Annotated in this window: 100 protein-coding genes and 1 tRNA gene (2 of these 101 cut by a window edge); 64 read left to right on the top strand and 37 right to left on the bottom strand. The window is 40.3% G+C overall.

All coding sequences use genetic code 11. The features are described 5' to 3' along the window. The 3 genes from tig to clpX all read left to right on the top strand — a co-directional run. Nucleotides 1–612, top strand: the final stretch of a protein-coding gene (tig, locus tag L4F93_RS01775) for a trigger factor (RefSeq protein ID WP_250350843.1). Its footprint begins 687 nt before the window's first position; only the last 612 of its 1299 coding nucleotides appear in the window; its start codon lies beyond the left edge, outside the window; its stop codon occupies nt 610–612. 183 nt (nt 613–795) lie between these two features. Continuing rightward, entirely contained in the window at nt 796–1386 is a 591-nt protein-coding gene (clpP, locus tag L4F93_RS01770; RefSeq protein WP_250350842.1) for an ATP-dependent Clp endopeptidase proteolytic subunit ClpP, read from the top strand. A 3-nt stretch (nt 1387–1389) separates the two neighbouring features. Beyond that, nucleotides 1390–2622: an ATP-dependent protease ATP-binding subunit ClpX gene (clpX, locus tag L4F93_RS01765; protein ID WP_250350841.1), complete on the top strand. Its 1233-nt coding sequence runs from the start codon at nt 1390–1392 to the stop codon at nt 2620–2622. Nucleotides 2623–2684: 62 nt separating this feature from the next. Here clpX and rluC read toward each other — a convergent pair whose 3' ends face one another. After that, the gene (gene rluC / locus L4F93_RS01760; protein ID WP_250350840.1) at nt 2685–3662 is read right to left on the bottom strand and encodes a 23S rRNA pseudouridine(955/2504/2580) synthase RluC; all 978 of its coding nucleotides are present in this window, start codon (nt 3660–3662) and stop codon (nt 2685–2687) included. 434 nt (nt 3663–4096) lie between these two features. On the opposite strand from rluC, the gene rne reads away from it, so the two are divergent. Next, entirely contained in the window at nt 4097–6955 is a 2859-nt protein-coding gene (gene rne, locus L4F93_RS01755; protein WP_250350839.1) for a ribonuclease E, read from the top strand. A gap of 165 nt (nt 6956–7120) precedes the next feature. Next, nucleotides 7121–7210 (top strand) — tRNA-Ser (locus L4F93_RS01750). A gap of 342 nt (nt 7211–7552) precedes the next feature. Here L4F93_RS01750 and aspA read toward each other — a convergent pair. Both aspA and L4F93_RS01740 read right to left on the bottom strand, forming a co-directional pair. Then, nucleotides 7553–8980, bottom strand: coding sequence for an aspartate ammonia-lyase (aspA, locus tag L4F93_RS01745; protein ID WP_250351599.1), 1428 nt, complete (start codon nt 8978–8980; stop codon nt 7553–7555). A 160-nt stretch (nt 8981–9140) separates the two neighbouring features. Beyond that, complete coding sequence (locus L4F93_RS01740; protein ID WP_250350838.1) at nt 9141–9932, bottom strand: Cof-type HAD-IIB family hydrolase; 792 nt, start codon at nt 9930–9932, stop codon at nt 9141–9143. 238 nt (nt 9933–10170) lie between these two features. Here L4F93_RS01740 and L4F93_RS01735 point away from each other — a divergent pair, with 238 nt between their 5' ends. The 4 genes from L4F93_RS01735 to L4F93_RS01720 all read left to right on the top strand — a co-directional run bounded on the left by L4F93_RS01735 (nt 10171) and on the right by L4F93_RS01720 (nt 13266). After that, nucleotides 10171–11145 (top strand): mannose/fructose/sorbose PTS transporter subunit IIB, encoded by a 975-nt coding sequence (locus tag L4F93_RS01735; RefSeq protein WP_250350837.1) that lies wholly within the window; start codon nt 10171–10173, stop codon nt 11143–11145. Between the two features lie 16 nt (nt 11146–11161). Beyond that, on the top strand, nt 11162–11959 hold the full coding sequence (locus tag L4F93_RS01730) for a PTS mannose/fructose/sorbose transporter subunit IIC (RefSeq protein WP_250350836.1): 798 nt from the start codon (nt 11162–11164) through the stop codon (nt 11957–11959). Nucleotides 11960–11974: 15 nt separating this feature from the next. Beyond that, nucleotides 11975–12805: a PTS mannose transporter subunit IID gene (manZ, locus tag L4F93_RS01725; protein WP_103855754.1), complete on the top strand. Its 831-nt coding sequence runs from the start codon at nt 11975–11977 to the stop codon at nt 12803–12805. Between the two features lie 86 nt (nt 12806–12891). Continuing rightward, a complete protein-coding gene (locus L4F93_RS01720) occupies nt 12892–13266 on the top strand; it encodes a hypothetical protein (protein ID WP_250350835.1) in 375 nt (124 codons plus the stop codon). A gap of 79 nt (nt 13267–13345) precedes the next feature. Here L4F93_RS01720 and gshAB read toward each other — a convergent pair whose 3' ends face one another. From gshAB to trmJ, 9 genes are all read right to left on the bottom strand, one after another. Then, complete coding sequence (gshAB, locus tag L4F93_RS01715; RefSeq protein ID WP_250350834.1) at nt 13346–15622, bottom strand: bifunctional glutamate--cysteine ligase GshA/glutathione synthetase GshB; 2277 nt, start codon at nt 15620–15622, stop codon at nt 13346–13348. A 160-nt stretch (nt 15623–15782) separates the two neighbouring features. Continuing rightward, nucleotides 15783–16121, bottom strand: a complete 339-nt coding sequence (fdx, locus tag L4F93_RS01710) for an ISC system 2Fe-2S type ferredoxin (RefSeq protein ID WP_035686183.1) — start codon at nt 16119–16121, stop codon at nt 15783–15785. 4 nt (nt 16122–16125) lie between these two features. After that, nucleotides 16126–17991, bottom strand: a complete 1866-nt coding sequence (gene hscA / locus L4F93_RS01705; RefSeq protein WP_250350833.1) for a Fe-S protein assembly chaperone HscA — start codon at nt 17989–17991, stop codon at nt 16126–16128. 11 nt (nt 17992–18002) lie between these two features. After that, nucleotides 18003–18521: a Fe-S protein assembly co-chaperone HscB gene (hscB, locus tag L4F93_RS01700; protein ID WP_250350832.1), complete on the bottom strand. Its 519-nt coding sequence runs from the start codon at nt 18519–18521 to the stop codon at nt 18003–18005. An 11-nt stretch (nt 18522–18532) separates the two neighbouring features. Then, complete coding sequence (iscA, locus tag L4F93_RS01695) at nt 18533–18856, bottom strand: iron-sulfur cluster assembly protein IscA (RefSeq protein WP_250350831.1); 324 nt, start codon at nt 18854–18856, stop codon at nt 18533–18535. A gap of 62 nt (nt 18857–18918) precedes the next feature. After that, nucleotides 18919–19302 carry a Fe-S cluster assembly scaffold IscU gene (iscU, locus tag L4F93_RS01690; RefSeq protein WP_250350830.1) on the bottom strand — a complete coding sequence of 128 codons (384 nt, stop codon included), beginning with the start codon at nt 19300–19302 and terminating at the stop codon, nt 18919–18921. Nucleotides 19303–19323: 21 nt separating this feature from the next. Further along, on the bottom strand, nt 19324–20538 hold the full coding sequence (locus L4F93_RS01685; RefSeq protein ID WP_250350829.1) for an IscS subfamily cysteine desulfurase: 1215 nt from the start codon (nt 20536–20538) through the stop codon (nt 19324–19326). 51 nt (nt 20539–20589) lie between these two features. Continuing rightward, the gene (gene iscR, locus L4F93_RS01680) at nt 20590–21060 is read right to left on the bottom strand and encodes a Fe-S cluster assembly transcriptional regulator IscR (protein WP_250350828.1); all 471 of its coding nucleotides are present in this window, start codon (nt 21058–21060) and stop codon (nt 20590–20592) included. A 55-nt stretch (nt 21061–21115) separates the two neighbouring features. Beyond that, nucleotides 21116–21856: a tRNA (cytosine(32)/uridine(32)-2'-O)-methyltransferase TrmJ gene (trmJ, locus tag L4F93_RS01675; protein WP_250350827.1), complete on the bottom strand. Its 741-nt coding sequence runs from the start codon at nt 21854–21856 to the stop codon at nt 21116–21118. 169 nt (nt 21857–22025) lie between these two features. Here trmJ and suhB point away from each other — a divergent pair, with 169 nt between their 5' ends. Beyond that, nucleotides 22026–22832 carry an inositol-1-monophosphatase gene (gene suhB / locus L4F93_RS01670; protein ID WP_250350826.1) on the top strand — a complete coding sequence of 269 codons (807 nt, stop codon included), beginning with the start codon at nt 22026–22028 and terminating at the stop codon, nt 22830–22832. Between the two features lie 240 nt (nt 22833–23072). Here the strand turns inward: suhB and sodA are convergent, their stop codons facing one another. Together sodA and L4F93_RS01660 are read right to left on the bottom strand one after the other, a co-directional pair. After that, on the bottom strand, nt 23073–23699 hold the full coding sequence (sodA, locus tag L4F93_RS01665; RefSeq protein ID WP_250350825.1) for a superoxide dismutase [Mn]: 627 nt from the start codon (nt 23697–23699) through the stop codon (nt 23073–23075). 141 nt (nt 23700–23840) lie between these two features. Then, on the bottom strand, nt 23841–26111 hold the full coding sequence (locus tag L4F93_RS01660) for an NADP-dependent malic enzyme (RefSeq protein WP_250350824.1): 2271 nt from the start codon (nt 26109–26111) through the stop codon (nt 23841–23843). A 202-nt stretch (nt 26112–26313) separates the two neighbouring features. On the opposite strand from L4F93_RS01660, the gene rsuA reads away from it, so the two are divergent. Together rsuA and L4F93_RS01650 are read left to right on the top strand one after the other, a co-directional pair. After that, complete coding sequence (gene rsuA, locus L4F93_RS01655) at nt 26314–27009, top strand: 16S rRNA pseudouridine(516) synthase RsuA (protein ID WP_250350823.1); 696 nt, start codon at nt 26314–26316, stop codon at nt 27007–27009. Nucleotides 27010–27082: 73 nt separating this feature from the next. Next, a complete protein-coding gene (locus L4F93_RS01650; RefSeq protein WP_442780716.1) occupies nt 27083–28213 on the top strand; it encodes a Bcr/CflA family multidrug efflux MFS transporter in 1131 nt (376 codons plus the stop codon). On the opposite strand, the gene cueR is transcribed toward L4F93_RS01650, so the two are convergent. Then, complete coding sequence (gene cueR / locus L4F93_RS01645) at nt 28208–28606, bottom strand: Cu(I)-responsive transcriptional regulator (RefSeq protein WP_250350822.1); 399 nt, start codon at nt 28604–28606, stop codon at nt 28208–28210. The genes L4F93_RS01650 and cueR overlap by 6 nt on opposite strands. Nucleotides 28607–28714: 108 nt before the next feature. Between cueR and L4F93_RS01640 the strand changes: the two genes are divergently transcribed. Beyond that, on the top strand, nt 28715–30361 hold the full coding sequence (locus L4F93_RS01640; RefSeq protein ID WP_250350821.1) for a phosphoethanolamine transferase: 1647 nt from the start codon (nt 28715–28717) through the stop codon (nt 30359–30361). A gap of 74 nt (nt 30362–30435) precedes the next feature. On the opposite strand, the gene bcp is transcribed toward L4F93_RS01640, so the two are convergent. Continuing rightward, nucleotides 30436–30903, bottom strand: coding sequence for a thioredoxin-dependent thiol peroxidase (gene bcp, locus L4F93_RS01635; protein ID WP_250350820.1), 468 nt, complete (start codon nt 30901–30903; stop codon nt 30436–30438). 138 nt (nt 30904–31041) lie between these two features. Between bcp and dapA the strand changes: the two genes are divergently transcribed. The 9 genes from dapA (at nt 31042) to L4F93_RS01590 (ending at nt 43706) form a co-directional block, all read left to right on the top strand. Continuing rightward, complete coding sequence (gene dapA / locus L4F93_RS01630; protein WP_250350819.1) at nt 31042–31938, top strand: 4-hydroxy-tetrahydrodipicolinate synthase; 897 nt, start codon at nt 31042–31044, stop codon at nt 31936–31938. Nucleotides 31939–32049: 111 nt separating this feature from the next. After that, a complete protein-coding gene (gene bamC, locus L4F93_RS01625) occupies nt 32050–33054 on the top strand; it encodes an outer membrane protein assembly factor BamC (protein WP_250350818.1) in 1005 nt (334 codons plus the stop codon). A gap of 121 nt (nt 33055–33175) precedes the next feature. Then, the gene (locus L4F93_RS01620) at nt 33176–34021 is read left to right on the top strand and encodes a 23S rRNA (adenine(2030)-N(6))-methyltransferase RlmJ (protein ID WP_250350817.1); all 846 of its coding nucleotides are present in this window, start codon (nt 33176–33178) and stop codon (nt 34019–34021) included. 121 nt (nt 34022–34142) lie between these two features. Further along, a complete protein-coding gene (gene gorA / locus L4F93_RS01615; RefSeq protein ID WP_250350816.1) occupies nt 34143–35498 on the top strand; it encodes a glutathione-disulfide reductase in 1356 nt (451 codons plus the stop codon). A gap of 277 nt (nt 35499–35775) precedes the next feature. Continuing rightward, nucleotides 35776–38190, top strand: a complete 2415-nt coding sequence (gene lon / locus L4F93_RS01610; protein WP_250350815.1) for an endopeptidase La — start codon at nt 35776–35778, stop codon at nt 38188–38190. 133 nt (nt 38191–38323) lie between these two features. Next, complete coding sequence (gene ppiD, locus L4F93_RS01605; RefSeq protein WP_250350814.1) at nt 38324–40180, top strand: peptidylprolyl isomerase; 1857 nt, start codon at nt 38324–38326, stop codon at nt 40178–40180. A gap of 275 nt (nt 40181–40455) precedes the next feature. Then, nucleotides 40456–41184 carry a 30S ribosomal protein S2 gene (rpsB, locus tag L4F93_RS01600; protein WP_250350813.1) on the top strand — a complete coding sequence of 243 codons (729 nt, stop codon included), beginning with the start codon at nt 40456–40458 and terminating at the stop codon, nt 41182–41184. Nucleotides 41185–41314: 130 nt separating this feature from the next. Continuing rightward, a complete protein-coding gene (gene tsf / locus L4F93_RS01595) occupies nt 41315–42160 on the top strand; it encodes a translation elongation factor Ts (protein WP_250350812.1) in 846 nt (281 codons plus the stop codon). A gap of 343 nt (nt 42161–42503) precedes the next feature. Beyond that, nucleotides 42504–43706: an aspartate aminotransferase family protein gene (locus L4F93_RS01590; protein ID WP_250350811.1), complete on the top strand. Its 1203-nt coding sequence runs from the start codon at nt 42504–42506 to the stop codon at nt 43704–43706. A gap of 53 nt (nt 43707–43759) precedes the next feature. Here the strand turns inward: L4F93_RS01590 and rho are convergent, their stop codons facing one another. From rho to rhlB, 11 genes are all read right to left on the bottom strand, one after another. Further along, nucleotides 43760–45022 carry a transcription termination factor Rho gene (gene rho, locus L4F93_RS01585; RefSeq protein WP_250350810.1) on the bottom strand — a complete coding sequence of 421 codons (1263 nt, stop codon included), beginning with the start codon at nt 45020–45022 and terminating at the stop codon, nt 43760–43762. Nucleotides 45023–45256: 234 nt separating this feature from the next. Next, nucleotides 45257–46219 (bottom strand): lipoyl synthase, encoded by a 963-nt coding sequence (lipA, locus tag L4F93_RS01580; protein ID WP_250350809.1) that lies wholly within the window; start codon nt 46217–46219, stop codon nt 45257–45259. Between the two features lie 17 nt (nt 46220–46236). Continuing rightward, nucleotides 46237–46890 carry a lipoyl(octanoyl) transferase LipB gene (gene lipB, locus L4F93_RS01575; RefSeq protein WP_250350808.1) on the bottom strand — a complete coding sequence of 218 codons (654 nt, stop codon included), beginning with the start codon at nt 46888–46890 and terminating at the stop codon, nt 46237–46239. A gap of 26 nt (nt 46891–46916) precedes the next feature. After that, nucleotides 46917–47219 (bottom strand): DUF493 family protein YbeD, encoded by a 303-nt coding sequence (gene ybeD / locus L4F93_RS01570; protein ID WP_250350807.1) that lies wholly within the window; start codon nt 47217–47219, stop codon nt 46917–46919. 94 nt (nt 47220–47313) lie between these two features. Continuing rightward, nucleotides 47314–48501, bottom strand: coding sequence for a serine hydrolase (locus L4F93_RS01565; protein ID WP_250351597.1), 1188 nt, complete (start codon nt 48499–48501; stop codon nt 47314–47316). 29 nt (nt 48502–48530) lie between these two features. Continuing rightward, entirely contained in the window at nt 48531–49367 is an 837-nt protein-coding gene (locus tag L4F93_RS01560; RefSeq protein ID WP_250350806.1) for a septal ring lytic transglycosylase RlpA family protein, read from the bottom strand. 58 nt (nt 49368–49425) lie between these two features. Further along, complete coding sequence (gene rodA, locus L4F93_RS01555) at nt 49426–50541, bottom strand: rod shape-determining protein RodA (protein WP_250350805.1); 1116 nt, start codon at nt 50539–50541, stop codon at nt 49426–49428. Continuing rightward, nucleotides 50541–52478: a penicillin-binding protein 2 gene (gene mrdA / locus L4F93_RS01550; protein WP_250350804.1), complete on the bottom strand. Its 1938-nt coding sequence runs from the start codon at nt 52476–52478 to the stop codon at nt 50541–50543. Before mrdA ends, rodA begins: the two co-directional genes overlap by 1 nt. A 3-nt stretch (nt 52479–52481) precedes the next feature. After that, complete coding sequence (rlmH, locus tag L4F93_RS01545) at nt 52482–52949, bottom strand: 23S rRNA (pseudouridine(1915)-N(3))-methyltransferase RlmH (protein ID WP_017805627.1); 468 nt, start codon at nt 52947–52949, stop codon at nt 52482–52484. Then, a complete protein-coding gene (rsfS, locus tag L4F93_RS01540; RefSeq protein ID WP_250350803.1) occupies nt 52950–53261 on the bottom strand; it encodes a ribosome silencing factor in 312 nt (103 codons plus the stop codon). A gap of 149 nt (nt 53262–53410) precedes the next feature. Then, nucleotides 53411–54658: an ATP-dependent RNA helicase RhlB gene (gene rhlB / locus L4F93_RS01535; protein ID WP_250350802.1), complete on the bottom strand. Its 1248-nt coding sequence runs from the start codon at nt 54656–54658 to the stop codon at nt 53411–53413. A 497-nt stretch (nt 54659–55155) separates the two neighbouring features. On the opposite strand from rhlB, the gene nrfA reads away from it, so the two are divergent. From nrfA to dnaE, 10 genes are all read left to right on the top strand, one after another. Beyond that, nucleotides 55156–56613: an ammonia-forming nitrite reductase cytochrome c552 subunit gene (gene nrfA, locus L4F93_RS01530; protein WP_250351596.1), complete on the top strand. Its 1458-nt coding sequence runs from the start codon at nt 55156–55158 to the stop codon at nt 56611–56613. Between the two features lie 73 nt (nt 56614–56686). Continuing rightward, on the top strand, nt 56687–57310 hold the full coding sequence (nrfB, locus tag L4F93_RS01525) for a cytochrome c nitrite reductase pentaheme subunit (RefSeq protein WP_250350801.1): 624 nt from the start codon (nt 56687–56689) through the stop codon (nt 57308–57310). Next, the gene (gene nrfC / locus L4F93_RS01520; protein ID WP_250350800.1) at nt 57307–57984 is read left to right on the top strand and encodes a cytochrome c nitrite reductase Fe-S protein; all 678 of its coding nucleotides are present in this window, start codon (nt 57307–57309) and stop codon (nt 57982–57984) included. Before nrfB ends, nrfC begins: the two co-directional genes overlap by 4 nt. Further along, entirely contained in the window at nt 57981–58943 is a 963-nt protein-coding gene (nrfD, locus tag L4F93_RS01515) for a cytochrome c nitrite reductase subunit NrfD (protein ID WP_250350799.1), read from the top strand. Before nrfC ends, nrfD begins: the two co-directional genes overlap by 4 nt. A gap of 251 nt (nt 58944–59194) precedes the next feature. Beyond that, entirely contained in the window at nt 59195–61114 is a 1920-nt protein-coding gene (gene nrfE, locus L4F93_RS01510; RefSeq protein WP_250351595.1) for a heme lyase NrfEFG subunit NrfE, read from the top strand. Next, nucleotides 61107–61688 (top strand): DsbE family thiol:disulfide interchange protein, encoded by a 582-nt coding sequence (locus L4F93_RS01505; protein WP_250350798.1) that lies wholly within the window; start codon nt 61107–61109, stop codon nt 61686–61688. Before nrfE ends, L4F93_RS01505 begins: the two co-directional genes overlap by 8 nt. After that, nucleotides 61685–62155, top strand: a complete 471-nt coding sequence (gene nrfF / locus L4F93_RS01500) for a heme lyase NrfEFG subunit NrfF (protein ID WP_250350797.1) — start codon at nt 61685–61687, stop codon at nt 62153–62155. Before L4F93_RS01505 ends, nrfF begins: the two co-directional genes overlap by 4 nt. Next, on the top strand, nt 62152–63009 hold the full coding sequence (locus L4F93_RS01495) for a tetratricopeptide repeat protein (protein ID WP_250350796.1): 858 nt from the start codon (nt 62152–62154) through the stop codon (nt 63007–63009). The genes nrfF and L4F93_RS01495 overlap by 4 nt, the downstream gene beginning before the upstream one ends. A gap of 3 nt (nt 63010–63012) precedes the next feature. Further along, a complete protein-coding gene (locus L4F93_RS01490) occupies nt 63013–64212 on the top strand; it encodes an NAD(P)/FAD-dependent oxidoreductase (protein ID WP_250350795.1) in 1200 nt (399 codons plus the stop codon). Between the two features lie 119 nt (nt 64213–64331). Then, entirely contained in the window at nt 64332–67808 is a 3477-nt protein-coding gene (dnaE, locus tag L4F93_RS01485; RefSeq protein ID WP_250350794.1) for a DNA polymerase III subunit alpha, read from the top strand. Between the two features lie 58 nt (nt 67809–67866). Here the strand turns inward: dnaE and L4F93_RS01480 are convergent, their stop codons facing one another. From L4F93_RS01480 to L4F93_RS01460, 5 genes are all read right to left on the bottom strand, one after another. Further along, entirely contained in the window at nt 67867–69231 is a 1365-nt protein-coding gene (locus L4F93_RS01480) for an L-serine ammonia-lyase (RefSeq protein WP_250350793.1), read from the bottom strand. Between the two features lie 80 nt (nt 69232–69311). Continuing rightward, nucleotides 69312–70553 carry a serine/threonine transporter gene (locus L4F93_RS01475; RefSeq protein WP_250350792.1) on the bottom strand — a complete coding sequence of 414 codons (1242 nt, stop codon included), beginning with the start codon at nt 70551–70553 and terminating at the stop codon, nt 69312–69314. Between the two features lie 384 nt (nt 70554–70937). Continuing rightward, a complete protein-coding gene (locus L4F93_RS01470) occupies nt 70938–71765 on the bottom strand; it encodes a class II glutamine amidotransferase (protein WP_250350791.1) in 828 nt (275 codons plus the stop codon). Nucleotides 71766–71885: 120 nt separating this feature from the next. Continuing rightward, nucleotides 71886–73295, bottom strand: coding sequence for a multicopper oxidase domain-containing protein (locus L4F93_RS01465; RefSeq protein ID WP_250351594.1), 1410 nt, complete (start codon nt 73293–73295; stop codon nt 71886–71888). A gap of 1 nt (nt 73296) precedes the next feature. After that, complete coding sequence (locus L4F93_RS01460; RefSeq protein WP_250350790.1) at nt 73297–74031, bottom strand: 1-acylglycerol-3-phosphate O-acyltransferase; 735 nt, start codon at nt 74029–74031, stop codon at nt 73297–73299. Nucleotides 74032–74150: 119 nt separating this feature from the next. Here L4F93_RS01460 and lpxH point away from each other — a divergent pair, with 119 nt between their 5' ends. Then, complete coding sequence (gene lpxH, locus L4F93_RS01455; RefSeq protein ID WP_250350789.1) at nt 74151–74894, top strand: UDP-2,3-diacylglucosamine diphosphatase; 744 nt, start codon at nt 74151–74153, stop codon at nt 74892–74894. Here lpxH and L4F93_RS01450 read toward each other — a convergent pair. Beyond that, complete coding sequence (locus tag L4F93_RS01450; RefSeq protein WP_250350788.1) at nt 74875–76443, bottom strand: phosphoethanolamine transferase; 1569 nt, start codon at nt 76441–76443, stop codon at nt 74875–74877. The two genes, lpxH and L4F93_RS01450, sit on opposite strands and share 20 nt — an antisense overlap. Nucleotides 76444–76588: 145 nt before the next feature. Between L4F93_RS01450 and pyrH the strand changes: the two genes are divergently transcribed. The 27 genes from pyrH to L4F93_RS01315 all read left to right on the top strand — a co-directional run bounded on the left by pyrH (nt 76589) and on the right by L4F93_RS01315 (nt 104791). Then, nucleotides 76589–77305: a UMP kinase gene (gene pyrH, locus L4F93_RS01445; protein ID WP_250350787.1), complete on the top strand. Its 717-nt coding sequence runs from the start codon at nt 76589–76591 to the stop codon at nt 77303–77305. Nucleotides 77306–77334: 29 nt separating this feature from the next. Further along, nucleotides 77335–77892 carry a ribosome recycling factor gene (gene frr / locus L4F93_RS01440; protein WP_250350786.1) on the top strand — a complete coding sequence of 186 codons (558 nt, stop codon included), beginning with the start codon at nt 77335–77337 and terminating at the stop codon, nt 77890–77892. A gap of 135 nt (nt 77893–78027) precedes the next feature. Continuing rightward, nucleotides 78028–79227 (top strand): 1-deoxy-D-xylulose-5-phosphate reductoisomerase, encoded by a 1200-nt coding sequence (ispC, locus tag L4F93_RS01435; RefSeq protein WP_250350785.1) that lies wholly within the window; start codon nt 78028–78030, stop codon nt 79225–79227. Between the two features lie 144 nt (nt 79228–79371). Next, nucleotides 79372–80100 carry a polyprenyl diphosphate synthase gene (gene uppS, locus L4F93_RS01430; RefSeq protein ID WP_250350784.1) on the top strand — a complete coding sequence of 243 codons (729 nt, stop codon included), beginning with the start codon at nt 79372–79374 and terminating at the stop codon, nt 80098–80100. Nucleotides 80101–80103: 3 nt separating this feature from the next. Further along, nucleotides 80104–80967: a phosphatidate cytidylyltransferase gene (locus tag L4F93_RS01425; protein ID WP_250350783.1), complete on the top strand. Its 864-nt coding sequence runs from the start codon at nt 80104–80106 to the stop codon at nt 80965–80967. 9 nt (nt 80968–80976) lie between these two features. After that, the gene (gene rseP, locus L4F93_RS01420; protein ID WP_250350782.1) at nt 80977–82308 is read left to right on the top strand and encodes a sigma E protease regulator RseP; all 1332 of its coding nucleotides are present in this window, start codon (nt 80977–80979) and stop codon (nt 82306–82308) included. A gap of 29 nt (nt 82309–82337) precedes the next feature. Continuing rightward, nucleotides 82338–84716 carry an outer membrane protein assembly factor BamA gene (bamA, locus tag L4F93_RS01415; protein WP_250350781.1) on the top strand — a complete coding sequence of 793 codons (2379 nt, stop codon included), beginning with the start codon at nt 82338–82340 and terminating at the stop codon, nt 84714–84716. A gap of 111 nt (nt 84717–84827) precedes the next feature. Then, the gene (locus tag L4F93_RS01410; RefSeq protein ID WP_250350780.1) at nt 84828–85412 is read left to right on the top strand and encodes an OmpH family outer membrane protein; all 585 of its coding nucleotides are present in this window, start codon (nt 84828–84830) and stop codon (nt 85410–85412) included. After that, nucleotides 85412–86443 (top strand): UDP-3-O-(3-hydroxymyristoyl)glucosamine N-acyltransferase, encoded by a 1032-nt coding sequence (gene lpxD, locus L4F93_RS01405; protein WP_250350779.1) that lies wholly within the window; start codon nt 85412–85414, stop codon nt 86441–86443. The genes L4F93_RS01410 and lpxD overlap by 1 nt, the downstream gene beginning before the upstream one ends. A 158-nt stretch (nt 86444–86601) precedes the next feature. Continuing rightward, nucleotides 86602–87006, top strand: coding sequence for a 3-hydroxyacyl-ACP dehydratase FabZ (gene fabZ, locus L4F93_RS01400; protein WP_442780715.1), 405 nt, complete (start codon nt 86602–86604; stop codon nt 87004–87006). A 26-nt stretch (nt 87007–87032) separates the two neighbouring features. Further along, entirely contained in the window at nt 87033–87821 is a 789-nt protein-coding gene (gene lpxA / locus L4F93_RS01395) for an acyl-ACP--UDP-N-acetylglucosamine O-acyltransferase (RefSeq protein ID WP_250350778.1), read from the top strand. Between the two features lie 94 nt (nt 87822–87915). Beyond that, a complete protein-coding gene (lpxB, locus tag L4F93_RS01390) occupies nt 87916–89103 on the top strand; it encodes a lipid-A-disaccharide synthase (RefSeq protein ID WP_250350777.1) in 1188 nt (395 codons plus the stop codon). Next, nucleotides 89103–89693: a ribonuclease HII gene (gene rnhB / locus L4F93_RS01385; protein WP_268738959.1), complete on the top strand. Its 591-nt coding sequence runs from the start codon at nt 89103–89105 to the stop codon at nt 89691–89693. The genes lpxB and rnhB overlap by 1 nt, the downstream gene beginning before the upstream one ends. A gap of 375 nt (nt 89694–90068) precedes the next feature. After that, a complete protein-coding gene (locus tag L4F93_RS01380) occupies nt 90069–91913 on the top strand; it encodes an SLC13 family permease (RefSeq protein ID WP_250350776.1) in 1845 nt (614 codons plus the stop codon). Nucleotides 91914–91925: 12 nt separating this feature from the next. Then, nucleotides 91926–92618, top strand: coding sequence for a CDP-alcohol phosphatidyltransferase family protein (locus tag L4F93_RS01375; protein WP_250351591.1), 693 nt, complete (start codon nt 91926–91928; stop codon nt 92616–92618). Next, nucleotides 92608–93237: a lysophospholipid acyltransferase family protein gene (locus L4F93_RS01370; protein WP_250350775.1), complete on the top strand. Its 630-nt coding sequence runs from the start codon at nt 92608–92610 to the stop codon at nt 93235–93237. Before L4F93_RS01375 ends, L4F93_RS01370 begins: the two co-directional genes overlap by 11 nt. 1 nt (nt 93238) lies before the next feature. Further along, on the top strand, nt 93239–94168 hold the full coding sequence (locus tag L4F93_RS01365) for a phosphatidate cytidylyltransferase (RefSeq protein ID WP_250350774.1): 930 nt from the start codon (nt 93239–93241) through the stop codon (nt 94166–94168). A gap of 21 nt (nt 94169–94189) precedes the next feature. Next, entirely contained in the window at nt 94190–94774 is a 585-nt protein-coding gene (gene mog, locus L4F93_RS01360; protein WP_250350773.1) for a molybdopterin adenylyltransferase, read from the top strand. 18 nt (nt 94775–94792) lie between these two features. Then, entirely contained in the window at nt 94793–95131 is a 339-nt protein-coding gene (gene glnB, locus L4F93_RS01355; protein WP_250350772.1) for a nitrogen regulatory protein P-II, read from the top strand. After that, complete coding sequence (locus tag L4F93_RS01350; RefSeq protein ID WP_250350771.1) at nt 95131–96165, top strand: AI-2E family transporter; 1035 nt, start codon at nt 95131–95133, stop codon at nt 96163–96165. Before glnB ends, L4F93_RS01350 begins: the two co-directional genes overlap by 1 nt. Nucleotides 96166–96194: 29 nt before the next feature. Further along, a complete protein-coding gene (locus L4F93_RS01345; RefSeq protein WP_250350770.1) occupies nt 96195–98423 on the top strand; it encodes a tetratricopeptide repeat protein in 2229 nt (742 codons plus the stop codon). A 297-nt stretch (nt 98424–98720) separates the two neighbouring features. Next, the gene (locus L4F93_RS01340) at nt 98721–99890 is read left to right on the top strand and encodes a bifunctional tRNA (adenosine(37)-C2)-methyltransferase TrmG/ribosomal RNA large subunit methyltransferase RlmN (RefSeq protein WP_250350769.1); all 1170 of its coding nucleotides are present in this window, start codon (nt 98721–98723) and stop codon (nt 99888–99890) included. A gap of 41 nt (nt 99891–99931) precedes the next feature. Beyond that, complete coding sequence (pilW, locus tag L4F93_RS01335) at nt 99932–100480, top strand: type IV pilus biogenesis/stability protein PilW (RefSeq protein WP_250350768.1); 549 nt, start codon at nt 99932–99934, stop codon at nt 100478–100480. 228 nt (nt 100481–100708) lie between these two features. Further along, on the top strand, nt 100709–101767 hold the full coding sequence (locus L4F93_RS01330) for a RodZ domain-containing protein (RefSeq protein ID WP_250350767.1): 1059 nt from the start codon (nt 100709–100711) through the stop codon (nt 101765–101767). A gap of 14 nt (nt 101768–101781) precedes the next feature. Then, nucleotides 101782–102888 (top strand): flavodoxin-dependent (E)-4-hydroxy-3-methylbut-2-enyl-diphosphate synthase, encoded by a 1107-nt coding sequence (gene ispG / locus L4F93_RS01325; protein WP_250350766.1) that lies wholly within the window; start codon nt 101782–101784, stop codon nt 102886–102888. 10 nt (nt 102889–102898) lie between these two features. Next, nucleotides 102899–104167, top strand: a complete 1269-nt coding sequence (gene hisS / locus L4F93_RS01320; protein ID WP_250350765.1) for a histidine--tRNA ligase — start codon at nt 102899–102901, stop codon at nt 104165–104167. Nucleotides 104168–104179: 12 nt separating this feature from the next. Further along, the gene (locus L4F93_RS01315; RefSeq protein WP_250350764.1) at nt 104180–104791 is read left to right on the top strand and encodes a YfgM family protein; all 612 of its coding nucleotides are present in this window, start codon (nt 104180–104182) and stop codon (nt 104789–104791) included. A gap of 428 nt (nt 104792–105219) precedes the next feature. Here L4F93_RS01315 and era read toward each other — a convergent pair whose 3' ends face one another. The 4 genes from era to lepA are packed head-to-tail and all read right to left on the bottom strand — an operon-like array spanning nt 105220 to nt 109684. Further along, entirely contained in the window at nt 105220–106143 is a 924-nt protein-coding gene (era, locus tag L4F93_RS01310; protein ID WP_250350763.1) for a GTPase Era, read from the bottom strand. After that, the gene (rnc, locus tag L4F93_RS01305; protein ID WP_250350762.1) at nt 106140–106826 is read right to left on the bottom strand and encodes a ribonuclease III; all 687 of its coding nucleotides are present in this window, start codon (nt 106824–106826) and stop codon (nt 106140–106142) included. Before rnc ends, era begins: the two co-directional genes overlap by 4 nt. A 20-nt stretch (nt 106827–106846) precedes the next feature. Then, on the bottom strand, nt 106847–107878 hold the full coding sequence (lepB, locus tag L4F93_RS01300; protein WP_250350761.1) for a signal peptidase I: 1032 nt from the start codon (nt 107876–107878) through the stop codon (nt 106847–106849). A gap of 12 nt (nt 107879–107890) precedes the next feature. Beyond that, nucleotides 107891–109684, bottom strand: coding sequence for a translation elongation factor 4 (gene lepA / locus L4F93_RS01295; protein ID WP_250350760.1), 1794 nt, complete (start codon nt 109682–109684; stop codon nt 107891–107893). A gap of 252 nt (nt 109685–109936) precedes the next feature. Here lepA and L4F93_RS01290 point away from each other — a divergent pair, with 252 nt between their 5' ends. The 4 genes from L4F93_RS01290 to metK form a co-directional block, all read left to right on the top strand. Further along, nucleotides 109937–111889, top strand: a complete 1953-nt coding sequence (locus L4F93_RS01290) for an LTA synthase family protein (RefSeq protein ID WP_250350759.1) — start codon at nt 109937–109939, stop codon at nt 111887–111889. A 146-nt stretch (nt 111890–112035) separates the two neighbouring features. Next, nucleotides 112036–112938 (top strand): CNNM family magnesium/cobalt transport protein CorC, encoded by a 903-nt coding sequence (gene corC, locus L4F93_RS01285; protein WP_250350758.1) that lies wholly within the window; start codon nt 112036–112038, stop codon nt 112936–112938. Continuing rightward, nucleotides 112935–114473, top strand: a complete 1539-nt coding sequence (gene lnt / locus L4F93_RS01280; protein ID WP_250350757.1) for an apolipoprotein N-acyltransferase — start codon at nt 112935–112937, stop codon at nt 114471–114473. Before corC ends, lnt begins: the two co-directional genes overlap by 4 nt. 135 nt (nt 114474–114608) lie before the next feature. Next, nucleotides 114609–115343: the 5' portion of a methionine adenosyltransferase gene (metK, locus tag L4F93_RS01275; RefSeq protein ID WP_250350756.1), read on the top strand. It continues 420 nt past the right edge of the window; only the first 735 of its 1155 coding nucleotides appear in the window; its start codon is at nt 114609–114611; the stop codon falls past the right edge of the window.

The raw sequence follows: 115343 nt of genomic DNA, 5'->3' as shown, positions 1-115343 counted from the left end.
GCGGCAAAATTTGCTATTACGTTGAAAAAAGTAGAAGTGATGGTATTACCAGAATTAACGGATGAATTTGTAGCGAAATTTGGTCCAAATACCAAAACCGTGGCAGATTTACGCACAGAAATTGCCAAAAATATGCAACGTGAGTTGAAAAACGCCTTAACAGCACGCGTGAAAAACCAAGTTATTGAAGGGTTAATTGAACAAAACCCAATTGATGTTCCTGCGGCTGCGGTTGAGCAAGAGATTGAGGTTTTACGTCAGCAAGCGGCACAACGTTTTGGTGGAAATCAGCAACAAGCGGCACAATTACCACGTGAATTATTTGAAGAGCAAGCAAAACGTCGCGTTCAAGTTGGTTTATTACTTTCTGAAGTGATTGCATCAAATGAATTAAAAGCAGACGAAGCGCGCGCTGACGCAATGATTCAAGATATTGCATCTGCTTACGAACAACCATCAGAAGTGGTGGAATATTATAAAAACAACAAAGAATTAATGAACAATATTCGTAACGTTGTTTTAGAAGATCAAGCAATTGATGCCGTATTAGCGAAAGCACAGGTAACTGAAAAACCAGCATCATTTGATGAAGTAATGAATCCACAAGCATAATTTGCTGTAACTCATTGATTTCAAAGTGCGGTCGTTTTTTTCACAAAAATGACCGCACTTTTGTTATATAATTCACCACATCAAGTGGATTGAACTTAATTCAGTGTAAGGCAATGGGTTAAATTCAATTTACTATAATTTTTATAACTCTTTGATACAAAAGGAAAACCGATGGAGAATACGATGGCTTTAATTCCTATGGTGGTTGAACAAACCGCACGTGGCGAACGTTCTTACGATATTTACTCACGTTTATTAAAAGAGCGTATTATTTTTCTAAGCGGTCAAGTTGAAGACAATATGGCCAATTTAATCGTGGCCCAACTGCTGTTTTTAGAATCAGAAAACCCAGATAAAGATATTAGTCTTTATATCAACTCACCCGGCGGCGTGGTGACGGCAGGAATGGCAATTTATGACACTATGCAATTTATTAAACCAGATGTGCGTACCCTATGTATTGGACAAGCTTGCTCAATGGGTGCATTTTTATTAGCTGGGGGCGCACCGGGTAAACGTGCCGCATTGCCAAATGCCCGTGTGATGATTCACCAACCTTTAGGCGGGTATCGTGGACAAGCTTCTGACATTCACATCCACGCACAAGAAATCTTAAAAATTAAGCGTACGTTGAATGAAAGATTAGCATTCCACACAGGACAGCCTTTTGAGAAAGTAGAACAAGATACGGATCGTGATAATTTTATGTCAGCAGAACAGGCAAAATTATACGGTTTAATTGATGAAGTACTAGTAAAAAGAGAAACGGAATAAGCGATGACAACAGAAAAACAGCCACATTGCTCAATGTGTGGCAAAGAACGCAGTGAAGTACAAAAATTGATCGCAGGAGAAGACGGCGCAATTTGTAATGAATGTATTGAGCTTTGTCATAATTTGCTTGTTGATGCAGAAAAGCAAGAGCAAGCAGAGGCGAATAAAACCACAGAATTACCAACTCCACACCAAATTCGCGCGCACTTGGACGATTATGTGATCGGGCAAGATTATGCGAAAAAAGTGCTTGCGGTAGCGGTATATAATCATTATAAACGCCAACAAGTCGGGTATAAATCTGATGAAGTTGAATTAGGTAAAAGTAACATTTTGTTGATTGGACCAACAGGAAGCGGAAAAACGTTGCTCGCGGAAACCTTAGCAAGAACCTTGAATGTGCCTTTTGCAATGGCTGATGCCACCACCTTAACTGAGGCTGGATATGTGGGAGAAGATGTCGAAAACGTGTTGCAAAAATTATTGCAAAACTGTGATTATGACATCGAAAAAGCAGAAAAAGGCATCATTTACATTGATGAGATTGATAAAATCACCCGTAAATCAGAAAATGCCTCAATCACCCGCGACGTATCTGGCGAAGGCGTGCAACAAGCCTTGCTTAAATTAATTGAAGGTACCGTTGCGTCTATTCCACCACAAGGCGGACGTAAACATCCACAGCAAGAAATGCTACGCCTTGATACCTCTAAAATCTTGTTCATTTGTGGAGGGGCATTTGCAGGCTTAGAGAAAATCGTAGAAAAACGTGTTCACGTTGGAAGTAGTATTGGTTTTGGGGCAGAAGTGAAAGGGCAGGATAACAAAGCCACCCTAACGGAATTATTCACCCAAGTTGAGCCAGATGATTTAATGAAATTTGGCTTAATTCCAGAATTTATCGGACGTTTGCCTGTCATTGCACCGCTGGCAGAATTGGATGAAGACGCCTTGATCCAAATTCTCACCGAGCCGAAAAACGCACTCACTAAGCAATATCAAGCCTTATTTGGTTTTGAAGAAGTAACCCTTGAATTCACTCACGAAGCCTTAGTCGCAATGGCGAAGAAAGCCATTGAACGTAAAACAGGCGCGCGTGGTTTACGCGCTATTGTGGAAGGGTTGTTGCTTGACACAATGTATGACTTGCCATCAATCGAAAACCTTGAAAAAGTAGTTATTGATGAAAATACAGTCGTGGCTAACGAACCCCCGAAAATGATTTATAAATCTTAAGTGAGATTAGCTTAAAACAAAGTGCGGTAGAAATTTTTCAATTTTTTCTACCGCACTTATTTTTAGCTAAATTTTTGTTGGCGTAAGCGTTTTAAGATCGCTTTGAGCGTATTCTCAAGTGGTGCGGTGATCGTTAATGTCTCTTGAGTTTTTGGGTGTTCTAGGCGGATCGAGTAGGCGTGTAAAAATAACCGCTCTAATCCTAATTCCGCCATTTGACTGTCAAACTGTTTATCCCCATATTTGCTATCCAAGGCAATAGGATGACCTGCATATTGCGTATGCACACGAATTTGATGCGTTCGCCCTGTCACAGGAGAGGCTTTCACTAACGTGGCGTTGTCATAGCGTTCTTCAATACTAAATAAGGTTTCTGAGGGCTTTCCTTGTTCGCTGACGCGCACAATTCGTTCTCCACCTGCCAATTCATTTTTCAGTAACGGGGCTTTAATGGCTTTGCAATGAGATTGCCACTGCCCACGCACTAAAGCAAGATAGTCTTTACGCACGGTTTTATTACGCAGTTGCTCGTGCAAATGACGTAGCGCAGAACGCTTTTTCGCCACTAATAAAATGCCCGAGGTATCACGATCCAAACGGTGTACTAATTCTAAAAAACGGGCTTCAGGGCGTAATGCTCTCAAGGCTTCAATCACGCCAAAATCTAATCCACTGCCACCGTGTACTGCAATGCCAGAAGGTTTATTCAGTACCAATAAAGCCTCATCTTCAAAAATAATTTGTTGCTCTAATTGGGCGACTTTATTCAGTTTTTTTGATACGGGGGCTTGGGCTTTTTCACTCACACGAACTGGCGGTACGCGCACAATATCACCACTTTGCAATTTGTATTCAGGCTTAATTCGCCCTTTATTCACCCGCACTTCACCCTTGCGTAAAATGCGATAGATTAAACTTTTTGGCACGCCTTTGAGCTTAGCTAACAGATAGTTATCAATGCGTTGCCCTGCTTCATCTTCACTAATCTGCAACATTGTTACGCGAGGATTTACAATTTTTTCATCAGTTTTGTTAAACATTGGTTTCATTTTATCGTTTGCTAAATTGGGCGGATTATAGCATAAATACGCGGATTTACCTTGCTAAAAAATCCCTATCGTTAGATAATAGGGCGAATTTTTGCCAGCTTACTGGGAAAAATGAGATAACCTTAAAAATAACGCAGCAAACGGCATAAGACGTTGTTTTATAAAATAAATTTGTCTAATTTGATTTTGTTACAGCGATAACAGAAAAATGGACAATAAGAGTGATAAAAATCATCCACGCTTGCAAAATAATATTTCAATCATTTTGTTTGTATCGAAAATTATGTTTCGATAACGCAATCAATGCACCCAGCAACTGACAGTCGAGAGAATGACATTTTGCGACAGACACGAGGTCGATTGCGAAGCCAAAGTGCGGTGGTTTTTTATGACAAATTTAAAATGAAAATATAAGAGAAAATCGAATGAAAAGAATGTTAATTAACGCAACCCAAAAAGAGGAGTTGCGTGTTGCCCTCGTTGATGGACAACGCCTATTTGACTTGGATATCGAAAATCCGGGTCACGAACAAAAAAAGGCCAATATCTATAAAGGCCGTATCACTCGCGTTGAACCTAGCTTAGAAGCTGCCTTTGTGGATTACGGTGCAGAACGCCACGGTTTCCTACCTTTAAAAGAAATTGCCCGTGAATACTTCCCTGCTGATTATGTGTATCAAGGTCGTCCAAATATTCGTGATATTTTGCACGAGGGACAAGAAGTCATCGTTCAAGTCAACAAAGAAGAACGTGGTAATAAAGGCGCAGCACTGACCACCTTCGTTTCCTTAGCGGGTAGCTATTTGGTGATTATGCCAAATAACCCAAGAGCGGGAGGGATTTCTCGCCGCATTGAAGGGGAAGAACGTTTAGAATTAAAAGAAGCCTTAAGCTCTCTTGATGTGCCTGAAGGCGTAGGGTTAATCGTACGCACGGCCGGTGTGGGCAAATCCCCTGAGGAATTACAGTGGGATTTAAAAGTGCTTTTACATCACTGGGAAGCCATTAAGCAAGCCTCTGAAAGCCGTCCTGCTCCTTTCTTAATTCACCAAGAAAGTGATGTGATTGTACGCGCGATTCGTGATTATTTACGCCGTGATATTGGCGAAATTTTGATTGATAACCAAAAAATTTACGAAAAAGCAAAAGCCCATATTAAGTTAGTCCGTCCTGATTTTATCAATCGTGTCAAACTCTATCAGGGGGAAGTGCCACTATTCAGCCACTATCAAATTGAATCGCAAATTGAATCTGCATTTCAACGAGAAGTGCGCTTACCATCGGGCGGCTCTATTGTCATTGATGTGACAGAAGCACTCACGGCGATTGATATTAACTCGGCCCGTTCAACCCGTGGTGGTGATATTGAAGAAACCGCACTCAACACCAATCTTGAAGCCGCTGATGAAATTGCACGCCAATTACGCTTGCGCGATTTAGGTGGGCTAATTGTGATTGACTTCATTGATATGACCCCAATTCGTCATCAACGTGAAGTGGAAAATCGCATACGTGATGCGGTACGCCAAGATCGTGCGCGAATCCAAATTAGCCGTATTTCTCGTTTCGGTCTATTGGAAATGAGCCGTCAGCGCTTAAGCCCATCTTTAGGGGAATCTTCTCACCACATTTGTCCACGTTGTCAAGGCACGGGGAAAATTCGTGATAATGAATCACTTTCGTTATCCATTTTGCGTTTATTGGAAGAAGAGGCAATCAAAGAAAATACCAAACAGGTACATACCATTGTGCCTGTTCAGATTGCATCTTACCTATTAAATGAAAAACGTAAAGCCATTAGTAGCATTGAAAAACGTCATAATGTAGATATTGTGGTTGCCCCAAATGAAGCAATGGAAACCCCACATTTCAGCGTGTTCCGAGTACGCGAAGGGGAGGATGTGAATGAGCTAAGTTATAATTTAGCCAAATTGCATCAAGACAAAGAGGATAGCTTTATTGCAGAAGAATCTTTAGTTACGCGTAATATTGAAACGGCAGCAGTAACCACAGAAAGTGTGTTGGAAAATGCTGCAGTCTCTCTCGCGATAGAAACGCCGGCACCAATGCCTGTGGCAAAGAAAGAAAATAAACCTTCACTTATTTCTCGCATTTTAGCAAAAATTAAAGCGCTCTTTGTGGAAGAAAAAGAAACAAAGAAAACGCCAAATCGTTCCAATAAAAATAACCGCCGCCGCAATCAAGAGCGTCGTAACACGCGTCGTAATCGTAATGAAAGCGGGCGTAATGTGGAAGATAAGCGTCAAGATAAAGCGCTAGATCAAGAGGCCCGTTCCTCTCGTAAGGCAAAAAAAGCACAGATTGATGACAACTACCAAACTAACCTTGCAGAAACGAAGGTAATTGAGGAAGTGGTTGAACAGGTTCAGCCACGTCGTCAGCGCCGTGATTTACGCAAAAAAGTGCGAGTTGCCGACGTTCAAGCACCTATTGCACCAATAACAGAAATGACAGATACGGTGGAAACACATCCAGTGGCAGTGGAAGCTGCTCCCAAAGATATGGTTGAAGTAAGCCCCGTAGAAAATGTGGTCGCCCCTGTTGTTGATATTGAGGTGAATACAGATAACGATGAAAAACAGCGTGATAATCGCCGCCGTTTACCACGCCATTTACGCGTGAATAACCCTCGTCGTCGCCGTCAATCGCAAGGTGAAGAAAAATCACCAATGCCATTATTTTCCGCCGTGGCATCGCCTGAATTAGCGAGTGGTAAAGTGTGGATTGATAGTAGTGCCTTCATCAATAATAAAGGCAACGCATTTTTGTCTGTCGATGAATTGCTTGAACAACAAAATAATAAAGCAGAATCAGAATCAGAATCAGAAGCAGAAGTGATCACGCCTGCAACGAAATTAATCGTGCAAAGCAGTGCTGACGAGCCTAAACCCTTAGCAGGATTTGTTACTCAGCCGGCAAATGAATCCGTGGAGAAAAAAGTACAAGCTTCTTTACAACGTTTGAATTCAGCGAGTGCGGAGCCAACGGCAAATGCAGTAGAAAATTTACCTCAATCAGAAAAAATTGAGGAAAAAACTGACCGCACTTATGAATTTACTGGGCGTTTAGGTACGGTATCTGCCGTTCAACATACCCAAGCACAAATGACATTAGCGAAAGCGATTGAAAGTGAAAATACGGCTTACCCAATCGTTGAATGGAAAGAGTCGCGCTATTATTTTTATGGGCGTGGTTCGGCAGGTCATCATAGTGCGATTAGCCACGTTTATTCCGAGCCAACTAAAGCAGTAGCGGAAGAATAATTCTTCTTTTGGTAGAAATAAAACCGAGCATTAATTGTTTTAATGCTCGGTTTTTTGTTTAAGTGCTAAACAAGTTGCTGTAAAAAAAAGCAATCAAATTAATTTTTTATTTTCCTGCTTGACTTGGTATAGCAAAATTCGTATTATTCACCTCGCTTAAATCACGGAGGAATGGTCGAGTGGTTGAAGGCACCGGTCTTGAAAACCGGCGAGGGTTTACGCCCTCCGTGAGTTCGAATCTCACTTCCTCCGCCATCAAATTTTTGAAAAAGCCCTCTTAAATAAGAGGGCTTTTTCTTTACCTAGATTTTCTATTATTTTCTCTTTATCTTTTTTCAATCAAAATAAGGCAATATAGAGACAACTTAATATGCATACCTATACGTCATTTCTTTTGACATAAAGACTTATTTGTATAATAAAAAACCTTTATTCAAAGAAATAAGCAGATTGGGAATTTTGAAAAGTTCTTCAAATGGTAAATATTATTGCCTTTAGCGATATTTTTAGTAACCAAACCTTTTCACTCATAAAAAAATAAGTGCGGTGGAAAAGTTGGGAATTTTTCACCGCACTTGATGATTTAATTTAATGCGCTTATTTCTCTTCAGTAAAGCGCGTTGCTTTATAACGAGGATTCATTAGGTTTTCTAGCGATAAAATATCATCGAGTTGTGCTTCTGTCAGCAAGCCACGTTCTAGCACTACTTCGCGTACACTTTTCCCTGTCTCAGCACAAATCTTACCGACGATATCCCCATTATGATGACCAATAAATGGATTGAGATAAGTAACAATACCAATGGAATTTAAGACATAGTTTTGGCACACATCTGTATTGACAGTAATACCATTCACGCATTTATCACGTAAGTTCACACACGCATTGTTGAGAAGCTCAATGGATTCAAACATTGCTTGACCAATGACAGGTTCCATTACGTTAAGCTGTAATTGGCCTGCTTCGGCAGCGAAGGTTACAGTGGTATCGTTACCGATCACTTTAAAACAGACTTGGTTCACCACTTCTGGTACAACAGGGTTTACTTTCGCTGGCATAATAGATGAACCCGCCTGTAATTCAGGTAAATTGATTTCATTTAAACCTGCTCGTGGACCAGAAGAGAGAAGACGTAAATCATTACATACTTTGGATAATTTCACTGCAGTACGTTTTAAAGCACTGTGAACCATTACATAAGCCCCACAGTCAGAAGTGGCTTCAATCAAGTTTTCCGAAGGTACGCAAGGTAATTGGCTCACTTCAGCGAGATATTTCACTGCTAATTCTGCATAGCCTTCAGGTGTATTTAAACCCGTGCCGATTGCTGTTGCGCCGAGATTGACTTCAAGTAATAACTTTGCGGTGCGTTTTAGGTTGCGTACTTCTTCTTCCAATAACACGGAGAAGGCTTTAAATTCTTGCCCTACAGTCATTGGAACAGCATCTTGTAACTGAGTACGCCCCATTTTAAGTACATGAGAAAAAGCTTTTGCTTTTGCATCAAACCCTTTTTGTAGATAACGGATATTTTTCAGCAAGTGCATAATGCTGTTATATACCGCAATACGGAAACCTGTCGGGTAGGCATCGTTGGTGGATTGGCTGGCATTAACGTGATCCATTGGGTTGATAATGTCGTATTCCCCTTTTTTATGCCCTAATAATTCCAACGCAAGGTTGGCAATGACTTCATTCGTATTCATATTGACAGAAGTCCCAGCACCACCTTGATATACATCAGTTGGGAATTGATCCATACAACGTCCATTTTCTAGCACTTCATCGCAGGCTTTAACAATGGCATTAGCAATTTTTTTCGGAATCGCACCTAACTCACCATTAGCAAGTGCGGTGGCTTTTTTCACCATAACCATTCCGCGGATAAATTCGGGTACATCAGAAATCGTCTTGTCTGAAATGTTGAAATTTTCCATTGCACGCAAAGTATGAATGCCCCAGTAAGCCTCATTGGGTACTTCACGTTCACCTAATAAATCTATTTCAATACGTGTATTTTGCATCATAATTTCCTTATGTGAGGTTGTTTGTAAAACCATTATAGTGATTTCATTAGACGCAAAAATTGAGCTGGATCACATTGTGTAAAAGGGATCTAAGATATTAATTTATCGTTAGAATTAGATTTTTTTGTGCTTTAATATGGAGAGCCATTTTATGATGTTAAGACGAAAGCGAAAAAATTTGCTTGAGACTTAACGCAATACCGTCTTCGTCATTGGTTGCGGTGATTTGTTTGGCAAGACGTTTAATTTCATCTGGTGAATTTCCCATTGCGATTCCTAATCCTACATATTGCAGCATATCAAGATCATTAAAATTATCACCAAATGCAATAATATCAGCTTTATCTACCGCTGCTCTTTGTGCCATAAATTGAATGGCATTGGCCTTGGTTGCAGCCTTATTCATTATCTCTAAATATTCTTTCTTAGAACGGTGGATAGCAAGCTGTGGAAATTGTTGTTTGAGTAAGGGTTCAATTCGCTCAATATAGGCTGCGTCTCCCATTAATAGTATTTTATGTATATTGCTTAAATGTCGCGGTTTTTCTTTTGCTATTAGCCCGGTAATTTCGCTTTCTTGCTTAATCCAACTGTTGTTTAGGTTTGTGCTAAACCAATCAAGATGAGAGTAATAGCTCACCGAAAGAGCGGGATTATGGTCTAAGATACGTTCTAGCTGGGGTAAAAGCGTATTTTCTAAGGTAATAGAATAAAGTGCGGTGAGATTTTTATCTAAAATTAATGCGCCACTATAACAAATGATCTCATTATCATTACAAAGCTGCTTCATATAGGGCAAAATGGCATAAGGTGGGCGGGCTGATACAGGAATAAAGGGAATGTTTTTTCGCATAATATTTTGTATGGCTTGGGAGGTTGTTGGACTAATCTGATGTTTGCTATTGAGCAAGGTGCCGTCCATATCCGAGAAAACCATTTTATATGCCATTGCGATTACTCCTTTTCCAGACAAATTGCGTTTCCATTCTAAAAATCCCTCATTAAAAAGTAAAGGCTCAATAAATAGCTTATTTCTTCTTTGTTTCTTTTTGTGATGTAGATCATATTTCCAGCAAAAAGACATTTAATCTACTAAAAATTAGGATTACACTTTCAAGGCATTGCAAACGGTTGCATTGTTTTTTTTATTTTGCTGAAACGTTTTTTCAATTAAATTTGGAGGTTATATGACCCATATTATTGTTGCAACGCACGGTAAATTTTCAGAAGAACTGGTAAATTCAGCGGCAATGGTTTACGGCGAAGATGAAAATACCCACGTTGTAACCTTTTTACCGGGTGAGGGTGGTGAACATTTAATCGAGAAATACCAAACGATTATTGCGCAATTACCAGAAAATGAACCTGTTTTATTTTTGGTGGATTTATTTGGTGGTAGCCCGTATAACGCGGCAAGCCGTGTTGCCACAACACGTGGAGAAAATACGGATATTGTAACAGGGGTGAATTTACCAATGCTTCTTGAAGTGCTAGATGCTAAAGATTCTGTTGCGCTTGATGAACTGGTAAATACCGCAAAAGAAGTGGGCGTGGCCGCTGTACGATCTTTCCAGCCTGAAAAAACAACAAAAAAACAGGCTGAACCAGCGCAGGCTATAACGTTTGAGGCAACAAAAACAGCAGAAAAAAGCACCGCACTTTCTGGCAATATGAATATTTCATTATTGCGTATTGATAGTCGGTTAATTCACGGTCAGGTGGCAACTTCTTGGGCAAAATCAGTGAAGTGTGAGGCAATTTTTGCAGTGAGTGATGAGGTTGCTGATGATCCTATCCGTCGTGATTTGCTCTTGCAAGTTGCACCAGAACATTTGAAATCCTATGTGATTCCTGTAGAAAAAGCCATTAAGGTTTACCACAACCCTAAATATGCTGGGAAAAATATCCTGTGGCTTGTTACTAATCCGACAGATATTGTTCGCTTAATTGAAGGCGGTGTAAAAGTGGATAAAGTGAATGTGGGGGGGATGACCTACAAAGAAGGCAATCAACAGCTTTCACAAGCAGTGACAGTAAACCAACAAGATGTGGACGCATTTTACAAATTATTAGATTTAGGGGTTGAGCTTAGCTTGCAGCAGGTGGCAAGTAGTCCAAAAGAGCCATTAACTAAACAAAAACTTGATGCATTAAAATTTTAATTAAGAGGACTTATTTATGACAACTATGGAAATTATCCTCGTTACCCTCGTTGCCGCTATTTGCGGTATGGGGAGCGTATTAGATGAAAGACAAACTCATCGCCCGTTAGTCGCTTGTACCTTGATCGGTTTAGTGCTAGGAGATATTACCTCTGGCGTGATTATTGGTGGAACACTTGAGATGTTGGCGCTTGGTTGGATGAATGTAGGGGCTGCAATGGCACCAGACGCTGCATTAGCTTCTGTGATTGCTGCTATTTTGGTGATAAAAGGTGGACAAGATAAAGGCACAGCCATTGCCATTGCAATTCCAGTGGCAGCGGCAGGGCAGGTGTTAACTATTTTTGTGCGAACTATCACAATTTTCTTACAACATAAAGCAGATGATTTTGCCAAAGAAGCAAATTTCAGAGGTATTGAATTGTGCCATTTCTCAGGCTTAGCATTACAGGCATTGAGGGTGGCTATTCCTACTTTTTTTGTTGCGTTAGTAGCAGGTACAGATACTGTAACCAGTGCGTTAGACGCAATTCCTGAAGTGGTAACGCGTGGCTTACAAATTGCAGGGGGCTTTATCGTTGTTGTGGGATATGCAATGGTGATTAATATGATGCGTGCTGGTGCATTAATGCCATTTTTCTTTGTAGGGTTTGTGATTGCCTCTTTCTCTAATTATAACCTTGTGGGCTTAGGGTTATTAGGGGCTTGTTTAGCATTAATTTATATCCAATTAAATCCGCGTTTTAATCAGGCAACCTTGCCAGCTGGAAAGGTGAAAAAAGAACTTGCTGATGATGAACTTGAAGGTCTATAAGAGAAGGAATTGATTATGTCAGAGAAAAAACAATTAACTAAAGCAGATATTCGTAGCACTTACTGGCGTTCTACATTTTTATTAGGCTCATTTAACTTTGAGCGTATGCAGGCAATGGGATTTTGTGTATCAATGATCCCCGCAATCAAACGGTTATACAGCAAAAAAGAAGATCAGGCTGATGCATTAAAACGCCACCTTGAATTTTTTAATACTCAACCTTGGGTCGCCTCATCAATCATTGGGGTTACTGCAGCAATGGAGCAAGAACGTGCTAACGGTGCGACAGATATTGATGATGCGGCGATTAGTGGGGTGAAAGTCGGGCTTATGGGACCACTCGCAGGCGTTGGTGATCCGATCTTCTGGGGGACATTACGCCCTGTCCTTGCCGCATTAGGTGCTGGGCTAGCTATTAGTGGCAGCCTGTTAGGACCATTATTATTCTTCATCGGTATTAATATTTTCCGTGCGTTAACCCGTTGGTATGGTTTTCATTATGGGTATGCTAAAGGAACGGAAATCGTGCAAGATATGGGCGGCGGCCGCTTACAAAAATTAACGCAAGGAGCATCTATTCTCGGTTTATTTGTAATGGGGGCATTGGTATCCAAATGGACAACCATCAATATTCCACTTGAATTATCGCGTTATGTAAATTCGCAAGGGCAAGAGGTTGTTACCACAGTACAAAGCGTATTAAATGAACTGCTCCCCGGGCTTGCAGCGTTAGGTTTAACATTCTTATGTATGTACTTATTACAGAAAAAAATTAATGCAATGTACATTATTTTTGCTTTATTCGGTGTAGGTATTGTGGGATATTATTTTGGTATTTTAGCTTAATCAAACGTCACTAAAGAGCGGTGTTAAAAAGCCGCTTTTTTATTATAGTGAATAAGCTAAAAATAAGAATAAATAAGGAATTCCTGATGAAGTTGAAAGATCTTATTAATCCCCCAGAAAATGAAAGTTACCTTAAAAATAGTTCAAAATTAATCACCGCACTTTTTATTATCGGTGGTATCACTTATTATCCAACCAAAGGCTACGGCACAGTGATTGCGCTTGTTATCGCATTAATGATATTGGTTGGGCAAAAATTATTGCTTTCACAAATTAATAAAGATTTTGCTGATATGTATTTTGCTAAAGAACAATTTGAAAAACTTGGCAATAAAACCTATTTAGAATTTATTGTTGCCCGTTCGAGCCAAATTTTACAAGATAATAAAGTGTTATCAGAAAAGGGAAAAAGAGAATTACAGGCATTGCAACAATATGCCACGTCAATCTTGGCAAAGTAAAAATAATATTATGAAAGGAAAAAATAGGCTTAAAAATTAAGCCTATTTTTTATTAAAATTTAGAAAAAAACACCGCGCTTTAGTTTGGTAATTCTGGAAATAGCATTTTAATCACGTCCAAGGTGAGGCGACGAGATTTTCCGGAATAAGGGAAAATGTGCATCATCATCATTGGGTTAAAGTTCGCTTCGATCACGCCCCAAGATTGCAAACTTGCTTCCGCGGGTTTGTGTAGATCAGGAATGATGAGATCCACCCCACAGACTGCTGCGCCCATTGCTTTGGTTATACCAACAGCAAGTGCTTTATAGCTTGGGTGCATTTCATCGGTCATATCAATGCTATCACCGCCGGTACTGATATTTGAATTTGCACGTAACTGTACAATACGTCCCGCCTCTGGCACACTATCAATGGTGAGACCTTGTTCTTTGAGCTGCAGTTTTTCAATATCCCCAAGCGCAATTTTTTTCAATGGCGTACGGCTACCATCACCACGCAATGGATGATCATTTTTAGCGGCAACTAATTCCGCGACGCTATGTTTGCCATCGCCCACCACATTGGCTGGAACACGCAATAATACCGCAAGGGTTTCATCACCTAGCACGAAGAAACGGTATTCTGTGCCACTTAGATAGTCTTCCACCATCACTTCTTTATCTTCACGAAAGGCGATTTCAATGGCTTTCGCAAAATCTTCGCGGTTACTTACCCCTTGTTGGAAAATGGTAATCCCTAAGCCGTAATTCGTCGATTTTGGTTTTATCACCACTGCTCGCCCTTCAAATAAACCGTAATTAGCGATGGCTTGTGCAGCAGAAGTAAATTCCAAACTTTGTGGCACGTTAAAACCGGCTTTATGTAGCACTTTTTTGGTTACGACTTTATTTTCCATAATTAACGGGGAAATATAACTATCTTTTGAGGTCATATTGCCATTTTTTACATATTCAATATGATCGCCCACTTGCAAGCAAAGGAATTGATCTTGTTCGTCCAAAATTTCTGTTTTAATGCCTTTTTGAATTAAATCAAATAATAGGGCTTGGGTAGATAATTCCATATTATCAAAGGCAGTGAGTGCATAAAAACGTTCAAATGCGTTGGCTTTATATTGCTGTGCTAATTCTGCCCCTAAACGCTGATAATCTCCTGCTTTTTCAATAGCTTGAACTAAGCGTCCAGCAATGGTTAATGTGGGGTCAGCAAATTGTTGCAATTTTTGTTGTACAATTTCACTGATTTCTTGTGGCGCATTGATGGTGTGTAACATCGCTAATAATTGGTGTAATAATTGCTCACCTTCTGCGGCATATTGTGTTGCTGAAAGTGGGTTTTCTAATGCCACTTCGGCAAGTCTTGCTTTGCCTAGTTCTACGTCATTTTGATCGGCGGTTTCATCAAGCCAAATCATTAATAAAACAAAATAATGAATAAATTTTGCATCAGAAAGTGAAAGACCATATTGCTCAAAAGGATTCAGATCAAACAATCTAAATTCTAAATATTGAATACCGTTATTAAGCAATTCGCGCGCTTTTTTTGCGCCTCGTAAACGAACATTAGAATAAAATTCCTTTTCTGCAATCAGTTTGCCTGATGTTACCCAATGCTCAAGGCTTTCAACATACTGCTCAATGCTATCAAAGGATACTTTGATTTCAGGGGCATTAACATAGCCATATTGGCTGGAACGCAGGCTACGAACATATTGCCCCGCCTTTAATGGGTTACCTTGTTTAAAATAATTATCTTGTACGGTTGGTGTGGCTGCAAGTAAATACAGCAAGACCCATTGATAACGAAGAAAATTCTTCGCCATTTTAAGGTATAAATCATTCTGAAATTGCACCGCACTTTGATATGTTGATTGTGCTTTGAAGAGCGTTTGTACCAATTCAGGATCAAGCTGGAAGTTGTAATGAATACCACTCACCATTTGCTTATTTTTACCATAAGAGGTCACAAGATGCTCACGGTAAGCCACATCCTCCGCATTGTCTAATTGTGCAACTTTAATTTGTTCCTCATCAGGTAAGCCAGCTGGCATACTCAAAGGAAACAGATATTCGGTTTCAGGTAAAGAACGTAGCACAACTTGATGAATTGCAGAAAGCCAACGAATACTATCTTCTAATGTTTTCTGTGGAGGCGTGATAAGTTCCATTTGGCTTTCAGCAAAATCGGTTTGAATATAAGGGTGATACGATCGATTACCAAAAACCTCAGGGTGTGCAGTCGTGACGATAGAACCATCAGCGTGAACACGCTGGCTTTCTTTTTCAATCCCAAATGAGCCTTGTTGGAATAATAGCCCAAGATGGTTTTGTTTAATGGTTTGTTGGATTTTCATATGTTTCCTTCTATTCAGGTCAGGACAATGCTGACTATTATCTAAGCTAAGGGGGAAAAAGGCAAAAACTAAATCTTTATGAATTAGATGATTTTGCTATATAAAATAGTGAGGCGGAGGTAACTCCGCCTTGATAAAGTTTTGCCTGCAATAAAGCGGCTTAATGCTCTTCCCTTGCGTGATTTAAGCTATATTTTGGAATTTCCACCACAAGATCTTCATTACCAATTTGACATTGACAACTTAGACGGCTATCCACTTCTAAGCCCCAAGCCTTATCCAGCATATCATCTTCTGCTTCGGTACTTTCATTTAAACTGTCAAATCCTTCACGGATCACAACGTGGCAGGTTGTGCAAGCACAAGATTTATCGCAAGCGTGTTCAATTTCAATGCCAGCGTCTAATGCTACATCTAATAAATTATCGCCTTCGGCAGCATCCACCACCATTCCTTCTGGGCAAAGGGTTTCGTGAGGTAAAAAAATGACTTTAGCCATAATACTATTCCTTAAAATTCTCAATTTCATCAATCGAATGGCCTGATAGCGCCGTTCTAATTGATTTATCCATACGACGTGCGGCAAATTCTTGCGTCGCACGATCTAAGGCTTTAATCCCTTGCTTAATTGCAAGGCTATCTTGTTGTTGTACTAATTCTTGCAGTGAAACTAACGCATTTTTCACCGCACTTAATTCTTCATCATTAAGTAAACTTTCATCTTGCTGTAACGCGGAATGCACACTTTCGATCACACGTGTGGCTTCCACTCGTTGCTCTGCTAATAAGCGTGCTTGGATATCTTCTTTGGCATTTTCCATTGAAGCTTTAAGCATTGCAGCAATTTCATCATCCGTTAGCCCATAGGAAGGCTTAACTTGAATAGAAGATTGCACTCCAGTGGATTTTTCCATTGCGGTTACGCTAAGCAAGCCATCTGCGTCCACTTGATAGGTTACACGAATATGTGCCGCCCCTGCTGCCATTGGTGGAATTCCCCTTAAGGTAAAGCGAGCAAGTGAGCGACAATCCGCCACCATTTCACGTTCACCTTGTACGATATGTACACTCATTGCGGTTTGCCCATCTTTAAAGGTGGTAAACTCCTGCGCTCTTGCCACAGGGATAGTAGTATTACGTGGAATAATTTTTTCCACTAATCCCCCCATTGTTTCAATACCTAAAGATAACGGGATCACATCAAGTAATAACATTTCATTATCGGGTTTATTACCAACCAAAATATCCGCTTGAATTGCCGCGCCAAGTGCGACAACTTTATCGGGATCGATAGCGGTTAATGGTTCACGTTGGAAAAACTCACCGACTTTTTCACGCACAAAGGGGACACGGGTTGAACCGCCTACCATAACCACTTCTCGCACTTCTTGTGGGCTGATACCAGCATCTTTTAATGCTCGGCGACACGCCATTAATGAGCGTTTTACTAAAGGTTCAATCAATTGATTAAAGGTTTCACGCTGAAGTTCACCTTGCCAATCGTAATATTCAATAGGGGCGTTGTGTGCCTCAGACAGATGGGTTTTGACTTGTTTCGCTAAATGCCAAAGCTCACGCGTTTGTTGATCATTTTGTGGGGCAATTGCCGATTGTTGGACAATCCAATCTGCGATGAGATGATCGAAATCATCTCCACCTAACGCAGTATCACCGCCCGTAGCAAGCACTTCAAAGACGCCTTTAGATAAACGCAAAATAGAAATATCAAAGGTGCCTCCGCCTAAATCATAAACCGCTATCACGCCCTCTTGTTCGCTATCTAAGCCATAGGCAATCGCCGCTGCGGTAGGTTCATTGAGTAACCGTAGCACATTCAATCCCGCCAGTTTTGCCGCATCTTTTGTGCTTTGGCGTTGTGCATCATCAAAATAGGCGGGAACAGTAATTACCGCACCTTGTAACTCACCGCCTAAACGTTTTTCCGCAAGTGCGGTCAGTTTTTTCAGAATTTCGCTTGAGACTTCAATCGGGCTACGCACGCCTTGTGCGGTTTCAAATAAAGGCAAGCCATTTTCGCTTTGTTGAAAACGGTAAGGCAAATTTGCATAGCGATGTTGTACATCTGCAAGAGAACGTCCGATTAAACGTTTCACCGAGATAATGGTATTTTGTGGATCAAGACTGGCTAATTCCCCGGCTTCATAGCCAACAAGCACTGGCTGATTAGCTGAAAAATTGACAATGGAAGGCGTTAAAGCACGCTCTTTTTCATCCAATAAAATCTCTGCCATTCCACTGCGTACCGTGGCGACAAGGGAATTTGTTGTACCAAGATCAATGCCTACCGCTAATTTATGTTGATGCGGTGCGCTAGTTTGTCCGGGTTCAGCAATTTGTAATAAAGCCATTGTTTCTCTCTTTAAAAATCCAGTAAGTTATCTTCAATGCGTTCCACTTCAAGCAGTAATTTTTTGATAAAGCGTAATCGATCCGTTAGCATTTGTGCGGTTGCCCAATCTTGAGTCGAAAGTGCGGTGTTTAATTGGGTTAAAATTGCCTGTCGCTGTGTGCTAATTTGATCTGAAAATTGCATTAGCTCATCGCCGTCTTTCTGCTGTTCAATCTCTTCAAGTTGCTCTCGCCATTGCATTTGTTGCATTAAAAATGCCATATCGTGATTGGTTTTTTCTTCCACATTTTGACAACCTAAATGCAAAGCAATAATGCTATCCGCACGGGAAATGGGATCTTTTAGAATTTGCAAGGCATCATTAATTTCCGCTGATTTTTGCATAGCTAAACGCTGTTCTTGCGTTGAACGATGTGCAAAATTATCGGGATGAAGAGATTTTTGCAATGCCAAATAACGGTTATTCAAGCGATCGAGATCAAGAGAAAATGCCACTGGCAAGTCAAATAGTGCAAAAGGATTGCTCATTGATGTTCCTATTAAACGTTAAAACTCTCACCGCAGCCACATTCATCTTTCACGTTAGGATTAGTGAATTTGAACCCTTCGTTTAAGCCTTCTTTGACAAAATCAAGTTGGGTGCCGTTGAGATAGACCAAGCTTTTGGTATCTACGATGACTTTCACACCGTGATCTTCAAACACTTGATCATCTTCATTTAAGCTATCTACAAATTCAAGCACATAAGCTAAACCTGAACAGCCTGAGGTTTTTATGCCTAAGCGTAACCCAATGCCTTTGCCACGATTAGCAAGGAAGGTTTTGACGCGATTTGCTGCACTTTCGGTTAATGTTACGCTCATAAGGTTCTCCACAAAATGATGAAAAGTGCGGTTAAATTCCACCGCACTTTTATTTGCTTAAATTATTCGCCACGTTTTGCTTTGTAATCGGCAATGGCTGCTTTAATGGCATCTTCTGCCAAAATTGAGCAATGCACTTTTACTGGGGGTAATTCTAATTCTTCTGCAATTTGGCTATTTTTGATGGCTTGTGCTTCATCAAGGGATTTGCCTTTTACCCATTCGGTAATAAGTGAGCTTGACGCAATCGCTGAACCACAGCCGTAAGTTTTGAATTTTGCATCTTCAATAATGCCTTCATCATTCACTTTAATTTGTAATTGCATTACATCGCCACAAGCAGGCGCGCCCACCATTCCGCTTCCCACGGTTGGATCTTTTTTGTCGAATGAACCTACGTTACGTGGGTTCTCATAATGATCGATAACTTTGTCGCTATATGACATTTTTCTGTTCCTTTTGCTAAATTAATGGTGAGTCCACTCAATTGAGTTAAGATCAATGCCTTCTTTAAACATATCCCATAATGGGGATAATTCACGTAATTTTTCTACCGCACCTTTGACTAAATTAATGGTGTAGTCAATTTCTTCTTCTGTGGTATAACGTCCAACAGTAAAGCGAATTGAGCTATGTGCAAGCTCATCATTTAACCCTAACGCACGCAATACATACGACGGCTCAAGGCTTGCAGAAGTACAAGCAGATCCTGATGAAACCGCAATATCACGTAATGCCATCATTAAGCTTTCCCCTTCCACATAGTTGAAACTGATGTTGAGGTTGTTGTCTACACGGTGTTCCATTGACCCATTCACATAGGTTTCTTCAATATCTTTTAAGCCATTGTATAAACGATCACGAAGGGCTTTTAAGCGAGGCATTTCGGTTGCCATTTCTTCTTTACAGATACGATAAGCTTCGCCCATTCCTACGATTTGGTGAACAGGTAATGTGCCTGAACGCATACCACGTTCGTGGCCACCACCGTGAATAATTGCCTCTAAACGCACACGCGGTTTACGGCGTACATATAATGCCCCGATTCCTTTTGGTCCATAAAGTTTATGGCTAGACATTGAGAGTAAATCCACATTTAATTCTGCAAGGTTAATCGGTAATTTACCCACACTTTGGGTTGCGTCGGTATGGAAAATAATTTTTCTTTCACGGCAAAGATCACCAATCGCTTTAATATCTTGGATCACACCAATTTCGTTATTCACGTGCATAATTGAGACTAAAATAGTGTCATCACGCATTGCATTTTTTAATTCTTCTAAGTCAATTAAACCATCTGATTTTGGTGATAAATAAGTTACTTCAAAACCTTCACGCTCTAATTGACGGCAAGTATCCAACACCGCTTTATGCTCTGTTTTGCAGGTAATAATATGCTTGCCTTTTGTTTGATAAAAATGTGCCGCCCCTTTAATTGCAAGGTTATCGGCTTCCGTTGCGCCCGAAGTAAACACAATTTCACGGCTATCCGCGCCAATTAAATCCGCAATGTGGTTACGCGCCACATCCACAGCCTCTTCCGCTTGCCAACCAAATTTATGCGAACGGGACGCAGGGTTGCCAAATGTGCCTTCGATGGTTAAAAATTCCATCATTTTTTTTGCCACACGCTCATCCACAGGACAAGTTGCTGCATAATCCAAATAAATAGGTAATTTCATTCTACACTCCTAAAAAAATCGTTATTTTTTACCGCTCTTTTAATATTAACGTTAAGCGTTGTCATCAATGATGACTAAATTAGAAAAATCTTGATGCTGATTATGGGTTTTATGGCGATGATGATGTTTATCAACTAATTCCGCCAAAGTAATTTGGTTAAGAAAATCCTCAATTCGTTGGCTTAGCTCATCCCATAAGGCATGGGTCAGACATTCTTTTCCACCTTGGCAATTTGCGCCACCTAAGCAACGCGTTACCGCAATATTTTCATTTACTGCGGCGATAATCATCGCAATAGAAATCTTATCGCTTGGCTGCCCTAATTTATACCCACCACCGGGGCCGCGCACGCTTTCCACTAAGCCGTGGCGGCGTAATTTTGCGAATAATTGCTCTAAATAAGAAAGGGAAATATGCTGTCTTTCTGAAATATCCGCCAAACTGACGGGGCCATTTTCAGTATTTAATGCAATATCTAAAATCGCAGTAACAGCATAACGACCTTTTGACGTTAATTTCATTATACACTTCCTTCTAAGTAATTAGGTGGCTATCTTACATAACCTTCTAAATTAGTCAACTATTATACTTTTGCGATTTTACCTTTTTTTCTACCGCACTTAACATTCCGCGTAGAATATTGAGTTCGTTTTTTTCTACTTGCGCACGCTGATATAAACGCCGTAATTTTTGCATAACCCCTTGATTTTGAATAAATCCAAGTTGTTTATAAAGACGTTCGGTGTGGTCAAAAAAGTATTCTAATTCCTGTGTGGTTGGATAGATGTTTTCTATTGATGAAAGTGATAAATCCACGTCTTTTTTACCATTTTCTAACCAAGCCATTCGCAATTCATAACAAACTAATTGCACTGCCATCGCTAAATTTAATGAGGAATAATCAGGGTTAGCGGGAATGGTTAAATGATAACGGCATTTCAGCAATTCTTCATTGGTTAGTCCAATACGTTCCCGTCCAAACACGATCGCCACCTTATGCTGTTTGGCAAAGGCTATGGTTGTTTCGCCACAAGCACGGGGTTCAAGTAAGGTGCTTTGCAAATGACGTAAGCGCGCACTTGTTCCAATCACTAGCTCACAATCAGCCACAGCTTGATCAAAGGTTTGCACGACAACGGCGTTTTTTACCACATCATCAGCTCCTGCGGCTAAGGCGATCGCTTGCTCATCAATACCTTGCTTGGGGGCAACGAGATAAAGCTGGCTTAATCCCATTGTTTTCATCGCCCGTGCTGTTGAGCCAATATTTCCACTGTGAGAGGTTTCAATTAACACAATGCGAATGTTATCTAGCATTTTCTATTCTGCTTTATCTGACTACAAATTGTGGGTATTCTAGCACAATACCCACAAAGTGCGGTCGGAAATATGAAAATTTTCTTGCTAACAGGGTTTTTCTCGCTTTTTATCAAAAATATCACTATAATCTCGCATTCAATTTTGTTCTTTAAAATCTGGTGGAAATATGAATCCAATGTTAAATATCGCTATTCGTGCGGCACGAAAAGCGGGCAATATTATTGCTAAAGGGTATGAACGCCGCGATGATATTCAAACGGTAGCTAAAAGTGCAAATGACTTTGTTACTAATATTGATAGAGCCTCTGAAGCGGCGATTATTGATGTGATTAGAAAAGCGTATCCTGATCACACGATTATCACAGAAGAAAGTGGTGCGTTAGAAGGTCAAGATAGCGATGTGCAATGGGTGATTGATCCACTAGATGGGACGACAAATTTCATCAAAGGATTACCGCACTTTTCTGTGTCTATTGCTGTGCGTGTGAAAGGCAGAACAGAAGTGGGGGTAGTGTATGATCCTATCCGTAATGAGCTTTTCACTGCCGTACGTGGACAAGGTGCAAAAATCAATGAACTCCGTCTGCGTGCAGAAAATATCAAACGTGAATTACAAGGCACAATTTTAGCCACTGGTTTTCCATTCAAAAAACTCTCTGCAATGCCGATCCAATTTGCAATAATGAGCAATCTTGTTAATGAAGGTAAAGTAGCAGATTTCCGTCGTACAGGCTCAGCTGCATTAGATATGTGCTATGTTGCGGCTAATCGAGTGGATGCTTACTTTGAAATGGGCGTCAAAGCGTGGGATATTGCTGCAGGTGATCTTATCGCCCGTGAAGCAGGTTGTTTAGTAACTGATTTTGAAGGCGGACACAGCTATTTGACCTCAGGTAACGTGGTTGCTGCACCGGCTCGTTTGGTGAAAGAAATTTTAACCCACATTCAGCCTTGTTTCGCGGTTTCTCGCTAAGCAACGCATTTTTAATCTCATTTAATCTTTTTAAATTATGCTCGTTTCAGTTGGAATAAGCTAAGTGAGCTTAACGCCAGAGAGCAAGACAAGCCGATGTGGCTTTATTTCAAACTTGATCGAGTATAACTAAACTGGGCAAATAGGTGAGTGAATAACTTGCCTATTTTTCTATCAAAAAAGTAAAAAAATCCCCTCATTAAAGAGGGGATAAGATGAAATTTATTATTGAATAATGAATTAGATATTAACTTTTTTCTCAAAACGTTCTGCGGCGTAGTCCCAGTTCACGACATTCCAGAATTCTTTAATGTAATCTGGACGGCGGTTTTGGAATTTTAAGTAATAGGCGTGTTCCCAAACATCTAAACCAAAAATTGGATAGCCTTCGCAACCCGCGATTTCTTTCCCCATTAATGGGCTGTCTTGGTTTGCAGTTGAAACCACTTCTAATTTACCGTTGTTTAACACTAACCACGCCCAGCCTGAACCAAAGCGTGTTGCGGCTGCTTTTTCAAACTCAGCTTGGAACGCTTCTACCGAGCCAAAATCACGGATAATCGCATCTTTTAATGCACCTTGTAATGTTGTGCCTTTTTTCAAGCTTTTCCAGAATAAGCTATGATTCACGTGGCCACCCGCATTGTTACGTAACCCCGTACGTTTATCTGCAGGCACTTCCGCTAATTTAGTGATTAACTCACCCGGGCAAAGATCTGCAAATTGCGGTAAGGTTTCCAAAATCGCATTGGCATTATTCACATAAGCTTGATGATGTTTGCTGTAGTGAATTTCCATTGTTTGTGCGTCAAAATGTGGTTCTAAAGCATCGTAGGCATAGCCTAATTCTGGTAGTGTGTAAGCCATAAAATTTTCCTTCTTAAAATAATCATTAGGTACTAAATTCAGGGGTATTCTAGCAAGAAACTTGATTAAGATCATTAAAAGTTTAAATTTCTAGCGAAAAATAAATAGGGCAGTGTTTCTGCCCTAAATGACTTTTCCTGATCAAATTTCTTGCTGTGCTTTTACTGCCGCAACTGCCACCATATTGATAATACGGCGAACAGAAGATGCCGAAGTTAAAATATGGGCTGTTTTATTTATCCCCATTAAGATCGGGCCAATGGTAATTGGCGTTGCAGTGCCTTGTAGCAAGTTCAGGCTGATTCGTGCAGCTTCCATTGTTGGCATAATTAGCAAGTTTGCCGCCCCTTTTAACGGGCTATCTGGCATAATTTCATTACGTAAACTTTCAGAAAGTGCAACATCACAATGCATTTCCCCATCAATCACTAATTCAGGTGCTTTGTTACGCACTAATTGCAAGACATTACGCATTTTTAGCGCATTTTCATCATTTGCACTGCCATAATTGGAATGAGAAACTAACGCAACTTGCGGTTCAATACCAAAACGGCGTACTTCTGCCGCAGACATTAAGGTAATTTCAGCTAATTCTTCTGCGGTTGGATTTGGATTAACGAACGTATCAGCGATAAACAGGTTGCCTGTTGGCAACACCAAGCCATTTACGGTGGCGGGAATTGCGCCAGCTTTCACACCGGTAACATCTTTGATAGCGGCTAAGTGAGAAGCATAAGGCCCGACTAACCCACACAGCATTGCATCAGCTTTGCCGAGTTCTAATAGTACAGATCCAAGTGCGGTCGGATTATGTAACATTTTTCGTTTCGCACCAGCGGGTGTCATTCCTTGGCGTTTCAGTTTGTCGTGATAACGTTGCCAACATTCTTCATAATAAGGGTTATTTTCAATGTCGATGACCTCAAAATCACGCCCAATTTCAAGGTGCAAACCGAGTTGCTTGATTTTTTCTTCAATAATGTGTGTACGCCCTAATAGCACAGGTTGCGCAATCCCTAATGTAGCAATTTCTTGCACCGCGTGTAGTACGCGAGTTTCTTCACCATCCGTCAGCAAGACCCGTTTTTTATCTTGTTTTGCTTGGGCAAATACAGGTTTCATAAATAAATTTGTTTTATACACAAACTGCGTGAGCTTTTCTAAATAAGCATCAAAATCCTCAATAGGACGAGTTGCCACCCCACTTTCCATTGCCGCTTTTGCGACCGCTGGGGCGATTTTTACGATAAGACGTGGATCGAAAGGTTTTGGGATCAGATAATCTGGACCAAAAGACACTTCTGTCCCCCCATATGCGGAGGTAACCACTTCGCTTTGTTCGGCAAGTGCAAGATCCGCAATGGCATAAACCGCAGCCAATTTCATTTCTTCATTAATGGTGGTTGCACTCACATCTAATGCCCCACGGAAAATGAAGGGGAAGCAAAGTACGTTATTTACTTGGTTTGGATAGTCAGAACGTCCCGTACAGACGATCGCATCTGGGCGAACTTGTTTCGCTAGAGGGGGTAAAATTTCAGGTTCAGGATTCGCTAAGGCAAGAATAAGCGGATTTGGTGCCATCATTTTTACCATTTCTTGGGTTAAGGCACCTGCGGCGGAACAACCAAGGAAAATATCGCAATTTGGCATTGCGTCTGCCAATGTTCGCGTGCCGTTGTCATCAATGGCATAACGTTTTTTGGTTTCATCCATTCGCTCATCACGCCCTTTGAAAATCACCCCTTTGGAATCACACACAGTGATATTTTCAGGTTTCATTCCAAGCGAAACAAGTAAGTTCAAGCAGGCAATAGACGCTGCCCCCGCACCTGAAGCCACTAATTTTACCTCTTCAATTTTTTTATTCACAATGCGTAAACCGTTAATGACTGCAGCAGCTGAAATAATCGCTGTACCGTGCTGATCATCGTGGAAAACGGGAATATTCATTCGTTCACGCAATTTTTGTTCAATATAAAAACATTCTGGGGCTTTGATGTCTTCAAGATTAATACCACCAAAAGTCGGTTCAAGTGCGGCAATAATTTCGACTAATTTATCGGGATCTTTTTCATCAATTTCAATATCAAACACATCTACGCCGGCAAACTTTTTAAATAGCACGCCTTTCCCTTCCATTACCGGTTTACCCGCTAACGCGCCAATGTTACCTAAGCCAAGTACCGCAGAACCATTAGAAATAACTGCTACAAGGTTACCGCGTGCGGTATATTTATAAGCCGCGGCGGGATCTTTTTCAATTTCTAAACAAGGTTCAGCCACACCGGGGGAATAAGCTAAGGCAAGATCCCGTTGGGTTGCAAGAGATTTTGTTGGCGTAACTTCAATTTTTCCCGGTTTTGGGAATTCGTGGAAATCAAGTGCTGCTTGACGTAGTTGTGCGTCCATAAAACCGTCCTTATAACAAGTTGAAAGTTTGTGAGAAAAATTTAACGCTATTATAGGCGAAAAAATCAGAAAATCTGTGATTTACAACACATTATTTACAATTCATTCACAAAATCAACCGCACTTTTGTTTTCGGTTCAACTAGGGTTTTATGCCGAGATGTTGTACAATATGCCGTTTTTATTAATGAGAAAATCACGCAATGAGATTAGATAAATTTTTAGCCGAGCAAACTGGGCTAACACGCTCTCAAGCCAATAAAGCCCTACGTCAAAGTGCGGTGCAAATTAACGGAAAAATTGAGAAAAGTGGCGCAACCAAAGTCAGTGCGGAAGATGAAATTTATTTTGAGGGTGAACGCCTTACTTGGTTTGAGGCGGGACATTACATTATGTTGAATAAACCGCAAGGCTATGTCTGTTCTAATGATGACGGTGATTATCCGACCATTTACCAATTCTTTGATTATCCCCTTGCGACTAAATTGCATAGTGCAGGACGACTAGATGTGGATACTACGGGGCTAGTGTTGCTCACCGATGATGGACAGTGGTCGCATCGTATTACTTCGCCTAAACATCATTGCGAGAAAACTTACCTTGTTACCCTTGCCGATCCTGTTGAAAATCATTACCAGCAAGCTTGTGCAGAAGGCATTTTATTACGTGGTGAGAAATCCCCAACCAAGCCCGCAAAACTTGAAATTATTGATGATTACAATGTCAATTTAACCTTAAGCGAGGGACGTTATCATCAAGTGAAGCGAATGTTTGCCGCCTTAGGTAATAAAGTGGTTGCGTTGCACCGCTGGAAAATTGGCGATGTGGTGCTAGATGAACAATTAGAAGAGGGGGAATACCGCCCTTTAACCGATGAAGAATTAGCGACCTTAAAATAAGGATAAAATTGTGAGTGAAAAAACGATACATAAACCCAGCTTTATTTTTATTTTGACTCTTGGGCTGCTTTCAATGCTGCCACCACTTGGGGTGGATATGTATTTGCCTGCTTTTTTGCGTATGTCGCAAGATTTGCACGTTAGCCCTGAAAAAATTCAACACACCCTCACCTTCTTTGCTTATGGTATGGCATCAGGGCAACTTTTCTGGGGGCCTGTGGGGGATAGCTATGGGCGTAAACCCGTTATTTTACTTGGTGTGATCGTGAGTGCCATTGCGGCTCTTATTCTTACGACCATTAATCAAATTGGTAGCTTCACGCTGTTGCGCTTTATGCAAGGCTTTTTTGGCGCTGCACCGGTGGTTTTAGTCGGGGCATTATTACGCGATTTATTTAGTAAAGATCAACTTTCTCGTACAATGTCAACGATTACGCTGGTATTTATGCTCGCCCCTTTAGTCGCCCCCATTATTGGTGGTTATCTTGTTACTTATTTTCATTGGCATTCCATTTTTTATGTTATTGCGGCGATGGGATTATTTAGCACATTGTTAGTGTTCTTTATTATTCCTGAAACCCATAAGAAAGAAAATCGTATTCCATTACGCCTAAACATTGTGGTGCGTAATTTTGTTAATTTATGGCGAAAAAAAGAAGTGCTAGGTTATATGTTTATGAGCGCCTTTGGTTTTGGTGGGTTATTTGCGTTCTTAACCGCAGGGTCGATTGTGTATATCGGTATTTATGGCATTCCAGAACAAAACTTTGGTTATTTCTTTATGTTGAACATTAGCGTGATGACCTTCGGTTCGTTCTTAAATGGACGTTTGGTTACCAAAGTTGGCACAGAAAAAATGTTACAAACAGGCTTAATCATTCAATTTATTGCGGCAATCTGGTTATTATTGGTGGTGTTTTTCGATCTTGGTTTTTGGTCAATGGCAATTGGTGTGGCATTATTTGTTGGACAGAACTCTTTAATTAGTTCCAATGCAATGGCGTCTATTTTAGAAAAATTCCCTGCAATGGCAGGAACGGCGAACTCAATGGTCGGAAGCGTACGTTTTGGCACAGGGGCTTGTGTGGGTTCACTTGTTGCATTGATGAAAATTGACAGTGCCGCCCCAATGCTTTTAACAATGGTGGGTTGCTCATTTTTCGCCGTAAGCTGTTATTATTTTCTCACTTATAAACGCCTATAATACCGTCTTTTCTGTTAGCCCTGACAAAATCGAACAATCAGGGCTATCATTTCCTTGGCAAGAACAATGCCAACGCTGTAATAAATCCAACATTTCTTGCAAGCTCGCAATTTTCTCTTTTAGCTCGATAATATGTTGCTCAGTAATCGCTTTCACTTCGCGACTTGTACGATTAGGATCGCGATTGAGCCTTAATAATTCGCGAATTTGTTGCAGTGAAAAGCCGACTTTACGGGCATTACTGATAAAGCGAAGTTGGTTTAAATCTTGCTCAGAATAAAAGCGATAACCTGATAAGGTACGTTGTGCCTCTGGCAATAACCCTGCTTTTTCATAATCCCGAATTTGCTTCGCGGACAATCCTGTTTTCTCGGCGGCTTGGCTGATGTTCATTTTTTATCCCATTTTGTTTGTAAGTTTTTGTAAAGAACTTTTCTACGTTTTATTTGACTAATCCCCTGATGATTTATCAATGATTTTCAAAACAAGGATATTATTCTTATGCTATTTTCACGGTTTAAATTAAAAAGTTCAACGCTTATTGCGCTCGTTGCTCTTTATTTTACTTGTGTACTTAATGTTGCATTTTATAAAAAAGTGTGGGCATTGCACCCATTTGTAGGACAGCCTGAAGACTATTTTCTTCTCACTGTGCCTTTTTTTATTTTTTTCACCCTCAATGCGGTATTTCAACTCATTGCCTTACCTATTTTACATAAAGTGATTATTCCACTTTTATTAATTATTAGTGCTGCCATTGGCTATCAAGCGTTATTTTATGATGTGCATTTTTCTACCGATATGCTTGAAAACGTCCTACAAACTACGCCTGCAGAAAGTGTTCGTATGCTCACTTGGCAATATCTCACTTGGATTGTCGTTTTTGGTGTGTTACCTGCCATATTATATATAATGACAAAAATTGACTACCGCACTTGGTGGAAAGAACTTGCGGTAAGATTAGGATTAATTGCTTTTTCAGGGATAGTCATTTTGGCGATCGCAAAAGGCTTTTATCAAGATTACGCGTCCTTTGTGCGTAATAATAAACCAGTAGTAAGTTTACTTGTGCCTTCAAACTTTATTAGTGCAGGTGTCAATGAAATTAAGCGTGTGCGTGAAGCTAATCGTCCTTATGTTAAAATTGGGTTAGATGCAAAACAAGATAAACCTGACGAATTTCAGCATCTTACTGTCATTGTTGTGGGGGAAACAACGCGGGCGCAAAATTGGGGATTAAATGGTTACGCACGGCAAACCACACCAAAACTCGCCGCACGCGGACAAGAGATTATCAATTTTAATTCTGTGTCTAGTTGTGGTACATCAACCGCGGTTTCTGTGCCTTGTATGTTCTCTTATTTAACCAAAGCCGACTACGATGGAGCAAAAGCACAAAAAATGGATAATTTGCTTGATGTATTACAACGTGCCGGTGTGAATATTTTCTGGTTAGAAAATAATAGTGATTGTAAAGGCGTCTGTTTACGCGTACCTAATGAAACCATTCAAGCTAATCAGCCGACATTAAAAAATTACTGTACGGAGGGCGAATGCTTAGATACCGTTATGTTTTCTGATATAGATAAGATTCTTGACCAAGCAGGTAAAGACGGTAAAGACACCGTATTAATTTTACATACTATTGGTAATCACGGTCCTACCTATTATGAACGTTATACCCCAGAATATCGACGTTTTACCCCAACCTGTGATACAAACCAAATTCAAAATTGTAGCAATCAAGAATTAGTGAATACTTATGATAATAGTATTTTATTTATTGATCATTTTCTTGATACGTTAATAGACAAGGTATCCAAACGTGATGATTTAGAAAGTGCGGTATATTATGTGTCCGATCACGGCGAATCACTTGGCGAAGACGGTATTTATCTACACGGCACACCTTATGCCATTGCGCCAATCTACCAAACGCGCGTCCCAATGATTTTCTGGTTTTCAGATAAATGGAAGAAAAATGAAGGCGTCGATTTAGACTGTCTACGTAACAATGCAAAGACAAAATCCTATTCTCACGATAATCTATTTAGCACCGTAATTGGAATGATGGATATGGATTTGAAAACAAACGTGTATCAAAAGGAATTAGACATTTTATCAAGTTGTAAAAAAGCACACGAATAAAAACATTCAAAAATAAAGTGCGGTGGAAAAATTGAGAAAATTTACACCGCACTTTAATTTGTGCTAATCAGCAATTATTTTTGGCTCAAATAATCCAACACGACTTGATGATGTTCCCCTGTTTTAAACTTCTCAAAGACCTTTTCGATTTTGCCTTGTTCATCAATTAAGAAGCTAATGCGATGAATGCCATCATAGGTTCTGCCCATAAATTTTTTCTCCCCCCATACGCCAAATTGCTCAGCTACTTTGTGATCTTCATCAGAGAGTAGAGTGAAATTCAAGGCTTTTTTCTCCACGAAATTGGCAAGCTTTTTCGGGCTATCAGGGCTGATGCCAAGAATGACAACATTTTGTTTTTCAAGTGCTGTTTTACTATCGCGTAAGCCACAAGCTTGGGTCGTACAACCGGGGGTAAGGGCTTTCGGATAAAAATAAACCAGCACTTTTTTGCCTTTAAAATCGCTAAGTGAAACAGGTTGTTCATTTTGATCAAGTAAAGAAAAGTGTGGTGCAAAATCGCCCGCTTTTAATGTTTGCATCGTAAATATCCTTAAAAATGTGATGTGATTGAGAAAAAATGCAAAAAATCACTTGCAAAGTTGGGCTATTTTAGCGATCTTAAACAAACTTTTTCAAGCAAACTCAATAGAGATAACAAAAATAATTCGGAGGTCTTTATGTCAGCAACGAATCCTTTATTTTACGGGAGTATTACCGCGTTAATTACCCCAATGGACTTACACGGTGAAGTGGATTTTGAGGCATTAGAAAAATTGGTTGAATACCATATTGCAGCGGGAACACACGGGATTGTGTCAGTGGGAACAACAGGGGAATCAGCGACATTAAGCATAGAGGAAAACGTTAAAACCATTTTAAAGACCGTTGAATTTGCCAAGGGACGTATTCCAGTAATTGCAGGGACTGGGGCAAATGCCACGAGTGAAGCAATCACAATGACAAAATTATTAAACGGCAGCGGCGTTGCAGGGTGTTTGTCTGTTGTGCCTTATTACAACAAACCAACGCAAGAAGGAATGTATCAACATTTTAAAGCCATTGCAGAATGCACCGATTTACCGCAAATTTTATATAACGTACCGGGACGCACAGGCAGTGATTTGCAACCTGAAACCGTGGGACGTTTAGCACAAATTGACAATATTGTGGCGATTAAAGAAGCAACGGGTGATGTGAGCCGTGTGGCGAAAATTAAACAACTTGCTGGTGAGGATTTCATCGTGTTAAGTGGGGATGATGCTACGGGCTTGGAAAGTATGAAAGCGGGTGGTGAAGGGGTGATCTCGGTAACCAACAACGTTGCAGCTGAAGAGATGGCGAAAATGTGTGAGCTTGCTTTGGCAGGAAAATTTGATGAGGCGGAAGTGATCAATCAACGTTTAATGGCGTTACATAAAGATCTTTTCATTGAATCTAATCCTATTCCCGTGAAATGGGCAGCGTATAAATTAGGCTTAATTCCTGAGTTAGTGCTACGTTTACCACTGACGACATTAAGTGAAACGGCACAACCAAAAGTGCTTGAAGCCTTGAAAATCGCAGGCTTAGTTTAATTCTTTTATTGAATAACAGAGGGGCGTTGAGCAGTCAATGCCCCTTAAACTTTTCGGCATTCTGGTTGTCAAAACAGGCAATGAAATTTGTTTAATCTTGAGGATACATTGATGAAAAAGTGGTTATTAAGCACACCAATTCTAATGACACTCGTGGCTTGTTCTGCAAGCAATGAAAGTAAACAGCAAGCGAATGATAACTTTGAAAAATATGCGCAGCAACAAGTGAGTTTTGCGCCCTTAGCAAGCGGTGGCGTAAATTTACCAGCACAGGATAACACTTATGCGTTGCCACAGCTTAATCAACAAGCACATCAAAAAGTAGATATTCGTCCACCAAGCACGCCGATTGCAATGATTAATAATTCTATTGCGCAGTTTGATGGTGAGCGTGCTTTGATTGCGTATCCTTCTTCAAAAGAGGCGGTTTATAGCTTAAACCAAGTAGCGCGTTTATTAAAAGAACAAGGCATTCATTACCAATATCAAGACAATCGTATTGAAACTAATTGGGCGGCAACGGGGCGTGCTGATGACATTGGTGATACACAAATTCGTTATTTGATCGAACAAGTGCAATATCAAGGCACAAGTGCTTTAGTTGTGTCTATTTTGCAAATGAAGCGAGATAATATTATTTTCACCCCAACAATGGCACAAAAGCAACGTTACACCTCTGATCGTTTAAACCAATTGATTGGTGAGTTAAACCGCGCTTATCGTAAACAGCAAAATGAATTAAATAGCACGGCGATCACGCCAATCCAAACGCAATTAACCACCGATATAAATGGGCGTACCGCATTAGCATTAAATGCCCCTTTTAAGCAAGCGTGGCAACGTTTGCGTGGCGCGTTAAATCAAGTAGGATTTGAAACTTCGTCAGAAAATCCGGGGCGTGGCTATCGTGAATTAAAATATCGTCCGTTAGAAAAAACAGAATGGGCAAGATTTGGTGTGGCTGCACCTGAATTAGAAAAAGGCAAGTATGCTATGCAACTTGCTGATTTAGGCAGACAAAGTGCGGTGGTGATTACAGATGAAGATGGCAATGCCCTTTCAGGTAATCAAGCACAGTCTATTTACCAAGCTTTACAAGCTATTTTCGCGAAATAAAGTCTCGTCAAAAATATATTTGATGAGCAGGGCGAGCCAGTATGTTCGCCCTTCGTTTTAATCTCTTAATCCGCAAAAATAAAGTGCGGTCTTTTTTTATCAAATTTTTAAGGGCAAACTGATGCTGAGTTATCGTCATAGCTTCCACGCAGGCAACTTTGCCGATGTGCTAAAACATATCGTGCAAATACTGATTATTGAAAGTCTGCAACAAAAAGACAAAGGCTTTTATTATTTAGACACCCACGCAGGTGTCGGGCATTATCGTTTATTCGGTAATGAAGCTGAAAAAACAGGGGAATATAAAGAGGGGATCGCACGTTTGTGGGAGCAAGCAGAAATGCCAGAAGAAGTGGCACGTTATGTTGCCCTTATCAAAAAGCTGAATTATGGCGGCAAATCGCTACGTTATTACGCGGGATCATCGCTTATCGCCGCACATTTATTGCGTCCACAAGATCGTGCGTTATTAACCGAGCTTCATCCCGCGGATTTCCCATTATTACGCAATAATTTCAAACAATTCGACAATGTGACCACTAAGCGTGATAACGGTTTTCAGCAAATTAAAGCCACACTGCCACCAAAAGAAAGACGTGGGTTTATTTTGATTGATCCCCCTTATGAATTAAAAGAGGATTATGATTTGGTGGTCAATGCCATTGAAGAAGGGGTAAAACGTTTTGCCACAGGCATCTATGCGATTTGGTATCCCGTGGTGTTACGCCAGCAAACAAAACGTATGATCAAAGGCTTAGAAAACACGGGCATTCGTAAAATTCTGCAAATTGAAATGGCTGTGCGCCCTGATTCAGACCAACGTGGAATGACCGCAAGCGGAATGATTGTGATAAATCCCCCTTGGCAATTAGAAGCCCAAATGAAAAAAATTCTGCCTTACCTTACTAAAACACTTGTTCCAGAAGGCACGGGAAGTTGGTCGGTGAAATGGATCACACCAGAGTAAGAATTTACCGATTGGATTAATTAGTCGCTTTGCGTCCGATTTTTCGGCAAAATACGCGCAGATTTATGATGGGCTTTTTTATCTTTCACAGCCCAATTTAGCAATTTAGGGAGTTAATAAAATGACAAAACATTATGATTATATCGCCATTGGTGGCGGAAGTGGCGGTATCGCCTCCATTAACCGTGCAGCAAGCTATGGAAAAAAATGTGCCATTATTGAAGCAAAAGAACTTGGCGGAACCTGTGTAAACGTGGGCTGTGTGCCAAAAAAAGTGATGTGGTATGGGGCGCAAGTGGCAGAAGCCATCAATCTATATGCCCCTGATTATGGCTTTGATGTTGCGGTAAATCATTTTGATTTCAGTAAGTTAGTGGAAAATCGTCAGGCTTATATTGGACGCATTCACAACTCTTACAATAATGTCTTAGCTAAAAATAATGTGGATGTGATCAAAGGCTTCGCCAAATTTGTTGATGCGCATACTGTCGAAGTGAATGGCGAGAAAATCAGTGCTGATCATATTTTAATCGCAACAGGAGCTTACCCTGCGCGTCCTGACATTAACGGCGCAGAATACGGGATTGATTCTGACGGGGTATTTGAATTAGACGCCTTACCAAAATCCGTCGCCGTGGTAGGCGCGGGCTATATCGCGGTGGAATTAGCGGGCGTGTTAAATAGCCTTGGCGTGGACACCCACTTATTCGTGCGTAAACAAAGCCCATTGCGTAGTTTTGACCCGCTAATCGTCGAAACCCTTGTGGAAGTGATGGCGCAAGATGGCATTCACTTACACACTCACGCCATTCCAAAAGAAGTGGTGAAAAATGCTGACGGTTCTTTCACCTTAAAATTAGAAGATGGACGTGAGCAAACGGTTGAAAAAGTGATTTGGGCGATTGGTCGCAAGCCAAATACGGCGAATATCAACCTTGCTGTGGCAGGCGTGGAAACCAATGACAAAGGTTTTATCAAAGTCGATAAATATCAAAATACCAATGTGAAAGGAATTTATGCCGTAGGCGATATTATCGAAGGTGGTATTGAACTTACGCCTGTTGCGGTTGCTGCAGGTCGTCGTTTGTCTGAGCGTTTATTTAACAATAAACCAAACGAACATTTAGATTATAATCTCGTGCCAACCGTGGTATTCAGCCACCCACCAATCGGTACTGTGGGATTAACTGAACCACAAGCCATTGAGCAATATGGCGCAGAAAATGTGAAAGTGTATAAATCCTCATTTACACCAATGTACAGCGCGGTAACTCAGCATCGCCAGCCTTGCCGAATGAAATTAGTTTGCGTCGGCAAAGATGAAAAAATTGTCGGCTTACACGGCATTGGTTTTGGGGTAGATGAAATGATCCAAGGCTTTGCCGTTGCAATTAAAATGGGAGCAACCAAAGCGGATTTTGATAATACTGTTGCTATTCACCCAACGGGTTCAGAAGAATTTGTAACGATGCGTTAATCTTCAGTGCGGTATAAATTTTCATCATTTTTAGTTAATCCAACCTTTCGCGGTTGGATTTTTTATTTCTTCAAGCATAAATTGAATGTTTTTTATTCTTTTTCTTGTCAGAAAAGCGAAAAAATAAAATTTGTGTGAAAAAATGACCGCACTTTTAATTTGAATGGAGTACACTGAAAGAAATCTGATTAGCATAGTTGATGTGACGAACTTGAACTTTGCTAAATTGCCCCAATATGGAAGAGTAATTTCGAGTTTTATAGGAAAGAGAGAAAATATGAACGCCAGACGAACAAAACAAAAAACCATACCTGTTTTACCATTACGAGATGTGGTGGTTTTTCCTTATATGGTGATGCCATTGTTTGTGGGACGCGAAAAATCCATCGCAAGTCTTGAAGAGGCAATGGAAAACGGCAAACAATTATTATTAGTTTCACAAAAAGCAGCCGAGTTAGAACAGCCTACTGTGGATGATGTGTATGATGTAGGAACGGTGGCAAATATTATTCAATTATTGAATTTGCCAGACGGCACGGTAAAAGTGCTGGTGGAAGGTCAGCAACGGGCTAAGATTTCCCATTTAGAAGATAATGGGCGTTTTTTCGAGGCAAAAATTGCCTTAATGGATACCCAATTTGGCGATGAAACAGAATTGGAAGTGATACAGAATATCACGTTAGAAGAGTTTGAAAAATACATTGAACTCAACAAAAAAGTCCAGCCAGATGTGCTTTCAGCCTTAAAAAGTATTGCTGATCCAGAACGTTTAAGCGACACAATGGCAGCCCATATGCCTGTTCCTGTAGCGCGTAAGCAGGACGTATTGAGCATTGCAAATGTCACAGAGCGTTTTGAATATTTGCTCGGTTTAATGATTAACGAAGCGGGCATTTTAGAAGTCGAGAAGCGTATTCGTGGGCGCGTGAAAAAACAAATGGAAAAAAGCCAGCGCGATTACTATCTTAACGAACAGATCAAAGCCATTCAAAAAGAACTCGGCGAAACAGATAGCACGCTGGATGAAGTCGAACAACTGCGCCAAAAAGTAGAAGATGCCAAAATGCCGAAAGAGGCAAAAGAAAAAGTGGAAGCCGAGTTGCAGAAGCTGAAAATGATGTCGCCAATGTCAGCCGAAGCGACGGTGGTGCGTAGCTACATTGACTGGATGCTACAAGTACCGTGGCATAAACGTAGCAAAGTAAAAAAAGATATTGTCAAAGCACAAGAAATCCTTGATGCGGATCACTACGGCTTAGAACGTGTGAAAGATCGCATTTTGGAATATTTAGCGGTTCAAAGTCGTTTAAATCAACTTAAAGGCCCTATTCTTTGTTTAGTTGGGCCACCGGGAGTAGGGAAAACTTCTCTAGGGCAATCTATTGCAAATGCGACTGGGCGGAAGTATGTTCGTATGGCACTCGGTGGCGTGCGCGACGAAGCCGAAATTCGTGGGCATCGTAAAACCTACATCGGTTCATTGCCGGGTAAATTGATCCAAAAAATGGCAAAAGTAGGGGTGAAAAATCCGCTCTTTTTACTTGATGAGATTGATAAAATGGCATCAGATATGCGCGGCGATCCGGCTTCCGCACTGCTAGAAGTGCTTGATCCGGAGCAGAACGCGAACTTTAACGATCATTATTTAGAAGTTGATTATGATCTGTCTGATGTTATGTTTGTGGCAACATCAAATTCAATGAATATTCCGGGACCATTGCTTGATCGTATGGAAGTGATTCGTTTGTCGGGTTATACAGAAGACGAAAAACTCAATATTGCGACACGCCATTTGCTTAACAAACAAATTGAGCGTAATGGCTTGAAGAAAAGTGAATTAAAGATCGAAGAAAGTGCCATTTTAGATATTATCCGCTATTACACTCGTGAAGCGGGCGTGCGTGGACTTGAACGTGAGATTTCTAAAATCTGCCGTAAAGCGGTGAAAAATTTATTGCTGAATCCAAAATTAAAATCGATCACCGTAAACAGCGATAATCTTGATGAATATTTAGGTGTAAAACGCTTTGAGTTTGGTCGTGCTGATACACAAAACCGCGTGGGGGAAGTTACCGGCTTGGCGTGGACACAAGTGGGCGGTGATTTGCTTACCATTGAAGCCACTTCGGTTATTGGGAAAGGCAAATTAACTTACACGGGATCACTTGGCGATGTGATGAAAGAATCAATCCAAGCGGCGATGACTGTTGTGCGTTCTCGTGCCGAAAAATTAGGGATTGCCTCTGATTTCCACGAAAAACGTGATATTCATATTCACGTTCCAGATGGTGCAACGCCAAAAGATGGACCAAGTGCCGGGATCGCAATGTGTACCGCATTAGTTTCTTGCTTAACGGGGAATCCTGTGAAGTCTGAAGTGGCAATGACGGGAGAAATCAGCTTGCGTGGTAAAGTGTTACCTATTGGTGGTTTGAAGGAAAAATTACTTGCTGCACATCGTGGCGGGATTAAAACCGTGATTATTCCAAAAGACAATGTGAAAGATTTGGAAGAAATTCCAGATAATGCGAAAAATAGCTTGGATATTCGAGCCGTGGAAACCATTGATGAAGTATTAAGCATTGCTTTAGAAAATCCACCTGAAGGGGTTGATTTTGCTCACTTAATTGCAAAAGAAGAAAAAACAACGCCACGCCGTAAAAGTAAACGTGCAGAAAGTGCGGTGAATTAATTGCCTATTTTTTAATGATAAAGTCGGTAAAGTGCAATCTTTGCCGACTTTTTTATTTTTATACTGGTAATCAAAGCGCTTTCGATTATAATTCTTAAAATTTGTCTTAATCTTACCTTTAAGGATAACGTCAATGTTAATGGAAAAACTCAGTGATGCGTCAAACAGCATCTTGTGGAAGATCATTTTCGCCCTAATTGTGGTGTCATTTGTCTTAAGTGGTGTAGCAGGCTATATGTTTACACGCGTTGATACCTCGGCGGCGAAAGTGAATGGGGAAGAAATTTCACAACAAACTTTCTTAGAACAATATAATCAAGAATATCAACGCTTTAGTGAACAACTGGGGGCGCAATTTACCGCAGTCGCGGATTCCCCTGAATTTGTTAATGGCTTACGTAGATCGGTTTTAGATCGTTTAATCGATCAAGAATTATTGCGTCAATATGCAGCAGAATTAAAACTTGATGTGAGTGATAGCCAAATTCAACAAGCCATTGTGACCAGCCCAATTTTTCAAAAGGATGGCAAATTTGATAATGCACTTTATCAACAAATGCTATCAGCCAACGGGTTAAGCGGTAATCAATATGCTCAGTATTTACGTCAAGGTTTAACCTTGCAGCAACTTAATGACGGAATTGCACGTTCCGCGTTTACCGTACCTAGCCAAAATGCACGTTTAGCACAACTCTTTTTCCAACAACGGGATGTGCGTTTAGCGGAGTTTCCACTTGCCGCGACAATCGCACAACAACAAGTTAGCGAAGATGAAATTAGTGCTTACTACAATGCCAATAAAGGGGCATTTGCCGTACCTGAATTAGTGAAAGTGCAATATTTGGATTTAACTCACCAAGCAGCGGAAAAAAATGTGAAGGTGACGGATGTAGAAATTGCACAATATTATCAAGATAACAAAGCACAATATATGACTCAGCATTTAGCCCATATTCAGCTTCCAACAGAAAAAGAAGCACAGGCAGTTTATGCGGATTTACAAAAAGGCGAAAGCTTTGCTACTTTAGCAAAACTTTATTCTAGCGATAAAATTTCTGGCGCAAATGGCGGTGATTTGGATTGGGTTGTCGCAGGTATGATGCCACCACAATTTGAAGCCGCAGCCCGTGAGTTGAAAGTGGGGGAATATAGCCAACCGGTCAAAGTGGATAATGCTTACCATATTATCAAAGTAGAAGAAGAAAAATTCCTGCCATTAGCGCAAGTGAAAAACGATATTGCGGCGAAACTTCGCAATGAATTAAGCACGAAAGCGTTTTACGCAATGGAAAAACAAGCCAATGAGAAAGCCTTTGAACAACCCGATTCCTTACAAGCAGCCGCGCAAGCAGCAGGCGTAAATGTGCAAGAAACAGGTTATTTCTCACGCAATGATATTCCAGCAGCACTTAATTATGGCAATGTGGTCTCAGCGTTATTTGATTCTGAATTAACCCAAGGCGGAACAAACTCAGAAGCAATTAATGTGGGGGAACAACATTCTTTGATTGTTCGTGTGGTAGAACATAAACCAGAAGGAGTGAAAACGCTTGATGAGGCAAAAAATGACATTGCACAATACCTAAAACAGCAAAAAGCGGAAAAAATTGTGCTAGCTCAAGCTGAAAAAGTGGCACAGGCACTTAATGCAAATAACAATGCGGCTCTGCCAAATGGCATTCAATTTGGTGAGAAAACGCAATGGGTTTATGCTGAAAATAAAAATCCACAGCTGCGTGATGTGATTTTTGCAATGAAAAAAGCAACGGATAAACCTGTTTATGCTGCTGCGAAAAACGGCGATAACAGCGTTATAGTGATTGAACTAACGAATATTAAAGACGGGGAATTAACCCCTGAACAGCTTAAACAGTTTGATGCACAGCTAAACCAAGTACAACAAACAGAATTACAGCAAGCATTATTACAGGCGTTGCGCACAAAAGCAAAAATTGAAATTAATCAAGAATTTTTAACTCAGCAAGAATAATGCTGAATAGAAAATTGACTGCGGCAATTTGTGATGACAAATTGCCGCTTTTGTGTTGGTTTCTAAAAATTTGCTAGTTTTTCACCGCACTTTGTGGTATAAAGTGCGGCGTTATTTTGACTAGACTAGAAAGTCATTTTTATTTTAGGCAAAATAAGTTCAAACTTAATTTTTAATAATAAATCACACACATACCACAGGGATAAATCGGGGTGCCAAACGGTCGATTTATTTGGTATGTGGAGGCTAAACCCCAAAACAAAAGGAAAATTATTATGGCACAAGTTTCAATGCGCGAAATGCTACAAGCTGGCGTTCACTTCGGTCACCAAACTCGTTACTGGAACCCAAAAATGAAACCATTCATTTTCGGACCACGCAACGGTGTTCATATCATCAACCTTGAAAAAACCGTTCCAATGTTTAATGCTGCACTAGCAGAATTAACTCGTATTGCGGGCAACAACGGTAAAATCTTATTTGTTGGTACAAAACGTGCAGCAAGTGAAGCAGTGAAAGCAGCAGCATTAGACTGTCAGCAATATTATGTAAACCACCGTTGGTTAGGTGGTATGTTGACTAACTGGAAAACAGTGCGTCAATCAATCAAACGCTTAAAAGATTTAGAAACCCAATCTCAAGATGGTACTTTCGATAAATTAACTAAGAAAGAAGCATTAATGCGTAGCCGTGAGATGGAAAAACTTGAATTAAGCCTTGGTGGTATCAAAGATATGGCGGGTCTTCCTGATGCATTATTTGTTATCGGTGCAGATCACGAACACATCGCAATCAAAGAAGCAAATAATTTAGGAATTCCTGTATTTGCTGTAGTTGATACAAATTCTACACCTGATGGTGTTGATTTTGTTATCCCAGGTAACGATGATGCAGCGCGTGCAATTCAACTATATCTTGCAGCAGCAGCGGCAGCAGTAAAAGAAGGTCGCCAACAAGAAGTGGTAACCGAAGAAAAATTTGCTGAAGCAGAAGCGGCTGAATAATTCAGGTGAATGCGGCGAAAGCCCTTATTAATCACAACGATTAATTGGTTAGCAGGGGCTTATGTTCCCTGCTTTTTTACATAAGTGCGGTCAAAAATCGCACCAAATTTTGTGGATAGAGGATTTTAAAATGGCTGAAATTACAGCATCTTTAGTAAAAGAACTTCGTGATCGTACTGGCGCTGGTATGATGGAATGTAAAAAAGCGTTAGTAGAAGCAAATGGCGATATCGAATTAGCAATTGATAATATGCGTAAATCAGGTCAAGCAAAAGCGGCGAAAAAAGCAGGCCGTGTTGCAGCTGAAGGGGTTATTATCGCCCGTGTTGCTGGTGACTATGGTGTAATGATTGAAATGAACTGTGAAACTGACTTCGTAGCTAAAGATGCAGGTTTCTTAGGTTTAGCGAATGAAGTTGCAGATTACGCATTAAACAACAAAGGCGTTACAATCGAAGCGTTACAAGCTGAATTTGAAGAAAAACGTGCAGCATTAGTTGCAAAAATCGGTGAGAATATGACAATCCGCCGTGTTGGTTCAGTGCAAGCGCCTGTAATAGGTTCATACTTACATGGTGCGAAAATTGGCGTATTAGTGGGTGCTGCAAACGCTGATGAAGAATTAGTAAAACACGTTGCAATGCACGTTGCAGCAAGTCGTCCAGAATATGTTAACCCAAGTGATGTACCTGCAGACGTAGTAGAGCACGAGCGTCAAATCCAAGTGGATATCGCAATGCAATCAGGTAAACCACGTGAAATCGCTGAGAAAATGGTTGAAGGCCGTATGAAGAAATTCACAGGTGAAGTTTCTTTAACAGGTCAACCATTCGTAATGGATCCATCTAAATCCGTTGGCGATCTATTAAAAGAAAAAGGCGCAGAAGTTGTTTCATTCTTACGCTTTGAAGTAGGTGAAGGTATCGAAAAAGTAGAAACTGACTTCGCCGCAGAAGTTGCAGCAATGACTAAATAATTATTGCTGAGAACAGAAAAAGCAGATCTTTGTTGGATCTGCTTTTTTATTGTCATTCATTAGATCTATGTGATAAAAATTCTACTTGATGTTTATATATCAATCATTTTATCTTTGAATAAAAAAATCAAATATCCCATTTTCAGCTTAAAATAATACCACCCATCACTTTGCTTTATCCTCCCTATCTTCTTTATTTTACGCTCCTTGTTTGATGTTTTAGTGGTGATCTTAACAAGATAAGATTTTTATTTTATGTGATTTTTTATTCAAATTATTTGATTAAATATTTACTTTGGCTTATGCTAACCCACATTTCTAGCATTGAATTTAAGGATCGCAAATGAACACTTATAATAGACAAATTTTTGATGAGGTGATGATACAGAATTATGTTCCCGCAGAGTTTATTCCAGTGAAGGGAAAGGGAAGCAGAGTTTGGGATCAACAAGGGCGAGAATATATTGATTTTACAAGTGGTATTGCGGTGAATGCGTTGGGGCATTGCCCTGATGAGATTGTGGCAGTATTAAAAGAGCAAGGTGAAACACTGTGGCATTCTAGCAACTGGTTCACCAGTGAGCCAACGTTGGCATTAGCAACAAAATTGGTACAGAAAACCTTTGCTGAGCGCGTAATGTTTGTTAATTCTGGGGCGGAAGCTAATGAGGCTGCACTGAAATTGGCTCGCCGTTATGCGGTAGATCATTTTGGGGCGCAGAAAAGTAAAATTATTGCGTTTAAACAAAGCTTTCACGGTCGTACATTATTCACGGTGAGTGTTGGTGGGCAAGCAAAATATTCTGACGGCTTTGGGCCGAAACCGGCTGATATCATTCACGTCCCCTTTAATGATCTTGCAGCAGTGAAAGCCATCATTGATGATCATACTTGCGCAGTGATAGTTGAGCCGATTCAAGGCGAAGGCGGGGTGAAACCTGCTGATCCTGCATTCTTACAAGGTTTACGTCAGCTTTGTGATGAGAATAATGCCTTGCTGATTTTTGATGAGGTGCAAACAGGCTTATCGCGTACAGGTTATTTTTATGCCTATATGAAATATGGTGTGGTGCCTGATATTCTGACCTCTGCTAAAGCGTTGGGTAATGGCTTTCCGATTGGTGCGATGCTGACGACGGATAAGATTGCGAAAAGCTTTTCTGTTGGCGTACACGGCACCACTTTTGGCGGTAATCCTCTTGCTTGTGCCGTAGCATCAAAGGTGGTGGATGTGCTTTCTGATGAGAAATTCTTAGCAAAAATTCACCGCACTTCTGAGCGCTTTATGCAGAAGTTAAATGAGATAAATCAAGATCTCAATCTATTTAGTGAGATTCGCGGTGCAGGTTTATTGATTGGGGCAGAGCTGAATGCGAAATATCGTGGTAAAGCCAGTGAATTTGTGAAAAGTGCGGCTGAAAATGGACTAATGATTTTAGTCGCCGGTCCCGATGTTTTGCGTTTTGCACCAGCCTTGAATATTGATGAAGAAGCATTACAAGAAGGGTTTGTACGCTTAGAAAAAACCTTAGGCAAATTTTTATAATAGATTAAATAGCAAAGAAAAACCTCGTATTAAACGAGGTTTTTTTAATCGATTTACGAACGTTTCATAATTTCAAAAAACTCTTCGTTAGTTTTGGCAACGGCGAGCTTATCAATAAGGAATTCCATTGCTTCCACTTCACCCATTGGGTTAAGGATTTTGCGTAGAATCCACATTTTTTGTAGTTCATCAGGGGTAGTGAGTAAGTCTTCTTTACGTGTACCTGAACGGTTAAAGTCAATGGCTGGGAAGACGCGTTTTTCAGCAATTTTACGTGAAAGATGTAACTCCATATTCCCCGTTCCTTTAAATTCTTCAAAGATCACTTCGTCCATTTTTGACCCTGTATCCACAAGTGCGGTCGCGATAATGGTTAAACTTCCCCCTTCTTCTACATTACGGGCCGCACCGAAGAAACGTTTTGGGCGATGTAATGCGTTGGCATCTACACCACCAGAAAGAATCTTACCTGAAGCTGGTGTTACGGTGTTATAAGCTCGGGCAAGGCGAGTGATACTATCTAATAAAATCACCACATCTTTTTTGTGTTCGACCAAGCGTTTTGCTTTTTCGATAACCATTTCAGCTACCTGAACGTGGCGAGAAGCGGGTTCATCGAAGGTTGACGCAATCACTTCACCTTTTACTGAACGTTGCATTTCAGTTACTTCTTCTGGACGTTCGTCAATTAATAAAACGATAAGCTCACACTCTGGATAGTTGTGAGTGATGCTTTGTGCAATGTTTTGTAGCAACATTGTTTTACCCGCTTTTGGTGGAGCAACGATTAAGCCACGTTGTCCTTTTCCAATCGGGGAGGCTAAATCTAAAATACGTGCGGTGAGATCTTCGGTTGAACCATTACCACGTTCCATTCTTAAACGAGAATTGGCGTGAAGTGGGGTTAAATTTTCAAATAAAATTTTGCTACGTGAAACTTCAGGTTTGTCATCATTTACTTGATCGACTTTTAGCAAGGCAAAATAACGTTCGCCTTCTTTTGGTGGACGAATTTTTCCCTCAATTTTATCCCCAGTTTGTAAGTTGAAACGGCGAATTTGGCTTGGAGAAACATAGATGTCGTCAGGACCTGCGAGGTAGGAGCTATCGGCGGAACGTAAGAAACCAAAACCATCTGGAAGGATTTCTAACACACCGCCACCGAAAATATCTTCACCGCTTTTAGCGTGTTGTTTTAGGATAGCGAAAACAATATCTTGTTTACGTAAACGAGCTAGATTTTCTAAACCCATTTGTTCTTCACCGAGTTTCACAAGATCAGAAACGGGCGTATTTTTTAGTTCTGTTAAATGCATAATAATTTGAAATGTTGGTTAGATTGGAAAATGAATTTTTATGAAGATGTTTGAATATTGAATGGGTGTAAAATTACCATTAAATGACGGTGATGTCTAGATAATAAAGGGATAAATAATAAAAAATTGTGGGAAAATCATTTAGTGATATTAATTCTAGTTAAGTGCGGTGAAAAATATTGAAATTTTCTACCGCACTTAATATATGCAGAAAATGCGAAAGTGTCTGTGAAATTATTTTACTAATTCCCCTTTTGCTTGTAAGTCTGCGTGGTAAGAAGAACGCACGAAAGGCCCACAGGCAGCGTGTTCAAAGCCCATTGCATTGGCTTTATCACGAAACGCATCAAATTCCTCAGGAGGAACATAGCGTGCCACAGGTAAATGATGTCGACTTGGTTGCAAATATTGTCCCAAGGTTAGCATTGTTACACCGTTAGTGCGTAAATCTTGCATCACTTGCAAAATTTCTTCGTTGGTTTCGCCTAAGCCGACCATTAAGCCTGATTTGGTTGGAATATCAGGGAACATTGCTTTAAATTCACGCAATAATTTAAGCGACCATTCATAATCTGCCCCTGGGCGGATATCACGATATAAGCGTGGTACATTTTCCAAGTTGTGGTTGAACACATCAGGCGGATTATCTTTTAATTTTTCAAGCGCCTGTTCAATACGTCCGCGGAAATCAGGTACAAGGATTTCAATTTTGATTCCGGGATTGAGCTGGCGGATTTCTTTCACGCATTCTGCAAAATGACCTGCACCGCGATCTGGTAGATCATCACGATCCACTGAGGTAATCACCACATAGCGCAATTTCATATCCTGAATTGTCTCTGCGAGTTTACGCGGTTCTTCTGGATCGGGTGGCAAAGGTTTACCGTGTGCCACATCACAAAATGGGCAGCGGCGGGTACAAATTGCGCCTAAGATCATAAAGGTCGCCGTGCCGTGGTTAAAACATTCGTGCAAGTTAGGGCAAGATGCCTCTTCACACACAGAATGCAAACCGTGGCGACGCATTCCATTTTTGATACTGTCAATTTTCGCTGAATTGGCTGGAAGTTTAATTTTCATCCACTCAGGCTTTTTTAATAAAGGCTGGTTGGGATCAATATTTTTTACTGGGATAATGGACGTTTTTGCAGCATCACGATATTTTACGCCACGTTCCATTTTAAAAGGAGTTGCCATTAATGATCCTATTTTTGTTAAGAATTTGTTACGGAATTATACCCTAATAATTGGGTGAAGTGTGTAACTAATTTGGGCGAAACCTTGTCTGGCTTAGCCTCACTGTGAGGGATAAAATCTGCCATTTGACACATTTCAAGCCCCGCATAACCACAAGGATTGATGTATAAGAAAGGCGTGAGATCCATATTAATATTTAGCGCGAGACCATGGAAGGAGCAACCTTTGCGAATACGTAATCCCAAAGAGCAGATTTTTTTCTCTGCGACATACACCCCGGGCGCATCGGCTTTAGGATAGCCTTCAATGCCATAATCTGCTAGCGTTTGCACGACGGATTGCTCAAGTGCGGTAACTAATTGGCGTACATTGAGATCTTTACCCTGTGCTTTCAGGCGTTTAATATCGATCAAGACATACATAATTTGCTGACCCAATCCGTGGTAAGTAATTTGCCCACCACGATCTGATTGCACCACTGGGATCGTACTTTGCTGTAATAAATGTTCTGGTTTTCCTGCGGAACCTTGGGTAAACACTGCTGGGTGCTGGACTAGCCAGATTTCATCTTGGGTATTTTCATCACGCTCATCAGTGAATTTCTGCATTTTATGCCAAATTTCTTGATAATCTTGTACGCCAAGTTGACGGATAATAATGGATTGGGTCATCGCCTTTGCCTTATTGTTTATGGATATTAAAGCACCATTCTTACGCCGTCAATTTTTGCAAGCTCGCTATAAAGCGTTTCCACTTGCTCAATATTTTCAGCCACAATATCCACAGAAATGGATTTGTATGTGCCTTTTCCACTGAGGTTTTCACGGGGATTATAATCCCCTTTAGCGTATTTTTGTACTACCGCAATCACATCATCTGCTAAATCGGAGCGATTTGCACCCACGACTTTAAAGGTGAAATGACAAGGGAACTCAAGAAGATCTTTAAGTTGCTTTTGTGGAATATCTTCAAGTTTTACGATTTTTTCTTGTTCTGCCATTTTTTATCCTCAAATTTGTTAAAAATTTAGACCGCACTTTGTTTAGTGCGGTCATTTGAGCTTTTAGATTGGGAAGATTTTGTGAATTTCAAGTTTAGCTAAATAAACTTTTTACGGTTAGTACTAACCAATCCCAGATTTTGCCGAAGAAACCGCCTTCTTCTACGTTATTCATTACTTGTAAATCCACTTTAGCAATATCTTTACCATCAAGCTGATAGGTGATTTTTCCCACGACTTGCCCTTTTGCTAACGGGGCTTCAAGGTATTTTTTATCTAAATCATAACGGGCTTTCACTTCCGCTTGGCGACCTTTTGGCAAGGTGATAAATTGATCTTGCAAGACGCCAAGTTGCACTTTGCTATTATCGCCATAATAAACGCTTTGCTCGGAAACGGCTTGGTTGGCCTCTAATGTTTTAAAGGTTTCAAAGTTAGCAAATCCCCATTGTAATAATTTTTTGCTTTCAATTTCACGGCCTTTGTAAGTTGGTACGCCCATTACAACAGAAATTAAACGCATATTGCCGTTGCCTAATGCCGAAGCCACAAGGTTATAGCCTGCTTTGTCGGTATGTCCTGTTTTCATACCATCCACGTGTAATGTTTTATCCCACAATAAGCCATTGCGATTTGGCTGGCGAATTTTATTGAAGGTAAATTCTTTTTCCGCATAGATTTTATATTCTTCAGGTAAATCACGAATGATATGCGCGCCAATTAATGCCATATCACGCGCTGAAGAATATTGATTTTCATCATCTAAACCGTGTACAGTGGTGAAATGGGTGTTTTTCAAGCCAAACTGTTCCACATAGTTATTCATCGCATTAATAAAATTCTGCGTAGATCCTGAAACGTGTTCCGCCATCGCCACACAAGCATCATTACCTGAGACCACAATAATGCCTTTATTTAAGTCAGCCACAGAAACCTGTTGATTTAAATTTAAAAACATTTTTGATGAGCCGGGGAAATTTTTCCCCCACGCACTTTCACCGATAGTCACAATATCGTTATTATGAATTTTTCCTTGTTTTAAGGCATCGCCCACCACATAGCTTGTCATCATTTTTGTGAGGGAAGCAGGATATTGACGTTGATCTGGATTCAATGCTGCTAACACCGCACCAGAATTATAATCCATCAAAATATAGGTTTGCGCATTGAGCTGTGGCGCTGCAATGCCATATTGAATCTCTTCGGCGAAGAGATTTTGGCTCGCGCATAATGTGGCGGTGATAAGTGCTACTTTTGTTTTTTTTAGCATAGATTTAAACATCATTCATTACGTCCTAAATAGAGTTAAATTTATTTTTGGTGATAAATAATCAGTGGTTTTGTTCCATTCAATTTATGTAGTTTAGCTTTTAATTGTTGCGCTTCGCTTTTGGTTTTGAATGGTCCAAATAAAATACTGTGCGATTGTTTATTTGAACTAATTTTGGTTTTGACTTTTAAGCGTTTTGCTTGTTTCACCATTTGTATCGCTTGTTTATAGGTTAAGTTTAGCATTTTTACGTGATAACCTGAAAAATGTGTCTCAGAAAGCACCGCACTTTGTTCCGGCGATAAGTCTAAACGTTTTGTAGCCTCGGGGGTTTTCGCCATTTTAGCAAGGGTATGGGTTCCCGCGCCAAGAATTTTTCCTTTCGCGCTAACGTGTAACGCTTCAACACGAACCTGTCCGACACCGCGATGAATAATCCCGAGTTCTTTTGCCGCAACACGGGAAAGATCGATAATTCTTCCTTTTACAAAAGGGCCTCGATCGTTAATTTTTACGATCACTTTTCTGCCATTACGTAAATTGGTTACTAACGCGTAAGAGTTTAGCGGTAAGGTCTTATGTGCTGCGGTATAACGATTAGGATCATAATATTCCCCATTAGAGGTTTTACGCCCTGAAAATTTTTGATGGTAGTAACTTGCGCCCCCTGTTTTGGAATAATGTTTTGCTGTACTAGGATGTTTGGTGGTATAACTGACGCCATTTACCACATAGGTATAGGTTTTATCCGCCATTTTTTGGTGGATCAGGTTAGGGCCTTTTACCCCATACAATTTTTGCGTTTCAGCATAGCCATTTACACTCGCTAATAGGAGTAAAAACGCCATACTGAGTCTAATTACTGGTGTTAATTTCATTTTGGTTATTCACTTTAATCGAAATTTTGATGGAATACAGGTTAAGAACAACAAATTCTTATTTAGTTCCCCTAAAAAAATGTTCTTTATGGCTATGAATGGACATAATTAAACCGAACCCTGCCATTAAGGTGACAAAAGACGTTCCACCATAGCTTACTAAAGGTAATGGCACGCCTACGACAGGTAAAATGCCACTGACCATACCGATATTGACAAAAACATAAACAAAAAAGATCAGCGTTAATGCCCCAACAAGAGTACGCCCGAAAGCATTTTGTGCTTCCACACCAATCACTAAGCCTCTTGCTACAATAAATAAATAAAGACACATCAAAATGGCAAAACCAATCATTCCGTGTTCTTCACTCAATACTGCAAAGATAAAATCCGTATGAGGTTCAGGAAGAAATTCTAACTGCGATTGTGTCCCTTGCATCCAACCTTTTCCCCAAATTCCACCTGATCCAATGGCTATTTTCGACTGCAAAATATGATAACCCGCGCCAAGGGGATCTTTTTCAGGATCAAGCAAGGTTAGTACCCTTGTCCGTTGATAATCGTGCATAAGATAAAACCACATAATGGGAATAAAACCAGCCAGCCCAATGACCGCAATTAAAATCAGCCACCAACTCATTCCAGCAAGAAATACAACAAAAATACCAGAGGCACTGACCAAAATAGAGGTGCCTAAATCGGGCTGAATAGCCACTAATAGAGTAGGCACAATAATAATAAATAAGGCGATAAATGTGTGTTTTAATGTTGGTGGAAGTGGGCGTTGCCCCAAATAGACCGCCACCATTAATGGTACAGCGAGTTTAACAATTTCGGAGGGTTGAAAACGGAACAAGCCGAGATCTAACCAACGTTGTGCGCCCTTACTGGTTGTTCCTACCAAATCTACCAAAATCAGTAACACAATACCAATGCCAAATAAATAAGGGGCAATCCCTTGATAAAAGCGTGGAGAAAATTGTGCCATCACAAACATCACCACAAAGCCCAAGACAACTTGAATGATGCGGTTACGGAACATTATTTCATTGCCGCCAGAAGCACTGTATAGCACTAATAGCCCATAGGCTGAAATAATAACCAGACCGATAAATAGCCAGAAATCAATGTGCAAACGCTGCCACAAGTTGAGCCAGATTTTCTTTTCACTCATTATTCTGTTTCCTCTTGCTGGGGTTGAGGGGCGTTCTGTTTATTTTCCATTTGACTGACTTGCGGAAGACGTTGATTAAGATAATAATCCATAATCTTTCTTACCACAGGACCGGCGTTGCTACCGCCCCCCCCAGCATTTTCTAAAATAACAGCCACAACCATTTGAGGTTTTTCATAAGGCGCATAACCGATGAACCACGCGTGATCGTGTAATTCTTTACTAAGGGATTTCGCATTATAGGTTTGATTTTCTTTTAAGCTAAAAACCTGTGCGGTGCCTGATTTCCCAGCAACGTGATAGTTCGTCCCTACAAATGCCTTACGCCCCGTCCCATTGCTTGCATTAATCACGTTATACATACCGCGTTTTGCTTGCGCCCAATAACTCTCATTTGCGTCAATATCAGGATACAGCAAGGGATCTTTATAAGGCTCAAAAAAAGAGCCTTCTACCCCTTTCATTAAGTGCGGTGTATTTACCTTGCCATTATTAATCAGTACGGCTAGCGCTTTTGCTACTTGCAATGGTGTTGCAGTCCAATAACCTTGCCCAATGCCGACGGAAATGGTATCGCCTTGTAACCAAGGCTTTTTATAACGTTTTTGTTTCCATTCGCGAGAGGGCATAATCGCCGAGGTTTCTTCACGAATATCAATCCCTGTTGGCATCCCAAAGCCAAAGGCTTTCATCCAACCGGAAAGTTTATCAATGCCCATATTGTAAGCGAGCTGATAAAAATAGGTATCAGAAGATTCAGTAATTGCCTTGTTGAGATCGGTGTAGCCGTGACCAGATTTTTTCCAATCGCGGAAGCGTTTGGTGCTATTAGGCAACATCCAATAGCCCGGATCAAATACCGTGGTACTTGGTGTAATGACATTTTCTTGCAAACCCGCGACAGCAATAAAAGGTTTTACGGTGGAAGCCGGCGGATAAGCCCCTTGTGTAACACGACTATAAAGTGGGCGTGTTGGATCTTCAAGCAGACGTTTATAATCCTTACCCGAAATGCCATCGACAAATAAATTATTATCATAGCTTGGCGTAGAAACCATCGCTAAAATGCTGCTATCTTTTGGATCTAACACAACAACAGCGCCCTTATATCCAGACAGCAGATCCGTGATATAACGTTGCAATTCTAAATCAATGGTGAGATGAATGCTTTTCCCCGCCACCGCAGGTTGCTCACGCAATTTACGAATCACTTTACCACGGTTATTGATTTCCACTTCTTCAAAGCCTACTTCGCCGTGTAATTGTTCTTCATAATAGCGTTCGATACCGAGTTTGCCGATATTGTGCGAGCCAGCATAATTGGCGTATTTCTCTTCTTTTTTTAGGCGTTCTACATCTTTATCATTAATTTTTGCCACATAACCCAAAATATGCGTGAGGGGTTCGCCATATAAATAATGACGCTTAAAGTAAGGTTTTACAGATAAACTTGGGAATTGATGCTGGTTTACTGCAAAACGTGCGATCTGTTCTTCAGTGAGATCAGGTTTGAGCAGAATGGATGTATAGCGAGAAGAACGACGACGCTCTTTTTTAAAATCAGCAATATCATCTTCATTTAAGCCCACTATTGGCTTAAGCTGTTCAAAAGTGCGGTCTAAATTTTCTACTTTTTCTGGCACGATATATAAGCCAAAAAAAGTCAGGTTTTCGGCTAACAATTTGCCATAACGATCGTAAATTAACCCCCGTGTTGGCGGCAACGGTAATAATTTGATACGGTTGCCATTAGAACGGGTCTGATAAGTATCATAATTGATAACTTGCAGATGATATAAATTGGTGAGCAAAATTGCAGACAGCCCAAGCACGCCTAAAAAAGAGACCAAAGCGCGGCGGATAAAGAGATTACGTTCCGCTTTTTTATCGCGGATCGGCTCCATTGTGGGCTGAGAAAGCAATTTCTTTAAATCCATTGATTACTCTCGATGATAAGGGTGATTAGTCGTAATCGACCAAGCGCGATACAAACTTTCAGCGACCACCACACGCACTAAAGGGTGAGGTAAAGTTAAAGGGGAAAGCGACCAGCTTTGCTCTGCGGCAGCTTTACATTCTGGCGATAACCCTTCAGGCCCGCCGATCAATAGGCATAAATCTCGACCATCGTTTTTCCAGCCTTCTAGCTGTTGCGCCAGTTGTTCGGTTGTCCAAGGCTTGCCGGGAATGTCTAAAGTGACAATTTTATTGCGTCCACAAGCGGCGAGCATCGCTTTACCTTCTTGCTCTAAAATGCGTTTAATATCCGCATTTTTACCCCGTTTCCCTGCTGGGATCTCAATTAGCTCAAAAGGCATATCTTTCGGAAAACGGCGTTGATATTCCTCAAACCCTGTGGTTACCCAAGCAGGCATTTTTGTGCCTACCGCAATTAATTGGATTTTCATTTAACCCCAAAGTTTCTCTAATTGATACAGCTCACGGCTGTCTGCTTGCATAATATGAACCATCGCTTGTCCAAAATCGACCACCACCCAATCGGCAGTAGCTTTGCCCTCTTCACCAAAAGATTCAAACCCTGCTTGTTTACTCTCATCAATGAGTTTTTGCGCCAAAGCACTAATATGGCGACTTGAGGTTCCCGTGCAAATAATCATATTATCCGTTACACTTGATTTGCCTTGTACATCTAAATGCAAAATATCCACGGCTTTTAAATCATCTAATTTGTTAATTAAAAAATCTACTAATGTTGTCATACGCAATTTATATTGACTCAATTTGTTTGTTAAAAATCGGCAAATTCTATCACGAGATAAGGCAGAAATAATAGAAAAAATCACCGCACTTTATTTTGTTTATATACTGTTTATCAAAGTGCGGTGGTATTTTGACGATTTTTCTGAGATTAATAACGCTTTTTAAAACTGCGTTTATTATTTTGATAATGGCTTTGCCCAGTTCGTTTACGATAAGGTTTGGGTAAATCGCTGAGTAGTGCTTGTGGATCATATTGGCTCACAGGAATAGAATGGCCAATATATTCTTCGATGGCAGGTAAATTCATCGCATATTCCTCACAAGCAAAACTGATGGAAACCCCGCTTTCACCAGCCCGTCCCGTACGTCCAATACGATGCACGTAATCTTCGCGATCATCTGGTAAATCATAGTTGAACACGTGCGTCACATCAGGAATATGTAATCCACGAGCAGCAACATCAGTCGCCACTAAAATGTCTAATTTCCCTTCGGTAAATTGTTGCAATAAGGCAAGACGTTTTTTCTGGGCAACATCGCCCGTAAGCAAACCAACACGATGTCCATCTGCGGCTAAATAGCCCCAAATTTCTTCACAACGATGTTTTGTATTGGCAAAAATAATGCAACGCTCAGGCCACTCTTCCTCCAACAAGGTCATCAATAGAGCCATTTTGTCTTGATTAGAAGGGTAAAAGAGTTCTTCTTTAATACGGTGTCCCGTTTTTTGTAAAGGTTCAACTTCAACATATTCAGGATCATTCATATCTTCAAATGCCAACTCACGCACTTTATAAGAAAGCGTGGCAGAAAAGAGCATCGTTAAACGTTCAGCTGGCGGTGGGCATTTACGCAGTAAATAGCGAATATCCTTGATAAAACCAAGGTCAAACATTCGATCCGCTTCATCAAGTACTACTACTTCAATGTCATTTAAACGAATGATTCCTTGTTTGACATAATCAATCACACGCCCTGTTGTCCCGATTAAAATATCAATCCCTTGCTCAATGGCTTTTAGTTGCTTGTCATAGCCATCGCCACCATAAGCCAGCCCCATTGTCAACCCTGTGGCTTGTGAAAGTGCCGCACCATCATTGCTAATTTGCACAGCAAGCTCACGGGTAGGGGCTAAAATTAATGCGCGCGGTTGTGTGGCGTTATGCTGGGAATTCACGCTTAATAAATGATGAAAAGTGGCGGTTAGAAACGCCATTGTTTTACCCGTCCCTGTTTGTGCTTGTCCCGCAACATCACGCCCTGCAAGGGTGATGGGTAAAGAAAGCGCTTGGATTGGTGTACAGTATTCAAACCCATTTTTTTCTAAACAATGACGTACCGTTGGGTTTAAGGGAAGAGCAGCAAAACGTTGCTGAGTTAAATGATTATTTTGCATAAGTTATCTTAAGTGATAAAAAATTGTTGTAAGCATAGCACGAAGGGGAAAAATTCCCAAGATGCTTGTTTGGCGCGGCGGTTTAAATAAAAGAAAAACAAATCTTATCGTGATTAAAAATGTAGCATTTGCTGGCTGTTTTTTAGCATTTTTTATCTGATTTTGTAGCAAGATTAAATTACCTCTTTATGCTTATAGAAAGCGAATTATATAGAGCTTGATAACTATTTGGAGTTATTTTTATGTAGCAAAAATAACTCCAAATAGTTATTCTTGGGAAAAACATTGATCAAACGCAAAGAATGGCAAAATAGCGCTGAAAAATGAGAATGAATTTGTTATTTTTAAGCGTGAAAAGCTTTCTCTTAATTCATTATCATATTGTTTTAATGAGAAAAATTATCATTTTGTTATGTCAATTTTCATAACACCGCATTGATCAATGTAATGGAGTAATTATCGTGAACATTTTCAGAAAAACGTTAGCTTCTCTGGCAATGGCTGGATTGACTTTAGTGGTTGCGCAGTCTGCAATCGCAACAGATAACAGTGCTGCAGAAAAGCGTGCCGCAACACGTGAGGAATTAGCAAAACCAAACCCTGATTTGAAGATTGAGACAATCAGTGAAAAATTTGCAGAAAAATATCCGAAACAATACCAAGGTTGGGCTAATACGGCTGAATCTACGGAAATTGTTCCTGCCATTGAGGTTGACCCTAGAATGATTGTTATGTGGGGCGGTTATGCTTTTTCTAAAGAATATAACAAACCTCGTGGGCATTTTTATACCGTTACAGATGTGCGTAATATTTTACGTACAGGCGCACCTTTTGATGCGAATAGTGGGCCACAGCCAATGGCGTGCTGGACTTGTAAAGGGCCAGATGTGCCACGTTTAATTGCTGAATGGGGAGAAGAAGGTTATTTCAATGGAAAATGGGCTAAAGCAGGGAATGAGATCGTGAACCCAATTGGGTGTGCGGATTGCCATGATACGACTTCAAAAGAGTTTGCGGAAGGGAAACCAGCATTGCGTATTGCTCGCCCACACGTTTTACGTGCTTTAGATACCATAGGTAAAGATTTCGCTCATTTAGATAAAACGGATAAACGTGGGGCAATTTGTGCAAATTGCCACGTTGAATATTATTTTGATAAAAAAGTGGTGAATAATGTGGTGTTCCCTTGGATGAAAGGGGTGGATGTAGATAGTATGGAAAAATACTATGACAGCATTGAATTCTATGATTGGATCCATTCCATTTCTAAAGCACCTATGCTAAAAGCACAGCACCCAGATTATGAAACTTGGTTACAAGGTACACACGGTAAAAATGGCGTAACCTGTGTGGATTGCCATATGCCAAAAGTCCAAGGCGCTGATGGTAAAGTTTACACTGACCACAAAATTGGCAATCCGCTTGATTCTTTTGAAAACACCTGTGCAAACTGCCACGATCAAAGTAAAGAAACCTTAACAAAAGTGGTGGCAGGTCATAAAAAAGATATCAAAGATGTAATGATTAAACTTGAAGATCAAATTGTGAAAGCGCACTTTGAAGCAAAAGCCGCTTGGGAAGCTGGTGCGACAGAAGAAGAAATGAAACCTGCATTGCAAGATATTCGTCACGCACAATGGCGTTGGGATTACTCAGCAGCAGGACACGGTGGGCATATTCACGCACCAGATGTTATTTTAAAAACCATCGCAACAGGGTTAGATCAAATTGCTGATGCAAGAACTAAACTTGCCGTCATTTTAACCAAGCACGGAGTGAAACAACCGATCAATTATCCTGATATTTCAAATGCGGAGAATGCGTGGAAAGCAATGGGTATTGATATTGAAAAAGAGCGTGCGGCAAAAGATAAATTCCTCAAAGAAGTGATTCCTCAATGGAATAAAGAAGCACTGGATAAAGGCTTAATGGAAAAAGCACCTCCAGCAAAATAAGCGAAAAAGCAACCGCACTTTACGCGAGATCAAAGTGCGGTCTATTTTGAACCAAAATTTGAGGTAATAGGAAATGAATGCTGTATTAAAGAAAGTGGTTAAGCTCAGTGCCTTGCTTGCGATAACGATCTTTGCTTTACCCACTCAAGCTAATACTAAAAACGCTGAATTAAGTTATCAACCTACGTTAGAGAATCAGCGTAATCCCAATGAGTATTGTGCAAAATGTCATAAACTAGATGCTAATGATGAACAATCTGGTGGTGATTTACATTTTGGTAAATTTCACGGCACACACTTATCTAAAACCAATCCAAGCACAGGGAAACCGATTACTTGTGTGAGCTGCCACGGTAATATTTCTGAAAATCACCGCCGTGGTGTGAAAGACGTGATGCGTTTTGAAAGCGATATTTTTTCTGACAAACAACCGATGTACTCAGTGCAAGAACAAAATCAAGTGTGTTTCTCTTGTCATCGCCCTGAAAAATTACGCGAAAAACTTTGGGCGCACGATGTTCACGCAATGAAATTGCCTTGTGCCGCCTGTCATACCTTGCACCCAGAAAAAGATGCAATGAAAGGTATTGAGAAAAAACAACGTGTTAAACTTTGCGTGGATTGTCACGGAGAACAACAAAAACGTAAAGCCCTAAAAGATCTTGACCCGACTAGCAAACAAAAGGATAACAAATGACAACTTGCTCACGCCGTAATTTTGTTTCTGGTATGGGAGCTTTGATCCTAATGACAGGAACAACAATTAAGTCAGTCGCACAAGATAAGGCAGAAGAAAAGCCAATTCGTTATGCAATGTTGCACGATGAAACGGCTTGCATTGGTTGTACCGCTTGTATGGATGCGTGTCGTGAAACCAACCAAGTGCCAGAAGGCGTTTCACGTTTAGAAATTATTCGTAGCGAACCTTATGGTGAATTCCCTGACGTGAAATATGAATTTTTCCGTCATTCTTGCCAGCATTGTAGCAATGCACCTTGTGTTGCAGTATGCCCAACAGGGGCGTCTTATATTGATGCGTCCACAGGTATTGTTGATGTTAATAAAGATCTCTGCGTTGGCTGTCAATACTGTATCGCGGTATGTCCGTATCGTGTTCGTTTTATTCACCCTGTGTATAAATCAGCAGATAAATGTAATTTCTGCCGTGATACGAATTTAGCCAAAGGTAAACAGCCCGCTTGTGTGGAGGCCTGTCCAACCAAAGCCTTAACCTTTGGTAATACAAACGATCCGCAAAGCGACATTTCTTTAAAACTGAAAGAAAAACAAACCTATCGTACAAAGGTTGAATTAGGTACAGATCCAAATCTTTACCACGTTCCAGCTAGAGCAGGGGAGATCAGACGATGAACAGTCCATTTCATTTCCCATCTTTAGTATGGGACGGGCCGATTGCGATTTATCTCTTTTTATTAGGGATTTCCGCAGGGGCGACAATGCTTGCCGTATTGCTAAAACGTGCAGGATTGGCTGGGGAACATCCTGAAGAAAGTCATATCTTGAAGGTAAATGCCTTACTTGCACCAATAAGCATTACCATTGGCTTATTATTATTGATTTTCCACTTAACCAAACCTTGGACATTTTGGTACTTAATGTTCAATTATCACCACACATCAATTATGTCTGCTGGGGTGATGTTGTTCCAAGTCTATATGTTGTTCTTGGTATTATGGTTAGCGATTATCTTTAAGTCCTTAGTGCTTAGCTTAGTGAAACGCTTTGTGCCGAAACTCACTAATCTTGCAGAGAAAATCATCGATCTTGCAACAAAATTTACCAATGGGATCGAGATTATTACCTTGTTGCTTAGCGTAGCATTAGGGGCATATACAGGGTTCTTACTTTCTGCATTAGTGAGTTATCCAATGCTAAATAATCCTGTATTACCAGTGCTATTCCTTGCATCAGGGACTTCATCAGGGATTGCTGCATTGATTTTCTTTACCATTTTATGCACCAAAGAAAACCCTCATTCTAAAGGCTTGGCATTCTTACACAAATTTGAGCAGCCCGTGGTACTCATTGAAGCCTTTTTACTTTTCGCTTTCTTCTTTGGATTATATTTAGGTGGTGGGCAAAAAACGGTGGCATTTCACACCGCACTTTCAGGGGGCTTCTGGGCGAACGTCTTCTGGATCGGCGTGGTCGGCATCGGGATTGTATTACCGCTTCTATTAAACGCCGTTGCAGGTGAAAAACTTAAGCACCAAAAGGGCTTTATGTTGATTGTCGCGGGGCTTAGCTTAATCGGAGTGCTTTGCTTGCGTTACTTTATTTTATACGCAGGACAAATGACTTTAGCATAAAAAGCCAATTAATCATTATCAGGCGAACCAAGGTGTTCGCCTTTGTTTTAATGTGATGTGGATTTTACGGTAATCCCTTATCCGAAAAATGAAAAGGAAAATGAGGGAAAAATTAAAGTGCGGTGCATTTTTTACACATTTTTACCACGGATAGGATATAGAAAGTATTTAGATGATTTCACCACATCACGCAATGACATTACGGCATATTTTCTCTAAAATACAGGATAAATTAATCAGCTAATATGACGATGATCCCTGAACTTGCTTTTCTTGCTTTACTTTTTGCTCTTGTTTCCGCATTACTGTTGGCGATCGTGCCGCATATTGGGATTAAACAGGGTAATCCGCGCCTTATCACCTCTGCGTGGAATCTGAGTTATCTCTTTGGGATTTCTACTATCCTTTCTTTGCTTGGACTTGCTTATTGTTTTGCGGTTGATGATTTCTCACTACAATATGTTGCAGCCCATTCTAATTCGGCATTGCCGTTATTTTTCAAAATTGCTGCTACTTGGGGCGGACACGAAGGCTCAATGCTGTTTTGGCTTTTTTCTTTAGGCTTATGGACAATGGCGTTTGCCTTTTTTAGTCGCAACATTGATCCCATTATTGCGAGCCGAACCCTGTCTATTCTTGGCTTACTTTGTTTTGGCTTCGCACTCTTTATTGTTTTTTTCTCAAATCCCTTTGAGCGCCTGTTGCCTAGCCCATTGGAAGGGCGTGATCTTAATCCAATGTTGCAAGATGTGGGGCTGATTTTTCATCCTCCATTGCTTTATTTTGGCTATGTAGGTTTTGCGGTGAATTTTGCTCTTACCCTTGCCACCTTATTAAGTGGGCATTTTGATGCCGCACTTGCTCGCTGGACACGCCCTTGGGTGTTACTTTCTTGGTTCTTTTTGACTTTAGGGATGATGTTAGGGGCGTGGTGGGCATATTATGAACTTGGCTGGGGCGGTTGGTGGTTCTGGGATCCCGTAGAAAATGCCTCATTAATGCCGTGGTTACTCGGGCTAGGGCTATTGCATAGTTTATCGGTGAGCGAACAGCGTGGCATTTTCCATTACTGGACGATTTTATTTTCACTTTTTGCTTTTGCATTTAGCTTATTAGGCACCTTTATTGTGCGTTCTGGTGTACTCACCTCTGTACACGCCTTTGCGATGGATAGTGAACGGGGAATGGCACTGTTAATGCTGTTTTTCTTACTGACAACCTGTTCACTGACCTTATTTGCACTTAAAGTCAATGTGCGTCCAAGTGAAAATAGTGCGGTGCGTTTTTCTCTTTTTTCTAAAGAAAGCCTAATGCTTATTGCGAATATTTTACTGGCAGTGGCAACGGCAAGCGTATTTTTAGGCACGTTTTACCCTATGCTGTTTAGCACAATGGGGTGGGGATCGATCTCTGTTGGCGCACCTTATTTTAATACGATTTTCTTGCCCCTGATTGTGCTGGCTTTGCTGGCAATGATTATTGTGGTGAGCGCATTTTGGAAAAAAATTCACCGTAGGCTGTTGTCTCGTAATGTTTTACTGCTGATCCCCGCTTGTGGTCTTGCTTATATTATGATCGCATTCACCATTCAAAATGATGAAACGTTACATTTTCAACTTTTACCTTTTGCATTAATCAGTTTAGCGCTTTGGTTGCTAAGTGTTACCCTTTGGGGCTGGTGGCGAGCTTTGTCTTTAACCCGTTGGGCAATGGTGATTGCGCATTGTGGGCTAGCACTCAGCGTGATTGGTGCAACAATGTCGAGCTATTTTGCCAGCGAAATTGGGGTTCGCCTAGCACCGCAACAAAGCCAAATGCTCAATGGCTATGAATTTACTTACCTTGGTTTCCGCAATGAATTAGGGGCGAATTATACCAGTGAAGTGGCACAATTTGAGATTAAAAAAGCAGGCAAAAAAATCACCGCACTTTATCCCGAACGTCGTTATTATGATGTGCGGACAATGAATATGTCCGAAGTGGGATTATATTGGAGTTTGTTCGGCGATATTTATATCGTGATGGGTGATAAACTGGGGGCAGGTGAATTTTCTTTCCGTTTGCATTATAAGCCTTTTGTTCGCTGGTTATGGATTGGGGCTACATTAATGGCTTTTGGTGCATTATTAGCCGCCTTTGGTTTGAGAACAAGGAGAGCAAAAGATGAATAGAAAAGCACTTGTTTTTCTGCCCTTATTATTGATTATTGTACTATGTGGCTTGCTATTATTAGGACTGCAAAATGATCCGAAAAAAATTGCTTCTGCTTTAATTGGCAAACCTGTGCCTGAATTTTATCAGCCTGACTTATTCGATCCTGCAACCAACGTGAATAATCATTCCTTGCCGAGTGAGGTTTATTTGATTAATGTGTGGGGGAGTTGGTGTACTTATTGTAAGCAAGAACACGCTTTTTTGATGGATTTGCAAAAGCAAGGTGTACCGATTGTGGGATTAAATTATCGTGATAAACGGCAAAATGCGTTATTAATGTTACGAGAAATGGGCAATCCTTTTCATCTTATTATTGATGATAGCAAAGGCTTACTAGCAATGAAATTAGGCGTAGATGGTGCGCCAGAAACGTATTTCGTCGATGCGAATGGTATTATTCGTTATCGCTATTCAGGGCCATTGAATAAGCAAATTTGGCAACAAGAATTTCAGCCTTTATGGCAAAAATTTGCACAAAATGCACCGCACTTATCTTTACAAGCGATGAGTCAAAAGGAAAGTAAAGAATGAAGAAATGGTGGTTTGCAATTATTACACTGGTTACAATCCTTCCGCTGGCTCAGGCAGAAATGGTAGATACCTTTGAATTCTCTCACCCTGAGGAACGCACAAGAGCTGTCGCACTGGCGAAATCCTTACGTTGCCCACAATGTCAAAATCAAAACTTGGTGGAATCCAATTCCCCTATTGCTTATGATTTGCGTATTGAAGTTTATAAAATGGTGGAAGCAGGTAAGAGTAATGAGCAAATTATTGAAACGATGACAAATCGCTTTGGTGATTTTGTTCGTTATAATCCCCCCGTGAAATCCACTACCACTTTGTTGTGGGGATTACCGTTCTTATTGTTACTGTTTGGCGCAGTGGCTATGTGGCGAATGTTGCGCGTCAAACAATCACAGCAAAGTGTCGCATTCAGTGCAGAGCAGCAAGACGCACTAAAGCATTTATTAGCAAAAACGGATAAATCAGAATGACTTTTTTTATCGGTATTACCCTTTTATTATTGATTAGTCTTGGGCTTTGGTTACCTTTAGGACGAAGGATAAATTGGCAGAAAAATTATCGCCAACAGCAAAATATTGCCCTTTATCAGCAACAAACAAAAGGTAAGCTTGATCCAGAATTGTTACAAGAATTTGCCCAACGGCTACTTGATGATGAAAAACAGCGAGAAAAACAACCGCACTTTGTTATTTCTTCCAAGACAAAAGCACGCCCTTATTTTGTTGGATTAAATTTATTATTGATTGGCTTGCCGATAGGCTATTATTTTTCCCTTGATCGCTTTTCTACTGAACTGCAATATCAACAGCAAGTGCATGCTAAACAACCGTTTGTAGATCCCTTAACCGCCCCTTTTACGGAACAACCTACGGGACAAAAAAATGAATCCTATGTGGAAAAAATTCAGCAGCGCTTACGGCAAAACCCTAACAACAGTGAGGATTGGATCGAATTAGGGCAGGCTTATATGCAAAATAATGAATTTGATAATGCACTGCTGGCTTATTCTTATGCCGATCGTTTAACGGGCGGTAAACCGGCTATTTTAGGTTTAGCCGCGAATGTGTTGTATCAACAGGCAGGGCAAAAAATCACCCCACAAGTGCAGGCTATGCTTGATCAAGCCTTACAGCAAGATCCGAAAGAGGCATCAAGTTTATCGTTATTAGCGGGAGATGCCTTTATGAAAACGGATTATGCCAATGCGATTGCACTTTGGCAACGTCTGTTGGATTCGGATAAATCGGGAATCGATCGTCGCACGATCATTCAACGTATGCAAATGGCAGAAATACTACAAAACGCCAAAAATGGAGCAAAGTAAAGAATGACACAATGGGTTTCTGATACGCTAATTATTGGCGCAGGTGCAGCTGGGCTATTTTGTGCTGGACAACTTGGTAAACAAGGTAAACAGGTAACAGTTCTTGATAGCGGTAAAAAAGCGGGGCGAAAAATTTTAATGTCAGGCGGTGGGTTTTGTAATTTCACTAATTTAGAGGTTACGCCACAGCATTATCTTTCGCACAATCCACATTTTGTTAAATCTGCATTGGCTCGTTTTACTCAATGGGATTTTATCGCTTTAGTCGCAGAATATGGCATTGCTTATCACGAAAAAGAACTCGGGCAATTGTTTTGTGATGAAAGTTCACAACAGATTGTGGATTTGTTACTCGCAGAATGTAAGAAATATCAGGTTAATATTCAGCTACGCCAGCACATTGAGCAAGTTTCTAAGTCAGAAAAAGGCGGTTTTACTGTGCAAGCCAATGGGCAAACTTGGTATTGTAATCAACTAGTCGTGGCAACGGGAGGGCTTTCAATGCCAGCCTTAGGTGCATCGCCATTAGGTTATCAAATTGCTGAACAGTTTGGATTGGCAGTGATCTCACCGCGTGCTTCCCTTGTACCGTTTCGTTGGCGAGAAACAGAACAATTTTACACCGCACTTGCTGGCGTTTCTTTGCCTGTTCGCGTCAGTGCAGAAAATGGGCAATCTTTTATCAACCAATTGTTATTTACTCATCGTGGTATTTCGGGGCCGGCGATTTTACAAATTTCTAACTATTGGCAGCCCAATGAATGGGTGGAAGTTGATCTATTACCCAACCAATCTATTTGTGATTATTTACTTGAATTACGCCAAACTTCGCCGAAGTTGCAGTTAAAAACCGCATTATCACGTATTTTGCCAAATAAATTAGTAGAGCTTTGGCAAACCAGAGAGAGCATTCCAATAGAAATATTGGCGAATTTAACCAAAGGGCAGTTGGAACAGTTAGATAATGTTATTCATCACTGGCAAATTTTCCCTAATGGTACAGAAGGTTATCGCACGGCAGAGGTTACAATGGGCGGGGTAGATACGCACGAAATTTCATCAAAAACAATGGAAAGTACGAAAGTCAAAGGATTGTATTTTATCGGCGAAGTGCTAGATGTAACAGGCTGGCTTGGTGGCTATAACTTTCAATGGGCGTGGAGTTCAGCTTACGCTTGTGCCAGCCATATTGCCTGTTTATAAGCCCATTTCCCATTTTGATTGCCTGCAAAAAGAGATTTGATCCGTGCCAAAATCTCGTTAAAATGGCAGGCTAATTTCCCTTTTCATCTAATCAACGGCAACAATAACAAGGATTTTTTATGTCAGAACCGCGTTTCGTGCATTTGCGTGTGCATAGCGATTTTTCAATGATTAACGGTATTGCTAAAGTCAAACCGTTAGTCAAAGCCTGCGTGGAAAACGAAATGGTGGCAATGGCATTGACAGATTTCACCAATTTTTGTGGTTTAGTCCGTTTTTATGGAGAAGCATTATCTTCAGGTATAAAACCTATTGTGGGTGCTGATGTATTAGTGAAAAGTGATTTGCTTGGAGATGAACATTTTGAGCTGACGTTACTCGCCAAAAATAATACGGGCTATCATAATATTACCTTATTATTATCCAAAGCTTATGAACGAGGTTACACGGATTTACCTTATATCGATCAACAATGGCTAGTGGAACACCGCGAAGGCCTAATTATTCTCTCTGGCGGACGCAATGGCGATATCGGAAAAAAATTGTTGAAGAATAACCCTGCTGATATAGAAAGTGCGGTGCGTTTTTATCAAGAATTTTTTCCCAATCATTTTTATTTAAGCCTTTGCCGTACAGGTCGCCTTGAAGAAGAGCGTTATATCCAAGCCGCCTTAAAATTGGCTGAAAAACATCATATCCCTCTTGTGGCAACCAATGATGTATGTTTTTTGTCTTCGCAAGATTTTGAGGCACACGAGATCCGCGTGGCAATTCACGATAGCTACACCTTAGATGATCCTAAACGTCCGAAATTATATAGCGATCAGCAATATTTCCGCACTGAGCAGGAAATGTGTGAATTATTTGCAGATATTCCCAGCGCTCTAGCAAATACCGTACAAATTGCTAAGCGTTGTAATGTAACCATTCGTTTGGGGGAATATTTTTTACCTAAATTTCCCACCGGGGATCTTAGTACAGAAGATTATTTGGTACAAAAATCCCGTGAAGGCTTGGAGGAGCGTCTCACCTTTTTATTCCCCGATGAAAACGAACGGGCAGAAAAACGTAAAGAATATGACGAACGCTTGCAAGTTGAACTAGACGTGATTAACCAAATGGGTTTCCCGGGTTACTTCTTAATCGTGATGGAGTTTATCCAGTGGTCTAAAGATAACGATATTCCTGTTGGACCCGGGCGTGGCTCTGGGGCAGGATCATTGGTGGCTTATGCGTTGAAAATTACTGATCTTGATCCCCTTGAATTTGATTTGCTGTTTGAGCGTTTTTTAAATCCAGAACGGGTATCAATGCCCGATTTTGACGTGGATTTCTGTATGGACGGGCGAGATCGCGTGATTGAACACGTGGCGGAAACCTATGGACGCGGTGCGGTGTCGCAGATTATCACCTTTGGTACAATGGCTGCCAAAGCGGTCATCCGTGATGTAGGACGGGTGCTGGGGCATCCTTATAGCTTTGTGGATCGCATTTCTAAATTAGTTCCGCCTGATCCGGGAATGACCTTAGCCAAAGCCTTTGAAGCAGAACCTCGTTTGCCTGAAATTTATGAAAGCGATGAAGAAGTTAAAGCATTAATTGATATGGCGCGCAAGCTCGAGGGGGTAACGCGTAACGCAGGGAAACACGCTGGGGGCGTGGTGATTTCGCCGGGGCTGATCACTGATTTTTCGCCCTTATATTGTGATAGCGAAGGCAAACACCCAGTTACCCATTTTGATAAAAATGATGTGGAATATGCTGGGCTGGTGAAGTTTGACTTCTTAGGATTGCGTACGCTAACCATTATTAAATGGGCATTAGATATGATTAATACGCGTCTGGCTAAAGAAGGCAAGCCGTTAGTGGATATTAATCGTATCCCACTTGATGATGCGCAATCTTTCCAAGTGTTACTCAATGCAGAAACTACCGCGGTATTCCAGCTAGAATCGCGCGGAATGAAGGATTTGATTAAGCGCCTGAAACCAGACTGTTTTGAAGATATTATTGCGTTGGTTGCGTTGTTCCGTCCGGGGCCGTTGCAATCAGGAATGGTGGATAATTTTATTCGCCGTAAACACGGCGAAGAAGAAATTTCTTACCCTGACGCAGAATATCAGCACATTTCACTCAAACCGATTTTAGAGCCAACCTACGGTATCATTTTATATCAAGAACAAGTGATGCAAATTGCGCAGGTGCTAGCAGGTTACACCCTTGGGGGAGCTGATTTATTACGTCGGGCAATGGGGAAAAAGAAACCCGAAGAAATGGCAAAACAACGCTCTGTATTTGAAGAAGGGGCAATTAAAAACGGCATTGACGGTAACCTTGCAATGAAAATTTTCGATTTAGTAGAAAAATTTGCAGGTTACGGATTTAATAAATCGCACTCCGCGGCGTATGCCTTGGTTTCTTACCAAACATTATGGCTAAAAGCGCATTATCCCGCAGAATTTATGGCGGCAGTAATGACTTCTGAAATGGATAACACGGAAAAAATCGTTGGGCTATACGATGAATGTTTGCGTATGGGCTTAACGGTTACGCCGCCAGATATTAATACCGGGAAACACCATTTCAGCGTGAATGATAATGGCGAGATCGTGTATGGCATCGGCGCGATTAAAGGGGTGGGGGAAGGCCCGATTGAAGCCTTGATTTTTGCGCGTGAGCAAGGAGGCATTTTTAAAGATTTATTCGATCTTTGCGCCAGAGTAGATTTAAAGAAAATTAACCGCCGTACTTTTGAAAGCCTGATAATGTCAGGTGCATTCGATAAATTAGGCCCACACCGCGCCGCGCTGGCAAAAAATTTAGAAGACGCCCTCAAAGCCTCCGATCAATATGCTAAAAATGAAGCTATCGGGCAGGCGGATATGTTTGGCGTGCTAACTGAAACGCCAGAAGAAGTGGAGCAGGCTTATGCGAAAACACCACGTTGGAGCGAAAAACAAATTTTAGACGGCGAACGGGAAACCCTTGGGCTTTACTTGAGTAGCCACCCGATTAGCCCTTATTTAAAAGAGATCGCCCATTACAGCTCAACAAGGCTAAAAGATCTTGTGCCAAATTATCGTGGACAAATTAGCACAACCTGCGGTTTAGTGGTGAGTTCGCGTGTGGCGATCACGAAAAAAGGCAACCGCTTAGGCATTGCCACCTTAGATGACCGCTCGGGGCGTTTAGATCTCACGTTATTCGGTGAAAGCCTCGATCGTTTTGGTGAAAAATTGCAGAAAGACACTATTGTGATTGCTTCAGGGCAGGTGAGTTTTGATGATTTTTCACAAGGCTTAAAAATGTCTGTGCGAGAATTAATGACCCTTGACGAAGCACGCAGTCGCTACGCCAAAAGTCTGGCGATTTGCTTAACGCAAGAACAGCTTTCGCCACATTTTATTAAGCAATTTAAAGATACTCTTAGCCCATATAGCGGTGGTGCGTTACCCATTAATATTTATTACCAAAGCCCACAAGGACGCGCGTTAGTAAAACTCGGCGTGCAGTGGTCAGTGAATCCAAGTGATGAATTGATTAATACGCTAGTGGAAATGCTCGGCGAAAGTGCGGTGGAAATTGAGTTTAAATAATTGAAATGTAAAAATAAAATAAGGCGGAACAAACCGCCTTATTTTTTTGCTGCAAATTTTAGGTACAAACCACTTTGATTGCCAAACCGCCTTGCGAGGTTTCGCGGTATTTGGCGTTCATATCTTTGCCTGTTTCGTACATTGTTTCGATCACTTTATCTAAGCTCACGCGTGGGTTAGAGGTGCGTTGCAATGCCATTCGGCTCGCGTTAATCGCTTTGACGGAAGCAATGGCGTTGCGTTCAATGCAAGGCACTTGCACTTGGCCGCCCACAGGATCGCAAGTCAGCCCCAAATTATGTTCCATCGCAATTTCAGCGGCCATACAAACTTGCTCGGGGCTACCGCCCAAAATTTCTGTTAAGCCAGCCGCTGCCATTGAGCAAGCAACCCCCACTTCGCCTTGGCAGCCCACTTCTGCCCCTGAAATGGACGCATTCATTTTGTAAAGTGAGCCGATCATTCCGCAAGCAAGCAAATAGCGTTCTACAATTTCATCGGTAATTGGCGAAATGAATTTTTCATAATAAGACAGCACCGCAGGCACAATACCGCAAGCACCGTTGGTTGGTGCGGTAACCACACGCCCACCTGCGGCATTTTCTTCATTAACCGCAAGCGCATACATATTGACCCAATCGATCACTTTCATTGGATCGTTGGAAAGCCCATTGTTGGCTTGCAGTAAACGATGTAAAGTCGCCGCACGGCGAACCACTTTGAGAGGGCCGGGTAATAACCCTTCGGTAACCAAGCCGTGTTCGATACATTCTTTCATCGTTTGCCAAATGCGTTTTAGGTGCGTTTGCGTGGCTTCTTTTCCGTGTAAGGCAATTTCATTTTGTAGCATCACGCTCGATAAGGCCAAGCCATTTTCTTTGCAATGATGCAAAATATCTGCTGCACTTTGATAAGGAAAAGGGACATTGATGTCGCTTTCTTCTTGCTGATTGAAATGGGCTTCATCAACAATAAAACCACCGCCAATAGAATAATAGGTTTGCTGATAAAGCAAGTTATCATTTTCATAGGCTGATAGCGTCATTCCATTTTCGTGCAATGGCAGAAAGGTTTGATGAAAGACCATATCGCTTTCATAATCAAACTTCGCGACTTTCTGCCCTTGCGCTAATGGTAAAAGTGCGGTGCTTTTTACATCAGAAATAAATTTAGGGATTAAATCAATATCCACGTCGTGCGGTAAATAGCCTGCTAATCCCATAATAATGGCAATATCAGTATTATGCCCACGCCCTGTCATTGAAAGAGAGCCATAGACATCGACTTTAACCTGAGTGGTACGGGCAAGTAACTGTTTTGTCACTAAATCATCGACAAATTGCTTACCAGCTTTCATTGGGCCAACGGTATGGGAACTAGAAGGTCCAATACCGATTTTAAACATATCAAAAACACTAATCATTGTTTTCTCGAACTTTTCTGGCAGGGCATTTCGCCCTGCTTAGGGTAATTATTATCAAAAGGTGGGCTATTCTATCTTAATTAATAAAATAATCCATACACGACGGCTGAGATTGCGATGATTCCCATAATCGTCACGAAAACATTACTAGCATAGCCCCGATAACGTGCCATCGCCGGCACTTTACGAATCGCATACATTGGCATTAAAAAGAGAATAGCGGCGATAATTGGTCCGCCAATAGATTCAATTAAGCCAAGAATGCTTGGATTGATAATTGCCACCGCCCATAGCGTCAATAAAAAGAAAAGTGCGGTGAAAAAATTCAATTTTTTTCGATTTGTAATGCCTTGTTTGCCTGAGAATTTCAGATACAGCCCCTGAATGCCTTCTCTCGCCCCTAAATAATGACCAAAGAAAGAGCTAGTAATAGCAAGGAATGCCACTAAAGGTCCAAAGTAAGAAATATAAGGGTTATCAAACTTATTGGCTAAAAAGGAAAGAATACTGATATTTTGTGCTTTCGCTTGGACTAAATCTTCAGGAGTCAGGGTTAGCACACAGCTAAAGACGAAAAACATAACAAAAAATAACAGTAAGGTTGAGGTGTTTTTTAATGCTCGGCTTGCGTGGCGCTCGGTCAGCTCTGGTGATTGGTATTCCCGTTGTTGCGATTGTGAAAAGCAAGAAATGGCTGGGGAATGATTAAAAGAAAACACTAATACAGGAATGGTGATCCAAAGCGTGCCAATGAAGCTGGCTACATCGGGCATTTGGTGCAGCATTGCGGTATTCCATTGAGGAATTAAATAAATGGAAAGAGAAAATAAAATAAATACAAGGGGATACACCAACAACTCGGTCATTTTTAACATTATTTTTTCGCTCATCAGCATCACTGAAATCAGGCTGGCAATCAACACGAAAGAAAGTAGGATTCGGTTTGGCGCGCTTAATCCTAACTGATTGATTATAAAGGATTCCACTGTATTGGTAATGCCATTGCCATAAATCAATAAAATAGGGAAAATCGCGAAAAAGTAAAGTAATGTGATGATTTTCCCTGCGCCCTGCCCAAAATGCTCTTCCACTACTTCGGTAATATCGCTCCCCGGTTTGGAAGATGACAACACAAAACGAGATAACGCGCGGTGTGAAAAATAAGTCATCGGCCCAACTAATAGCATAATCGCAATTAACGGCCAAAATCCGCCCATTCCTGCATTTATGGGCAAAAACAGTACGCCAGCTCCCACTGCCGTACCGAATAAATTTAATGTCCAAAGTAAATCGAATTTATTTGTTATGGTTGTTTTTAGCATTGCCGAACTCCGTTATATAAACTTGGATTAGCGTATGATGAATACCTAATCTAACCAGCGCAGATGATATAGCGATTGCGGATACGAAACAGGATAAAAGGTGTGATTTGTGATAATGATCGATTTTTTCTTGAATAATTGGTTAGAAAATAGAGAAATGTTTACGTCTTTTTAACATTTTACCTTTTTATCCTTTCGATTTCGCGCTGTTTTATTTCGACAAAAAACAAAATTGAGTATTTTATCTTTATTGATAATGGGTTACCAAAAATTAAAGCGGTTTCGTTTTATGGAAAAATCCGAACAATAACAGAAAAAGGTTGGACACAGCTAAATCAAAAAGCACTTTTAATGGCAATAAAAGTGCTTCTAACGAGAGTGTGATCAGGCGGCTTTCGCATTGCCTAATGTGCCATCATCAATGGCTTCCCTTGGGGTGCCAAGGACTTCGTAAACTTTATCGCCATCTTTGAAAAACACAAAACCGCCGTGTTCCATTTTTGTCCAAGTCTCATTTTTAGTCAGCGGAAAGGTAGTAATAATGGTAACTTTATCTTTTTCTGTGGTATGTTGGCGAAAGTCGATCACCCCGTCATCATCAATACGTTGTGCTGTACCAAAAGGCGCTTTACGGGTGAGGTAATGCAAATTGGTAGAGCAGTGAGCAATCATCCATTCGCCGTTTGAAAGAATGAAATTAAATGTGCCGCCTTGTGCCAATTCTTTGCTAATTTCTTGAATTACTTGGAAAATCTGTTCTTCGGTGGGCTTTTTGCGAAAGCGATTTTTTAACTGTTCAGCCATATAACAGAAAGCGGCTTCTGAATCTGTTGAGCCAATAGGTTGGCAGAAATTTTCTGACATATCAGGTAATTGGGTCAGATTACCGTTGTGTGCAAATACCCAGTTTTCGCCCCAAATTTCACGAATAAATGGGTGTGTATTTTCAATCGTTACCGCACCTTGCGTGGCTTTACGGATGTGTGCAATGACGTTGAACGATTTGATGTGGTATTGTTTTACACAATCTGCAATGGGGGAACTATGCCCTGCTTGGTTATCGCGGAAAATGCGAACGCCCTTGCCTTCAAAAAAGGCAATACCAAAACCATCTGAATGGCTATCGGTAAGCCCTGCGCGACGGCGAAACCCTTCAAAAGAAAACACAATATCCGTTGGGGTATTGCAATTCATTCCTAATAGCTGACACATAACTAAACCTTAAACGACTTTTTATCTTATAAATCTTATTTGATTTAACAAAAAAACGAACAAAAATTCAACCGCACTTTTAGATCAAAGGCGCATATCACATAACTTAGCGTTATTTCTTTATTGCACCACCATTAAGCCTAAGCAACCTTTATCCGCTGCGAGCAAATCCGTTGCACCAAAGGTGAAAGGATGACTGTTAGAAGAAGGGTGTTGAAAGCGAACTAAAATCTGCATTTGACCTTCAATCCACAGGCTATCTTTCCAAGCGAGATCGCTTTCAGCAACGGGCTTATCATTGATACGTTCAAGGATAAATTTTGCCCCTTGAATTTTAAACCCAGTAGGTTCGTTGGCGGTGAGAATCCAGCGCTCAGTGCTGTTTAATTCAGCATTTACATCAATCCGTCTTGGATCAAAACGTTGTTGATTGATCATTCCATTATTGGCATCAAGCTGGAAATGGCGCTCACGACGAATTTTCGCCTTTAATGCTTGTAGTGCATCAGTATTAAACTGCATTGTATGATTTTGTGCAAACGCACTACTTAAACCTTGTGGGCGTAGCTCAACAACGGTGTTATCAAGCAATTCTTCATTAGTGCCGAAAAAGCCCGTTAGTTTACTGAAAAAATTCCGTTTTTTTCCTGCGATTAAGGTGGCATTTTCCCCTTCGTTTAGATTGACAAGTATTTCTGCGCGTTCACTCGGTGCAAGAAACAGCACCTTAGTTGTTTTCGCTTGTGGTAAAAAGCCTTGATCGAGGGCGATAAGTTGGAAATCGCGTTCATCATCAAAGCGTAATTCATAGCGACGCGAAAGGGAGGCGTTAAGTAAACGTAACCGCACAACACCACGCGGTACGGCTAAATAGGGGGCTTCTTGCCCATTTACCAATAAACGATTACCGAAAAAGTGCGGTCGATTTTGTTGGAATAATTGCACACCTTCATCATTTAATTGCATATCTTGCAAAATTAAAGGAATATCGTTTACGCCATATTTTTGTGGCAAGCTGGATTTACGACTTTCGTTATCTTCAATAATGCACAGTCCGAGCAGTCCACGATAAGTTTGATAAGCCGAATGCCCGAGAGTACAAGCACTATACCAGCAGGTACAGGCAGCTTGGGTGATGGGAAGAATTGGCGACCAGCTTTGTCCTTGCATAAAAGGATGCGCAACACCACCGAGTGATTCAGCGCTTACTTGTAGCCCTTGAATGGCTAAGGCAACCATTTGTGTTAAGTTATTACGATAATTCAGCTTGGCGAAATCCCCTTGGCGCATTTTGAGTGTTGGGCCTAAATAATTACCGTTAAATCCCCAAACTTCGCTGGTTTTCCCCCGTTCTAATTGCGCTTGTGCGCTGTTCATTTCTAAAAAAACAGGTTTACCACGACGTGTTTCCATTAGTGGTGGAACGCGCAAAGGTTGGCGTTCGGCAGCCCATAATGGCGCAGGAATAGCAGAAAATGCCCCCGCTGTGAGGGCAGTTTTGAAAAATTGACGGCGCGAAAAATGATTCATCTTATTTTGTTGGGCTTGGTTGAGCAGCAATTTCAGCATCAAGTTCATTGATTCGTTGTTGCATTAGTGAATGGCAATAGCTCGCCAATTCACGCACATTATCTTTGCTATAAGCGGAGGTATCCACAGGGGGCAGCATTTCGCAGATCACCTTGCCATTATGCCAGCGATTAAGATTGATTTTATTTTGTGTGGTAGAACAAACCACAGGGACAATCGGCACGCCAGCGGCAATCGCAGCGTGAAATGCCCCTGTTTTAAACGGCAGTAAACCACGCCCACGGCTGCGTGTGCCTTCAGGGAACATCCAAATAGAAAGGTTATCGCGGTTAATGCGTTCAGCCAGTTGAGTCATTGTATTGTGCGCTTTGGAACGATTATCGCGATCTAAAAAAATGTTGCCCGATGCCCAATATAAAATGCCGAAAAAAGGGATCCAAATCAGGCTTTTTTTCCCTACGCTCACGGTGCGTGGCATCACCATATAAGAAATGGTGACCATATCGTAGTTATTTTGGTGATTGCCAATATAAATGCAAGGCCCAATATTTTCTGCCTTTGCTGGGAAACGATGTTCCACTTGCAAACCGAAAAGCGGATATAAACGCCCAAACCAGCGAGCGATATCTCCCACATTGCTTGGATTTCTGAAACGAATAAGAGAATAGATTGTGCCAAGTAAACAAATCAAAATACAGCAGAACACAATCACAATAATGCGAAGAAGTTTTAGCATAACGACATACCCTGAAAAAAATTTGCACAAGTATAGCGAAAATCCGTAAATATTTGTATCAATCCGCTAAAAAAATGCTAGGCTATCAAACAATTTCATTCTTTAAAAAGACATTCAAAATGGCAACGACCTATTTTATTGCTGATTTACATTTAAGCGAAAATCGTCCAGATTTAACCGCCCTTTTTGTGGATTTTATGCAAAATCAAGCCCAAGATGCCGAAAGTTTGTATATTTTAGGCGATCTTTTTGATTTTTGGATTGGTGATGATGAACATTCTCCGTTGATCGATTTAGTGACACTGCAAATTCGCACCTTAACGGAAAAAGGCGTGAAATGCTATTTTATGCACGGCAATCGCGATTTCCTCATCGGCGAAAAATTTGCCCAATCTTGCGGCTTAACCCTGTTACCCACCTATCAGGTGATTGATTTGTATGGCACTCCCACATTGCTTTGCCACGGCGATACACTCTGTATTGATGATATGGCTTACCAACGCTATCGTAAAAAAGTGCATCAAAAATGGCGTCAATGGGTTTTTTTACATCTTCCTTTAAAAGTGCGGTTAAAAATTGCTGAGAAAATTCGTGCCAAAAGCAAACAGGATAAGCAGCATAAATCCTCTCAAATTATGGACGTAAATGCCGATTTTGTGTTGCAAACAATGCAACAATTTAATGTGCCACAGCTTATTCACGGGCATACCCATCGGCAAAATTGGCACAAAATTCCACCGCACTTTGAACGCATTGTTCTCGGTGATTGGGGGGCAACGTCGTCGGTGTTAGCGGTGTCAGCGAAAACAATGACATTTATTAACCATTCGTTAAATCAACAGGTTAGCGATGAGCAGGAATGATCACCGCTGGATCATCTGGTGCAGTGATATTTTCAATTTTTTCTTTTAAGCCATAATCTGGCTGCGGTGTCTCATCAAAAAGATCCATATTGGCGTCAATATTCGCATTGCGAATGCCGATCCAATTGGCTAATCCCTCCGTAAAGTTCAAGCCAGACTTTGCCACGTTTTTCTCGTGACGTTGCTGATCATCACTGGAAATTTTAAACAATGGAATATCGTAATGGCGTTTGCTTTTACCATTGCTATTATGAATGGCAATATAGTTGTCGCTGATTTGATGAGCTAAACCGTGATCAGCAAAGTAAATCATCGAAAAAGTGCGATGGTTTTTTTGCTGATTTTCTATCAGAAGCTGATAAATTTTGCTGAGTATTTCATCGGTTTTTTTGATCGAACTAATATAGCAGTTTACTTCTTGATATTTTTTATCAATTTTTGTGTCGTCAAAAATCTTTTTATAATCAGCCACGCGTTCGCAAGCTAAAGGATGTGAACCATATAGATGGACAACGATAAAACGTTTGTTCTCGCTAGGTTTTTGCAGTAGCTGGTCAAATTTTGCGATTAATTTAAAATCACTCACATCACTGCTAAGAGAATCACCTGATTTTAAAAAGAGTTTTTCATCACTTTTATTGGCAATCGCAGAAATGGGCGTGTCGTATTGCCCCAAATAGCCTTGATTAGAAAGCCAGTAGGTTTTGAGACCTGCTGACTTAATTAAGTCAATGAAATTTAAGCGATAATTACCTTCCCACGTTTTTTTGTTAGGTTTTGTAAACATTAGTTTTAACGAAGCGATAGTATTGGTTCCACCTGCGGTTAAGCCATTAATTAATGTGCCTTTGGCGGTGGAAAGAAAAGGCGTATTAGCAATAGGATAACCATAAGCGTGGTGATAATCTTTTCTTGCACTTTCGCCGATAACTAAAATGTAGTCATCATAATGAGAACGGCTATCCAGTTGGCTTTCCCCCCATTCACTTGGTACATTAAAGCGATTAAGCAAACGCAGTTCTTCGATCACTTTTTTCCCGGCTAAATAGCTTTCTTGCAGAGGTTGGAAAGGAATTTGTCCCCAAAATGCATTGATAAAAATGAGTGCCAATAGCCCTTTATTTTTATAAAAAGCCACGTGAAATTTTTGACTTAACTTGCGATAAAGCAAGGCTCCGCTAAGAATAACAAAGGGATAACCATAATGAAGTAGCGGAATTTGAGCAAAAAATTCTTTGCCTTCTTGTAAGTCGGTGGCAAAAACAGAGGCAATATACTGATAAGAAGGCGCACCAAAATTCACCCCAATAGGCGCATAGCAGGCATAAATGAATAAAATAGGGAGCGCAATAAAATAAAAGCATTTTGGGGAGCTAGAAAAAATAATAATGAAAGACATAAAAAGGGCAATTTGTTGCCAGTTTGGTTGTGGAAAATAACCCGAGCCTTGTAATGCCAACAGGCTGATTACATAAAGTAGCGCAAAACATACCGCACTTGCGAGTAGGGATGAAAGATGAAATGTTCCTTTTTTGTTCTTTTTTGTCACAACATTATTCCTTATTTTTGACTTCCTCTCATTTTACTTAATTTTTTTCGAGGGTTCTATGCGATTTTTTTTCTAAGCTATTTTCAGGGTAAAGATGTTGCTCTATAATATGCAGAATTTTGTAGCCAACTTTTGTGAGGAAAAAATGAGCAAACCCGTATATAAAAGAATCCTGCTTAAATTAAGCGGTGAAGCTTTACAAGGTGAGGAAGGTTTTGGAATTGATCCTTCAATTTTAGACAGAATGGCGCTCGAAATTAAAGAATTACTAGAAATGGGCGTAGAAGTCGGGGTTGTGTTAGGGGGCGGAAATTTATTCCGTGGTGCGAAACTGGCGAAAGCAGGAATGAACCGTGTGGTCGGCGATCATATGGGAATGCTTGCCACCGTAATGAACGGCTTAGCAATGCGTGATGCCTTACACCGTGCTGATGTCAATGCAAAATTGATGTCAGCCTTCCAACTCAATGGTATTTGTGATACTTATAACTGGTCTGAAGCAATTAAAATGCTACGGGAAGGACGCGTGGTCATTTTCTCGGCAGGAACAGGTAGCCCATTTTTTACTACCGATTCTGCCGCTTGCTTGCGCGGTATTGAAATTGAAGCCGATGTTGTACTCAAAGCGACAAAAGTGGACGGCGTGTATGATTGCGATCCTGCCAAAAATCCAGAAGCAGTGATGTATGAAAAACTCACTTATGCTGATGTGATTGACAAAGAATTGCAAGTGATGGACTTAGCCGCCTTTACGTTAGCACGAGATCACGGAATGCCAATTCGCGTGTTTAATATGAGCAAACCGGGTGCATTACGCAATGTTATTTTAGGTGAGCGTGAAGGGACGCTTATTTGTAACTAATTGATTAAACTTAAATAAAAGGAATATTTGTGATTAACGAAATTAAACAAGATACGCAAACGCGTATGGAAAAAAGCCTTGAAACATTCAAACATCATATTGCGAAAGTTAGAACAGGACGCGCACAGCCTAGCTTACTTGATGGTATTCAAGTGGAATACTATGGCGCATTAACGCCATTACGTCAGTTAGCTAATGTTGTCGCTGAAGATGCACGCACTCTTGCAGTAACTGTGTTTGATCGTAGTTTAATCGGGGCAGTAGAAAAAGCCATCTTAACCTCTGATTTAGGTTTAAACCCATCATCAGCAGGCACAACCATTCGCGTTCCACTTCCACCATTAACGGAAGAACGCCGTCGTGATTTAATCAAAATTGTAAAAGCGGAAGCCGAACAAGGCAAAGTTGCTGTACGTAATGTACGCCGTGATGCTAACGATCAAATCAAAGCGTTGTTGAAGGAAAAAGAAATCAGCGAAGATGAAGAACGCAAAGCACAAGATGAAATCCAAAAAATCACCGATCTTTATGTGAAAAAAGTGGATGAAGTGTTAGCAGACAAAGAGAAAGAATTATTAGATTTCTAATCATTTGAAATAAATGAAGCAATAAAGGGCGAGCCAAAGGTTCGCCCTCTTTTTTCTTGCTGAACGGCGGGCTTTTGAGTATATTCACCACAATTTTAGCAAACTTACTTCTTTTTATAGTGCGGTCAAAAATTTATGCAAAAACAACAAAAACTCGTTATTCTTGGTTCAACCGGTTCAATCGGTACTAGCACCCTTTCTGTAATAGCGCATAATCCAGAAAAATATCAAGTGTTCGCTTTAGTAGGGGGGCGTAATGTGCAGTTAATGCTTGAGCAATGCGTTAAATTTCAGCCGACTTTTGCCGCATTAGATGATGAAAGTGCGGCGAAAAATTTGAAAGAAAAATTGACCGCACTTGGTATGAAAACGCAAGTGTTAAGCGGACAACAAGCTATTTGTGAATTAGCATCACACCCTGAGGCTGATCAAGTGATGGCTGCCATTGTTGGTGCAGCTGGCTTGCTACCAACCCTTGCCGCGGTGCAAGCGGGTAAACGGGTGTTGCTAGCCAACAAGGAAAGCTTGGTGACTTGTGGGCAACTCTTTATTGATGAAGTGAAGAAAAGCCACGCACAGCTTCTGCCAGTGGACAGTGAACACAATGCGATTTTCCAATCTTTACCGCCTCAAGCACAAGAAAAAATCGGTTTTTGTCCGCTACAAGAATTAGGCATTAGTAAAATTGTCTTAACGGGATCGGGCGGGCCTTTCCGCTATACGGATCTTACAGAATTTGAACACATCACACCAGAACAAGCTGTGGCACACCCCAATTGGTCAATGGGCAAAAAGATTTCGGTCGATTCAGCTACAATGATGAACAAAGGCTTAGAATATATTGAGGCTCGTTGGTTATTTAATGCGACAGCTGATGAAATGGAAGTGATTATTCATCCTCAATCCATTATTCATTCTATGGTGCGTTATATTGATGGCTCGGTCATTGCGCAAATGGGCAATCCTGATATGCGTACGCCAATTGCTGAAACAATGGCTTATCCACAACGTACCTTTGCGGGAGTTGCGCCATTGGATTTTTATCAGCTTAATGGGCTGACTTTCTTACAACCAGATTATCAGCGTTACCCTTGCTTAAAACTCGCCATAGATGCTTTCGCAGCAGGGCAGTATGCAACAACAGCGATGAACGCGGCGAACGAAATTTCTGTCGAGGCGTTTCTAAATCGTCAAATTAAATTTACCGATATTGCCTTTGTGAATCAGCAGGTTGTAGAAAACATCACACCGCAACAGATTCAATCCATTGATGATGTGTTAGAGGTGGATAAAAAAGCACGTGGGGTGGCGTGGAAAATCATTCAATCAAAATAACATTTTGTTTTTATTATAAATAACTCAGAGCGGGCGAAAGTTCGCTTTGATTTTTTACATATAATTCTGTGCGTTTTCATAGTAAGTAAGATCATATTATGATATATTCAGCCATTAATTTTGTAACTAGAAAATCCTTGATGAATGACAGAGATTGATTCAAATAATATTCCTCAACACGTTGCGATTATTATGGATGGCAATGGTCGTTGGGCAAAACAGCAAGGAAAAATGCGTATTTTCGGGCATAAAAATGGTGTTGCGGCAGTGCGCCAAGCGGTTTCCTATGCACTAAAAATTGGTGTGAATGTTCTCACACTTTATGCCTTTAGCAGTGAAAATTGGTCTCGTCCCGAAAGTGAAGTGAGTGCATTAATGACATTATTTATGCAAGCACTTGATTTAGAAGTGAAAAAATTGCATAAAAATAATATTCGGTTAAAAATTATCGGCGATAAATCGCGTTTTAATGCAAAATTACAGCAAAAAATCGAAAACGCAGAAAAATTAACCGAAAATAACACCGCACTTACTTTAAATATTGCGGCAAATTACGGTGGATATTGGGATATTGTGCAGGCTACAAAACAGCTTGCCAGCTTAGTGAAAAATCAGCAGATGACCGTTGATGAGATCACCGCAGAACGTTTTCAGCAATATTTGGTCACCCAAAATCAGCCAATGGTTGATTTGCTCATTCGGACAAGCGGGGAGCAACGTGTGAGTAATTTTTTGCTATGGCAAATTGCTTATGCAGAATTTTATTTTTCCGATGTGTTATGGCCAGATTTTAACGAACAAGAATTTAATCAAGCTATTTTAGCTTATCAACAACGAAATCGCCGTTTTGGTGGAGCAGAACAAGAGGACTAAACTGTGCTTAAACAACGTGTCATTTCCGCAATAATTTTAATTGCTATTGTCTGTGCTGCGTTATTTTTATTTTCTCCTTTTTATTTTGCCTTAGCGTTAGGTGTCGTGGTGGGCTTAGGCATTTGGGAATGGACACAATTTGCCCAGGTTAAAAATAAATTTTGGCGTGTTGTCGTGGCTGGATTAGCAAGTGCGGTGCTTTTTTTATGGATTTTAAGCGAAGCCAATTATCTCAATGCTGGGCGTGTGTTTGAACATTATGCCGAACCGATTTTATTAAGTGCCGTGATTTGGTGGATTATTGCGCTTGGTCTGGTAGTGAGTTACCCCAATTCAGCGAAATTTTGGGCAAAATCCGTGGTATTACAAGGAGTTTTCGCCATTGTAACTTTAGTGCCTTTTATTGTTGGTGTGTTGAAACTGCGTTTAGATGGTTACGTTGCTAATCCCTATCACGGCTTAATGTTGCTCTTTTATGTCTTTATTCTTGTATGGGCAGCTGATTCAGGGGCGTATTTTGCCGGCCGCCAATTTGGAAAGCATAAACTTGCAGCCAAAGTTTCCCCGGGTAAAACTTGGCAAGGGGTATTTGGTGGTTTACTCACGGCTGGCGTGTTAGCAGCAATTTTTATGCAAGTTGCTCCGCAAGATCTATTCAATGTGCCAACAGTGCCTTTCATCCTGTTATCCGTTGCCACAGTGGCGATTTCTGTATTGGGTGATTTGACGGAAAGTATGTTTAAGCGTGAAAGCGGTATTAAAGATAGCAGTCAGTTAATTCCCGGACACGGTGGGATTTTAGATCGTATTGATAGCTTAACTGCTGCTGTTCCATTCTTTGCCTATTTCTATTTTTATGTCTTATAGGAAACAGATATGTCTTTTTTGTGGTCGTTAGGTTCATTTTTGGTTGCCATTTGTGTACTGGTTTTTGTACACGAATACGGACACTTTTGGGCTGCGAGAAAGTGCGGTATAAAAGTTGAGCGTTTTTCTATCGGTTTCGGTAAAGTATTGTGGTCATTTCTTGATAAAAAAGGGACAGCCTTTTCTATTTCACTGATTCCTTTAGGTGGCTATGTGAAAATGCTTGATGAGCGTAACGAAGCGGTACCAGAAGAATTAAAATCACAAGCCTTTAATAATAAATCTGTTGCACAACGTGCCTTTGTCATTGCAGCAGGCCCTATTGCGAATTTTATTTTTGCTATATTGGCGTATTGGTTGGTGTATTCCATTGGTATTCCTAGTGTGAAACCTGTTATCGCAGAGGTTCGACCTCAATCTATTGCGGCACAAGCACAGATCCAACCAGATTCACAAATTATTGCCATTGATGGCACAGCAACGCCAGATTGGGAAACCATTAATATGGTACTTGCAACCAAAATGGGCAATCCAAATGTAGAAATCACGCTTTCTCCTTTTGCATCTAATGTGAAGCAACAACGTACCTTAGACTTAACAAATTGGCGTTTTGATCCCGAAAAAGAAAGTGCTTTTGGCGCATTAGGTATGATTCCTGTGCGAACTAAAGTGGAAATGACCTTGTCTAAAGTGGCAGCAGATTCTCCTGCACAAAAAGCAGGTTTGCTTGTTGGTGATAAACTTTATACCAATACCGGTGAACCAATGAATTGGCAAGATTTTATTCAAGATGTGCAAAAGGGGCTGCCTTTCACGTTGCGCATTGAGCGGGCGAGGGAAACGCTATATAAAACCTTAACGCCGATACTAAACGAAAAAGGGAAATGGTTTGTTGGCGTCTCGCCAACCATTAAACCATTAGATGAAAAATATCGCACGGAATTAAAATATGGTCTTTTTGATGCGTTACAAAAAGGCATAGAAAAAACGAAAGATTTAATGCTACTGACTGTAAAAGTGATCGGTAAATTAATTACTGGCGATCTTTCTTTAAATAATTTAAGCGGACCTATTTCTATTGCAAAGGGAGCGGGTGTCTCTTCTGAAATTGGCTTCGTTTATTATTTAAGTTTTATGGCATTAATTAGTGTGAATTTAGGTATTATGAATTTGTTCCCATTACCAGTATTAGATGGGGGACATTTAGTTTTTCTTGCCGCAGAGGCGATAAAAGGCAAACCACTTTCACAAAAAGTGCAAGATGCGGCTTATAAAATTGGAGCAATATGCTTATTAGCTTTAACAGCATTTGCTTTGTTTAACGATTTCTTACGTTTATAACTCTTTCTTTTACAAGGATAAAAGTAACAATGAAAAAACTTTTAATCGCAAGTTTATTATTGGGTTCAACCACGGTGATGGCTGCACCTTTTATTGTGCAAGATATTCGTGTTGATGGCGTTCAGGCTGGCACGGAAGGCAAAATTCTTGCGAATTTACCCGTTAGAGTTGGGCAACGGGCGACAGATAAAGATATTGCTAATGTAGTAAGAACCTTGTTCTTACAGGGATATGAGGGGGTTAAAGCGGCTCGAGAAGGCAATACCCTAGTGATTTCTGTACAGCAACGTCCAATTATTGCCGATGTTATTCTTGACGGGAATAGCTCAATTCCAAGTGAAGCCTTGAAAGATAACCTAGACGCTAATGGCTTTGCGGTTGGCGATGTGTTGAACCTTGATAAATTAGAGGCTTTTCGCCAAAGTTTATTAGATCATTACCGTAGCGTAGGGCGTTATAACGCAAAAGTGGAAACCATCGTTACGTCATTGCCAAATAATCGTGCGGAAGTCAAAATCCAGATTAAAGAAAATGATATCGCACTGTTGAAAGGGGTTACTTTTGAAGGAAATCACGCCTTTAGTTCAAGCAAGTTGCAAGAACAAATGGAATTACAACCTGATGCGTGGTGGAAGCTTTTCGGCAATAAATTCGATTCCGTACAGTTTGGTAAAGATCTAGATACATTACGCGAGTTTTACCTTGATCACGGCTATGCCAAAATGCAAATCACTAAAACAGATGTGCAGTTAAATGATGCACAGACTGAGGCAAAAGTTTCTATTGATATTAATGAAGGTGAGAAATATACCGTTAAGAGCGCGCGTATTGTGGGTAATGTTGCGGGAATGGGCGAGGAGCTTTCCGGATTATTAAAACAAATTCGGGTGGGGGAAACCTTCCGTCGTAGTGATGTGGTTGCGGTAGAAAATGCCATTAAAACGACCTTAGGTGAACAGGGATACGCAAACCCTCAAGTGAATGTTAGCCCAGCGTTTGACGATCAACATCACACTATTGCATTGACTTATGTGGTTGATGCGGGTCGTCGTTATTCTGTTCGTCAAATTCGTTTTGAAGGCAATAACGTCAGTGCAGATAGCACATTACGCCAAGAAATGCGTCAGCAAGAAGGAACTTGGTTATCTTCTCAATTAGTTGAACTAGGTAAAGTGCGGTTAGAACGTACAGGATTTTTTGAGACTGTAGAATCGCGTACTGAGAATGTGCCAAATACGGACGATGAACTTGATGTAATCTATAAAGTGAAGGAACGTAATACGGGTAGCATTAACTTTGGTATTGGTTATGGTACAGAAAGTGGCTTAAGCTATCAGGCAAGTATTAAGCAAGATAACTTTTTGGGAATGGGATCTTCAATCAGTTTAGGTGGTTCGCGTAATGATTACAGTACCAGTGTGAATTTAGGCTATACAGAACCTTATTTCACAAAAGACGGCGTAAGTCTTGGTGGGAATGTATTCTTTGAAAAATACGATAACTCAAAAAACGACACTTCAGCCTCTTATAGCCGTACAACTTACGGGGTGAACGGTACGCTTGGTTTCCCAGTCAACGAGAATAACTCATACTATGTTGGGTTAGGCTATGTTTACAACAAATTAAAAGATGTACGCCCTGAATATAACCGTAACCTCTATCGTGAATCAATGAATGTGAGTGATTGGACATTTAAATCTCACGATTTCGAGCTTTCTATGGGCTGGAACTATAACAATCTGAACCGGGGCTATTTCCCAACGTCAGGAATGCGCGCCTCGATCGGCGGAAAAGTGACTATTCCAGGTTCAGATAATAAATATTACAAATTGTCCGCAGATGTTCAAGGTTTCTATCCGTTAGATCGTGATCATAGCTGGGTCATTTCAGCAAAAGCTTCCGCAGCTTACGCGAATGGTTTTGGTGGTAAACGTTTACCGTTCTATCAAACTTACAGTGCAGGTGGTATGGGAAGTTTGCGTGGTTTTGCTTATGGTGCAGTAGGCCCACAAGCTATTTACCAACACAAAGATTGTGCAACAGCAGATAAATATTGTAAGAAAGGGGTAAATGGCGACATTGTCGGTGGTAATGCAATGGTCACCGCAAGTGCGGAATTAATTGTGCCAACTCCATTTGTGGCGGACAAAAATCAACGTTCAGTAAGAACCTCAGTTTTTGTTGATGCGGCAAGTGTATGGAATACAAAATGGAAAACAGACGGAAAAGCACGTTTCACCAATTTACCGGATTACGGCGATCCGAGCCGTGTTCGCTCCTCAGCGGGTGTCGCTTTCCAATGGCAATCACCGATTGGACCTTTGGTGTTCTCTTATGCCAAACCAATCAAAAAATATAAAGGCGATGAAATTGAACAATTCCAATTTAGTATCGGTGGTACATTCTAATTGGAACTTCTTTCATTCTTATTAGTCTAAGTGAAAGCTTGGAAAGCTAATGGGAGCTTGCTCCCATTGGTATTGAATTTAAAAATTAATTTATTTTAAGGAAACTCAAAAATGAAAAAAGCTGTAAAATTAACCGCACTTTCTTTAGCGTTAGCATTAGGTTCATCCATTGCAATGGCGGAAGATAATATTGCCTTTGTAAATGTCGATTATTTATTTGCACATCATCCAGCACGTCAAGTTGAATTTAAAAAATTAGATGAGCAATTCAAAGCACCATCTGAAAAATTACAAGTTGAAGATAAAGCACTGCAAGATAAAAAAGCAGCATTTGAAAAAGAAATTGATGGTAAAGTGAAAGCATTAGATAAAGATGCACCAAAATTACGTCAAGCTGATATTAAAAAGCGTCAGGATGAAATTGCAAAATTAGCGCAAAAACGTGATGAAGAGTTTAAAAAATTACTACAACAGCACCAAGAAAATATTGCTAAATTCCGTCAGGAAACACAAAAAGCAGAAATGGAAGTTGAACGTAAATTATTAACTGACATTCAAACTGCGACGACAACGGTGGCAAAAGCAAAAAACTACAGCGCCGTGCTTGATGAAAAAGTGGCAGTGTATGCAGCTGATGGTAAAAATATCACCGAAGAAGTATTAAAAGCAATTCCAGCTCCAGCACAGGCTAAATAATGCAAAAGTCTTATTCTCTTAAAGAATTAGCACAACAAATTGGCGCTACCATTCGTGGTAACGCCAATGTGCTTATTGATAGTATTGCTCCTCTTGACAAAGCACAGTCAAACCAACTCACCTTTATTTCAAATATTAAATTCCGTGATTTGCTTGCCCAATCCCACGCAGGGGTTTTAGTCGTGAGTGAAAATGATGTGGAGTTTTGTTCGCCTGAAAGCAATCTGCTTATTGTCAATGATCCTTATGTTGCTTATGCTGTGTTAGCGCAATATATGGATTCTACCCCTAAAGCCGCCACAGGTATTGCTGAAAGTGCGGTGATTTCATCCTCGGCAAAATTAGGTGAAAATGTTTCCATTGGCGCTAATGCGGTGATTGAAGATGAAGTTGAATTAGGTGATAACGTGGTTATCGGTGCAGGTTGCTTTATTGGCAAGGGCGCAAAAATTGGTGCAAACACCCAACTTTGGGCAAATGTAAACATCTATCACCAAGTACAAATTGGCGAACATTGCTTAATTCAATCTGGTGCAGTTATTGGCAGTGATGGTTTTGGCTATGCAAATGATAAAGGCCGCTGGATCAAGATCCCACAAACTGGCACAGTGATTATTGGTAACCACGTTGAAATTGGTGCTTGTACCTGTATTGACCGCGGCGCATTAGATGCCACGGTAATTGAAGATAATGTGATTATTGATAACCTTTGTCAAATTGCCCATAACGTACATATCGGCACTGGCACAGCGGTAGCAGGCGGTGTGATTATGGCGGGCAGCCTGAAAGTGGGACGCTATTGTCTCATTGGTGGCGCAAGTGTAATCAATGGTCATATGGAAATTGCAGACAAAGTGACCGTTACAGGAATGGGAATGGTAATGCGGCCAATTACCGAACCCGGTGTTTATTCTTCCGGCATCCCGTTACAGCCAAATAAAGAATGGCGAAAAACCGCTGCATTAACCTTAGACATTGATAAAATGAATAAGCGTCTAAAAGCGCTAGAAAAAAAGCTGAATAATGCTTAACTCATCTTTCAAACGTGCCACTTTATGTGGTGCGTTTTGTATTAAACGGTGAAATATCGTATAATCTGCGCCAATTTTATTTTCTATTATTTTTAAATTAAAAAGGTACGATTGTGACAACAGAACAAACCGCAAAAGTCATTGAAGCAAAAGAAATTATGGCCTTACTTCCACACCGCTATCCCTTTTTATTAGTGGATCGTGTGACTGATTTTGAAGAAGGGAAATGGTTAAAAGCGATTAAAAACATCAGCGTTAATGAACCTTGTTTTACAGGGCATTTCCCGGGAGAACCCATTTTACCCGGCGTGTTAATTTTAGAAGCATTGGCACAGTCAATGGGCATTTTGGCGTTTAAAACTCACGAATTACAAGGTGGAGAATTGTTCTATTTCGCAGGTATTGATGATGCACGTTTTAAACGTCCAGTTTTACCGGGCGATCAAATGGAACTTTATGTTGAAGTGATCAAAGAACGCCGTGGTATTACGGCATTTACTGGTATCGCAACAGTAAATGGTGAAGTGGCTTGTGAAGCAAAATTAATGTGCGCTCGCAGATAACAAAATCAAGAAATTAAGAGGTCAATATGATCCATCCAAGTGCAAAAATTCACCCTTCAGCCATTATTGAGGAAGGTGCTAAAATTGGCGAAAACGTCGTCATTGGCCCATTTTGTATTATTGGTTCTGACGTTGAAATTGGCAGAGGCACAGTACTACATTCACATATTGTTGTGAATGGCGTCACCCAGATTGGTGAAGAGAATGAAATTTTCCAGTTTGCGAGTATTGGTGAGAAAAACCAAGATCTAAAATATCAAAATGAGCCAACCAAAACCATTATTGGTCACCGTAACCGCATCCGTGAAAGTGTTACTATTCATCGTGGCACAGTACAAGGTGGGGGCGTAACCCGTATTGGTGATGATAACTTATTTATGATCAACGCCCATATTGCACACGATTGTAAAATCAAAAATCGTTGTATTCTTGCTAATAATGCCACCCTTGCAGGACACGTGGAACTAGATGATTTCGTGATTGTCGGTGGAATGTCAGCCATTCACCAATTTGTCATCATTGGCGCACACGTTATGCTTGGCGGTGGTTCAATGGTGAGCCAAGATGTTCCCCCTTATGTGATGGCACAAGGCAACCACGCACAGCCCTTTGGTGTGAATATTGAAGGTTTGAAACGCCGTGGCTTTGATAAGCCGACATTACACGCCATTCGTAATGTGTATAAATTGATTTATCGCAGTGGAAAAACCTTAGAAGAAGTGATGCCAGAAATTGAGCATTACGCCAAAACGGAAAGTGCGATTAGCTTTTTCCTTGATTTCTTCAAGCGTTCAACACGTGGCATTATTCGCTAATTAAACGAACGATACCACCTATAAAAAGGTTAAAATTTTTTACCGCACTTTACTTATTGCCTAAGGTTTGCAATATAAAGTGCGGTTGTTTTTTATGAGAAAAGTATTAATGGAACAAGCAAAAGCATTCCCGACCATTGGCATTGTAGCAGGCGAAGTCTCTGGTGATATTTTAGGGGCAGGGTTAATACGCAGCCTGAAAATCCGCTATCCTAACGCACGTTTTATCGGCATTGCTGGCAAACAAATGTTGGCAGAAGGTTGTGAAACCTTGGTGGATATGGAAGACATTGCTGTAATGGGCTTAGCCGAAGTAGTGAAACATTTACCACGCTTGCTGAAAATTCGCCGTCAGGTTATCAACAAAATGTTGCAAGAAAAACCCGATGTATTTATCGGCATTGATGCCCCTGACTTCAATCTTGACATTGAACTCAAACTCAAAGAACAAGGTATCAAAACCATTCATTATGTTAGCCCATCAGTATGGGCGTGGCGACAAAACCGCATTCACAAAATTGCACAAGCGACCAACCTTGTTCTCGCCTTCTTGCCTTTTGAAAAAGCCTTTTATGACCGCTTCAATGTACCTTGCCGTTTTATTGGACACACAATGGCAGATGCCATCGCCTTAAAACCTGATCGTCTTGTGGCTTGTCAAATGCTTAATATTGATCCACAGCAACGTTATCTGGCGATCCTTGTTGGCAGTCGTGGCGCGGAAGTGGAATTTCTTGCCGAACCGTTCTTACAAACGGCATTATTGCTGAAAGAACAGTATCCAGATGTACAATTTCTTGTTCCTTTAGTGAATGAAAAACGTCGCCAACAATTTGAACAAATTAAGGCGAAAGTCGCCCCTGATTTAGAAATGAGATTACTTGATGGACAAGCCCGTCAAGCAATGATCGCGGCACAAGCTACCTTATTAGCGTCAGGAACGGCAGCATTGGAGTGTATGCTATGTAAATCACCTATGGTCGTGGGCTACAAAATGAAGCCGATGACGTATATGCTAGCAAAACGTTTAGTGAAAACCCCTTATATTTCTTTACCTAACTTGTTAGCCAATGAAATGTTTGTACCAGAAATGATCCAGCAAGATTGCACGGCGGAAAAGCTGGTGGAAAAGCTAATCCCTTATTTTTCTACAGAAGAAAGTGCGGTACAAAATCGCCACAGTTTAGTGCAACATTTTATTGATCTACATAAAATAATCCAATGCGATGCGGACAAACAAGCTGCTGACGCGGTGATTGAATTATTGCAGGAGAATAAATAATGAGCGAATTTGTCTATCCTGATTACGAACTTATCGCTGGTGTCGATGAAGTGGGGCGTGGACCTTTAGTTGGCGCAGTGGTAACGGCCGCGGTGATTTTAGATCCTAATAATCCCATTGAAGGCTTAACCGACAGCAAGAAACTCTCTCATAAAAAACGTCTTGCCTTAGCGGAAGAAATTAAACAAAAAGCCAAAGCGTGGGCGCTAGGGCGGGCAGAACCAGAAGAAATTGATGAACTTAATATTTTGCACGCCACGATGTTGGCAATGCAACGTGCGGTAAATCAGCTTAATATTACACCGCACTTTGTATTAGTGGACGGCAACCGTATTCCCTCATTACCAATGCCCGCCCAAGCGGTGGTGAAAGGGGATAGCCTTGTGGCAGAAATCAGCGCTGCCTCCATTCTTGCCAAAGTCGCTCGTGATTTAGAAATGGAGGAACTGGATAAACGTTATCCTCAATATGCCTTTGCACAACATAAAGGCTATCCAACAAAATTGCACTTAGAAAAACTCGCAGAACACGGCGTTTTACCCGAACACCGCCGAAGTTTTGCACCAGTAAGAAAACTTATTTTAGAATAAAAAGTTCGGTAGCTTTCAAAAAATAGAAAAAATACTACCGCACTTTAAATTCCATTTAATACAAAATAATATGTGAAATATCGGAGCTAATCCCTTTGTGAATTAGCCGAATGAAAATAACACTTTTAGAAAAGTAACGCCTGAACACGGCATAGCAAGTATGGGTTTACTTTTCGTTAAAAAATCTTATTGGAATGAGGAAAAGCAATTTAGCAGGGGACGCTTTTCTTTGCTTATTTTCTTCTGCGGAAACAAGAGAAAGTAAATCGCTCAACGCGCGAAACACGTTATATCAACAAAGAAAAACACAGTCAGCCAAATAACTAAATATAATCAAAAAAACATTTATAAAAAACCTTAACCACGGAGATCTTGATGCCCACAATCACTAATATGCCACTTGCTAGCGTTGTGATCTTTCTCGCAATTGCTGTACTCTTGTTTATCCACAATAAAATCCGTATGGACGTCATTGCCCTATTAGTGATGCTCGCTTTTTGCTTAAGTGGTATTTTAACGGTGCAAGAAGTATTTGCAGGGTTTAGCGATCCAAATATTATTTTGATTGCATTACTTTTTATTGTTGGTGAAGCATTAGTCAGAACGGGCGTGGCGTATCAAGTCAGCGAGTGGTTGATGAAAGCGGCCAAAAATAGCGAAACTCGTGTGTTGATCTTAGTAATGTTAGCGGTAACTGGGTTAGGATCTTTTATGAGTTCCGTTGGTATTGTGGCGATTTTTATTCCTGTGGTGTTAGTGATTTGTCAGCAAATGAATATTTCCCCAAAACGTCTTATGATGCCTCTCAGTATGGCAGGGCTAATTAGTGGAATGATGACCTTAATCGCCACTGCCCCTAACTTGGTGATTAATGCCGAATTAATAAACTTGACCCACCAACGCTTTAATTTTTTCTCTTTTACACCGATTGGTATTGTGATTTTATTATTAGGCATTGCCTATATGCTTGTTGCACGTCATTGGTTAGGGACCTCTGAACAGGATGAAGAGGAAGGAGGAAGTCGCCATTCTATTCAAGATTTAATTAATGATTACCAACTGCATAACCGCACAAAACGTTTTGTCGTGAAAACAGGCTCGGATTTTATTGGGCAACCGTTGGAATCTTTACACTTACGTTCTAATTATGCATTAAATGTGCTAGCCATCGAGCGTTGGAAACGTTTTCGCCCAAGATTTCTTGCAGATTCATTAGGTAAAATTGAAATTCGTGAAAAAGATATTTTACTGATTGATTGTGCCGATCCTGAGTTAGATATCAATGAATTCTGCCAACAACATCAGTTAGAGCCTACAGAACTTCGCCCTTACTATTTTGAACAACAAGCAAAATTTATGGGAATGGTGGAAATTACCCCTATTCCAGATGGTGATTATCTAGGCAAAACAGTCGCCGATGTCGGTTTTCGTTCCCGTTTTGGTTTAAATGTGGTTGGCATTAAACGGAATAATGAGATTTTGACGGGAAGTTTGATCGAACAGCCATTAAAGATCGGAGATTTGCTGTTGGTGGTAGGATCGTGGAAATTGATCCACGCGATGCGTAATAAAACGAAAAGTTTTTTTGTCTTGGATTACCCCGCAGAAATTGAGCGTGCAGCGCCCGCACAAAGCCAAGCACCCTATGCCATTTTATCTATTGTAACGATGGTAGCATTAATGGTAACAGGGCTTGTACCGAATGTGGTCGCGGCATTAATTGCTTGTTTAATGTTAGCGAAGTTCCGTTGCGTTGATGCGAAAAGTGCTTATGCTTCTATTCATTGGTCGAGCTTAATTTTAATTGTTGGAATGATGCCATTTTCTACCGCACTGCAAAAAACAGGTGGGATAAATTTAATCGTGGAGTTTATGATTAATACCGTAGGCGGAATGGGGAAACATTGGATTTTAATCAGCTTGTTTACGCTTACCGCCGTGATTGGCCTATTTATTTCCAATACGGCGACAGCCATTCTTATGGCGCCTATTGCGATTACTATGGCACAGCATTTACAGCTTTCACCATTACCTTTTGCAATGACGGTGGCGATTGCTTCTTCTGCCGCGTTTATGACCCCTATTTCTTCCCCCGTCAATACGATGGTATTAGGGGCAGCGAAGTATAAGTTTGGTGATTTCGTAAAAATTGGTGTACCCTTTACGTTGTTGATTATGCTGACAAGTGTGTTTTTAATTCCGTTGTTATTTCCATTTTAAGAAGGAGAAATGATGAGTATTTATGATTTAAAGCCTCGATTTCAAAATTTACTGCGACCAAGTGTGATTAAATTGGAACAAAAAGGCGTCACAGCAAATCAAGTTACCCTATTGGCTTGTGCTATTTCAATAATTTTAGGTCTATTTTTGACCGCACTTTCAACCGTAAATTGGTTATTCATTTTGCTTCCGATTTGGCTTTTTATTCGTATGGCATTTAATGCAATTGATGGAATGTTAGCCAGAGAATTTCAGCAAAAATCTCGTTTGGGTGGGTATTTGAATGAAATTACGGATGTGATTTCCGATGCCGCATTATATTTACCCTTTGCTTTTATTTCTCCTTTTGATCCTTTTGTGATTGGAATCATTATTTGGCTTGCTGCACTCACGGAATTTTGTGGGGTATTGGGGCAGATACATGGTAAAACACGCCGTTATGATGGACCTCTAGGCAAAAGTGATCGTGCATTCTTATTTGGTGGATTAGGTTTGATTTATACTTTTATGCCAACATTACCAAGTTGGTTTTATGGTATTGCTTGGCTTGTCGTTATCGGATTAATTTTAACCTGTGTGAAACGTGTAAAAGCGGGGCTTAATGAGGGTGCAAAATCAACACAAGATGATGAAAAGGAAAGTGCGGTGCAATTTCCGACAGAAAATAACGAAGTAGAAACACAGGAGAACAATAATGTTAGCTAAATTGATTGATTTTCTGTTATGCCGTTTAACCTCATTTCTTACCGGAGTACGTCCGGCAAAGAATATTCCCCTGCAATCTGTGGGTAAACCGCGATTGTATTATGCAAACCATAACAGCCACGGCGATTTTATTTTATTTTGGGTTTCTTTGCCTTATGAAGTCAGAAAAAACACCCGTCCAGTTGCGGGAGCTGATTATTGGCAAAAAGGGAGCATTCGTTCTTTTCTGGCGAAAAAAGTATTCAATATGCTCTTGATCGAACGTAATGGCAATGATCCTAAAGCAGTAACAGAGCAAATAAGCCAAGCATTAAAAAAGGATTCGCTGATTATCTTTCCTGAGGGAACGAGAAAAACAGATGATGATATGCTTATTCAGCCTTTTAAAAGCGGGCTATATTATTTGGCTAAAGATAACCCTGATGTAGATTTCATCCCTGTTTGGATAAGTAATACACATAATTTATTACCTAAAGGGTTTGTTGTTCCAGTACCATTATTGTGCGATCTTTATTTAGGTGATCCTATCCATATTCAGCCAGAAGAAGATAAAACACACTTTTTAGCCCGTGCTGAGCAAGCATTAATTAATTTAAACCCAAAATATCAAGGAGAATAAAATGGAAATGTGGCATTTATTCTGGGGACTTATAGGCACCTTGCTTCTTGCTTCTGCAATTGGTTATAGTTTGAAGTGGAAAGTGGGTTTTTCTACTCCCCATACAGTCATTGATAACCTTAATCATCGTATTAATGCCTGGTGGGTAATGATTTTAATTATTTTTGCTGCCGCTTATTTAGGATTTTACGCCGTTTTACTGCTCTTCTTCCTTATCTCATTTACCGCATTACGTGAATTTTTATCCCTTATTGATATTCGGCGTGGTGATCATTTTGCGTTAGTTGCTTGTTTTTATCTGATTTTACCATTGCAATATTATTTCATTGCCATAGACTGGTTTAGTATGTTTACTATTTTTATTCCCGTGTATGGATTTCTATTTTTACCGATTTTATCTGCTTTATTAGGTGAACCATCAAAATTTCTAGACCGCTCAAGTAAAGTGCAATGGGCCGTTATGATTGCTATATTCTGTATTTCTCACATACCCGCCATATTAACCTTGAATATTGAAGGCTTTGAAGGAAAAAGTTTATTGTTAATGATTTTCTTAATTCTTATTGTGCAAGCCAGCGATGTATTACAATATATATGGGGAAAATTATGTGGTAAACATAAAATCGCCCCCACGTTATCACCTTCTAAAACAGTTGAAGGCTTTGTGGGTGGCGTATTTAGTGCCTCAATTTTAGGTGGCTTACTGGCTTGGCTCACCCCATTTACCGTAGTACAAGCGGTATTGATTAGTTTCATTATTTGTCTAATGGGATTTTTAGGTGGATTAGTGATGTCGGCAATGAAACGCAGTATGGGCGTGAAGGACTGGGGAAATATGATTAGTGGACACGGCGGAATGTTGGATCGTATGGATAGCCTTTGTTTTGCAGCCCCTGTCTTTTTCCATATTGTGAGATATTATTGGATTTAATAAAAGAAAAAAGAGGAAAAAATGACCGCACTTTTAAAAATTGGTTTAGTCTCCGTCTCTGACCGAGCATCGCAAGGGGTTTATACGGATCAAGGTATTCCTGAATTAAAGAAATGGCTAGAGCAAGCATTGGTTGAGCCTTTTGAGGTGGAAACCCGTTTAATTCCTGATGAACAGCCTATTATTGAACAGACATTATGTGAATTAGTGGATAAGCATCATTGTCATCTTGTATTAACCACAGGGGGAACCGGCCCTGCTAAACGTGATGTTACCCCTGATGCTACATTGGCAATAGCCGATCGTGAAATGCCGGGATTTGGTGAACAAATGCGCCAAGTGAGCTTGCATTTTGTCCCGACCGCAATTTTATCGCGACAAGTTGGCGTAATTCGTAAAAATAGTTTAATTTTAAACTTGCCAGGGCAACCGAAAGCCATCAAAGAAACCCTTGAGGGAGTGAAAGATGAGCAAGGTAATGTATTAGTGAAAGGCATTTTTTCCGCAGTGCCATATTGTTTACAATTAATTGATGGTATTTATATTGAGACAAAACCTGAAATTATTACCAGTTTTAGACCTAAATCCGCACGACGCGAAAAATAATATTAAGTGAGGTAACTTATGAAAAAAATTGAAGCAATTATCAAACCATTTAAACTCGATGATGTCCGTGAAGCCTTATCAGATATTGGCATTACAGGAATGACAGTAACAGAAGTACGTGGTTTTGGACGACAAAAAGGGCATACCGAGCTTTATCGAGGTGCGGAATATATGGTGGATTTTCTGCCAAAAGTAAAAATGGAAATGGTTATTTCTGATGACGTGGTGGAGCAGTGTATTCAGGCGATTATGGAAACCGCACAAACAGGCAAAATTGGTGATGGTAAAATTTTTGTCTATGACGTAGAGCGCGTAATCCGAATTCGCACGGGTGAGGAAAACGAGGAAGCCGTATAATGGATAAGCGTTTGCCGATCAGCCAATTATTAATGGCATTGTCTGCCTTGGTAGTCATTCTGGCTGGGGTGAAATTGGCAGGGGAAATTGTTGTCCCATTTTTACTTTCCTTATTTATCGCCATTATTTGCTCACCTGTGGTGAAGTTTATGACCAAACGTAAACTACCACATTGGTTGGCGCTAAGTTTACTGTTTTTAATGATTTTGACGGTATTTTTCTTTCTTGTTAGCTTAATTAATAGTACAGCGAGAGAATTTACCCAATCGATCCCTCAATACCGCTTATTACTTTCACAACGACTCAACGATCTTGCGACAATCACGCAAGGTTTACATTTACCCGTGAGAGATTTACAGCAACAAATTATGGATCATTTTGATCCCGCAATGATAATGAACTTTGCCAGCGGATTTTTGCTGAGTTTCTCAGGTGTAGTAACCAACGTATTTGTGCTATTTTTAGTGGTACTGTTTATGTTGTTAGAAGCCCCCACGGCTAAACATAAATTTGCGGTGGCATTTAGCAAACCTAACCAAGTGGCACAATACGAAGGTTATATTGATCGCATTTTGCAAGGCGTAATGGATTATCTTGGTGTGAAAACCTTTACCAGCTTTTTAACGGGCTTAAGCGTATTTATTTTGCTGAAAATTTTTGGCGTGCAATATGTCATTTTGTGGGCAACACTCAGCTTTCTACTTAATTATGTGCCAAATATTGGCTCAATTATTGCAGCCATTCCCATTATTATACAAGCGTTATTACTCAATGGCTTTTTCACGGGAATTGGCGTTACCATTGGGGTTATCAGCCTAAATATGATCATCGGCAATGTGCTTGAACCAAGAATGATGGGAAAAACTCTCGGACTTTCTACTCTTGTCGTGTTTCTCTCCCTTTTATTCTGGGGCTGGTTGCTCGGCTCAGTGGGAATGTTTCTTTCTGTTCCCCTCACAATGGTACTAAAAATCGCCCTCGAAGCCAGCCCAGATACAGTCAAATATGCTGCATTACTTGGGGAAACGAAGTAATTTGACTAAATATTTTATAGGTTATCAATATGAATGATGCTAAGAAAATTTTTAATAAAGGATTAAATTTTTATAAAAATAAAAATTTAGAAGCTGCAATAGATACTTGGTCAAGTATCACTCGTGGAGATGATAAGGAAGCTTATGCACTGAGTCGTTTTAATTTAGGTAATTTATATCAAGAAACTAATGAAAAAGATGAAGCAATAAAGGCTTGGTCAAGTATCACTCGTGAAGATGATAAGGAAGCTTATGCATGGAGTCGTTTTAATTTAGGTAATTTATATAAAGAAACTAATGACAAAGATGAAGCAATAAAGGCTTGGTCAAGTATCACTCGTGAAGATGATAAGGAAGCTTATGCAATGAGTCGTTTTAATTTAGGGGCTTTATATAAAAATAATAATGAGAATAAAAAAGCAATAGAGACTTGGTCAAGTATCACTCGTGAAGATGATAAGGAAGCTTATGCAAGGAGTCGTTTTAATTTAGGTAATTTATATAAAGAAACTAATGAAAAAGATGAAGCAATAAAGGCTTGGTCAAGTATCACTCGTGAAGATGATAAGCAAATATTCGCGAGGAGTCGTTTTTATTTAGGTAAATTATATAAAGAAACTAATAAAAAAGATGAAGCAATAAAGGCTTGGTCAAGTATCACTCGTGAAGATGATAAGAAAATATTCGCGAGGAGTCGTTTTTATTTAGGTAAATTAAATAAAGAAACTAATAAAAAAGATGAAGCAATAAAGGCTTGGTCAAGTATCACTCGTAAAGATGATAAGGAAGCTTATGCAGTGAGTCGTTTTTATTTAGGGGATTTATATAAAAATAATAATGAGAATAAAAAAGCAATAGAGACTTGGTCAAGTATCACTCGTAAAGATGATAAGGAAGCTTATGCAATGAGTCTTTTTTATTTAGGGGATTTATATAAAAATAATAATGAGAATAAAAAAGCAATAGAGACTTGGTCAAGTATCACTCGTAAAGATGATAAGAAAGCTTATGCAGTGAGTCGTTTTTATTTAGGTAATTTATATAAAGAAACTAATGAAAAAGATGAAGCAATAAGGGCTTGGAAAAACATAAATTGTGATGACTACCAAGAGGCTTATATTAGAGCTCAATTCTATCTTGGGAAACTATATCAAGAAAATAAGAAATATAAAAAAGCAAAAAAATGTTATAAAAATGTAATTAAACTTGGGAATAGTGCGTTTATTTATCAAGCTAATATACTTTTAAGAGTTCTAGAAATAAGTTCTAGTAATAATAAAAAGAACCTGAAAGACTTATTTGAAAAAATAGATTCGATACTTCAAAATTTGTTTGTATATCCAAATAGGGGGTTAGCAGATTGTTCAGAAGTTGCTCATTATACTCGTGCTTCGACAGCACTTCTTTTATTGGAAAGAGATAAGGAAAAAGTTAGTCATTTTCGATTAAATTCAATTAGAGGGGTAAATGATCCAAAAGAAGGAGTGCTACTATCTGAATATTTAAATTTAGATAATCTCAGTGAGCAGCGAGAGTTTATTTCTTTTATTAGCTGTTTTACTTTTAATCATGATAGCCTTAATCAGTTTAGGCTTTATGGTAAAGAAAATAATAGAGAAGCATCAGGCGTTAGTTTGGTTTTTTATGTGAATAAATTTTTTAGCTCTGAATATTTAGATAGATTTTCATCTTTTTTAACACTGAATAAGAATTTAGAAGCTAGAAATGATATTCCTGAAGAAAATAAGTTACTTCTTTATCGTTGTATTTATATTGATCCTAAAAGTAATTATCTATCTATTGCTAAAAGAAGTAAGATTACTTTCTTTAGGCAGTATAAGGATGGGCGAAATGAATGGAAAAAATATAAAATTGCTTTAAAAAATATAGAAGATAAGGTAAGGGAAGAATTTGAATCAATTAAGGAAACTGTGAAAGAGATTGATGCTAGTGATGATATAGTTAAAGGCTTATTACATGATATATTAATGCCTCTACAGTATTTAGTTAAGCATTATGCTTTTGAAGAAGAACAAGAATGTAGAATGGTAAGCATACGTTCTTTAACAAAAGATCAGAGAATAAACGTTGATGAACAGTTTAATTCTATGTATATAGAATATCCTATTAGCGTTAGAGATGCCGTGGAAAAAGTTTATCTTTCTATTGGTGCTAGAGATAAAGAACATTTTTTCATTAGAAAATTAGGCGATCATAGAAAAGTTGTCCTTTCAGAAAACCCATTCAGACAAAAGTAAACAGTGAAAAATTCCCAAAAATCCCACCGCACTTTGCTTTTTGGATTTTCTGTATTCTCTAAAATTTTTGCGATCTTGATCGCAAAAAAGTGCGGTGGTTTTTTCTTTTATTTTTCTGTTAGCTAAAATAGCGTTCAGGTTAGGCTGAAATTGCTAGATTAATCAAACATAACTCTGTACAATCGCAACTCATTTTTTAAGCGGTAGAAATTTTCTTAATTTATAGCTTACAAACTTATACTGAAAAAGAAAAAAGTTTAGCTATATCAATGCCGTAATGTGTAACAACGAGGCTTTATGTTAGAACAGAATACAATTCAACAAGAAGGCAACCAGCTTTCAGTAGAACCTAAGAAGAAAATTAATTTAATGAATTTAACACGCCAACAAATGCGTGAATTTTTTCAAGAATTAGGGGAAAAACCGTTTCGTGCGGATCAATTAGTCAAATGGATTTACCATTTTGGTGAAGATAATTTTGACAATATGACGAATATTAACAAGAAGTTACGCGAAAAACTAAAAGCGGTAGCAGAAATTAAAGCACCAGAAGTAGCGGTAGAGCAACGTTCCGCAGACGGCACGATCAAATGGGCGATGCAAGTGGGTGATCAGCAGGTTGAAACCGTGTATATTCCCGAAGCTGATCGTGCGACCCTTTGTGTGTCTTCCCAAGTGGGCTGTGCGTTGGCTTGTACTTTTTGTTCCACCGCACAACAAGGGTTTAACCGCAATTTAATCGTGTCTGAAATTATCGGACAAGTGTGGCGTGCCTCAAAAATTATTGGGAATTTTGGGGTAACGGGTGTACGCCCTATCACGAATGTGGTGATGATGGGAATGGGCGAGCCTTTGCTCAATGTGGCAAATGTAGTACCAGCAATGGAAATTATGCTCGATGATTTTGCTTATGGCTTATCAAAACGCCGTGTAACTCTATCTACTTCTGGGGTTGTGCCAGCATTGGATAAATTAAGTGAAATGATTGATGTGGCATTAGCGATTTCTTTGCACGCGCCAAATGATGAATTACGTGATGAAATTGTGCCATTAAACAAAAAATATAATATCAAAACGCTAATTGATTCAGTGAATCGTTACTTATCGGTTTCTAATGCCAATCACGGTAAGGTTACCATTGAGTATGTGATGCTGGATCACGTTAATGACAGTGTAGAACACGCTCATCAGTTAGCAGATGTGTTAAAAAATACGCCTTGTAAGATCAATTTGATCCCTTGGAATCCGTTCCCTGAAGCGCCTTATGCGAAAAGTTCTAACACACGTATTGATCGCTTCCAAAAAACCTTGATGGAATATGGTTTTACGGTGATAGTTCGCAAGACCCGTGGTGATGATATTGATGCCGCCTGTGGACAGTTAGCGGGGGACGTGATTGACCGTACTAAACGTACGGCACAGAAAAAGCGTTTTGGTGAACAAATCAACGCGGTGCAAGTACAATAAACAAAAATAATCAATCGTATCAGCAAAAAAGGAGAGAAAAAATGAAAATACGTTATTGTCTGGTTACGCTTTTTTCTCTCTTGCTGTGTGCTTGCGTTTCCTCGCAGACAAACCAAGAGGATTTCGATAAGCAACAAGCCGCGAAAGCGAGGGTAGAGCTTGCGATTGGCTATTTAGAACAGCGAGAACTCCGTTTAGCCAAACAAAATCTAGATAAGGCTTTGGCTTATGCACCCAACGATTATTTAGTCCATTCTGCATTAGCCTATTTTTATCAATTACAAGGCGATACTGAGCGTGCGGAAAATGCCTATTTAAACGCCTTAAAATTAGAGGCTAAACAAGGCGACCTGTTGAATAATTACGCGGTCTTTCTATGTGAGCAAGGGCGTTTTGCGCAAGCCTATCAACAATTCCAACAAGCCTTAAATTCACCTAATTATTATCAACAAGCGGATACCTACGAAAATCTTGCCCTTTGTGCTTTGGCTGAAAAAAACAGCGCACTTTATCAGCAGTATCGGGACTTATTAGAAAAAGTTGCACCAACACGTGCCAATTCACTGCCCGCAAACGTAATGCAACACTAACGTTTTCTTTTCAAATTGTGAAAATTGAAGGCATTTTTCCTTGATGAGTTGAATAGGCTGATTTTCTTTGTTAATTCGTCAGAAATTCATTGATTAATGGTTGCAAAACCGAGATGACAACTTTAAACTTTAGCTTTTGAATTTTAACGCTGAGTGCCTTGATTTTCGCATTTTGCTAAAGTGTCGCGCTGAGTGAAATCCTACAATTAAATTTTAAGAGAATTCCTTATGGCAACCTCAAATGAGAACCAAGAAACCATTCAACAAAGTTTAGGTGAACATTTTCGCCAAGCGCGAGAAGCATTAAATTTATCGTTAGATGATGTCTCTAAACAACTCAATTTACGTCCTTCAATTTTACAACGTTTGGAAAATAATGAGTTTACACATAGTTCTATTTCAGCAACTTACATCAAAGGCTATATCCGCAATTATGCAAAATATTTACGTTTACCTGAAAGTCTTTGGTCGTCCGTGGTAAATTCCCTTGAGGAAACAACAAAAAATGATTTAACTCGTGGGGTGCGTGCAACTCAAGCAGTGAATGAATATTCTTCACATAATCGTTGGATCGGCTGGGTATCAGCGGTTGTGGTTATCGCTTTATTAGCTGTAACGGCACTTTGGTGGTGGGAAAACTATCAAAAATCGAATGCAGAGCGTGATGATTTAGTGCAAAACTATGTGGAAACACAGCAAGAAAACAGTACGCAAAATAGTGCAACTTCACAAGAAAACGTGATTGCGCTTACACCTAAAGCGATTGATGCTGAAAAAACAGCGCAAAATTCTACCGCACTTTCTCAACCTGTTACGGTAGAGCAAATTGCGCCAGTGGAAGAAAATAACACAAATGCAAAAGCGAGCGTAGAAAATGCGCAGCCACAGGTGGCAGCAGTTCAATCTGTGAGTGCAGAAAATACTTATCGCCAAGTGCAATCTGAAACTTCAGCGCAGCTATTACAATCAGAAATGAATAAAATTAATGCGGGTGAAAATCGCAGTACAATGGAAAGTGCGGTGGAAAATCCCGCTGTTTCTATACCAACTAGTGATGCTGTACTGCGTATTGAAATTACGGGTGCGAGCTGTTGGGTTCGGGTACGTGATGCCAATCGCAAGGTGCTAGCTGAAAAACTTTACAAACAAGGTGAAGTGTTGAATTTTGATCAAAATACCGCTTATGATCTGACAATTGGCGCACCAAGCAACGTAAAAATTACTTATAAAGGCGCGGTTTATCCGCTTAAAGTGGATGGTCGTGTCGCTAAATTCAAATTGCAATAAGCAAAGAGATTACAATGTCGTCATTTAAACCGAATATTAAACGTCGTCAATCGACAAAAATTTATGTGGGTAATGTGCCAGTAGGGGGCGATGCGCCGATTGCTGTGCAGTCTATGACTAATACGCGCACCACCGATGTAGAGGCTACGGTAGCACAAATCAAAGCGCTTGAACGTGTAGGCGCAGATATCGTGCGTGTTTCTGTGCCAACAATGGATGCAGCCGAAGCCTTCAAATTGATTAAGCAACAAGTGAATGTGCCATTAGTGGCGGATATTCATTTTGATTATCGTATTGCCTTAAAAGTAGCAGAATATGGCGTGGATTGTTTGCGTATTAACCCGGGTAATATTGGACGCGAAGATCGCATTCGTGCGGTAGTGGACTGTGCAAAAGATAAAAATATTCCAATTCGTATCGGGGTGAACGCAGGCTCATTAGAACGTGATATTCAAGAGAAATTTGGCGAGCCTACGCCTGAAGCGTTGCTTGAAAGTGCGTTACGTCACGTTGAAATTCTAGATCGTCTGAATTTTGATCAGTTCAAGGTGAGCGTTAAAGCATCCGATGTATTCCTTGCCGTGGAAAGCTATCGCTTACTAGCGAAAGCCATCAAGCAACCATTACATTTAGGGATCACTGAAGCGGGTGGCGCGAGAGCTGGCGCAGTAAAATCAGCAGTAGGATTGGGAATGCTCTTGGCGGAAGGCATTGGTGATACGTTGCGCGTTTCTTTAGCCGCTGATCCAGTAGAAGAAATTAAAGTCGGATTTGATATTTTGAAGTCCTTACGTATTCGTTCACGTGGTATTAATTTTATTGCTTGCCCAACCTGTTCCCGTCAAGAATTTGACGTTATTGGCACAGTAAATGCCCTTGAACAACGCCTTGAAGATATTATTACGCCAATGGACGTGTCTATTATTGGCTGTGTGGTTAATGGACCGGGGGAGGCGCTTGTGTCTGATTTGGGCGTAACTGGCGGTAATAAGAAAAGCGGTTATTATGTTGATGGTGAACGCCAAAAAGAACGTTTTGATAACGAAGATTTAATTAACCAATTAGAAGCAAAGATCCGTGCCAAAGTTGCACAGCAAGATCCCAAAAATCGAATTATTTAAGGAAAATATTGTGGCAAAAACAATTCAAGCAATTCGCGGAATGAATGATTGCTCCCCAACGGAAAGCCCTTTGTGGCAATGGGTGGAAAGCAAAGTACGCAACGTTCTACAAAGTTATGGATATTCTGAAGTACGTATGCCGATCGTGGAAAGTACGCCACTTTTCGCACGAGCAATTGGCGAAGTAACCGATGTTGTTTCAAAAGAAATGTACACTTTTTGGGATAATGATGAACAGCTTACGCTTCGTCCTGAAGGAACGGCTGGTTGTGTACGTGCAGCCATTGAACACGGCTGGATTTATAATAACGAACAACGTTTGTGGTATATGGGGCCAATGTTCCGCCACGAACGCCCACAAAAAGGGCGTTATCGTCAGTTTCATCAAGCCGGGGTAGAAATATTTGGTATTGCTAACCCTGAAATTGATGCCGAATTAATTTTGCTCACTGCACGTTTATGGAAAGAATTAGGTATCGAACAGCACGTCAGCTTACAGCTTAATTCCATTGGCTCGTTAGAAGCGCGCAAAAATTATCGTTCTGCTTTGGTTGAATTTTTGCAACAACATATTGATTTATTAAGTGATGAAGAAAAAGAGCGGTTAGAAAAAAATCCATTACGGATTTTGGACAGCAAAAATCAAGCGTTGCAAGAGGTGCTTAATGGCGCACCAAAATTACTCGATTATTTAGATGAAGAAAGCCGTGTACATTTTGCTCAGCTTTGTACTTTGCTAGATCAAATGGGCATTGCTTATGAGGTTAATCCAAAATTAGTACGTGGTTTGGATTATTACAACAAAACCGTATTTGAATGGGTAACGAACGCACTGGGAGCGCAAGGCACAGTATGTGGTGGTGGTCGTTATGATGGTTTAGTTGAACAGCTTGGCGGACACGCAACAACGGGTGTTGGTTTTGCAATGGGCTTAGAACGCTTAGTGCTATTAGTGCAGGAGGTGAATCATCAAATTGCATTACCAAGAGCGGTGGATATTTATATGGTTTACTCAGGAGAAGGTACAACCTTACCCGCGTTTCAATTAGCTGAAAAACTGCGTAAAAATTTACCGCACTTACGTATTATGACCCATTGCAGTGGGGGGAATTTTAAAAAGCAATTTAAGCGTGCTGATAAAGTCGGTGCAAACTTTGCCCTTGTGATTGGTGAAACTGAGGCAGCAGCTCAGCAAGTTGTGGTGAAAGATCTGCTTGCGGGAACTCAACAAGTCTTATCATTAGATAATGTCGTAGATTATTTACACAAAGCATTTTAATAAGGAAACATTATGGCTTATACCATTGAAGAAGAACAAGAACTGAATGAAATAAAAAATTGGTGGAAAGAAAATGGCAAATTGGCTGTGGCTATTTTTGTACTAACGCTCGCTGGAGTTTTTGGCTGGCGTTATTGGCAATCTCATCAAATTGCGCAAAATCAACAACGTTCAGTGCAATATGAGCAACTTGCCAGCCAATTCCAAGCAGATAAAGTGAACGTGGATAGTGTAGAACAATTTGCACAAAGTAATGATAAAACCGCTTATGCCGTGTTTGCTTTATTGGATGCAGCAAATGTTTCTGTGCAAAAACAGGATTATGCTCAAGCAGAAAATTTATTAAAACAAGCGGTAACTAATGCCAATGATGACATTTTGCGTTCTGTGAGTGCATTACGTTTGGCGGCAGTACAATTCCAACAACAGCAATTCGATAATGCGTTAGCCTCGCTTGATCTCATTAAAGGAGAGGCGTGGAACAGCGCAGCTTTCTTATTAAAAGGGGATATTCAACTCGCTAAAGGCGATAAACAAAACGCCAAAGCCAGTTTTGAACAAGGGCTAAAAAATGCCAGCCCAGTGGAAACAGATTTAATCCAAGTGCGGTTAAATAATCTATAATCTTTTCAAGGCTTGCCAAGTGCAAGCCTTTTTCTTATAGCTAACTTTTGCCAAATATTAAAAGTGTATGTAATGTGTATGGAATCAACACAATAGAACGATACAAAGAAAAATATTCCCTATATTTCCCGCTATATATAGCCATTTCAAATAAAAAATAATACGGTCTTATCAGATCCCTTATGTATTACTTGTACACCGTTGTTATTGTTGCCTTGTGTTATTTTCATTTTAAACGACTATAATGAATGAGTAGTCTGATGGCTAAAGTGATAAATAAGCCATTATTAGTGGATGAGCAGTATTTAGCGTTTAATGTTTATAGGATTGTGGGAAAGCTGAAAATCCACATCAGTTAGATGTGGATTATGATCTTGGTGCAGAGGAAAAAGAAAAGTCATATATAAGGGAAAATTTTATATTTTAACTTACTCTTCCATATATCCTAGACTACGCAATGCTCTTTCATCATCAGCCCAGCCGGATTTTACTTTCACCCAAAGTTCTAGATGCACTTTGTTGTCAAATAAACGTTCCATATCAGCACGCGCTTCTGTGCCAATGACTTTGATTTTTTGTCCCTTATTTCCAATCACCATTTTTTTCTGACCTTCTCGCTCAACGAGGATGAGTCCATTGATTTCATAAGTGCCACGTTCATTTGTTTTGAATTGTTCAATTTCTACTGTAACCGAATAAGGAAGTTCTTCGCCCATAAAGCGCATTAATTTTTCACGAATGATTTCTGATGCCATAAAGCGTTGCGAGCGGTCGGTAACGTAATCTTCAGGGAAGTGATGAACTCCTTGACGTAATGATTGGCGTACAATTTTCTCTAGTTCTTGTACGTTATTGCCACGTTGTGCAGAAATAGGAATAATGGCTTTAAAGTCAAATTTTTGGCTGATTTCTGTAATGAAAGGCAACAAGGCTTCTTTATCTTTGATGTTGTCAATTTTGTTTATCGCTAACACCACTGGCGCTTTAGCTCGGCGAAGTTTATTCAATACCATTTCATCATCGTCGTTCCAGTGCGTGCCATCTACCACAAAGATAATTAAATCCACATCGCCAATTGCACTGCTTGCTGCTCGGTTCATTAAGCGGTTAATTGCACGTTTTTCTTCAATATGTAATCCGGGGGTATCAACATAGATAGCTTGATAAGCGCCTTCAGTGTGAATTCCCACAATACGATGACGTGTTGTTTGTGCTTTTCTTGAAGTAATGGAAATCTTTTGCCCTAAGATTTTATTTAATAAGGTTGATTTTCCAACATTTGGACGCCCTACGATAGCAATAAATCCACAATAAGTGGGATGTTCGTGCTGATGTTCTGTTGTTTGTGTCATTTTATATCCAATATTTTTAAGATTTGTTGTGCGGCAGCTTGTTCGGCTTTGCGACGGCTAGAACCAACGCCAATAAAAGTGCGGTCAATTTTTTTTACGTTTTCCACACGGCATTCAACGGTGAAAGTTTGATTATGTGCTTCACCTCTGATATTGACGACATTGTAGCTAGGAAGTGGCAGATGATCTGCTTGCAAATATTCTTGTAAGCGAGTTTTTGGATCTTTCTGATTTTCACCCGGCTTAATCTCGCGTAATAATCGTTGATACCATAAATGTGTTACTTCGGTGCTTGTGGCAAGATCGCGATCGAGTGAAATTGCCCCAATAATCGCTTCCATACAATCAGCAAGGATAGAGGCTCGACGAAAACCGCCGCTTTTTAACTCGCCAGAGCCTAATAGCATATACTCGCCTAATTCAAATTCTTTGGCGAGTTGAGCCAACGTTGGTTCACGCACAAGAGTTGCACGCATACGTGTGAGTTCGCCTTCATTGCATTGAGGAAACTGTTGATATAAAGCATTGGCGATAGTGTAGTTCAAAATTGCATCACCTAAAAATTCCAAGCGTTCATTATGGTTTTTTGCGGCACTTCGGTGAGTTAGTGCTTGTTTGAGCCAATTGATATCTTGGAATTGATAGCCGATGTTACGCTGTAAGCGATCTAAGTTTTTTGTCATTGTGTTGATTATTCAATTTTTTATTTAATTGTGCTAAACATTCTGTCAAAACGCAGACCTGTTGGCCATTCGCCTTGTTTTTTATCAAGGCTTAACCAAATATATTTCGCCTTGCCTACAATATTTTTTTCTGGCACAAAACCCCAAAAACGGCTGTCTGCACTGTGATTACGGTTATCTCCCATTACAAAATATTCGCCTTGTGGCACAACCCATTCGGTAATGTAATTTTGTTGCTTGTCATAGCCTTGATATAAATAAGTCGCATTCGGTGGCTGTGGATCCCAATGAATTTGATGTGTAACATCGCCTGTTTCGGTTACTTTCAATGGATGCATATCGCTATATATCGGTTTACCTTGACGGTCTTGCCCAATAATAATGTTGAAATCTGTATCGGGCTGCGGTTCGTTATAGGTAAATTCTTTTGTTACACAATTTTCTGTACATTCTTTGCCATCTTTGCCATAAGTAATTGTGATATGGCGATCGACTTCATTATATTTAATGCGATCCCCGGGAATGCCAACAATGCGTTTAATGTAATCTACGCTCGGCTCTGGCGGGGCTTTAAACACGATAATATCACCACGTTGTGGCTTGCCTGTTTCAATCAAGGTGTTTTGAAAAACAGGATCTTTAATGCCGTAAGCATATTTTTCTACCAGTAGAAAATCGCCAACTCGTAAAGTCGGCTCCATAGAACCCGATGGAATTTGGAATGGCTCAAATAAGAAAGAGCGTAAAATTAAGACAAATGCGAGTACTGGAAAAAGTGAAGCTAAAAATTCACCGCCTTCTGAAATCGGTTCAATGCTGGCTTTTTCTTCCTCAGTTAAAGGTTTTCCACTACGTTGCTCTGCACGGGTAATTTGGCGGTGACGTTTTGGTAAAACAGCAAAACGGTAATAGCACCATAAGATCCCGCAAACAGCGGTGAATAAAATAAGTACAATAGTGAACGTATTCGGTAAGGCTAAATGTTCTAAATATCGCCAAATACCATAACCGACTGCGACAAGTAGCACAAAAAATAAATTTGATTTTGACATAATGCTTCCTTATTAGTCTTTACCAACATGTAAGATAGCTAAAAATGCTTCTTGTGGCACTTCAACGTTACCTAAAGACTTCATTCGTTTTTTACCTTCTTTTTGTTTCTGCAACAATTTTTTCTTACGACTGACATCGCCACCGTAACATTTAGCTAGGACGTTTTTACGTAATTGTTTCACCGTTGAACGCGCAATAATGTGGTTACCAATAGCCGCTTGAATGGCAATATCAAATTGCTGACGTGGAATGAGTTCGCGCATTTTTTCAACCAATTCACGACCACGATAAGGGGCGTTATCTTTGTGTACAATTAACGCAAGGGCATCAACACGCTCACCATTGATCATAATATCCACACGTACCATTTCTGAGGCTTGGAAACGTTTGAAACCATAATCTAATGATGCATAGCCACGAGAAGTGGATTTAAGACGATCAAAGAAATCAAGTACCACTTCTCCCATTGGGATTTCATAAGTCAGCGCCACTTGGTTGCCGTGATAGACCATATTGGTCTGCACACCTCGTTTTTCAACACAGAGCGTGATGACATTACCTAAATAAGTTTGTGGCAAGAGCATATTACATTCTGCAATCGGCTCACGAATTTCACTAATATTATTAAGTGGTGGCAATTTTGATGGACTATCCACATAAATTACTTCACCGTTGGTTTGCAACACTTCATACACTACTGTTGGGGCAGTGGTAATTAAATCAAGATTATATTCACGTTCTAAACGCTCTTGAATAATTTCCATATGCAATAAGCCTAAGAATCCACAACGGAAACCAAAGCCCAGAGCGGTAGAATTTTCTGGCTCATAGAATAGAGAGGCATCATTTAGGCTCAATTTGCCTAAGGCATCACGGAATGCTTCATAATCATCTGAACTAATTGGGAATAAGCCCGCATAAACTTGCGGTTTGACTTTTTTAAAGCCCGGTAACGCGGTGCTTGCTGGATTATTATGTAGGGTTAAGGTATCCCCTACTGGCGCGCCTAAAATATCTTTAATCGCACACACAACCCAACCAACTTCACCACAATTTAATACTTGAGTATCCACTTGTTTCGGGGTGAAAATGCCTAAGCGATCTACATTGTAAGATTGTCCTGTGGACATCACTTTAATCTTATCACCTTTGCGTAAGGTACCATTTTTTATACGTACAAGAGAAACCACGCCAAGGTAATTATCGAACCAAGAATCAATAATTAAGGCTTGTAGTGGGGCATTAGGATCGCCTTCAGGTGCGGGGATTTTTTTTACGATTTCTTCTAGTACATCTTCAATGCCTTGCCCGGTTTTGGCAGAACAACGTACCGCATCCAGCGCATCAATACCAACAATATCTTCAATCTCTTCCGCAACACGCTCTGGCTCAGCCGCAGGCAAGTCAATCTTATTGAGGATTGGCACGACTTCCAAATCCATTTCAATGGCGGTATAACAGTTTGCCAAGGTTTGGGCTTCCACGCCTTGTCCCGCATCGACCACTAACAATGCCCCTTCACAAGCCGCAAGAGAACGCGATACCTCGTAAGAAAAATCCACGTGTCCCGGCGTATCGATAAAATTCAGCTGATAGGTTTCGCCATCTTTCGCTTTATAATTGAGCGTGACGCTTTGCGCTTTAATGGTGATCCCACGTTCACGCTCTAAATCCATTGAATCTAACACTTGCTCTGCCATTTCACGGTCAGACAGCCCCCCACAGGTCTGAATTAAACGATCTGAAAGGGTTGATTTCCCGTGGTCAATATGCGCAATGATTGAAAAGTTACGAATGTTCTTCATATTATTCTAAATAAACTAAACTCTAAAATTTGACAAAATTTAACTGGTCGATTGTACCTGAATATCGGTTTTTACGCTATATAAAAGGGAAAGTATTTGTGCGTTTAGAAGAGTTGTTAAAGAAAGCACCAATGTTATTGTTTAATGAAATTTATTTTTTTGTTTTAAATAAAAAAAAATCAAGAAATTACAAGAACTTTCTGGGTTATTGCTATTCTAACAAGCACATACTTTTTCTTTTTAAGGGCTATTATGAACAGTCTTAAAAAACAGCTTAGTGCATTTTTTCCCATTTTTATTTTTTTCTGTATTAATCTCATTATCTTATCTATTAGCCGAGTCGCTCTTGGGATATGGCAAGCCGATCGAATTTCTGCCGTTAATGGCTGGTTTTCGTTATTCTTACAAGGCGTTAGGATTGATGTTGCAAGTCTATGCTGGTTATTTTCTTTTCCTATTTTGCTTACTTGTTTTTTTGCTGGCAACTGTTTGATTGGGCGAGTAGTAAACGGATTTGTGCGTTTATGGCTTGTGCTAAGTAGTGTGTTTATTATTTTTATGGAAATTGTTACGCCAGCTTTTATTGAAACCTATGATTTTCGTCCAAATCGTTTGTTTGTGGAATATTTAGTTCATCCGAAAGAAGTGTTTACAATGCTGGCAAACGGGCATTTTGTGGTGTTAATTTTAACGCTAATTTTGACCGCACTTTTTGCTTATAGCTTTTGGCGTTTGTCTGTGAATTTATGGAAAAATTTATCTTATCCTAAATGGTATTGGCGTCCTGTCGTTTTCTTGCTTATTGAGGCAATGACCTTTATCGGAGCAAGATCGAGCTTTCAGCACCGCGGTATTAACCCAGCAATGGTAGCATTTTCTTCCGATCCTTTGGTGAATTCTTTGGTATTGAATTCCAGTTATTCCGTGCTATTTGCCGTTCAACAAATGAAAGATGAAGATCATTCTTCAGAAATTTACGGCAAAATGCCGTTAGATGAAGTTGTGGCAATCCTTAAACAGGCGAGAGGACGACCAGCAAGTGACTATATTTCTGATATTTTGCCAACAATGACACACAATGTGGCGAGTTATCAAGGTAAAGCAAAAAATTTAGTCATTATTTTGGAAGAAAGTTTTGGGGCGCAATTTGTCCAAACCTTAGGGGGTAAACCACTTTCCCCTTATTTTGATGAATTGGCGAAAGAAGGCTGGCTATTTGAGAATCTTTATGCCACAGGGACACGTTCTGTGCGTGGTATTGAAGCAATAACGGCAGGTTTTACGCCAACACCCGCGCGCTCGGTGGTGAAATTATCAGGTTCACAAAATAATTTCTTTACCATTGCAGATTTTCTTAAGAAACAAGGCTATCACACCTCTTTCATCTATGGTGGAGAAAAACATTTCGACAATATGGCGAGCTTTTTCTATGGTAATGGTTTTGAAACCATTATTGATGAAAAAGATTATAAACACCCCCACTTTACTGCGACTTGGGGGGTAAGCGATGAAGATCTTTTTGCCAAAGCCAATGAACAATTTACCCGATGGCAAGAAAGCGGAAAGCCATTTTTCAGCCTTGTGTTTAGTTCCAGCAATCACGATCCTTTTGAATTTCCAGATGGCAAAATTGAACTTTATGAGCAACCAAAACAAACCCGTAACAATGCGGCGAAATATGCTGATTATGCGTTGGGTTATTTTTTCCAATTAGCGAAAAAATCTAATTATTGGCAAGATACCGTGTTTTTAGTGATTGCAGATCACGATTCGAGGGTAAATGGGAGTGCCTTAGTGCCAATCAAGCATTTCCATATTCCAGCTCTAATTTTAGGAGAGGGGATTACACCGCGCCGTGATAACCGTTTAGTGAGCCAAATTGATATGCCTACTACCTTGCTTTCTTTAATTGGTGCAAGTGGTAATTATCCAATGTTAGGTTATGATTTAACCCAACCGCAAGATCCTAATCGTGCGTTAATGCAATTTGACCGTACAATGGCGTATCGCAAAGGTAACGATGTTGCAATTTTACAGCAAAATCAACCCATTCAAGGTTTTCATTATGATACGCAAGCTGGTAAATTAACCCCTACAGAGATTCCTGAATTAATCAAAAAAGAAGCCTTAGCTTATGCATTATGGGGTAGTTATGCCTATAAACAAAAGCTGTATCGCCCAGAATCTCCTGTAAAAGAGCAATAAACAAAGTGCGGTACTTTTTTGTCGTATTTCATTTTTTGAGGGTAAGGAAAATCTTCATAATCGCTTGCCCCGTAGTTAAGTTTTGATATGATAGCGCGAACATATTTTGATTAAACCTCCCTCAATTAACGATAAGAGAGAACAAAATGACCGATGATAGCCAAAATACTGGCTTAGAAACCACAAATAAAAAGAATTTTTTGCAATCCCTATTTGGGCGATTTTTCCAAGGCGAGCTGAAAAACCGTGAGGAATTAGTGGAAGTGATCCGTGATTCCGAACAAAATGAATTAATCGATCAAGATACCCGTGAAATGATTGAAGGGGTAATGGAAATCGCTGAATTACGCGTGCGTGATATTATGATCCCGCGTTCGCAAATTGTGTTTATTGAAGCCGATCAGGATCTGGATGCTTGCTTGGAAACCATTATTGAAAGTGCGCATTCACGTTTTCCTGTGATTACCGATGAAAAAGACAATATCGCTGGGATTTTACACGCGAAAGACTTACTAAAATTTTTGCGTTCTAATGCGGAAGAATTTGATTTACTTTCTCTGCTTCGCCCAGTGGTCATCGTGCCGGAAAGTAAGCGTGTAGATAGAATGTTAAAAGATTTCCGTTCTGAGCGCTTTCATATGGCGATTGTGGTTGATGAATTTGGCGCGGTGTCAGGATTAGTAACTATTGAAGATATTTTAGAGCAAATTGTTGGTGATATTGAAGATGAATTTGATGAAGAAGATGTGGCAGATATTCGTCAGCTTTCTCGTCATACTTACGCTGTGCGTGCATTAACGGATATTGAAGATTTCAACCAGCAATTCCACACGCATTTTACGGATGAAGAAGTGGATACGGTGGGTGGTGTGGTAATGCAAGCCTTCGGTCATTTACCAAAACGGGGGGAAGAGATTACCCTTGAAAACTTACACTTTAAAGTGACTTCCGCAGACAGTCGTCGCATTATTCAGTTGCGTGTTACCGTGCCTGATGAATGTTTGGAAGAAATAGCAACTCACGAAGAAAATTACAATAGCGCGCAATGAAATCACAATTAATTTATCTTATTGCTTTATTATCTGGGGGATTAGGTGTTTTTGCTTTTTCTCCTTTTGATTTTTGGGGCGTCGCCTATCTTTCCCTATTAGGGTTATTATGGGTGGCAAAAACAGCGAAAAAAAGCACCGCACTTTGTGGTGCATTTTTATGGGGCCTGAGCTTTTTTAGCTTTGGCGTGAATTGGCTACACGTGAGCATTCACCAATTTGGAGGCTCACCGTTGTGGCTCAGCTATGTGTTAGTGGTATTGCTGGCGGCGTATCTTGCCTTATTTCCAACACTGTTTGCCTATTTTATTCAACGCTTTAAGGTGAATAATCTCGCACTGTATCCTGTGCTTTGGACATTCACAGAGTTTTTACGCGGTTGGTTATTTACCGGTTTTCCGTGGCTACAATTGGGTTACACACAAATTGACAGTCCATTTTCAGGACTTGCGCCAATTTTTGGTGTGCAGGGGTTAACTTTCTTTGTTATGTGGGTAAGTGCGGTGCTTTTTTCACTGATTTCTCACTTATTACAGAAAGATAAAAAATGGTTAATGATTGCTTCACAATCGGTGTTATGTCTGATTATTGGCGGTTTAGCAATGTGGTCATCTTCCGCGAATTATGTGCAGGAAAAGCCAGAAAAAGCTTTAACCATCACCCTTGTGCAAGGGAATATTGAACAAAACTTGAAGTGGGAACCACATTATCTTAGCCAAACCTTAGGAATTTATGGGCGTCTTATTGCTCAGTATTTAGGTAAAACAGATCTTATCATTTTGCCTGAGGCCGCATTACCAACTTTAGAAAATGATATTCAGCGATTTTTACTTTCCTTACAGCAAGCAACCAAAGATACAGGGACGCAAGTGATGATTGGAACCATTTATCAAGATTGGCAAAAAGGAAAATTATTTAATTCTATCATAAACTTAGGTGATCCTGATTTACCTTATAGCGAGCAAACCCACAACCGCTATAATAAACATCATCTTGTCCCATTTGGTGAATATGTGCCATTGGAAAACCTCTTGCGTCCGCTGGGTTCGGTGTTTAATTTACCGATGTCGGCATTCCAATCAGGGGAAGAAGTACAAAAGCCATTTTTAGCTAAACAACGGAAATTTACCCCAGCAATTTGCTATGAAATTATTTTTGGTTCACAAGTGCAGAAAAATCTGAACGTGGAAACCGATTTCTTGCTGACCATTTCCAATGACGCGTGGTTTGGCAACAGCATCGGTCCTTGGCAACATTTACAAATGGCAAGAATGCGTGCTTTAGAATTGGGGAAACCTGAAATTCGCGCCACCAATACTGGAATCACCGCCTTTATTAATGCGAAAGGTGAGGTGATCGCTCAAGCTCCACAGTTTGTGGAAACCACTTTAACACAACGTATTGCACCAACAGTAGGTAAAACGCCTTATGCTCAATTAGGTGATATGCCTTTGTATTTCTTATGCTTTTTACTAATGCTATTGCGTGGCGTGAACCTATTATTATGGCGAATACTAAAACGAACAGCGGTGTAAATTTAACGGATTTTTTCCTTTGGTAAAAGAAAGTGAGCAAGTGAATTAATGCTTGCTTTCTAAACGAAAAAGCGTATTATAGCCGTCTAGACGCAAAAACATCTAAAATTTAATTTTAATCTTTTAAGGAAAGCTATGTCATCTTATTTATTTACTTCCGAATCAGTGTCAGAAGGGCATCCAGATAAAATTGCTGACCAAATTTCTGATGCGGTATTAGACGAAATTCTCAAACAAGATCCCAAAGCTCGTGTGGCGTGTGAGACCTATGTGAAAACAGGTATGGCACTTGTAGGGGGGGAAATCACCACCTCTGCTTGGGTGGATATTGAAAATCTAACACGCCAAGTAATTTGTGATATTGGTTACAAACATTCTGATATGGGGTTTGATGGCCATTCTTGTGCGGTGTTAAATGCTATTGGAAAACAATCTTCCGACATTAATCAAGGGGTGGATCGTGAAAGCCCATTAGATCAAGGTGCAGGCGACCAAGGTATTATGTTTGGCTATGCCACCAATGAAACTGATGTATTAATGCCGGCAGCGATTACTTATGCACATCGCTTAATGGAACGCCAAGCACAAGTACGTAAAGACGGCACCTTGCCTTGGTTACGTCCAGATGCGAAAAGCCAAGTTACCCTAAAATATGAAAATGATAAAATTGTTGGCATTGATGCAGTGGTGCTTTCTACTCAACACGCAGATAGCGTGAGCCAACAAGACATCTATGACGGTGTAATGGAAGAAATTATTAAACCAGTCTTACCAACTGAATGGTTTGGCAAAGATACCAAGTATTTCATTAACCCAACAGGGCGTTTTGTAATTGGTGGTCCAATGGGAGATTGTGGGCTAACTGGACGT

This window comes from Avibacterium sp. 20-132, from assembly GCF_023611925.1.
GTDB lineage: Bacteria > Pseudomonadota > Gammaproteobacteria > Enterobacterales > Pasteurellaceae > Avibacterium.
Note: the sequence above shows the minus strand (reverse complement) of the source record. Positions and strands in the feature narration are given on the sequence as shown.

Bases quoted from the DNA above. Each gene is read 5' to 3' on its own strand.
- clpP (WP_250350842.1), top strand. From the start codon at position 796: ATGGCTTTAATTCCTATGGTGGTTGAACAAACCGCACGTGGCGAACGT.
- clpX (WP_250350841.1), top strand. From the start codon at position 1,390: ATGACAACAGAAAAACAGCCACATTGCTCAATGTGTGGCAAAGAACGC.
- rluC (WP_250350840.1), bottom strand. From the start codon at position 3,662: ATGTTTAACAAAACTGATGAAAAAATTGTAAATCCTCGCGTAACAATG.
- rne (WP_250350839.1), top strand. From the start codon at position 4,097: ATGAAAAGAATGTTAATTAACGCAACCCAAAAAGAGGAGTTGCGTGTT.
- aspA (WP_250351599.1), bottom strand. From the start codon at position 8,980: ATGCAAAATACACGTATTGAAATAGATTTATTAGGTGAACGTGAAGTA.
- L4F93_RS01740 (WP_250350838.1), bottom strand. From the start codon at position 9,932: ATGGCATATAAAATGGTTTTCTCGGATATGGACGGCACCTTGCTCAAT.
- L4F93_RS01735 (WP_250350837.1), top strand. From the start codon at position 10,171: ATGACCCATATTATTGTTGCAACGCACGGTAAATTTTCAGAAGAACTG.
- L4F93_RS01730 (WP_250350836.1), top strand. From the start codon at position 11,162: ATGACAACTATGGAAATTATCCTCGTTACCCTCGTTGCCGCTATTTGC.
- manZ (WP_103855754.1), top strand. From the start codon at position 11,975: ATGTCAGAGAAAAAACAATTAACTAAAGCAGATATTCGTAGCACTTAC.
- L4F93_RS01720 (WP_250350835.1), top strand. From the start codon at position 12,892: ATGAAGTTGAAAGATCTTATTAATCCCCCAGAAAATGAAAGTTACCTT.
- gshAB (WP_250350834.1), bottom strand. From the start codon at position 15,622: ATGAAAATCCAACAAACCATTAAACAAAACCATCTTGGGCTATTATTC.
- fdx (WP_035686183.1), bottom strand. From the start codon at position 16,121: ATGGCTAAAGTCATTTTTTTACCTCACGAAACCCTTTGCCCAGAAGGA.
- hscA (WP_250350833.1), bottom strand. From the start codon at position 17,991: ATGGCTTTATTACAAATTGCTGAACCCGGACAAACTAGCGCACCGCAT.
- hscB (WP_250350832.1), bottom strand. From the start codon at position 18,521: ATGAGCAATCCTTTTGCACTATTTGACTTGCCAGTGGCATTTTCTCTT.
- iscA (WP_250350831.1), bottom strand. From the start codon at position 18,856: ATGAGCGTAACATTAACCGAAAGTGCAGCAAATCGCGTCAAAACCTTC.
- iscU (WP_250350830.1), bottom strand. From the start codon at position 19,302: ATGTCATATAGCGACAAAGTTATCGATCATTATGAGAACCCACGTAAC.
- L4F93_RS01685 (WP_250350829.1), bottom strand. From the start codon at position 20,538: ATGAAATTACCTATTTATTTGGATTATGCAGCAACTTGTCCTGTGGAT.
- iscR (WP_250350828.1), bottom strand. From the start codon at position 21,060: ATGAAATTAACGTCAAAAGGTCGTTATGCTGTTACTGCGATTTTAGAT.
- trmJ (WP_250350827.1), bottom strand. From the start codon at position 21,856: ATGCTAGATAACATTCGCATTGTGTTAATTGAAACCTCTCACAGTGGA.
- suhB (WP_250350826.1), top strand. From the start codon at position 22,026: ATGAATCCAATGTTAAATATCGCTATTCGTGCGGCACGAAAAGCGGGC.
- sodA (WP_250350825.1), bottom strand. From the start codon at position 23,699: ATGGCTTACACACTACCAGAATTAGGCTATGCCTACGATGCTTTAGAA.
- L4F93_RS01660 (WP_250350824.1), bottom strand. From the start codon at position 26,111: ATGGACGCACAACTACGTCAAGCAGCACTTGATTTCCACGAATTCCCA.
- rsuA (WP_250350823.1), top strand. From the start codon at position 26,314: ATGAGATTAGATAAATTTTTAGCCGAGCAAACTGGGCTAACACGCTCT.
- L4F93_RS01650 (WP_442780716.1), top strand. From the start codon at position 27,083: ATGCTGCCACCACTTGGGGTGGATATGTATTTGCCTGCTTTTTTGCGT.
- cueR (WP_250350822.1), bottom strand. From the start codon at position 28,606: ATGAACATCAGCCAAGCCGCCGAGAAAACAGGATTGTCCGCGAAGCAA.
- L4F93_RS01640 (WP_250350821.1), top strand. From the start codon at position 28,715: ATGCTATTTTCACGGTTTAAATTAAAAAGTTCAACGCTTATTGCGCTC.
- bcp (WP_250350820.1), bottom strand. From the start codon at position 30,903: ATGCAAACATTAAAAGCGGGCGATTTTGCACCACACTTTTCTTTACTT.
- dapA (WP_250350819.1), top strand. From the start codon at position 31,042: ATGTCAGCAACGAATCCTTTATTTTACGGGAGTATTACCGCGTTAATT.
- bamC (WP_250350818.1), top strand. From the start codon at position 32,050: ATGAAAAAGTGGTTATTAAGCACACCAATTCTAATGACACTCGTGGCT.
- L4F93_RS01620 (WP_250350817.1), top strand. From the start codon at position 33,176: ATGCTGAGTTATCGTCATAGCTTCCACGCAGGCAACTTTGCCGATGTG.
- gorA (WP_250350816.1), top strand. From the start codon at position 34,143: ATGACAAAACATTATGATTATATCGCCATTGGTGGCGGAAGTGGCGGT.
- lon (WP_250350815.1), top strand. From the start codon at position 35,776: ATGAACGCCAGACGAACAAAACAAAAAACCATACCTGTTTTACCATTA.
- ppiD (WP_250350814.1), top strand. From the start codon at position 38,324: ATGTTAATGGAAAAACTCAGTGATGCGTCAAACAGCATCTTGTGGAAG.
- rpsB (WP_250350813.1), top strand. From the start codon at position 40,456: ATGGCACAAGTTTCAATGCGCGAAATGCTACAAGCTGGCGTTCACTTC.
- tsf (WP_250350812.1), top strand. From the start codon at position 41,315: ATGGCTGAAATTACAGCATCTTTAGTAAAAGAACTTCGTGATCGTACT.
- L4F93_RS01590 (WP_250350811.1), top strand. From the start codon at position 42,504: ATGAACACTTATAATAGACAAATTTTTGATGAGGTGATGATACAGAAT.
- rho (WP_250350810.1), bottom strand. From the start codon at position 45,022: ATGCATTTAACAGAACTAAAAAATACGCCCGTTTCTGATCTTGTGAAA.
- lipA (WP_250350809.1), bottom strand. From the start codon at position 46,219: ATGGCAACTCCTTTTAAAATGGAACGTGGCGTAAAATATCGTGATGCT.
- lipB (WP_250350808.1), bottom strand. From the start codon at position 46,890: ATGACCCAATCCATTATTATCCGTCAACTTGGCGTACAAGATTATCAA.
- ybeD (WP_250350807.1), bottom strand. From the start codon at position 47,219: ATGGCAGAACAAGAAAAAATCGTAAAACTTGAAGATATTCCACAAAAG.
- L4F93_RS01565 (WP_250351597.1), bottom strand. From the start codon at position 48,501: ATGTTTAAATCTATGCTAAAAAAAACAAAAGTAGCACTTATCACCGCC.
- L4F93_RS01560 (WP_250350806.1), bottom strand. From the start codon at position 49,367: ATGAAATTAACACCAGTAATTAGACTCAGTATGGCGTTTTTACTCCTA.
- rodA (WP_250350805.1), bottom strand. From the start codon at position 50,541: ATGAGTGAAAAGAAAATCTGGCTCAACTTGTGGCAGCGTTTGCACATT.
- mrdA (WP_250350804.1), bottom strand. From the start codon at position 52,478: ATGGATTTAAAGAAATTGCTTTCTCAGCCCACAATGGAGCCGATCCGC.
- rlmH (WP_017805627.1), bottom strand. From the start codon at position 52,949: ATGAAAATCCAATTAATTGCGGTAGGCACAAAAATGCCTGCTTGGGTA.
- rsfS (WP_250350803.1), bottom strand. From the start codon at position 53,261: ATGACAACATTAGTAGATTTTTTAATTAACAAATTAGATGATTTAAAA.
- rhlB (WP_250350802.1), bottom strand. From the start codon at position 54,658: ATGCAAAATAATCATTTAACTCAGCAACGTTTTGCTGCTCTTCCCTTA.
- nrfA (WP_250351596.1), top strand. From the start codon at position 55,156: ATGGCTGGATTGACTTTAGTGGTTGCGCAGTCTGCAATCGCAACAGAT.
- nrfB (WP_250350801.1), top strand. From the start codon at position 56,687: ATGAATGCTGTATTAAAGAAAGTGGTTAAGCTCAGTGCCTTGCTTGCG.
- nrfC (WP_250350800.1), top strand. From the start codon at position 57,307: ATGACAACTTGCTCACGCCGTAATTTTGTTTCTGGTATGGGAGCTTTG.
- nrfD (WP_250350799.1), top strand. From the start codon at position 57,981: ATGAACAGTCCATTTCATTTCCCATCTTTAGTATGGGACGGGCCGATT.
- nrfE (WP_250351595.1), top strand. From the start codon at position 59,195: ATGATCCCTGAACTTGCTTTTCTTGCTTTACTTTTTGCTCTTGTTTCC.
- L4F93_RS01505 (WP_250350798.1), top strand. From the start codon at position 61,107: ATGAATAGAAAAGCACTTGTTTTTCTGCCCTTATTATTGATTATTGTA.
- nrfF (WP_250350797.1), top strand. From the start codon at position 61,685: ATGAAGAAATGGTGGTTTGCAATTATTACACTGGTTACAATCCTTCCG.
- L4F93_RS01495 (WP_250350796.1), top strand. From the start codon at position 62,152: ATGACTTTTTTTATCGGTATTACCCTTTTATTATTGATTAGTCTTGGG.
- L4F93_RS01490 (WP_250350795.1), top strand. From the start codon at position 63,013: ATGACACAATGGGTTTCTGATACGCTAATTATTGGCGCAGGTGCAGCT.
- dnaE (WP_250350794.1), top strand. From the start codon at position 64,332: ATGTCAGAACCGCGTTTCGTGCATTTGCGTGTGCATAGCGATTTTTCA.
- L4F93_RS01480 (WP_250350793.1), bottom strand. From the start codon at position 69,231: ATGATTAGTGTTTTTGATATGTTTAAAATCGGTATTGGACCTTCTAGT.
- L4F93_RS01475 (WP_250350792.1), bottom strand. From the start codon at position 70,553: ATGCTAAAAACAACCATAACAAATAAATTCGATTTACTTTGGACATTA.
- L4F93_RS01470 (WP_250350791.1), bottom strand. From the start codon at position 71,765: ATGTGTCAGCTATTAGGAATGAATTGCAATACCCCAACGGATATTGTG.
- L4F93_RS01465 (WP_250351594.1), bottom strand. From the start codon at position 73,295: ATGAATCATTTTTCGCGCCGTCAATTTTTCAAAACTGCCCTCACAGCG.
- L4F93_RS01460 (WP_250350790.1), bottom strand. From the start codon at position 74,031: ATGCTAAAACTTCTTCGCATTATTGTGATTGTGTTCTGCTGTATTTTG.
- lpxH (WP_250350789.1), top strand. From the start codon at position 74,151: ATGGCAACGACCTATTTTATTGCTGATTTACATTTAAGCGAAAATCGT.
- pyrH (WP_250350787.1), top strand. From the start codon at position 76,589: ATGAGCAAACCCGTATATAAAAGAATCCTGCTTAAATTAAGCGGTGAA.
- ispC (WP_250350785.1), top strand. From the start codon at position 78,028: ATGCAAAAACAACAAAAACTCGTTATTCTTGGTTCAACCGGTTCAATC.
- uppS (WP_250350784.1), top strand. From the start codon at position 79,372: ATGACAGAGATTGATTCAAATAATATTCCTCAACACGTTGCGATTATT.
- rseP (WP_250350782.1), top strand. From the start codon at position 80,977: ATGTCTTTTTTGTGGTCGTTAGGTTCATTTTTGGTTGCCATTTGTGTA.
- bamA (WP_250350781.1), top strand. From the start codon at position 82,338: ATGAAAAAACTTTTAATCGCAAGTTTATTATTGGGTTCAACCACGGTG.
- L4F93_RS01410 (WP_250350780.1), top strand. From the start codon at position 84,828: ATGAAAAAAGCTGTAAAATTAACCGCACTTTCTTTAGCGTTAGCATTA.
- lpxD (WP_250350779.1), top strand. From the start codon at position 85,412: ATGCAAAAGTCTTATTCTCTTAAAGAATTAGCACAACAAATTGGCGCT.
- fabZ (WP_442780715.1), top strand. From the start codon at position 86,602: ATGGCCTTACTTCCACACCGCTATCCCTTTTTATTAGTGGATCGTGTG.
- lpxA (WP_250350778.1), top strand. From the start codon at position 87,033: ATGATCCATCCAAGTGCAAAAATTCACCCTTCAGCCATTATTGAGGAA.
- lpxB (WP_250350777.1), top strand. From the start codon at position 87,916: ATGAGAAAAGTATTAATGGAACAAGCAAAAGCATTCCCGACCATTGGC.
- rnhB (WP_268738959.1), top strand. From the start codon at position 89,103: ATGAGCGAATTTGTCTATCCTGATTACGAACTTATCGCTGGTGTCGAT.
- L4F93_RS01380 (WP_250350776.1), top strand. From the start codon at position 90,069: ATGCCCACAATCACTAATATGCCACTTGCTAGCGTTGTGATCTTTCTC.
- L4F93_RS01375 (WP_250351591.1), top strand. From the start codon at position 91,926: ATGAGTATTTATGATTTAAAGCCTCGATTTCAAAATTTACTGCGACCA.
- L4F93_RS01370 (WP_250350775.1), top strand. From the start codon at position 92,608: ATGTTAGCTAAATTGATTGATTTTCTGTTATGCCGTTTAACCTCATTT.
- L4F93_RS01365 (WP_250350774.1), top strand. From the start codon at position 93,239: ATGGAAATGTGGCATTTATTCTGGGGACTTATAGGCACCTTGCTTCTT.
- mog (WP_250350773.1), top strand. From the start codon at position 94,190: ATGACCGCACTTTTAAAAATTGGTTTAGTCTCCGTCTCTGACCGAGCA.
- glnB (WP_250350772.1), top strand. From the start codon at position 94,793: ATGAAAAAAATTGAAGCAATTATCAAACCATTTAAACTCGATGATGTC.
- L4F93_RS01350 (WP_250350771.1), top strand. From the start codon at position 95,131: ATGGATAAGCGTTTGCCGATCAGCCAATTATTAATGGCATTGTCTGCC.
- L4F93_RS01345 (WP_250350770.1), top strand. From the start codon at position 96,195: ATGAATGATGCTAAGAAAATTTTTAATAAAGGATTAAATTTTTATAAA.
- L4F93_RS01340 (WP_250350769.1), top strand. From the start codon at position 98,721: ATGTTAGAACAGAATACAATTCAACAAGAAGGCAACCAGCTTTCAGTA.
- pilW (WP_250350768.1), top strand. From the start codon at position 99,932: ATGAAAATACGTTATTGTCTGGTTACGCTTTTTTCTCTCTTGCTGTGT.
- L4F93_RS01330 (WP_250350767.1), top strand. From the start codon at position 100,709: ATGGCAACCTCAAATGAGAACCAAGAAACCATTCAACAAAGTTTAGGT.
- ispG (WP_250350766.1), top strand. From the start codon at position 101,782: ATGTCGTCATTTAAACCGAATATTAAACGTCGTCAATCGACAAAAATT.
- L4F93_RS01315 (WP_250350764.1), top strand. From the start codon at position 104,180: ATGGCTTATACCATTGAAGAAGAACAAGAACTGAATGAAATAAAAAAT.
- era (WP_250350763.1), bottom strand. From the start codon at position 106,143: ATGACACAAACAACAGAACATCAGCACGAACATCCCACTTATTGTGGA.
- rnc (WP_250350762.1), bottom strand. From the start codon at position 106,826: ATGACAAAAAACTTAGATCGCTTACAGCGTAACATCGGCTATCAATTC.
- lepB (WP_250350761.1), bottom strand. From the start codon at position 107,878: ATGTCAAAATCAAATTTATTTTTTGTGCTACTTGTCGCAGTCGGTTAT.
- lepA (WP_250350760.1), bottom strand. From the start codon at position 109,684: ATGAAGAACATTCGTAACTTTTCAATCATTGCGCATATTGACCACGGG.
- L4F93_RS01290 (WP_250350759.1), top strand. From the start codon at position 109,937: ATGAACAGTCTTAAAAAACAGCTTAGTGCATTTTTTCCCATTTTTATT.
- corC (WP_250350758.1), top strand. From the start codon at position 112,036: ATGACCGATGATAGCCAAAATACTGGCTTAGAAACCACAAATAAAAAG.
- lnt (WP_250350757.1), top strand. From the start codon at position 112,935: ATGAAATCACAATTAATTTATCTTATTGCTTTATTATCTGGGGGATTA.